103 protein-coding genes and 1 riboswitch (2 of these 104 only partly in view) are annotated in these 112295 nt (G+C 70.5%); of the genes, 38 read left to right on the top strand and 65 right to left on the bottom strand.

Annotation, left to right across the window (positions count from 1 at the left end; all coding sequences use genetic code 11):
- The 4 genes from ACFM35_RS14900 to ACFM35_RS14885 all read left to right on the top strand — a co-directional run.
- Nucleotides 1-1231: the 3' portion of a cytochrome P450 gene (locus ACFM35_RS14900; protein ID WP_378843443.1), read on the top strand. It extends 23 nt beyond the left edge of the window; the window shows 1231 of its 1254 coding nt (coding positions 24-1254); its start codon lies off the left edge, out of view; its stop codon occupies nt 1229-1231.
- 113 nt (nt 1232-1344) lie between these two features.
- A complete protein-coding gene (locus ACFM35_RS14895; protein WP_378843441.1) occupies nt 1345-2217 on the top strand; it encodes a helix-turn-helix transcriptional regulator in 873 nt (290 codons plus the stop codon).
- A gap of 94 nt (nt 2218-2311) precedes the next feature.
- Nucleotides 2312-3340 carry an aldo/keto reductase gene (locus tag ACFM35_RS14890; RefSeq protein ID WP_378843439.1) on the top strand — a complete coding sequence of 343 codons (1029 nt, stop codon included), beginning with the start codon at nt 2312-2314 and terminating at the stop codon, nt 3338-3340.
- Complete coding sequence (locus ACFM35_RS14885; protein ID WP_378843437.1) at nt 3337-4062, top strand: creatininase family protein; 726 nt, start codon at nt 3337-3339, stop codon at nt 4060-4062. Before ACFM35_RS14890 ends, ACFM35_RS14885 begins: the two co-directional genes overlap by 4 nt.
- Nucleotides 4063-4158: 96 nt before the next feature.
- Here ACFM35_RS14885 and rhaS read toward each other — a convergent pair whose 3' ends face one another.
- From rhaS to ACFM35_RS14865, 4 genes are read right to left on the bottom strand one after another with little or no spacing between them, the layout of a single operon-like run.
- Entirely contained in the window at nt 4159-5214 is a 1056-nt protein-coding gene (gene rhaS / locus ACFM35_RS14880) for a rhamnose ABC transporter substrate-binding protein (protein WP_378843435.1), read from the bottom strand.
- A gap of 58 nt (nt 5215-5272) precedes the next feature.
- Complete coding sequence (locus ACFM35_RS14875) at nt 5273-6328, bottom strand: ABC transporter permease (protein WP_378843433.1); 1056 nt, start codon at nt 6326-6328, stop codon at nt 5273-5275.
- Nucleotides 6325-7356, bottom strand: a complete 1032-nt coding sequence (locus tag ACFM35_RS14870; protein ID WP_378843431.1) for an ABC transporter permease — start codon at nt 7354-7356, stop codon at nt 6325-6327. The genes ACFM35_RS14875 and ACFM35_RS14870 overlap by 4 nt, the downstream gene beginning before the upstream one ends.
- Nucleotides 7353-8867, bottom strand: coding sequence for a sugar ABC transporter ATP-binding protein (locus tag ACFM35_RS14865; protein ID WP_378843429.1), 1515 nt, complete (start codon nt 8865-8867; stop codon nt 7353-7355). The genes ACFM35_RS14870 and ACFM35_RS14865 overlap by 4 nt, the downstream gene beginning before the upstream one ends.
- A 134-nt stretch (nt 8868-9001) precedes the next feature.
- Between ACFM35_RS14865 and ACFM35_RS14860 the strand changes: the two genes are divergently transcribed.
- Entirely contained in the window at nt 9002-10012 is a 1011-nt protein-coding gene (locus tag ACFM35_RS14860; RefSeq protein ID WP_378843428.1) for a LacI family DNA-binding transcriptional regulator, read from the top strand.
- A 30-nt stretch (nt 10013-10042) separates the two neighbouring features.
- Here ACFM35_RS14860 and ACFM35_RS14855 read toward each other — a convergent pair whose 3' ends face one another.
- Nucleotides 10043-11038, bottom strand: coding sequence for a LacI family DNA-binding transcriptional regulator (locus ACFM35_RS14855; RefSeq protein WP_378843425.1), 996 nt, complete (start codon nt 11036-11038; stop codon nt 10043-10045).
- A 121-nt stretch (nt 11039-11159) separates the two neighbouring features.
- Here ACFM35_RS14855 and ACFM35_RS14850 point away from each other — a divergent pair, with 121 nt between their 5' ends.
- Genes ACFM35_RS14850 through ACFM35_RS14825 form a run of 6 tightly spaced genes read left to right on the top strand, consistent with a single transcriptional unit; the run spans nt 11160 to nt 18064 of the window.
- The gene (locus tag ACFM35_RS14850) at nt 11160-11519 is read left to right on the top strand and encodes an L-rhamnose mutarotase (protein WP_378843423.1); all 360 of its coding nucleotides are present in this window, start codon (nt 11160-11162) and stop codon (nt 11517-11519) included.
- Nucleotides 11516-12682: an L-rhamnose isomerase gene (rhaI, locus tag ACFM35_RS14845; RefSeq protein WP_378843421.1), complete on the top strand. Its 1167-nt coding sequence runs from the start codon at nt 11516-11518 to the stop codon at nt 12680-12682. The genes ACFM35_RS14850 and rhaI overlap by 4 nt, the downstream gene beginning before the upstream one ends.
- A 6-nt stretch (nt 12683-12688) precedes the next feature.
- Nucleotides 12689-13606, top strand: a complete 918-nt coding sequence (locus ACFM35_RS14840) for an alpha/beta hydrolase fold domain-containing protein (protein WP_378843418.1) — start codon at nt 12689-12691, stop codon at nt 13604-13606.
- The gene (locus ACFM35_RS14835) at nt 13603-15639 is read left to right on the top strand and encodes a bifunctional aldolase/short-chain dehydrogenase (protein ID WP_378843416.1); all 2037 of its coding nucleotides are present in this window, start codon (nt 13603-13605) and stop codon (nt 15637-15639) included. Before ACFM35_RS14840 ends, ACFM35_RS14835 begins: the two co-directional genes overlap by 4 nt.
- A complete protein-coding gene (locus ACFM35_RS14830; RefSeq protein WP_378843414.1) occupies nt 15636-17072 on the top strand; it encodes a rhamnulokinase in 1437 nt (478 codons plus the stop codon). Before ACFM35_RS14835 ends, ACFM35_RS14830 begins: the two co-directional genes overlap by 4 nt.
- On the top strand, nt 17069-18064 hold the full coding sequence (locus tag ACFM35_RS14825; protein ID WP_378843412.1) for a serine hydrolase domain-containing protein: 996 nt from the start codon (nt 17069-17071) through the stop codon (nt 18062-18064). The genes ACFM35_RS14830 and ACFM35_RS14825 overlap by 4 nt, the downstream gene beginning before the upstream one ends.
- A 24-nt stretch (nt 18065-18088) precedes the next feature.
- Here the strand turns inward: ACFM35_RS14825 and ACFM35_RS14820 are convergent, their stop codons facing one another.
- The 3 genes from ACFM35_RS14820 to ACFM35_RS14810 are packed head-to-tail and all read right to left on the bottom strand — an operon-like array spanning nt 18089 to nt 21530.
- The gene (locus tag ACFM35_RS14820) at nt 18089-18934 is read right to left on the bottom strand and encodes a transglutaminase family protein (RefSeq protein ID WP_378843410.1); all 846 of its coding nucleotides are present in this window, start codon (nt 18932-18934) and stop codon (nt 18089-18091) included.
- On the bottom strand, nt 18931-19863 hold the full coding sequence (locus tag ACFM35_RS14815) for an alpha-E domain-containing protein (RefSeq protein ID WP_378843408.1): 933 nt from the start codon (nt 19861-19863) through the stop codon (nt 18931-18933). Before ACFM35_RS14815 ends, ACFM35_RS14820 begins: the two co-directional genes overlap by 4 nt.
- The gene (locus ACFM35_RS14810) at nt 19857-21530 is read right to left on the bottom strand and encodes a circularly permuted type 2 ATP-grasp protein (RefSeq protein WP_378843406.1); all 1674 of its coding nucleotides are present in this window, start codon (nt 21528-21530) and stop codon (nt 19857-19859) included. The genes ACFM35_RS14815 and ACFM35_RS14810 overlap by 7 nt, the downstream gene beginning before the upstream one ends.
- A 165-nt stretch (nt 21531-21695) precedes the next feature.
- On the opposite strand from ACFM35_RS14810, the gene ACFM35_RS14805 reads away from it, so the two are divergent.
- Entirely contained in the window at nt 21696-23246 is a 1551-nt protein-coding gene (locus ACFM35_RS14805; protein WP_378843622.1) for a molybdopterin-dependent oxidoreductase, read from the top strand.
- Nucleotides 23247-23260: 14 nt separating this feature from the next.
- Here ACFM35_RS14805 and ACFM35_RS14800 read toward each other — a convergent pair whose 3' ends face one another.
- A complete protein-coding gene (locus ACFM35_RS14800; RefSeq protein ID WP_378843404.1) occupies nt 23261-24067 on the bottom strand; it encodes a zinc-ribbon domain-containing protein in 807 nt (268 codons plus the stop codon).
- A gap of 45 nt (nt 24068-24112) precedes the next feature.
- Nucleotides 24113-24373 carry a hypothetical protein gene (locus ACFM35_RS14795; RefSeq protein ID WP_378843402.1) on the bottom strand — a complete coding sequence of 87 codons (261 nt, stop codon included), beginning with the start codon at nt 24371-24373 and terminating at the stop codon, nt 24113-24115.
- Nucleotides 24374-24440: 67 nt separating this feature from the next.
- On the opposite strand from ACFM35_RS14795, the gene ACFM35_RS14790 reads away from it, so the two are divergent.
- A complete protein-coding gene (locus tag ACFM35_RS14790) occupies nt 24441-24758 on the top strand; it encodes a hypothetical protein (RefSeq protein ID WP_378843400.1) in 318 nt (105 codons plus the stop codon).
- A gap of 17 nt (nt 24759-24775) precedes the next feature.
- Here ACFM35_RS14790 and rocD read toward each other — a convergent pair whose 3' ends face one another.
- Complete coding sequence (rocD, locus tag ACFM35_RS14785; RefSeq protein WP_378843398.1) at nt 24776-26005, bottom strand: ornithine--oxo-acid transaminase; 1230 nt, start codon at nt 26003-26005, stop codon at nt 24776-24778.
- Complete coding sequence (gene ddaH, locus ACFM35_RS14780; protein WP_378843396.1) at nt 26002-26883, bottom strand: dimethylargininase; 882 nt, start codon at nt 26881-26883, stop codon at nt 26002-26004. The genes rocD and ddaH overlap by 4 nt, the downstream gene beginning before the upstream one ends.
- 286 nt (nt 26884-27169) lie before the next feature.
- Between ddaH and ACFM35_RS14775 the strand changes: the two genes are divergently transcribed.
- A complete protein-coding gene (locus ACFM35_RS14775; protein WP_378843394.1) occupies nt 27170-29239 on the top strand; it encodes an MDR family MFS transporter in 2070 nt (689 codons plus the stop codon).
- Nucleotides 29240-29281: 42 nt separating this feature from the next.
- Here ACFM35_RS14775 and ACFM35_RS14770 read toward each other — a convergent pair whose 3' ends face one another.
- Nucleotides 29282-30145: a GTP-binding protein LepA gene (locus tag ACFM35_RS14770; RefSeq protein ID WP_378843392.1), complete on the bottom strand. Its 864-nt coding sequence runs from the start codon at nt 30143-30145 to the stop codon at nt 29282-29284.
- A 53-nt stretch (nt 30146-30198) separates the two neighbouring features.
- On the opposite strand from ACFM35_RS14770, the gene ACFM35_RS14765 reads away from it, so the two are divergent.
- Nucleotides 30199-30906, top strand: a complete 708-nt coding sequence (locus ACFM35_RS14765; RefSeq protein WP_378843390.1) for a hypothetical protein — start codon at nt 30199-30201, stop codon at nt 30904-30906.
- Here ACFM35_RS14765 and ACFM35_RS14760 read toward each other — a convergent pair.
- Complete coding sequence (locus ACFM35_RS14760; protein WP_378843620.1) at nt 30899-34684, bottom strand: proline dehydrogenase family protein; 3786 nt, start codon at nt 34682-34684, stop codon at nt 30899-30901. The two genes, ACFM35_RS14765 and ACFM35_RS14760, sit on opposite strands and share 8 nt — an antisense overlap.
- A 158-nt stretch (nt 34685-34842) precedes the next feature.
- Here ACFM35_RS14760 and ACFM35_RS14755 point away from each other — a divergent pair, with 158 nt between their 5' ends.
- Nucleotides 34843-35727 carry a LysR family transcriptional regulator gene (locus tag ACFM35_RS14755; RefSeq protein WP_378843618.1) on the top strand — a complete coding sequence of 295 codons (885 nt, stop codon included), beginning with the start codon at nt 34843-34845 and terminating at the stop codon, nt 35725-35727.
- A gap of 24 nt (nt 35728-35751) precedes the next feature.
- Here ACFM35_RS14755 and ACFM35_RS14750 read toward each other — a convergent pair whose 3' ends face one another.
- Nucleotides 35752-36312: an acyl-CoA thioesterase gene (locus ACFM35_RS14750; RefSeq protein WP_378843388.1), complete on the bottom strand. Its 561-nt coding sequence runs from the start codon at nt 36310-36312 to the stop codon at nt 35752-35754.
- Nucleotides 36313-36549: 237 nt separating this feature from the next.
- On the opposite strand from ACFM35_RS14750, the gene ACFM35_RS14745 reads away from it, so the two are divergent.
- Entirely contained in the window at nt 36550-37056 is a 507-nt protein-coding gene (locus tag ACFM35_RS14745) for a GNAT family N-acetyltransferase (protein ID WP_378843386.1), read from the top strand.
- Here ACFM35_RS14745 and ACFM35_RS14740 read toward each other — a convergent pair.
- Nucleotides 37031-38575: a sensor histidine kinase gene (locus ACFM35_RS14740; RefSeq protein ID WP_378843384.1), complete on the bottom strand. Its 1545-nt coding sequence runs from the start codon at nt 38573-38575 to the stop codon at nt 37031-37033. The two genes, ACFM35_RS14745 and ACFM35_RS14740, sit on opposite strands and share 26 nt — an antisense overlap.
- On the bottom strand, nt 38572-39249 hold the full coding sequence (locus ACFM35_RS14735) for a response regulator transcription factor (protein ID WP_378843383.1): 678 nt from the start codon (nt 39247-39249) through the stop codon (nt 38572-38574). Before ACFM35_RS14735 ends, ACFM35_RS14740 begins: the two co-directional genes overlap by 4 nt.
- Before the next feature lie 181 nt (nt 39250-39430).
- Between ACFM35_RS14735 and ACFM35_RS14730 the strand changes: the two genes are divergently transcribed.
- Together ACFM35_RS14730 and cofE are read left to right on the top strand one after the other, a co-directional pair.
- Entirely contained in the window at nt 39431-39970 is a 540-nt protein-coding gene (locus tag ACFM35_RS14730; protein ID WP_378843382.1) for a hypothetical protein, read from the top strand.
- Between the two features lie 58 nt (nt 39971-40028).
- Entirely contained in the window at nt 40029-40805 is a 777-nt protein-coding gene (gene cofE / locus ACFM35_RS14725) for a coenzyme F420-0:L-glutamate ligase (RefSeq protein WP_378843380.1), read from the top strand.
- A 29-nt stretch (nt 40806-40834) separates the two neighbouring features.
- Here cofE and ACFM35_RS14720 read toward each other — a convergent pair whose 3' ends face one another.
- From ACFM35_RS14720 to ACFM35_RS14695, 6 genes are all read right to left on the bottom strand, one after another.
- Nucleotides 40835-41719: a DUF4097 family beta strand repeat-containing protein gene (locus tag ACFM35_RS14720; RefSeq protein ID WP_378843378.1), complete on the bottom strand. Its 885-nt coding sequence runs from the start codon at nt 41717-41719 to the stop codon at nt 40835-40837.
- Complete coding sequence (locus ACFM35_RS14715) at nt 41716-42393, bottom strand: LuxR C-terminal-related transcriptional regulator (RefSeq protein WP_378843376.1); 678 nt, start codon at nt 42391-42393, stop codon at nt 41716-41718. Before ACFM35_RS14715 ends, ACFM35_RS14720 begins: the two co-directional genes overlap by 4 nt.
- The gene (locus ACFM35_RS14710) at nt 42381-43652 is read right to left on the bottom strand and encodes a sensor histidine kinase (protein ID WP_378843374.1); all 1272 of its coding nucleotides are present in this window, start codon (nt 43650-43652) and stop codon (nt 42381-42383) included. The genes ACFM35_RS14715 and ACFM35_RS14710 overlap by 13 nt, the downstream gene beginning before the upstream one ends.
- Before the next feature lie 99 nt (nt 43653-43751).
- Nucleotides 43752-45581 carry a cytochrome b/b6 domain-containing protein gene (locus ACFM35_RS14705; protein WP_378843372.1) on the bottom strand — a complete coding sequence of 610 codons (1830 nt, stop codon included), beginning with the start codon at nt 45579-45581 and terminating at the stop codon, nt 43752-43754.
- 6 nt (nt 45582-45587) lie between these two features.
- On the bottom strand, nt 45588-46556 hold the full coding sequence (locus ACFM35_RS14700; RefSeq protein WP_378843370.1) for an electron transfer flavoprotein subunit alpha/FixB family protein: 969 nt from the start codon (nt 46554-46556) through the stop codon (nt 45588-45590).
- Between the two features lie 9 nt (nt 46557-46565).
- The gene (locus tag ACFM35_RS14695; protein WP_378843368.1) at nt 46566-47342 is read right to left on the bottom strand and encodes an electron transfer flavoprotein subunit beta/FixA family protein; all 777 of its coding nucleotides are present in this window, start codon (nt 47340-47342) and stop codon (nt 46566-46568) included.
- Nucleotides 47343-47432: 90 nt separating this feature from the next.
- Here ACFM35_RS14695 and ACFM35_RS14690 point away from each other — a divergent pair, with 90 nt between their 5' ends.
- Nucleotides 47433-47969, top strand: coding sequence for a MarR family winged helix-turn-helix transcriptional regulator (locus ACFM35_RS14690; RefSeq protein WP_378843366.1), 537 nt, complete (start codon nt 47433-47435; stop codon nt 47967-47969).
- Between the two features lie 21 nt (nt 47970-47990).
- Here ACFM35_RS14690 and ACFM35_RS14685 read toward each other — a convergent pair whose 3' ends face one another.
- The 5 genes from ACFM35_RS14685 to ACFM35_RS14665 form a co-directional block, all read right to left on the bottom strand.
- Entirely contained in the window at nt 47991-48767 is a 777-nt protein-coding gene (locus ACFM35_RS14685) for an enoyl-CoA hydratase-related protein (protein ID WP_378843364.1), read from the bottom strand.
- On the bottom strand, nt 48764-49681 hold the full coding sequence (gene mmsB, locus ACFM35_RS14680) for a 3-hydroxyisobutyrate dehydrogenase (protein WP_378843362.1): 918 nt from the start codon (nt 49679-49681) through the stop codon (nt 48764-48766). Before mmsB ends, ACFM35_RS14685 begins: the two co-directional genes overlap by 4 nt.
- Entirely contained in the window at nt 49678-50835 is a 1158-nt protein-coding gene (locus ACFM35_RS14675; RefSeq protein WP_378843360.1) for an acyl-CoA dehydrogenase family protein, read from the bottom strand. The genes mmsB and ACFM35_RS14675 overlap by 4 nt, the downstream gene beginning before the upstream one ends.
- 105 nt (nt 50836-50940) lie before the next feature.
- Nucleotides 50941-57027: a pullulanase-type alpha-1,6-glucosidase gene (gene pulA / locus ACFM35_RS14670; RefSeq protein WP_378843358.1), complete on the bottom strand. Its 6087-nt coding sequence runs from the start codon at nt 57025-57027 to the stop codon at nt 50941-50943.
- A 126-nt stretch (nt 57028-57153) separates the two neighbouring features.
- Nucleotides 57154-58620 (bottom strand): HNH endonuclease signature motif containing protein, encoded by a 1467-nt coding sequence (locus tag ACFM35_RS14665; RefSeq protein WP_378843356.1) that lies wholly within the window; start codon nt 58618-58620, stop codon nt 57154-57156.
- 260 nt (nt 58621-58880) lie between these two features.
- On the opposite strand from ACFM35_RS14665, the gene ACFM35_RS14660 reads away from it, so the two are divergent.
- Nucleotides 58881-59243: an MmcQ/YjbR family DNA-binding protein gene (locus ACFM35_RS14660; protein ID WP_378843354.1), complete on the top strand. Its 363-nt coding sequence runs from the start codon at nt 58881-58883 to the stop codon at nt 59241-59243.
- A 33-nt stretch (nt 59244-59276) separates the two neighbouring features.
- Here the strand turns inward: ACFM35_RS14660 and ACFM35_RS14655 are convergent, their stop codons facing one another.
- The gene (locus ACFM35_RS14655) at nt 59277-59702 is read right to left on the bottom strand and encodes a GNAT family N-acetyltransferase (RefSeq protein ID WP_378843352.1); all 426 of its coding nucleotides are present in this window, start codon (nt 59700-59702) and stop codon (nt 59277-59279) included.
- A gap of 158 nt (nt 59703-59860) precedes the next feature.
- Here ACFM35_RS14655 and ACFM35_RS14650 point away from each other — a divergent pair, with 158 nt between their 5' ends.
- Nucleotides 59861-60034: a hypothetical protein gene (locus ACFM35_RS14650; RefSeq protein WP_378843350.1), complete on the top strand. Its 174-nt coding sequence runs from the start codon at nt 59861-59863 to the stop codon at nt 60032-60034.
- Between the two features lie 21 nt (nt 60035-60055).
- Here ACFM35_RS14650 and ACFM35_RS14645 read toward each other — a convergent pair whose 3' ends face one another.
- From ACFM35_RS14645 to ACFM35_RS14625, 5 genes are read right to left on the bottom strand one after another with little or no spacing between them, the layout of a single operon-like run.
- Entirely contained in the window at nt 60056-61228 is a 1173-nt protein-coding gene (locus tag ACFM35_RS14645) for a thiolase family protein (protein ID WP_378843348.1), read from the bottom strand.
- Nucleotides 61228-62412 carry a bifunctional 2-methylcitrate synthase/citrate synthase gene (locus ACFM35_RS14640; RefSeq protein WP_378843346.1) on the bottom strand — a complete coding sequence of 395 codons (1185 nt, stop codon included), beginning with the start codon at nt 62410-62412 and terminating at the stop codon, nt 61228-61230. The genes ACFM35_RS14645 and ACFM35_RS14640 overlap by 1 nt, the downstream gene beginning before the upstream one ends.
- Nucleotides 62413-62420: 8 nt before the next feature.
- Nucleotides 62421-63320 (bottom strand): methylisocitrate lyase, encoded by a 900-nt coding sequence (gene prpB, locus ACFM35_RS14635; protein WP_378843344.1) that lies wholly within the window; start codon nt 63318-63320, stop codon nt 62421-62423.
- Entirely contained in the window at nt 63320-64846 is a 1527-nt protein-coding gene (locus tag ACFM35_RS14630) for an MmgE/PrpD family protein (protein ID WP_378843342.1), read from the bottom strand. The genes prpB and ACFM35_RS14630 overlap by 1 nt, the downstream gene beginning before the upstream one ends.
- The gene (locus ACFM35_RS14625) at nt 64843-65508 is read right to left on the bottom strand and encodes a GntR family transcriptional regulator (RefSeq protein ID WP_378843340.1); all 666 of its coding nucleotides are present in this window, start codon (nt 65506-65508) and stop codon (nt 64843-64845) included. Before ACFM35_RS14625 ends, ACFM35_RS14630 begins: the two co-directional genes overlap by 4 nt.
- A 128-nt stretch (nt 65509-65636) precedes the next feature.
- Here ACFM35_RS14625 and ACFM35_RS14620 point away from each other — a divergent pair, with 128 nt between their 5' ends.
- Nucleotides 65637-66380, top strand: coding sequence for a hypothetical protein (locus ACFM35_RS14620; RefSeq protein ID WP_378843338.1), 744 nt, complete (start codon nt 65637-65639; stop codon nt 66378-66380).
- Nucleotides 66381-66429: 49 nt separating this feature from the next.
- Here ACFM35_RS14620 and ACFM35_RS14615 read toward each other — a convergent pair whose 3' ends face one another.
- The 3 genes from ACFM35_RS14615 to rlmN form a co-directional block, all read right to left on the bottom strand.
- On the bottom strand, nt 66430-66939 hold the full coding sequence (locus tag ACFM35_RS14615) for an NUDIX hydrolase (protein ID WP_378843336.1): 510 nt from the start codon (nt 66937-66939) through the stop codon (nt 66430-66432).
- 79 nt (nt 66940-67018) lie between these two features.
- Nucleotides 67019-68032: an aldo/keto reductase family protein gene (locus ACFM35_RS14610; protein WP_378843334.1), complete on the bottom strand. Its 1014-nt coding sequence runs from the start codon at nt 68030-68032 to the stop codon at nt 67019-67021.
- 39 nt (nt 68033-68071) lie between these two features.
- Nucleotides 68072-69313, bottom strand: coding sequence for a dual-specificity RNA methyltransferase RlmN (gene rlmN, locus ACFM35_RS14605; RefSeq protein WP_378843332.1), 1242 nt, complete (start codon nt 69311-69313; stop codon nt 68072-68074).
- Nucleotides 69314-69376: 63 nt separating this feature from the next.
- Here rlmN and ACFM35_RS14600 point away from each other — a divergent pair, with 63 nt between their 5' ends.
- From ACFM35_RS14600 to ACFM35_RS14590, 3 genes are read left to right on the top strand one after another with little or no spacing between them, the layout of a single operon-like run.
- On the top strand, nt 69377-70015 hold the full coding sequence (locus ACFM35_RS14600) for a LysE family translocator (protein WP_378843330.1): 639 nt from the start codon (nt 69377-69379) through the stop codon (nt 70013-70015).
- A gap of 56 nt (nt 70016-70071) precedes the next feature.
- On the top strand, nt 70072-70914 hold the full coding sequence (locus ACFM35_RS14595; RefSeq protein WP_378843328.1) for a Cof-type HAD-IIB family hydrolase: 843 nt from the start codon (nt 70072-70074) through the stop codon (nt 70912-70914).
- Nucleotides 70915-70966: 52 nt separating this feature from the next.
- A complete protein-coding gene (locus tag ACFM35_RS14590; protein WP_378843326.1) occupies nt 70967-71791 on the top strand; it encodes a hypothetical protein in 825 nt (274 codons plus the stop codon).
- A 3-nt stretch (nt 71792-71794) separates the two neighbouring features.
- Here ACFM35_RS14590 and ACFM35_RS14585 read toward each other — a convergent pair whose 3' ends face one another.
- From ACFM35_RS14585 to ACFM35_RS14550, 8 genes are all read right to left on the bottom strand, one after another.
- A complete protein-coding gene (locus ACFM35_RS14585) occupies nt 71795-72634 on the bottom strand; it encodes an SDR family oxidoreductase (RefSeq protein ID WP_378843324.1) in 840 nt (279 codons plus the stop codon).
- Nucleotides 72631-73446, bottom strand: a complete 816-nt coding sequence (locus tag ACFM35_RS14580; RefSeq protein ID WP_378843322.1) for an enoyl-CoA hydratase/isomerase family protein — start codon at nt 73444-73446, stop codon at nt 72631-72633. The genes ACFM35_RS14585 and ACFM35_RS14580 overlap by 4 nt, the downstream gene beginning before the upstream one ends.
- 8 nt (nt 73447-73454) lie before the next feature.
- A complete protein-coding gene (locus ACFM35_RS14575) occupies nt 73455-74270 on the bottom strand; it encodes an SDR family NAD(P)-dependent oxidoreductase (protein ID WP_378843320.1) in 816 nt (271 codons plus the stop codon).
- 57 nt (nt 74271-74327) lie between these two features.
- The gene (locus ACFM35_RS14570; protein ID WP_378843318.1) at nt 74328-75680 is read right to left on the bottom strand and encodes a D-alanyl-D-alanine carboxypeptidase family protein; all 1353 of its coding nucleotides are present in this window, start codon (nt 75678-75680) and stop codon (nt 74328-74330) included.
- Nucleotides 75677-76069: a VOC family protein gene (locus ACFM35_RS14565; RefSeq protein ID WP_378843316.1), complete on the bottom strand. Its 393-nt coding sequence runs from the start codon at nt 76067-76069 to the stop codon at nt 75677-75679. Before ACFM35_RS14565 ends, ACFM35_RS14570 begins: the two co-directional genes overlap by 4 nt.
- A 218-nt stretch (nt 76070-76287) precedes the next feature.
- Complete coding sequence (locus ACFM35_RS14560; RefSeq protein WP_378843314.1) at nt 76288-77073, bottom strand: energy-coupling factor transporter transmembrane component T family protein; 786 nt, start codon at nt 77071-77073, stop codon at nt 76288-76290.
- The gene (locus ACFM35_RS14555; protein WP_378843312.1) at nt 77070-78530 is read right to left on the bottom strand and encodes an ABC transporter ATP-binding protein; all 1461 of its coding nucleotides are present in this window, start codon (nt 78528-78530) and stop codon (nt 77070-77072) included. Before ACFM35_RS14555 ends, ACFM35_RS14560 begins: the two co-directional genes overlap by 4 nt.
- Nucleotides 78531-78538: 8 nt before the next feature.
- Nucleotides 78539-79162, bottom strand: coding sequence for an ECF transporter S component (locus tag ACFM35_RS14550; protein ID WP_378843310.1), 624 nt, complete (start codon nt 79160-79162; stop codon nt 78539-78541).
- Nucleotides 79155-79264, bottom strand: a riboswitch (TPP riboswitch). It overlaps the preceding gene by 8 nt.
- A gap of 39 nt (nt 79265-79303) precedes the next feature.
- On the opposite strand from ACFM35_RS14550, the gene ACFM35_RS14545 reads away from it, so the two are divergent.
- On the top strand, nt 79304-80695 hold the full coding sequence (locus ACFM35_RS14545) for a D-alanyl-D-alanine carboxypeptidase family protein (protein ID WP_378843308.1): 1392 nt from the start codon (nt 79304-79306) through the stop codon (nt 80693-80695).
- A gap of 6 nt (nt 80696-80701) precedes the next feature.
- On the opposite strand, the gene ACFM35_RS14540 is transcribed toward ACFM35_RS14545, so the two are convergent.
- The 4 genes from ACFM35_RS14540 to ACFM35_RS14525 form a co-directional block, all read right to left on the bottom strand.
- Complete coding sequence (locus ACFM35_RS14540) at nt 80702-81631, bottom strand: DnaJ domain-containing protein (protein WP_378843306.1); 930 nt, start codon at nt 81629-81631, stop codon at nt 80702-80704.
- Between the two features lie 73 nt (nt 81632-81704).
- The gene (locus ACFM35_RS14535) at nt 81705-82223 is read right to left on the bottom strand and encodes a hypothetical protein (RefSeq protein WP_378843304.1); all 519 of its coding nucleotides are present in this window, start codon (nt 82221-82223) and stop codon (nt 81705-81707) included.
- Entirely contained in the window at nt 82220-83110 is an 891-nt protein-coding gene (locus tag ACFM35_RS14530; RefSeq protein WP_378843302.1) for an LssY C-terminal domain-containing protein, read from the bottom strand. The genes ACFM35_RS14535 and ACFM35_RS14530 overlap by 4 nt, the downstream gene beginning before the upstream one ends.
- Before the next feature lie 26 nt (nt 83111-83136).
- Complete coding sequence (locus ACFM35_RS14525; protein ID WP_378843300.1) at nt 83137-84207, bottom strand: enoyl-CoA hydratase/isomerase family protein; 1071 nt, start codon at nt 84205-84207, stop codon at nt 83137-83139.
- 117 nt (nt 84208-84324) lie between these two features.
- On the opposite strand from ACFM35_RS14525, the gene ACFM35_RS14520 reads away from it, so the two are divergent.
- Nucleotides 84325-85341: an ATP-binding cassette domain-containing protein gene (locus tag ACFM35_RS14520; RefSeq protein ID WP_378843298.1), complete on the top strand. Its 1017-nt coding sequence runs from the start codon at nt 84325-84327 to the stop codon at nt 85339-85341.
- The gene (locus ACFM35_RS14515; protein ID WP_378843296.1) at nt 85338-86153 is read left to right on the top strand and encodes an ABC-2 transporter permease; all 816 of its coding nucleotides are present in this window, start codon (nt 85338-85340) and stop codon (nt 86151-86153) included. The genes ACFM35_RS14520 and ACFM35_RS14515 overlap by 4 nt, the downstream gene beginning before the upstream one ends.
- Before the next feature lie 37 nt (nt 86154-86190).
- On the opposite strand, the gene ACFM35_RS14510 is transcribed toward ACFM35_RS14515, so the two are convergent.
- A complete protein-coding gene (locus ACFM35_RS14510; RefSeq protein WP_378843294.1) occupies nt 86191-86646 on the bottom strand; it encodes a hypothetical protein in 456 nt (151 codons plus the stop codon).
- A 104-nt stretch (nt 86647-86750) separates the two neighbouring features.
- Between ACFM35_RS14510 and cofG the strand changes: the two genes are divergently transcribed.
- From cofG to ACFM35_RS14475, 7 genes are all read left to right on the top strand, one after another.
- On the top strand, nt 86751-89201 hold the full coding sequence (gene cofG, locus ACFM35_RS14505; RefSeq protein ID WP_378843292.1) for a 7,8-didemethyl-8-hydroxy-5-deazariboflavin synthase CofG: 2451 nt from the start codon (nt 86751-86753) through the stop codon (nt 89199-89201).
- Entirely contained in the window at nt 89198-90709 is a 1512-nt protein-coding gene (locus tag ACFM35_RS14500; protein ID WP_378843290.1) for a flavin-containing monooxygenase, read from the top strand. The genes cofG and ACFM35_RS14500 overlap by 4 nt, the downstream gene beginning before the upstream one ends.
- Nucleotides 90706-91725 carry a glucose-6-phosphate dehydrogenase (coenzyme-F420) gene (fgd, locus tag ACFM35_RS14495; RefSeq protein WP_378843289.1) on the top strand — a complete coding sequence of 340 codons (1020 nt, stop codon included), beginning with the start codon at nt 90706-90708 and terminating at the stop codon, nt 91723-91725. Before ACFM35_RS14500 ends, fgd begins: the two co-directional genes overlap by 4 nt.
- Complete coding sequence (cofC, locus tag ACFM35_RS14490) at nt 91722-92363, top strand: 2-phospho-L-lactate guanylyltransferase (protein ID WP_378843287.1); 642 nt, start codon at nt 91722-91724, stop codon at nt 92361-92363. Before fgd ends, cofC begins: the two co-directional genes overlap by 4 nt.
- Nucleotides 92364-92448: 85 nt before the next feature.
- Nucleotides 92449-93783 carry a hypothetical protein gene (locus tag ACFM35_RS14485; protein WP_378843285.1) on the top strand — a complete coding sequence of 445 codons (1335 nt, stop codon included), beginning with the start codon at nt 92449-92451 and terminating at the stop codon, nt 93781-93783.
- Nucleotides 93783-93986 carry a hypothetical protein gene (locus tag ACFM35_RS14480; RefSeq protein WP_378843283.1) on the top strand — a complete coding sequence of 68 codons (204 nt, stop codon included), beginning with the start codon at nt 93783-93785 and terminating at the stop codon, nt 93984-93986. Before ACFM35_RS14485 ends, ACFM35_RS14480 begins: the two co-directional genes overlap by 1 nt.
- Nucleotides 93983-94363, top strand: a complete 381-nt coding sequence (locus tag ACFM35_RS14475; protein ID WP_378843281.1) for an SseB family protein — start codon at nt 93983-93985, stop codon at nt 94361-94363. Before ACFM35_RS14480 ends, ACFM35_RS14475 begins: the two co-directional genes overlap by 4 nt.
- Before the next feature lie 16 nt (nt 94364-94379).
- Here the strand turns inward: ACFM35_RS14475 and ACFM35_RS14470 are convergent, their stop codons facing one another.
- The 12 genes from ACFM35_RS14470 to hemE all read right to left on the bottom strand — a co-directional run bounded on the left by ACFM35_RS14470 (nt 94380) and on the right by hemE (nt 105022).
- Nucleotides 94380-95132, bottom strand: coding sequence for a sulfite exporter TauE/SafE family protein (locus ACFM35_RS14470; RefSeq protein ID WP_378843279.1), 753 nt, complete (start codon nt 95130-95132; stop codon nt 94380-94382).
- Nucleotide 95133: 1 nt separating this feature from the next.
- Nucleotides 95134-96105: a 2-phospho-L-lactate transferase gene (cofD, locus tag ACFM35_RS14465; RefSeq protein ID WP_378843277.1), complete on the bottom strand. Its 972-nt coding sequence runs from the start codon at nt 96103-96105 to the stop codon at nt 95134-95136.
- A 62-nt stretch (nt 96106-96167) separates the two neighbouring features.
- Nucleotides 96168-97493, bottom strand: coding sequence for a glutamate-1-semialdehyde 2,1-aminomutase (gene hemL / locus ACFM35_RS14460; protein WP_378843275.1), 1326 nt, complete (start codon nt 97491-97493; stop codon nt 96168-96170).
- Between the two features lie 80 nt (nt 97494-97573).
- The gene (gene hemB / locus ACFM35_RS14455) at nt 97574-98551 is read right to left on the bottom strand and encodes a porphobilinogen synthase (RefSeq protein ID WP_378843273.1); all 978 of its coding nucleotides are present in this window, start codon (nt 98549-98551) and stop codon (nt 97574-97576) included.
- Nucleotides 98548-99348, bottom strand: a complete 801-nt coding sequence (locus ACFM35_RS14450; protein ID WP_378843271.1) for a uroporphyrinogen-III synthase — start codon at nt 99346-99348, stop codon at nt 98548-98550. The genes hemB and ACFM35_RS14450 overlap by 4 nt, the downstream gene beginning before the upstream one ends.
- Entirely contained in the window at nt 99345-100346 is a 1002-nt protein-coding gene (gene hemC, locus ACFM35_RS14445; RefSeq protein WP_378843269.1) for a hydroxymethylbilane synthase, read from the bottom strand. The genes ACFM35_RS14450 and hemC overlap by 4 nt, the downstream gene beginning before the upstream one ends.
- Nucleotides 100347-100419: 73 nt before the next feature.
- A complete protein-coding gene (hemQ, locus tag ACFM35_RS14440; RefSeq protein ID WP_378843267.1) occupies nt 100420-101097 on the bottom strand; it encodes a hydrogen peroxide-dependent heme synthase in 678 nt (225 codons plus the stop codon).
- Between the two features lie 79 nt (nt 101098-101176).
- Nucleotides 101177-101458 carry a hypothetical protein gene (locus ACFM35_RS14435; RefSeq protein WP_378843265.1) on the bottom strand — a complete coding sequence of 94 codons (282 nt, stop codon included), beginning with the start codon at nt 101456-101458 and terminating at the stop codon, nt 101177-101179.
- Nucleotides 101445-101849 (bottom strand): phage holin family protein, encoded by a 405-nt coding sequence (locus ACFM35_RS14430; RefSeq protein WP_378843263.1) that lies wholly within the window; start codon nt 101847-101849, stop codon nt 101445-101447. Before ACFM35_RS14430 ends, ACFM35_RS14435 begins: the two co-directional genes overlap by 14 nt.
- Before the next feature lies 1 nt (nt 101850).
- Entirely contained in the window at nt 101851-102243 is a 393-nt protein-coding gene (locus ACFM35_RS14425; RefSeq protein ID WP_378843261.1) for a hypothetical protein, read from the bottom strand.
- A 98-nt stretch (nt 102244-102341) separates the two neighbouring features.
- Nucleotides 102342-103961 (bottom strand): protoporphyrinogen oxidase, encoded by a 1620-nt coding sequence (gene hemG, locus ACFM35_RS14420; protein ID WP_378843259.1) that lies wholly within the window; start codon nt 103959-103961, stop codon nt 102342-102344.
- Nucleotides 103958-105022, bottom strand: a complete 1065-nt coding sequence (hemE, locus tag ACFM35_RS14415; RefSeq protein ID WP_378843257.1) for a uroporphyrinogen decarboxylase — start codon at nt 105020-105022, stop codon at nt 103958-103960. Before hemE ends, hemG begins: the two co-directional genes overlap by 4 nt.
- A gap of 88 nt (nt 105023-105110) precedes the next feature.
- Between hemE and ACFM35_RS14410 the strand changes: the two genes are divergently transcribed.
- Together ACFM35_RS14410 and ACFM35_RS14405 are read left to right on the top strand one after the other, a co-directional pair.
- The gene (locus ACFM35_RS14410) at nt 105111-106430 is read left to right on the top strand and encodes a glutamyl-tRNA reductase (RefSeq protein ID WP_378843255.1); all 1320 of its coding nucleotides are present in this window, start codon (nt 105111-105113) and stop codon (nt 106428-106430) included.
- Between the two features lie 54 nt (nt 106431-106484).
- Nucleotides 106485-107060 (top strand): HhH-GPD-type base excision DNA repair protein, encoded by a 576-nt coding sequence (locus tag ACFM35_RS14405; protein WP_378843253.1) that lies wholly within the window; start codon nt 106485-106487, stop codon nt 107058-107060.
- Nucleotides 107061-107078: 18 nt separating this feature from the next.
- Here the strand turns inward: ACFM35_RS14405 and ACFM35_RS14400 are convergent, their stop codons facing one another.
- The 3 genes in view from ACFM35_RS14400 to eccCa are tightly spaced (at most 14 nt apart) and all read right to left on the bottom strand, a layout consistent with a single transcriptional unit that may run on beyond the window.
- Nucleotides 107079-108164, bottom strand: a complete 1086-nt coding sequence (locus tag ACFM35_RS14400) for a tetratricopeptide repeat protein (protein ID WP_378843251.1) — start codon at nt 108162-108164, stop codon at nt 107079-107081.
- A 1-nt stretch (nt 108165) separates the two neighbouring features.
- On the bottom strand, nt 108166-109503 hold the full coding sequence (locus ACFM35_RS14395) for an ATP-binding protein (protein ID WP_378843249.1): 1338 nt from the start codon (nt 109501-109503) through the stop codon (nt 108166-108168).
- Between the two features lie 14 nt (nt 109504-109517).
- Nucleotides 109518-112295 carry the 3' portion of a type VII secretion protein EccCa gene (gene eccCa, locus ACFM35_RS14390; RefSeq protein WP_378843247.1) on the bottom strand. It continues 1203 nt past the right edge of the window, so 2778 of the gene's 3981 nt are visible here — the last part of the coding sequence; its start codon lies off the right edge, out of view; the stop codon is at nt 109518-109520.

The raw sequence follows: 112295 nt of genomic DNA, 5'->3' as shown, positions 1-112295 counted from the left end.
GTTCCACGCTCGCGCGCTCCCCGGCGACGGCACTCCGCTGTCGCCTTCCCCCCGCCTGGCACAGTGGCGTGCGCAGGCCGCGTTCATGCCTCTGGATTTCCAGGATGGTCACGAAGGTCTGGTGGCCACGCGGTACGAGGCGGCGATCGACGTGCTCCAGGATCCACGGTTCAGCATGCGACCCGCCCGCATGCCGGTAGGGCCCAACGCCGCGGACGACCCCGCCGCGGCAGAGACGTCAGCTGTTCCCCTGGAGGCGCCGGGTGAGCTCGACGACGCGGGGCAGCAGTCGGAGGAGTTCAATCTCCTCACTCTCGACGGCGAGGAGCACGCGAAGCTCCGGCGGGCGGTCACGGCGCGGTTCTCCCTCCGCCAGGCGAGGATGCGACAGCCGTGGATCCACGAGATGGTCGTCGCGCAGATCGAGGCGCTCCGGGCCTCGGGGCCGGTGGTCGACATCTGGCGCGATTATGCCCAACCGATCGCCGCGCGCACGCACTGTCACGTGATCGGGGTTCCCGAGGCCCGATACGAGCGTTTCGTCGAGCTGTTCGTCGGCGTGTCGACCGCCCAGCAGAAGTACGACTTCATCCGGGGACTGATCGAGGAGCGGCGGACCGATCCGGGCGAGGACGTCATCACCGACCTGCTGCACGACACCGACCTCTCGCGCGTCGAGATCGAGGGGCTGCTGAGGCTGCTGCTGGGAGCCGGGCGCGATTCGGTCGCGTACCTGATCGCCACGGCGACCGTGGCGCTGCTGACCAACCCCGACCAGCTCTCGGCGTTGCGCACCGACCCCGAGCGCGTCACGGGCGCTGTCGAGGAGTTCATGCGCACCGGAGCGATGTTCGTCACGCTGTTCGCCCGCACCGCGCGGGAGGATGTCGTGATCGACGGCGTGCCGATCGCGGCGGGCACGTCCGTCGCCGTCTCCCCCGTGTCGGCGAACCGCGACCCGGCGCAGTGGGGCGACCGACCCGACGATGTCGATGTCTCCCGCGATGCCTTCGGCCACCTGGGGTTCGGGCAGGGCATCCATGGATGCATCGGGCAGCAGGTCGCCCGCGTCGAGATCCGCGAGGGGATCGGGGCGCTGATCACCGCCTTCCCCGACCTCGAGCTGATCGAGGCGGAGCAGCTGTCACCCATGCCGTTCGCGCACCCGGTCGCCGTGTACGAGGCGGGCGCGGTCATCGTGCGGCTGGGCGGCGCGACGACCGCAGTCTGAGGACGACGACTCCCGGACCCCGACAGCCCCCGACCCCGACCCGACCGGGGCTGCGCCGCGACCGATCGCGACGAACTACCATCGCGAGCACAGGGTGAGCAGGAAGGCGCACGATGACGGTGCTCGAGGGCGACGATGCGGACGGACCCGTCGTCGTCGGCGCCAATTGGTACCGGTTCGCGTCGGGCGAGCACATCGTCAATCCGCATGTGATGAGCGTCTCGTTCATCTGGGTGGTGAGCGGAGGCGGTGAGATCCGCGCGGACGACCAGCTCTTCCCTGTCGACGCCCAGCACGTGCTCCGCCTGCCCTGGCACCACCGCGTGGAGTACCGCGCGCACCGCCGTGCGCCGTTCCACATCGGCACCCTCCACGTCGTCGAGCGGCATGACCGGTCCTCCCCCGTCGTCCCGCGGGTGGCCCACCGCCCCGGGGATCCCCTCCTGCAGGATCCCGCACGATCCGGCGACGCCACGGCGTTCCGCGCAGGTCTGTCGTCGATGAACAGCGGCGCAGCCCGGCGGATCACCGAATACGGCACGCTCGCGATCGACCGCCTGGGCGACGGCGGGTTCGACGAGTCCTACTTCCGGGCGCTGGGGCGGCTGGTGCTGTCGGAGAACGCCGGGTGGTCCCGATCACAGCCTTCGTCCTCGACGCTGCCGGGTTCGCTCGAGCTGATGATGACGTTCATCCGACACCACGTCGCCGAGCCGCTGACCGTCGCGCGGGTCGCGGAGGCCGCTCGGTGCAGCGAGACCACCGCGCAGCGCCTGTTCCGCGCGCACACCGGCGAGACCATGCAGGAGTGGATCCGACACCTGCGGCTTCGCGAGGCCGGCACTCTCCTGCGCACCACCGGCCTCAGGGTGAGCGAGGTCGCGCTGATGGTCGGATACTCCGACCCGCTGTACTTCTCGCGGGCCTTCCGGCAGGCATACGGCGTCGCACCGAGTCGATTCGCGCACGGCAGCCTGCGGCCGTGAAACACGGCGCCTGCGCATGCCGTCGCGGGCGTCCAGTCCATGTTTCGCCGTTCCGCCGACAGACCGCGTGCGCCTCGAATCCCTAGATTCGAACGTGGACGGCACTTCCGGGTGCGCCGCGAGCGTGAAGGAGCGCATTCCGATGGCCGTGAATCTTCGACCCTTCGGCCGCACCGGCTGGGACATCAGCGAGATCGCCTTCGGCGCGTGGCAGCTGGGCGGGCAGTGGGGACCCGTCGATGACGAGGACTCGGTCCGCGCACTCCTGTTCGCCTACGAGCAGGGGATCAATTTCGTCGACACCGCCGAGATGTACGGGGCGGGGCACAGCGAGACCATCGTCGGACGATCCCTCCGACAGTGGGACGGCGGGCGCATACGCGTGGCCACGAAAGTGCAGCCCACGACCTGGCCGCATCCTTCCGAGGACGATCCCGACATCAGGAAGGCCTACCCGCCGACATACCTGCGCACCCAGGTCGAGCAATCGCTGCGCCGGCTCGCGCTCGAACGCATCGACCTGCTGCAACTGCACTGCTGGATGCCGAGCGGTATGCGCGATCACACCTGGCTGGACGTGCTGGGACAGATGCAGGCGGAGGGCAAGATCGACAGGATCGGCGTCTCCCTCCGCGATTACCGTGCGGATGAGGGAGTCGCGATCGCCTCGGCCGGCGTGGTCGACTCCATCCAGGTGATCTACAACATCTTCGAGCAGCGTCCCGAGTCGGATCTCCTGGCTGCCGCGGCGGCATCGCGGACGGCCGTCATCGCGCGTGTCGTGCTCGATTCGGGTTCGCTCAGCGGGACATGGGATGCCTCGACCCCCGCCGGATGGGCGGACGATTCCGTGCTCGCCTCGATGTTCCGCGGCGAGCGCTTCGCCCAGACGATCGACCGCGTGCGCCGGGTCGAAGCCGTCACCTCGGGCTCCTACGACGGACTCGATGAGGCGGCGGTGCGATTCGTGCTGGACCGCCCGGAGGTCTCCACGGCGATCATCGGCATGACATCCCCCGCGCGCATCGCCCGCAACGTGTCGTTCGCCGACGGGCGAGGACTCGCCGAAGGTCTCCGGGAGCGCCTGCGCGGCTTCGGGTGGGAGAGGAACTACTACATATGAGCATCCCGACCACTTCTTCCGTCGAACGGCTGAGCCCCCAGGAGATCCAGGATCGGCTGGGCGTCTCCCCCGTCGCGTACCTGCCGATGGGCTCGCTCGAGTTCCACGGACCGCACCTGCCCATCGGCCTGGACGCGCTCACGGCGCACGGGGTGTGCGCCGGCGCCGCCGACCTCACGGGTGGGGTCGTCTTGCCTGCCGTCTACCAGGCGGTGGGCGGGGAGCACACGGCCTACCCGTGGACGATCATGAGCTCCTCGCCCGACGCCATCGCGACGCTGCTCGGCGAGACGCTGGCGCGGCTCGCCGACTTCGGAGTGAAGCGGACCGTCATCCTGAGCGGGCACTTCGCCGACGGGCAGCGCGACCTCATCACGCGGGTCGCCGAACGGTGGTCCGAGAGGGCGACGACGATGAGCGTCGTCGCGCGCACGCTCGGCCAGGCGCCGCAGCCTCCGGTGGCACCGGACCATGCCGGCCGATTCGAGTCGCTTCTGCTGCACGCGATCGATCCTGCGCTGGTTCACCCGGAAGCCCTCCCGGATGTGACGCATCATCCTGCGCCGCTCGGCGAGGATCCCTTCGGCGCCGACCGGCACCGGCCGGAGCATCCGCTCCACGGGGTGTTCGGGCCGGACCCGCGCCGTCTCGATCGAGCCGCGGCGGCACCGCTGTGGGAACATCTTGTCGGCTGGGTCGCCGGGCTCGCGACGCGAGACTGACGGCCGCGCAGCCGTGCGCGCCGGCCGTCGGCGGGCGCCTTGCACGCGCAAGCGCCCGGCCGGCCGAAGCCGACCGGGCGCCCCGGGCGCGTCGACTCAGAAGTCGAACTCGCCGATGTTGGCCTTATCGAAGACGAAGGGGTCTCCGAGCAGCACGGTGGCGTCCGCACCCACCGTGTAGGAGCCCAGGTCGCCGGCATCGAACGTGTCGCCTTCCGCGCCCGTGATCTCACCCGTGATGAGCGCCGCCGTCGCGTACGCGGCGAGGTAGCCGAGGTCTTCCGGGTTCCACAGCGCGAACGACGTGACGGTGCCGTCCTCGACGTACTCGCGCATCTGGTTCGGCGTGCCGAGACCGGTCAGCGCGACCTTGCCCTTGTAGTCCGACGTCGACAGGTAGCGTGCGGCCGCCGAGATGCCGATCGTCGTCGGCGAGATGATGCCCTTCAGGTTCGGGTGGGACTGCAGCAGCGCCGCGGTCTTGTCGAACGAGATCTGCTCGTCGTCGTCGCCGTAGACGGTGTCGACCAGCTGGATGTCCGGGTGGTCGGCCGCGAGGAGCTCCTTCATCTTGTCGATCCACGCGTTCTGGTTCGTCGCGTTCGCCGTCGATGAGACGATCGCGATCTCTCCCGCGTCGCCGATCTGCTCGGCGATGAGGTCGACCTGCACCTTGGCGATGCCGTCGGCGGTCGCCTGGTTGACGAACAGGTCACGGCACTCGGGGTTGGTGTCGGAGTCGAAGGTCACGACTTTGACGCCGGCATCCCGAGCCTCGTTCAGCGCGTCGCAGATGGCCTTCGGGTCGTTCGCCGACACCACCAGGCCGCCGACGCCCTGCTGGGTCGCCGTGTTGATGTAACTGACCTGTGCGTCCGGACCCGACTCGGCGGGACCGACCTCGGCGAACGTGCCGCCCAGAGCCTCGACGGCGGCCTTGCCGCCCTTGCTGGAGGTGTCGAAGTACGGATTGCCGAGGTTCTTCGGCAGGAACGTGATGGCCAGGTTGTCGCTGCCGCCGGAGCCGCCGGCATCTGCGGTCGATCCACCGCCGGTGGAGCCTCCGCCGGTGTCGGCGCAGCCGGAGAGGGCGAGCGCCGCCGCGATGGCCACCGCGGCCACCGCGCCGACACGCTTGTGTGCAAACTTCATCGTTTCTTCCTTTCGTGTGGTGGCCGGGACGTGTGCCGTCGGCCGGGACGCAGCCTTGTCAGGATGCTGTGGATGCTGCGAGGTGTGGGGGCCGACCGGGCCGTCGCCGGGCTCGTTGGAGCCAGGCGAGAACGCTGGCGCTGACGACCGAGAGCACGAGGAGCGCGCCCGTGATCACGTTGATGACGTCGGAGGTGATGCCGGCGAGGCGGAGGGCGCTCGAGATCACGCCGATCAGGAGCACGGCGGCGACCACGCCGTACAGCTGCCCGCGACCGCCGAACACCGACACCCCGCCGAGGACGACGGCTGCGATCACCTGGAGCTCGAGGCCCGTCGCGTTGTCTCCGCGGGCGCTGCCGAAGCGGAGCGTGTAGTAGACCCCGGCGAAGGCGGACACCAGCCCGGTGAGGACGAAGAGGATGAACTTGGTCCGCTCGACGTGCACACCTGAGAAGCGGGCGGCGTCCTTCGACAGCCCGATGGCATAGATGCCGCGACCGAACGGGGTGAAGTGGAGCATGACGATGAAGATCGCCAGCAGGATCAAGAACGGCACCATGATGTACGGGATCGTCGTACCCGAGATCTTCGCCTTCGCCAGCGCCGTCCACATCTCCGGGAAATCGGTGACGGCGGTCGTGCCGAGCAGGCCCACCGCCAGCCCTCGGAAGAGCGCGAGCGTGCCGATCGTGACGGCGAGCGACGGCAGTCCGGCGACGGTCACGAGGAAGCCGTTCACCGCGCCGCCGATGGCGCCGGCCAGCAGGGCCATCACCGCGGCGACGCCGAACGGAAGGCCCGCCTGCACGCCGAGTCCCGTCACGACACTGGCGAGCCCGACCATGCTGCCGACCGACAGATCGATTTCGCCCGTGATCATGACGAGCGTCATCGGCAGGGCGATCAGCAGGATCGGCGCCGTGTCCAGCAGCAGGTAGTTGAGAGTGATCGGCTGGCTGAACCCGCGCACGGTCGCCATCGAGACGGCGATCACGAGGATGAGGAGCACCACCGTCGCCGATTCGCGGTTGAGGACGAGCCGCCGCCACAGCGGCTTGTCGAAGTTGCGGACCGCCCGATTCATCGACGTGGGCGTGGTCGTGGTCGTCATGACTGATCCCTCGCTTCGATGAGCCGGCGTCGCTGGCGGACCGCGATCCACCGATCGAGCACGATGGCGCCGATGATGAGCACGCCGACGACGGCGCGCTGCCAGAAGTCGGGGATGCCGAGGATCGGCAGCGCGCGGTTGATCGTCATCAGGAGAACCGCGCCGATCGCCGCGCCCCAGACCGATCCGACGCCGCCGGTGATGGCGACGCCGCCGATGACCGCGGCGCCCACGGCATCGAGCTCCCAGCCTGACCCCGCCTGCGAGCTCACCGAGCCGTACCGGGCGGCGTAGAAGACCCCTGCCAGAGCGGCGAGTGCACCGGAGAGGATGAACGCGGTCAGGATGCGCCGCGTGACCTTGAGTCCGTACAACTCGGCGGCGGCCGGATCGGAGCCGGTGGCGTAGTACTCGCGGCCACCGCGGGTGTTGCGCATATACCACGCGGCCGCGGCGAGCACGATGAGGGCGACGATCGTCAGGATCGGGATGGTCAGGATCTGCCCAGTGCCGAGGCCGAGGAACTCTTTGGGCATGTCCGACGCGTTGACCCGGGTCGATCCCGCCCACATCACGTTGATGCCGCGATAGGCATACAGCGTGCCGAGGGTGATGACCATGGCCGGCACCCGGGCGAAGGCGACGAGCGCGCCGTTGATGAGGCCGAGGACGCCACCGAAGAGGACGGCGATCAGCACCACGACGGGAATCGGCAGGTCGGGGATGTCGATGAAGAGCCGGCCGGTCAGATAGGCCGACAGTCCCATGACGGATCCGACCGACAGATCGACGTTGCGGGTGATGATGACGATCGCCTGGCCGACCGCCACGAGGACGAGGATCGAGGGCGTGAGCAGCAGGTCGCGCCACCCGTCGCTGCTGAAGAGGAAGGCCGGGTTCTTGGCGGTCGCCGCGACGATGACGACTCCGAGCGCGATCAGGATGCCGAACTCGCGCGCCTTGCCGAGCGCGCCGATGTGCTTCGTGATCCCCGAGACGGGGATGCGGGTGGTCGTGGTGGCGGTCACGCGTGCTGCTCCGATGCATGGGTGGCGGCGAACATGACGTTCTCGCTGGTGGCGGTCTCGCGGTCGATCTCGGCGGTGATCCGTCCCTCGCGCATGACGAGCACGCGGTCGGCCATGCCGAGCACCTCCGGAAGCTCGGAGGAGATCATGAGGATGCCCATCCCCTGGCCGGCGAGCTCGGACAGCAGTCGGTGCACTTCGGACTTGGTGCCGACGTCGATACCTCGCGTGGGTTCGTCGATGATGAGCACGTCCGGCTTGGTCGCGAGCCACTTGGCGAGGACGACCTTCTGCTGATTGCCTCCGGAGAGGGTCGCGGCGACCGTGTCCAGCGCATGCGACTTGACCTCGAGGCGGCTCGCCCACTCGCGGGCGGCGCGATTCTCAGCACCGGTGGTGAGGAGGCCGAACCGGGACAGCTGACGGCGGATCGCCATCGTGATGTTGCGGCCGACCCCCGCTTCGATCACGAGACCCTGCTTGCGGCGGTCCTCGGGCACGAGCGCGATGCCCGCGCGCATCGCGTCGGTGGGCTGACCGCGACGGATGCGCCGGCCCTTCATGGTGACCGTGCCCTCGCGATAGCTGTCGACGCCGAACACGGCGCGTGCGACTTCGCTGCGCCCCGCGCCCACGAGGCCCGCGAGACCGACGATCTCACCGGCGCGCACGTCGAAGGTGATGTCGTGGAAGATCCCCGGAGACGTGAGCCCCTCGACCCGCAGCAGCGGCTCGCCGATCACAGCGGTCTGCTTGGGGAAGAGGTCGGTGACGTCGCGTCCGACCATCTGCCGGACGAGCTCCGCCGGAGTGGTGTCGGGGATCGGCACGGTGGAGATGTACGACCCGTCCCGCATGACCGTGACCGTGTCGCACAGCGCGAACACCTCGTCGAAGCGATGCGAGATGAAGATCAGACCGCGACCCTCGTCGCGCAGGCTCCGGGCGATCGTGAAGAGACGGTCGACCTCGATCCCCGACAGGGCGGCCGTGGGTTCGTCCATGATCAGCACCCGGGCGTCGAGCGAGACGGCCTTCGCGATCTCGATGACCTGCTGGTCGGCGATCGACAAGCCCTCGGCCGGCCGGTCGGGGTCGATCGTCACGGCGAGCCGCGTGAAGAGCCGCTCGACCTCGCGGCGCATCGCCTTGCGGTCGATCCGTCCGAGACGACCGGTGGGCTGGCGTCCCATGAAGATGTTCTCGGTGACCGTCAGATCGGGGAAGAGCGTCGGCTCCTGATAGATCACCGCGACCCCCGCGGCCTTGGACTGTGCGGTGGAGGTGAAATCCACGTCTTCGCCGTCGAGGCGGAACTCGCCCCCGTCGCGGCGGTACAGGCCGGCGACGATCTTGACGAGCGTGGACTTGCCCGCGCCGTTCTCGCCGATGAGGGCGTGGATCGAGCCGGCGTGCAGGCGGAGGCTCGCGGAACGCAGCGCCACGACGGCGCCGAACGACTTGACGACCTTCGACAGCTCGAGGACGACGGGTGCGTCGGTGGTCGGCACGAATTCCTCCTCGTTGAGGGCTTGAAATATTCTGAATCGATTCAGGCTCGATTCATGGTTACTGTAGACACCACTCAGTCGCCGGGTCAAGTCTCGAATTGGACACGGCGGAGCGCCCGGGCGAAGGAGCACACATGGCGGCGAGCATCAGAGACGTCGCAGACGCGGCGGGCGTCTCGGTCGGCACCGTGTCGAACGTGCTGAATCGTCCCGAGACCGTCTCGTCCGACTCGGCTGAGCGTGTGCTGGCCGCGATCGACCGCCTCGGGTACGTCCGCAACGACGCGGCGCGGAAACTTCGAAACGGCATCAGCACCACGGTCGGCTTCGTGGTCCTCAACGGCCAGAACCCGTTCTTCAACGACGTCGTCCGCGGCGCCGAGGATGAGGCGTCCCGTCACGGCATCGCCATCCTCTACGGCAACACCGACGAGGACTCCCGCCGCGAGCGGATGTACCTCGATCTGTTCGAGGAGCAGCAGGTGCGCGGCGTCCTGATCAGCCCCTACGGCGACATCCTGCCTCGACTGGAGAAGCTGCGCTCGCGCGGCATCCGTGCCGTTCTCGTCGACCGCTTCGGCGGGACGAGTCGCTTCAGCTCGGTGTCGGTCGACTCCGTCGCCGGCGGACGCATGGCCGTCGAGCACCTCATCGCCACCGGGCGCCGGCGCATCGCCTTCGTCGGAGGGCCGATGGACATGCGGCAGGTCACCGATCGGCTCGCCGGCGCCCGCGTCGCGGCCGAGAACGTCCTCGAGAACGTCGAACTGGAGGTCGTGTCCACCGAGGCCATGACGGTGGAGGAGGGCGTGCGGGCCGGCGCACGTGTGCTCTCACGCCCGCGTCGCGACTGGCCCGACGCGATGTTCGCCGCCAACGACCTGATCGCCATCGGCCTTCTGCAATCCCTCGCGGTGGGAGGACGGATGCTGGTCCCCCGCGACATCGCGCTGATCGGCTTCGACGACATCGCGTTCGCGGCCGGTGCCGCCGTGCCGATCTCGTCGATCAGCCAGCCGCGCGGGATGATCGGGCGGACGGCTCTGCGGACGCTCCTGGAGGAATGCGAGGACCCGGAGCTCATCCCCCGGCAGACCGTGTTCCAGCCCCAGCTCGTCGTCCGCGGCTCCACCTCGCCGCGCTGACCGGCGTCGGCCACCGCCGGACCGCAGCCGTCATCCGCCCGTCGATGCCCGAACGACCAGTTCGGGCCGGAAGCGCACGTGCCGGGGAGGCTCGCCGGGATGCTCCAGCGTCTCGAAGAGAAGGTCGACCGCGGTCGCCCCGATCTCGCGGGCGGGCTGCCGCACGGAAGACAGCGGTACGACGGTGGACTGTGCGAAGTCGATGTCGTCGTACCCGATGATCGCGACATCCTCGGGAACGCGCACCCCGCCGAGGATCGCCGTTCCCTGCAGCACGCCGACGGCGAGAAGATCGTTCGCGCAGAAGACGGCGTCGGGGCGGTCGGCGGGCGATCTGGCCGCGATCGCCTCGCCCGCCCGGCGCCCGTGCAGGACGGTCAGGGCTTCGAGCTCGATGACCTCGAGCGATGCGTCCGCCTCGACCGCGAGCGCGCGGCGCGCGCCCTCCAGACGGTCGGCGACCTGGCGTATCGACAGCGGGCCGCCCACGAACGCAATGCGCCGACGTCCGAGCCCGAGCAGATGCGCGACCGCGAGAAGCCCGCCCTCGACGTCGTCGACCGCGACGGAGGGGAGCTCTCCACCGGGCAGCTCACCGTCCACGAGCACGAGCGGGATCCCGGCATGGGTGAGCATCGTGCCGGCGATGTCGTTCGGGATGAGAAGCACCCCGTTCACCCGCTGCTCGCGGAACAGGTCGAGGTACGCCGTCTCGCGCGCAGAGTCCTGGTCGCTGTTTCCGAGGAGCACCGACACTCCGGCGGCGGCCGCGCGCTCCTCAGCACCGCGCGCGAGATCGGCGAAGAACGGGTTGGCGCTGTCCAGCACGATCAGGCCGATGCTGCGGCTCCGTCCCGCGCGCAGCTGCCGGGCGGCGTCGTTGCGCACGAAGCCGAGCTTGTCGATGGCGGCCTGCACGCGGGCGACGGTCTCGGGCGCGACCTTGTCGGGGCGATTGAGCACGTTGGAGACCGTGCCGACCGAGACGGATGCCTCGGCCGCGACATCCTTGACATTGACTGACACGAGGACCCCACCTTGACGAACTGCTTCCCCGACACTATCGTTTGAAACGATTCACCGACACGTGCCGCGCACGAACGTCGACGCCGTTCCATCCCGCCCGCAGGGCTCACACAGGAGTGACATGACCCGCATCGCGTTCCAGCTGGAGGTGCGCCCCGAGCTGGTCGAGGAGTACATCGCCCGACACAGCCCCGTGTGGCCGGAGATGCTGGCGGAGATCGCCGCCTCCGGGCGCCGGAACTACACGATCTTCCTCGGCGAAGGCGGCCGCCTGTTCGGCTACTACGAGACGGACGACGACGACGCCGCGCGCTCGTACCTCGCCGCATCCGCCGTCGCCGCGCGATGGGAGGCCGAGATGGCCGGCTTCTTCCTCGGGGCGGGGGGACGCGTCGATCAGACCGCCGTGCCGCTCACCGAGGTCTTCAATCTCCATGACCAACTGACCGCATCCGAGTCCCCCGAAAGCAGCGCATCGTGAGCATCCTGTCGCCCGAGATCCAATCCACCCTCCAGAAACAGGCCATCGAGCTGCCCTCCTGGGCGTTCGGCAACTCCGGCACGCGCTTCCGCGTGTGGACCACCGAAGGCACCCCCCGTGACCCGTTCGAGAAGATCGCGGATGCCGCGGAGGTCAACCGCGTGACGGCTCTGGCCCCGTCCGTCGCGCTGCACATCCCGTGGGACCGGGTCGATGACTTCGGCGCTCTCCGTCGTCACGCCGAAGACCTCGGGGTGACGCTGGGTACCGTCAACTCGAACACCTTCCAGGACGAGGACTACAAGTTCGGAGCCCTCACGCACGAGGATGACCGGATCCGGCGCAAGGCCGTCGACCACCACCTCGAGTGCATCGATGTCATGGACGCCACCGGCTCGCGCGACCTGAAGATCTGGCTTGCCGAGGGCTCGAACTACCCCGGCCAGACCGACATGCGCGCCCGCCAGGATCGCCTCAACGACTCGCTGCGCTCGATCTACGAGCGCCTCACGGGCGAGCAGCGACTCGTACTCGAGTACAAGTTCTTCGAGCCGTCGTTCTACCACACCGACGTCCCCGACTGGGGAACCTCGTACGCGCAGGTGGCCACCCTCGGCGAGCGCGCCATGGTGTGCCTCGACACCGGCCATCACGCGCCCGGCACGAACATCGAGTTCATCGTCATGCAGCTGCTGCGACTCGGCAAGCTCGGCTCGTTCGACTTCAACTCGCGCTTCTACGCGGACGACGACCTCATCGTGGGGGCAGCCGATCCGTTCCAGCTGTTCCGCATCCTCGTCGAGGTCATCCGCGGGGGCGGCCTGAACAACCCTGACGTCGCCTTCATGCTCGACCAGTGCCACAACATCGAGGCGAAGATCCCCGGCCAGATCCGCTCGGTGCTCAACGTGCAGGAGATGACCGCTCGCGCGCTGCTCATCGACCACGCCGCACTGGCGGCCGCGCAGTCGGCGAACGACGTGCTCGCAGCCAATGCCGTCTTCATGGACGCCTTCTACACCGACGTGCGCCCGGCGCTGGCCGAGTGGCGCGCGTCGCGCGGTCTCCCGGCGGATCCCATGGCGGCATTCGCCGCATCGGGCTACCAGCAGAGGATCGAAGCCGACCGCGTGGGCGGCACCCAGGCCGGCTGGGGTGCGTGAATCCGCATGACCCCCCTCAGCGACACCGCCACCGTCGACGTGTCCGATCGCGAGATCGACGGACCGCACGGCCCGCTGACGCTGCGCGTCTATCTTCCTGAGGCCTCGGCCGGCCCCGGGCTGGTCTGGGCGCACGGCGGCGGTTTCGCCGGCGGCGACCTCGACATGCCCGAGGCCGACGGGGTCGCCCGAGAGCTGGCTGCGCGCGGAATCGTCGTCGTGTCGGTCGACTACCGGCGCGCGCCGCTGCCCCAGGTGTGGGCCGAAGCGACGGGTGCGAGTGCGACGGGTGGCGTGCACTACCCCGTCCCTTCCGACGAGGTCGCCGCCGCGTTCCACTGGGCCGCCGCAGCCGATCCCGCAGCGCACCTCGCCTCCGGGCCGTGGGCGATCGGCGGCGCCAGCGCCGGCGGCAATCTCGCGGCGGGGGCGACCCTGCGGCTCATCCACGACGGCGGACCTGTACCCGCCCTCGCGGTCCTCGCCTACCCGACGCTGCACGCGGTGCAGGCGGCTCCGGATGCTGAGCTTCGCGCGGCGCTCGACGCGAATCCCGACGCCGACCGGTTCGGCCCCGCCGCCGTGCTCGGAATGTACGAGAACTACCTCGGCGGTGCCGTCCAGAACCCCGAAGTCTTCGCGGTCCCCGGTGGCGCCTCGGCGGAGCAGCTCGCGCTGTTCCCGCCCACCATCATGATCAACGGCGACGTCGACCAGCTGCGCGTGTCCGGCGAGGCCTTCGCCCGCGCCCTCTCCGAGGCGGGCCGCGAGGTCGACGTCTCCACAGAGCCCGGCACGATGCACGGCCACCTGAACCGACCCGACGAGCCCGCGGCATCCCGGTCCCTCGATCGCTTCGCCGCCCGCATCCTCGCCCTCGCCCCTCCTGCTTCCACCCCCGCCACTGAAGGAATGCCCTCATGACGAATCCGACCGTCGCCGACCTCGTCGCGCGCTCCAACCGCCTCGGCTCCGACCCGAAGAACACCAACTACGCCGGCGGCAACACGTCCGCGAAAGGGACCGAGACCGACCCCGTCACCGGCGAGCCGGTCGAGCTGCTGTGGGTCAAGGGATCTGGTGGCGATCTCGGCACGCTCACGGAGGGGGGCCTCGCGGTGCTCCGCCTCGACCGGATGCGCGCGCTCGTCGACGTCTACCCGGGCGTCGACCGCGAAGACGAGATGGTCGCGGCGTTCGACTACTGCCTGCACGGCAAGGGCGGTGCCGCCCCCTCGATCGACACGGCCATGCACGGACTCGTCGACGCCGCACACGTCGACCATCTGCACCCCGACTCGGGGATCGCGATCGCCACGGCGGCGGATGGCCCCGAGCTCACGACGAAGATCTTCGGCGACAAAGTGGTGTGGGTGCCCTGGCGCCGGCCCGGCTTCCAGCTCGGTCTGGACATCGCGGCCATCACGTCCGAGAACCCGCAGGCGATCGGCTGCATCCTCGGCGGACACGGCATCACCGCATGGGGCGACACCTCCGCCGAGGCCGAGACGAACTCGCTCTGGATCATCGACACCGCCGCCGCCTACATCGCCGAGCACGGCGCCGCCGAGCCGTTCGGTCCGGCCCGCGCCGACTACGCGCCTCTGCCCGAAGACGAGCGCCGCGCCAAGGCCGCCGCCCTCGCCGGCACGATCCGCGGCATCGCTTCGCACGACAAGCCCATGGTGGGTCACTTCACCGATGCCCCGGAGGTGCTCGAATTCCTCGCATCGGCCCGCGCTGAAGAGCTCGCGGCACTCGGGACGAGCTGCCCCGACCACTTCCTGCGCACGAAGGTCAAGCCGATGCTGCTCGACCTCCCGGCCGACACATCGATCGAGGCATCCGTCTCCCGCCTGAAGGAACTGCACGAGGCGTACCGCGCCGACTACACCGCCTACTACGACGCGCACGCGACGCCCGAGAGCCCCGCGATGCGCGGGGCGGATCCGCTGATCGTGCTCGTTCCCGGCGTAGGCATGTTCAGCTACGGCGCCAACAAGCAGACCGCGCGCGTCGCCGGGGAGTTCTACCTCAACGCGATCAACGTGATGCGCGGTGCCGAGGCACTCTCGACCTACACGCCCATCTCGGACGCCGAGAAGTTCCGCATCGAGTACTGGGCGCTCGAGGAGGCGAAGCTGCGCCGCATGCCGAAGCCCAAGACCCACCAGGGGCGCATCGCGTTCGTGACGGGCGCGGCGTCGGGCATCGGCAAGGCGATCGCCACCCGGCTCGCGGCAGAGGGCGCGTGCGTCGTCGTCGCCGACCTCGACCTCGAGAAGGCGCAGGCGGCTGCGGCCGAGCTCGGGAACACCGATGTCGCGATCGGCGTGGCCGCGAACGTCGCCGACGCCGCGGGGGTGCAGGCGGCGATCGACGCGACCGTGCTCGCGTTCGGCGGCGTCGACCTCGTCGTCAACAACGCCGGGCTCTCGCTGTCCAAGCCGCTGCTGGAGACCACCGAGAAGGACTGGGACCTGCAGCACGACGTGATGGCCAAGGGTTCGTTCCTGGTGTCGAAGGCCGCAGCGCGCGTGCTGATCGACCAGGGCATGGGCGGCGACGTCATCTACATCTCCTCCAAGAACTCCGTGTTCGCGGGGCCCAACAACATCGCGTATTCGGCCACGAAGGCCGATCAGGCCCACCAGGTGCGCCTGCTCGCGGTCGAGCTGGGCGAGCACGGCATCAAGGTCAACGGCATCAACCCCGACGGCGTCGTCCGCGGCTCGGGCATCTTCGCGGCGGGCTGGGGTGCGAACCGCGCCGCGACCTACGGCGTGAAGGAAGAGGATCTCGGTCAGTACTACGCGAACCGTACGATCCTCAAGCGGGAGGTCGTCCCCGAGAACGTCGCCGATGCGGTCTACGTCCTCACCGGCCCCGAGCTCACCCGCACGACCGGACTCCACATCCCGGTCGACTCGGGTGTCGCCGCGGCCTTCCTGCGATGACCGGAAGACGGACTGCAGGCACCGTCGCGGCGGTCGACCTCGGCGCGACGAGTGGGCGGGTGATCGTGGGCCGCGTCGGGCCGGACACCCTCCAGACGACGCAGCTCGCGCGCTTCGCGAACGAGCCGGTGCAGACCGCGGACGGCCTGCACTGGAACCTCGTCGGCATGTACGGCTCGGTGACGAACGGGCTCCGGGAGGCGTTCCGCTCCGATCCGTCCGTGGCGAGCATCGGCGTGGACTCCTGGGCAGTCGACTACGGCCTGCTGCGCGACGGGCGCCTGCTCGGAGAGCCGTTCCACTACCGCGATGCGCGCACCGCATCGGGCGTGGCGAACACCCACGAGCGGATGTCGCACGCCGAGCTCTTCGAACGGAACGGTCTGCAGTTCCTTCCCTTCAACACGCTCTACCAGTACGCGGCCGAGCCGCCCGAGCTGCTCGACTTCGCCGACACGGCGCTCCTCGTCCCCGACCTGATCGGCTACTGGCTGACCGGCGAGGCGCGGGCGGAGCAGACGAACGCCTCGACCACCGGGCTGCTGCGCGTCCTCGACGGCACGTGGGACGACGCGCTCATCGCAGCGCTGGGCGTGCCGCGCCGCATCCTCCCCCCTCTCATCGCCCCGGGCGAGCGTGTCGGCGCGCTGCGCGGCGACGTCGCCGCGACGCTCGGCGCCTCCCGCGAGGTGCAGGTCACGGCGGTCGGCTCGCACGACACGGCTTCGGCCGTCGTCGCCGTGCCGATGCGGGCGGATGCCGCGGCCTACATCTCGTGCGGCACATGGGGCCTGGTCGGGGTCGAGGTCGACCACCTCGTGCTCACCCCGGCGGCACTGGCGGCGAACTTCACCAACGAGGGCGGGGTGGACCGTCGCGTCCGCCTGCTGCACAACGTGATGGGCCTCTGGATCCTGAGCGAGGCCGTCCGCGGCTGGGAGCGCGCAGGACACCCGATCGACCTCCCGACCCTGCTGGACTCGGCCGCGGAACTGGACGCCCCCGCGGCGGTGTTCGACGTCAACGACCCGCGGTTCCTGCCTCCGGGCGACATGCCGGAGCGCATCGACGCGTGGTGCGCCGAGCACGACGTCGCCCCGCCCCGCACCCGCGCGGAATACGCGCGCTCGATCGTCGAGTCGCTCGCGCAGGCGTTCGCCGACACCGCGGTCCTCGCCGGCACACTCGGCGGCGTGGACGTGCGGACGATCCACATCGTCGGCGGCGGGGCCCTGAACACGCTGCTCTGCCAGCGGACGGCGGATCGCGCCGGTCTGCCGGTGCTCGCCGGTCCCGTCGAGGCAACGGCGCTCGGCAACGTGCTGATCCAGGCCCGGGCGATGGGCTTCGTCTCGGGCTCGCTGGAGGCGCTCCGCGATCTCGTCGCGCGCACGCACGCACCCACCCGCTACGAGCCGCGAGCCTCGCGATGACCGGGTACGCCGCCGCGTTCGATTGGGCGCGCCGCCATGTGCGCGACGGACGGCTGCCCACGGCGGTGCTCGGCATCGCCACCGCGGAGGGCACGGTCGCCCTCGACGCGTTCGGGGCCACCGGCGACCGCGCGGCGAGGATCGACGACCACTACCGACTGTTCTCGATCACCAAGACGCTCGTCGGACTGACCGCCGCGCGCGCGATCGAACGCGGGCTGCTGACGCCGGAGACGCCGCTGTCCTCGGCCATCGACGGCTTCGGGTCGGACCGCGACGACATCGTGCGGCTGCGCCATCTCGCCGCCCACACCTCGGGCGTCCCCGAGCCGCATCTCGACACGGCCGTGCCGCTGCGCGACGTGCTGCGCGCCGGTGGTCGGGACTTCGCGGCGGGCACGATGTCGCGCTACTCGTCGGTCGCGTTCGAGGGCATCGCCGCGCTCCTCGAGCATGCGACGGGTCGCACCTGGGACGAGGGTGTCGCCGAATGGGCGGCCGCGGTCGGCGCGGACGGCCTGACACTGGACGAGTCGGCGCATCCGCACGAGATTCCGGATGCCGCGGCATCCGGAATCGACATCGCCGCCATGGCCCGCCTCCGGCATCCGGGCGCGGGCGCGATCGGGCGAGCCGCGGACCTGCTGGCCCTCGGCACCGATCTGCTGCGGACGCACGAGACGGGAGGCGCGGGCGGCTCGGTCGTCCGGCCGGCCACCCTGGCGATGATGCGGCGGCCGCTCACGGGCGCCATCCCGCGGATGGATCCGTATCCCGCCGAGCGCGGACAGGACTGGGGCTTCACGTGGAATCTGCGCACCCGGGCCCCGGGCCTGATCGATCGCGACGTCTACGGGCACGGCGGGTGGTCGGGCACCGAGTTCTGGGTGCACCCGACTGCGGGCGTCGCCTACGTGCTGCTCACGAACCTCGCAGCGCGTCCGGGAGTCGACGCCGACGAGCTCGACAACGCCGTGGTGGCCGCGCTCTGACCGGAGCCGACGTCCTCGCGCGCCTCACGCCTCACGCGTGATCGTCACCTTCACGTGCAGCTGCGACTTGTGCGGCCCGGCGTACACGCCGCGGAGCGGCGGGACGTCGGCGTAATCGCGACCGCGGCCCACGAGCACGTGGCGATCGCCGATCTCGCTGCTGTTCGTCGGGTCGTAGCCCTGCCACTCCCCCACGAACCACTCGACCCACGCGTGCGACTCGCCCCGGACGGCCTCGCCGACGGCGGCGTTCGCCTTCGGGTGCAGGTAGCCGGACACGTAGCGCGCCGGGATGCCGACCTCGCGGAGGGCGCCCAGGGTGATCTGCGTGATGTCCTGGCAGACGCCTTTCCGCGCCTCCCACGCTTCACGCGCCGTGGATCCGACGCCGGTCACCCCGAACATGTACTCGACCGAGTCGCCGATCGTCGACGCGATCGCCCGCGCCGCCTCGCCGGGCTGGTCGTACTGGGCCGCGATGGAGCGCGCCAGCTCCGCCACCTCGGGATGCGGCTTGGTGCGCGCCGACTGCCCGAGCTGCTCGACCGTCGAGATGCCGCGGGCGGCCGCCATCTTGAGGCGATCCCACGTGATCTCGACGTGATCGATCGGCCGAGGGCGCACCTCGACGAGGCTGCGGGCGGTGATCTGCAGCTGGCTGTGCGCCTGCAGCACGTCGAACGACGCGACGCGGGTGCCGAAGTAGTCCACGTACTGGTTGACCGACGACGTCGGGTCGATCTCGAGGGCGGAGCTCAGCACGAACTGGCTGTCGGTCGAGCTCGGCAGCATCCGTGCCTCGTTGTATGACGCCGTGACGTCGCCCTTGTAGGTGAAGCCCGTCTGGTGCTCGATGCGCAAGCGCTTCATGAGGTCTCTCCGATCCAGCTCGGCTCCGCCAGTGTCGGGAAGAAGCGGTCGCGGATCGCGACCGATGCCTCACGGGTCACCGTCTGCACCCGCTCCATGTGCAGGGGCAGCTCGCTGAGGATCTCTCCGATCGGGCGGTACTCCAGGTCGTTGCGGATCCGCCCGAGCGCCCGCAGCACCGTGTTGGAGTGCCCGACGCGGTCGGCCCGCGGGTCGATCGCGCTCATGCACGCCTCGGCCGTCTGGATCGAGTAGATGATCGAGCGGGGGAAGAGGCGGTCGAGCAGCAGGAACTCGGCGGCGTTCTGCGCGCTCGGCATGCCGCGGTAGGTGCGCAGGTACGCCTCGTACGCGGCGCACGATCGCAGGATCGTCGTCCAGGAAGGACCGGATGCCTCGGTCAGCGACCGTGTGGCCAGCAGGCGGGCGGTCATGTCCGCACGCTCGATGCTGCGGCCGAGCGTGAAGAACTGCCACGCCTCGTCACGGCTCGTCGAGGAGTCCATGATGCCCACAGCGAGTGCCGAGCGCTCCCGCACCCATTTGAAGAAGTCGTGCACCTTGTCGGTCTGCAGTCGGCGCGGCATCCGGGAGTATGTCGTGTTGAGCACTTCCCACAACTCGGTCGAGACGATCTCGCGGGCGCGCCGCGCGTTCTCGCGGGCCGCCTGCAGCGAGTAGGCGATCGCCGCCGCGTTGGCGCGATCGACGGCGAGCAGCTGCAGCACGTCCTCCCGCCGCACCTTGACGAGGCCCTCGGGTGCGGACGTCCCCATCACGCTGAGCAGCGAGCGGCACGCCGTGTCCTCGTCGATCCACGGGTCTTCGAGGAGCAGCTGCAGGTGCGTGTCGAGGATGCGCGCGGTGCCGTCGGCGCGTTCGACGTATCGTCCGATCCAGAAGAGCGACTCGGCGATGCGGCTCAGCATGAGGACTCCTCCCGCCCCTGCTGCTGTTGCTGCTCCTGCTGCTCGTGCGCTCCGCCCGGGTCCTGCGGGGAGTGCGTGACGGGCGGCTGCGCGTCGTAGATGATCGGGATCGCCTGCGTCGGCGTGGCCTGCTCGGCGACGAGTTCGGCGATGTCCTGCGAGCGCTCGTACTCGACGTTGCCCGGCGCGGCACCGCCGACGATCCAGGTGTCCTTCGATCCGCCGCCCTGGCTGGAGTTGACCACGAGCTCTCCTTCGGGCAGAGCGACGCGGGTGAGTCCACCGGGCAGCACCCAGATGTCGTCGCCGTCGTTGACCGCGAACGGGCGCAGGTCGGCGTGGCGCGGGCGCATCCCGTCCTCGACCAGCGTCGGGATCGTCGAGAGCATGACGACGGGCTGGGCGATCCAGCCGCGCGGGTCGGCGCGGAGCTTCTTGCGCAGCTTGTCGAGTTCGGCGGGCGAGGCATCCGGCCCCACGACCAGGCCCTTCCCACCCGACCCGTCGACGGGCTTGACCACGAGCTCGTGCAGGCGGTCGAGGACCTCCTCCAACGCGCCCGGGTCCTCCAGCCGCCATGTGTCGACGTTCTTGATGAGGGGCTCTTCGGCGAGGTAGTAGCGGATGAGATCGGGCACGTAGGTGTAGAGCAGCTTGTCGTCGGCGACGCCGTTGCCCACCGCATTGGCGATCGTGACGTTGCCGAGGCGGGCGGCGAGCATGAGGCCGGGGGCGCCGAGCATGGAGTCGGCGCGGAACTGCAGCGGGTCGAGGAAGTCGTCGTCGAGCCGGCGGTAGATCACGTCGACGCGCTTGAGCCCGCGCGTCGTGCGCATGAAGACCTTGCCGCCCGCGCAGAGCAGATCGCGGCCTTCGACGAGCTCGACGCCCATGAGTCGCGCGAGCAGCGTGTGCTCGAAGTAGGCGGAGTTGAACACCCCCGGGGTGAGCACGACGACGCTCGGATCCTCGATGCCGGCCGGAGCCGCGGCGCGGAGTGCGGCGAGCAGCTTGTTGGGATAGTCGCCGACGGGGCGGACGCGCATCGAGACGAAGAGCTCGGGCAGGGTCTGCGCCATCACACGGCGGTTCGAGATGACGTAGCTCACGCCGCTGGGGACGCGCACGTTGTCTTCGAGGACGCGCATCTCGCCGTTCTCGTCGCGGATCAGGTCGATGCCCGAGACCTGGATGCGCACCCCGTTGGCGCTGTGGATCCCGGCCGCCTGGCGATAGAAGTACTGCGACGATGCGATCAGTCCGGCGGGCAGCACGCCGTCGCGTACGCAGTGCTGGTGACCGTAGGCGTCGTCGAGGAACGCCTCGAGCGCGCGGACGCGCTGCTTGACGCCGGCTTCGACGCGCGCCCACTCGTCATAGGCGATCACGCGCGGCACGGCGTCGAGCGGGAACGGGCGTTCCTCGCCCGCGAAATCGAACGTGACACCCTGGGCGAGATACGAGCTGGCGAGCGATTCGGTGCGTCCGCGCAGCTCTTCCTGCGTCATCTGCGCGAGCGCGCTGTACAGCTCCTTGTAGGCCTCACGGGACTGCGCCGGGGCACCCGGATGCTCGGACCCGCCGAACATCTCATCGAACGCGGGGATGCCGCTGACCGTCTTGCGCGGCGCCAGCGTGGAGCCGTACCCATCGAACAGATCGCCCATGCGACGAGCCTAGTAGGCGGCGTGTTGCCGGAGTGTTTCCGAAGCCGGGCGGGTGTCGGGGCGCTTCTCGAGCGGATGCCGCACCCTGCGCACGGCCCGTTTCACGGCGAATCGAGAGGTCCCGACCGCCGCATCCTGACGCGTCCGGCCTAGCCTGAGAGCGTGATGACCCCGACTGAGGTGCGCTCGAGTCCCGCCGACGTGCGCACGGGACGACGACGACTCGTGACCGGCTCGATCGCCGGCGTCGCCGCGGTCGTCCTGGGCGCGGGTCTCGGTGAGCTGACCGCTGCGATCCTCTCCCCCGGCTCCAGTCCGTTCGCCTCGATCGGCTCCGCGATGATCGACCTCGCTCCGGCCTGGGCGAAAGATACCGCGATCGCCCTCTTCGGCACGAACGACAAGGCGGCTCTGCTCGTGGGCATCGCCATCGTGCTCCTCGTGGTCGCGGCGGGTGCCGGGGTCCTCGAGCGGGTGCGACCCCCCTGGGGTCGCGCGGTCGTCCTCCTGGTCGGTCTCGCGGGGGCGATCGCCGCCATGACGCGAGCCGACTCCGGCCTGCTGTCGTGGGTCCCGTCGGCGGTCGCCGGGGTCGCGGCATCCGTCGTCCTGTGGTTCCTGCTGCGTCCGGATGCCCCGCCCGCGCCCCAGGGTGAGGACCGACGCAACTTCCTCGCGTGGAGCGGAGGCACGATCGCGGTGGGGGTGCTCGCAGCCATCGGCGGCTCGGCACTGCGTGCCGGTACGCGCTCGGTCGAGGCGGTGCGTTCAGCCCTCAGACTTCCGGCGCCCGCGGTCGTGGCGCCCGCCGTGCCCGCCTCGGCGAGCCTGAACGTGGAGGGGCTCTCGCCCGTCATCACGCCGAATGCCGACTTCTACCGGATCGACACGGCGCTGATCGTGCCGCAGCTCGACACGGCCGGCTGGAGTCTGCGCATCTACGGAATGGTCGAGCAGGAGGTGACGATCACGTGGGACGAGCTGCTCGCTCTGCCGCTCGAGGAGAGCTACACGACGCTGACGTGCGTGTCGAACGAGGTCGGCGGTGATCTGATCGGCAATGCGCTGTGGCTCGGATATCCGATCCGCGAACTGCTGAAGCGGGCCGCCCCGACGAGCGATGCCGACATGGTGCTGTCGCGGTCGAGCGACGGGTTCACGGCCTCGACGCCGATCGAGGCGCTGACCGACGACCGAAATGCGATCCTCGCCGTCGGCATGAACGGCGAGCCCCTTCCCGCCGAGCACGGCTTCCCCGTGCGGATGGTCGTGCCCGGACTGTACGGCTACGTGTCGGCGACCAAGTGGGTGACCGAGCTGCAGGTGACGCGGTTCGCGGATGCACGCGGCTACTGGACCGATCGCGGGTGGTCGGATCGCGGTCCGATCAAGCTCGAGTCGCGCATCGACGTGCCGCGGGGAAACGCCCCGGTCGGTGCGAGCGTGATCGCCGGCGTGGCCTGGCACCAGCACGTGGGCGTGTCCGGCGTCGAGGTGCAGGTCGACGACGGCGCCTGGCAGCAGGCCACCCTCGCGACCGCGATCTCGGATGACACCTGGGTGCAATGGAGCCTGCCGTGGGACGCCTCGTCCGGCGCGCACACCATCCGCTGCCGCGCCACGAGTGTCGACGGCGAGGTGCAGACCCCCGACCAGGCTCCCCCCGCGCCCGACGGTGCGACGGGCTGGGACGAGGTCACCGTCCAGGTGATCTGACCCGGCGCCGTGCCTCACCGGAGGTAGGCGTCCACCATCAGCGGCCCACGCACGTCGCGCAGCACGTCGATGAGCATCTCGACCCCGCGCTTTCCGACCGATGCGAGCTGCAGGTCGTGGGGGCCGAGCGGCTCCAGGCGGCCCGTGCGGACCCGCACGACCTCCCAGCCCGAGGCGCGCAGCAGCGTGTCTTTGCGACGGTCGGCGACTTCGCGCTGACCGACGTGCTCCAGTCCGTGCCTGCCGGGGGTGTCGTACTCGATCACGACCCGCAGTTCGGGGAGCAGGATGTCGGGCCATACCTCGCGGTGGCGGAAGAACGGGCGCCCCACCTTCACCGCGTTCATCCCGTGGGTGACCGCGAGGCGGGCGGTGAGCTCGGCCCGCAACCGCGCTTCGGCCGCCGATGCCGGCTTCGGCGCGCACCGCGACACGAACGCCTCCCCGACGGGCAGGGGTGGCGTCTTGTCGCACACGGCCGGCGCGGGCCTCTTCGCGCGGGCCCCCGCCCGGGGCGGCACGGCCAGCGCCGTGCAGTCGGGGCACCAGGCCGACCGCCGGCGGACGCGGCCGGGCCGGTTGCGCTGCTCATCGGGCGTCGCCGCGAATCGGTGGCCGGCTTCGCACTGCCAGCACAGGAGCACGTCGGCGGCCGGCGGGATCTGAGTGAGGGTGATGCCCGCGTTCAGATCGGGGTGGTACTGCCGGATCAGCGCGGGGTAGCCCGCCCACGCCTCGCGGTACGTTCCCACCGGGTACGGCACCTCCGCGCCCCGCGAGAACTGTCTGCGCGCCCACCACAGCTCCACCCGTTCGGCCATGGATCAGGAACGTACCGACGGCCACCGACAGCGGGACCCGGGAGCTCAGTCGTACGCCCGGTGCACGTGCCAGTGGTCTTCGCCGCGATGCACGTCGAACACATAGGTCTCGCCGTCGGGGTCGGTCGCCTGGAAGCGCCACCCGTACAGCCCCTTCCGGTGCTCGAGCGGAACGCTCCACACCGATTCGCGCAGCCGCGTCGGCGTATCGGTCACCCGCCACCTCCGCCCGGCGTAGAACATGCGGGTCGGAACGTCGTTGACCATCCATAGGGTCAACTCATGCTCGATAGTCGTTTCGCTCATAGCGGTTAACAATAGAACAGGTGTTCGAATCGGTCTAGTCTCGATGACGTGCCCGAAAGGAGGCTCGATGGGCACCAGCCGACGCTACGCCGCGCATTACGACCGGCTCATGGACGACCGCATCGTGCAGCGAGTGGCCGAGACATCCGGCCCTCTGCAGTGCCTCCGCAAAGAAGAACTCGAGCTCGATCACGCGGCCTTCACCCGCGACCCGCAACCCAAACCCGTCCGCGCGTGGGTGCGGTTCGGCGAGACGCCGCTGCTCGTCGACGCCGAGGCGTGCAGCTGGACGGCGCATGCCGTCGCCATCCGATTCACGATCGCGGGCCGCGAGTTCAAGACGTGGGTGTGGTCGTCCGCCGTCCGCGAAGCGCCCCCGCGATGAGCACGCGCATCTCATCCTCAGCCCGCGAGCACCACGCGGAGCTGCTCGACGGCCCAGTCCAGCTCGGTCGCGCGCACGATGAGCGGCGGAGCGATGCGGATCGTCTGCCCGTGCGTGTCCTTCACGAGCACCCCGCGCCCGAGCAGCCGCTCGGCGACCTCGCGCCCCGTTCCGACCGCGGGATCGATGTCGACTCCGGCCCAGAGGCCGGCGACGCGCACCGCCGTGACGCCGTGACCGATGAGCCCCTCGAGCTGCGCGGCGAGGTGCTCGCCCAGCGCGGTCGCGCGCTTCTGGAACTCGCCGGTCGCGAGCATCTCGACGACCCGGGTGCCCACCGCGGCCGCCAGCGGATTCCCGCCGAAGGTCGAGCCGTGCTCGCCCGGGCGGATCACACCGAGCACCTCCCGGTCGGCGACGACGGCGGAGAGGGGCAGGATGCCGCCGCCCAGCGCCTTTCCGAGGAGATAGACATCGGGAACCACGTTCTCGCGATCGCACGCGAACGTCGTGCCGACGCGTCCGAGCCCGGATTGGATCTCGTCGGCGATGAACAGCACGTTTGCTCGCGTGCAGATCTCGCGAACGGCCTGCAGGTAGCCCTCGGGCGGGATGACGATACCGGCCTCCCCTTGGATGGGCTCGATCAGCACCGCCGCGGTGGACGGGGTGATCGCCGCCTCCAGCGCCGCGGCATCCCCGAACGGCACGTGCACGAAGCCCGGCCCGTACGGACCGAAGTCGTCGCGGGCCTGCGGGTCGTCGCTGAAACCCACGATCGTCGTCGTGCGGCCGTGGAAGTTGCCGTCCGCGACGACGATGGTCGCGGCATCCGGAGCCACGCCCTTCGTGCGATAGGCCCACGCGCGCGCGACCTTGATGCCGGTCTCGACCGCCTCGGCGCCGGTGTTCATCGGCAGCACCAGATCTTTGCCGCAGAGGTTCGCCAGCGCCCCTGCGAAGGGGCCGAGCTGGTCGTTGTGGTACGCCCGGCTCGTCAGCGTGAGGCGTTCGAGCTGCTCGCGGACGACCGCGAGGATGGCCGGATGCCCGTGCCCGAAGTTGAGCGCGGAGTAGGCCGCCAGCAGGTCGAGGTAGCGCTTGCCCTCGACGTCGGTGACCCACGCACCCTCGCCCTTCGCGATGACGACGGGGAGCGGGTGGTAGTTGTGCGCGAGGTGGTCCTCTTCGGCGCCGATGACGCGGATCGTGCCCGTGCTCAGCGCCGGCGAGTGCGCGGGAGTCATTTTTCCGCCCCGCGCAGCTCGAGGGTGCAGCACTTGATGCCGCCGCCGCCGAGGAGGAGCTCCGACAGGTCGACCTTGATCGGGTTGTAGCCGCGCTCGCGCAGCTGCTGCTCGAAGCCCTTCGCCCGGGGGGAGATGATGACGTTGTAGCCGTCGCTGGAGGAGTTGAGTCCGAAGACCGAGCCGTCCTCGTCCGAGACCCGGATCGCGTCGGGGTAGCGCTCCGCGAGGATCGCCTGGCTGGCCTCATCGAACGCGCCGGGCAGGTACGCGATGTTCGCGTGCTCGACGCCGCCTTCGCCCTGCACGGGGTCGAGCACCGCGATCGCGGTGTCGAGGTGGTAGAACCGCGGATCCGTGAGCGTCAGCGACACGACCTCGCGTCCGAAGATCTCGCCGATCTCCCGATGCGAGTCTCCCGTCGAGCGAAAGCCGGTTCCCGCGAGGATCGCCTCGCCGACCAGGAGGAAGTCGCCTTCGCCCTCGTTGACCTCCGCGGGGGCGCGCACGTCGTAGCCGTTCGCGGCGAACCAGTCCATGAACGCGGGGCCCTCGGGACCGCGCTCGCGGAAGCGGAACTTCGCGCCGTAGGCGACGTTGTCGATCAGGAACCCGCCGTTGGCGGTGTAGACCATGTCAGGCAGGCCGATGATGGGATCGATCAGCTCGACCTCGTGCCCGAGCTGCACGTACATGTCGTACAGGTCCTGCCACTGACGGACGGCCTTGGCCGTATCGGTCGGATTGGCCGGCTCCATCCACGGATTGATCGTGTAGCTGACCGTGAAGTGCTCGGGCCGGCACATGAGATAGCGGCGGCGCTGGGCGATCCGGGGCTGATCGGTCCGGGACGGGTCGGTACGGGTGGGCGTCGTCATGACTTCTCCTTGCGGGAGGGACGGGCGGACGATGTCCAGAGGCCCGGCGGCCCCTCCCTGCGCTGCTCGCGGGAGCGGTGCGAAGAAGGGCGATTCCGGGCACGCCGGGTTCATTCTGGCACGTTCCCCCGGCGATACCGCCGTGAAACCGGTGCCGCGGGAATGCGAGAAGCGCTAATGTTGGTTGACCTGCGACAACGACTTCACTTCCGTGGTCGCCGCGATCGCGCAGAGCGCCGCCCCTTCCCGTTGAACCCTGCTTCCCGCTGAACCCCGATGAGGACCGATGTCAGACGTCGCTGAAACCCGCCACCCGAAAACCGACGGCACGCACACGGTGATGACCCACCGCATGATCATGTTCGTCATCGTCGGCCTGATGGCGGGCATGTTCCTCTCCGCCCTCGATCAGACCGTCGTGGGCACGGCGATCCGCACGATCGGCGACGACCTGAACGGCCTCAGCCTGCAGGCGTGGGTGACGACCGCCTACCTGATCGTCTCGACGATCTCGACGCCGATCTACGGCAAGCTGTCCGACATCTTCGGTCGTCGACCGCTGTTCCTCATCGCGATCGTGATCTTCATCATCGGCTCGATCCTCGCGAGCTTCTCGACCTCGATGATCGAGCTCGCCGCCTTCCGCGCCGTACAGGGCCTCGGGGCCGGCGGCCTCATGTCGATGCCGCTCGCGATCATGGGCGACATGCTCGCGCCACGTGAGCGCGCGAAGTACCAGGGCTACTTCCTCGCCGTCTTCGGCATCTCGAGCGTCATCGGCCCCCTCGTCGGCGGCCTGTTCGCGGGCGCCGACCAGATCCTCTGGATCGCCGGCTGGCGCTGGGTGTTCCTCATCAACGTGCCGATCGGCATCGTCGCCCTCGGAATCGTGTGGCGGTTCCTGCACATCCCCCGGCAGTCGCGGCACTCGGTGCGGATCGACTGGTGGGGCGCGACGTTCGTCATCATGGCGCTCGTGCCGCTGCTGCTCGTCGCCGAGCAGGGCCGCGAGTGGGGCTGGGGCTCGGGCATCGCCATCGCGTGCTACGTGATCGGCGCCATCGGCGTTCTGGCTTTCGTCATCGCCGAGACCCTCATGAAGGACGACGCGCTCATCCCGTTGAAGCTCTTCCGCTCGTCGACGTTCTCGATGGCGACGATCATCGGCGTGCTGGTCGGCTTCGGCATGTTCGGCGCGATGCTCACCCTCCCGCTCTACCTGCAGCTCGTGCTCGGCTCCTCGCCCACCGAGAGCGGCTTCCAGATGCTGCCGATGATCCTCGGCCTCATGATCGCCTCCATCGGCAGCGGTCAGATCATCGCCCGCACCGGGCGGTACCGCATGTTCCCCATCCTCGGCACGGCGCTCATGGCGACCGGCTTCCTCATCCTGACCTTCATGCGGTATGACACCCCGTACTGGTACCTCGCCGCCGCGATGCTCGTCATCGGCCTGGGCCTGGGCCAGCTCATGCAGACGCTCACGATCGCCAGCCAGAACTCGGTGGGGCTCCGCGACATGGGCGTGGCCACGAGCGCGTCGACGTTCTTCCGTCAGATCGGTGGAACCCTCGGTACGGCCATCCTGCTGTCCCTGCTGTTCACGCTCATGCCGACGAACATCACCGGTTCCTTCGCCGACCGCGCGACACTCACCGGCGCCCTCGACGCCGCCCTCGACCCGGCGACGTCGTCGGTGCCCGCCAACACCGCGATCATGGACGAGGTGTATGCGCCGATCGTGACGCAGGCGACGGACGCCACGACGGCGCAGATCCGGGACGGGCTGACGCAGGCGACGGATGCCGCGACCCAGGCGGTCGCCGACAAGGTCGCGGCGGGCGAGATCCCCGCTGCCGCGCAGGCGACGGCGACGGCGACGGCCGTCGCGGAGGCGCAGTCCGCCGCCGCGGCCCAGATCACCGAGCAGATCCCGGTCGCGAGGATCGGCGCCGATGGGTCCGTCTCGCTCGACTTCTCCGACGAGGCGCAGCGCACGGCCTTCGTGGACACCCTCGCCGACACGCTCGAGGACCAGTTCACTTCCGGGCAGTCGGGCGAGTCCGTGGGCTCGTCGACGCTCGATGACACGTCGTTCCTGGTGGGCGCCGACCCGCGTCTCACGAAGCCCTTCCTCGTCGCGTTCAATCAGTCGGCCGTGTCGGTCTACTGGGTGGCGATGAGCGTCGTGCTGCTCGCGTTCATCCTGTCCCTCTTCTTCAAGACGCCTCCGCTGCGCGCGAAGTCGGCACTGCAGGAGGCGGCCGACGAGAAGCGACAGCAGGAGCGCGAAGAGAACGAAGAGCTCATCGGAGCGAACTCGGCGACCACCGCGGGCTCACTGATCGTCCCGTAGTCGGTCGCGGCTCCGCACGGCGCGAAGGCGCTGCGCGAGAGGTCAGCCGAAGCCGCGTTCGCGGTAGAGGTCGATGCTCTCGCGCAGTGCCTTCAGCACGTACGGCGGAAACTCCATGCCCCGGTGGTCGGCCCAGAGCAGCTGGGCCTCGATGCGGCCGACCTCACGGGCGTACTTCTCGAGGTCGTCGGCGAAGCCGAGAGCCGTCGCCACTCCGCCCATCTGCGCGCGATAGCGGTCCTGACCGTTCGTCCCCACGAGGTTGTAGGTCTTCTCACGCAGCACGCGGGCGAGGTAGAGCTGCCACGGCTTGAGATCGCCGCTCTGCACGAGCGCGGTCGCCGACATCCGGTAGAACGCGAAGTGCCCGGGCTCCTGCTGCTTGATCGGGGTGATGATCGTCTGCGAGATCGCCGACTCCCCGAGCCGCCGCATGCCGTCGTTGATGATGTTGTACGCCAGCACCGCCTGACGTTCCGTGCTGGCACCGGTGAGGTAGTAGAGCAGGCGGGCGATGTCCTGGATCTGCGAGAAGTGGGCGAGGGCGCCCATGATCTTCATCTTGAGGGAGACCTCGAGCTCGGGGGCGGCGGCGGGGCGCCCCAGGTCCTGCTGCAGGCGATCGAGGATCAATCCGTGCTGGATCTCCTGCGGCTGCCAGACATCGGCGTAGAACATGCGGTCGACCTCGGTGACGTCGGGGAGCAGCACGAGCAGCTCGAGCACGTTGCGATCGACTTCGAGCTCGACGCGGGCGAGGTAGTCGATGACGTGGCCGTATTGCGCATCGACGGCACGCGCATCGCGGATCTCACGATCGACGGAGGCGAGCGCGATCGGCGGGTACTGGTCACCGAGTCGCTGGACGTGCTCCAGGATGCGCTGCTGCGTGATCGCCTCTGCCACATGTTCATGTTCCCACCCGCCACCGTTGGGGGTGAACCTGACAAGCTGTGGGCATGACCCGTCGCAGCACTGAGGAGACCCGCCGACTCATCCTCGACGCAGGCCTGCAGCTGCTGCTCGAACGCGGGGCCTCGGCGGGGGTGCAGCACATCCGTCTGCAGGAGGTGCTGCGAAACGTCGGTCTCACGACGGGGGCGGCCTACCGGATCTGGGCCGACCAGACCGAGTACCATCGCGATCTTTCGGTCGAGATGGTGGGTCTCCGGTTCGCGCCGCCCACAGCGAGCGCCGAGACCGCGGTGCGGGATGCCCTCGACAGCGATCGCCCGATGAACGACGTCATCCGCGCCGCCGCCGAGGACCATGTCGCGTACGCCTCCCAGTTCCACCGAGCGCCCGAATCGAGGGCGTCGCACGCATTCATCACGGCGCTCTCCCTGCGGACGGCCGCGGGCGCGTGGCCCGAGCTGCGCGAAGCGAGCGCCGCGCGTCACGCCGAGTCGGTCGAGGACTTCATCGCCTTCTATTCATCGATGATGCGGCGGTACGGGATGCGCATGCGCACCCCGTACACGATCCAGGATTTCGCCGAGGCGATGGCGGCTCTCGGCGAAGGGTTCGCGGTGCGCGCCGCCGAAGGCCTCGACCACCCGCTCATCGACATCGCCGCGACCGATGAGGGTCCGGAAGGGCACTGGACCCTCTTCGGCATCGCGGCCCGCGGACTCGTGGACGCCTTCATGGTCGAGCTGCCTAGATGACCGCTTCCGACCAGTCGTCGGGATTGCCGAAGCGGTGCGCCGTGATCGAGATCGCCTGCTCGTGCAGGAACGGCAGCAGCTCCAGGCGGCCGGCGGTGGTCACCTCGTTCGCATAGATCGCGAGGTCGGGATCGCCCGAGACCGTCTCGGCGAGGGCCAGCTCCTCCGCGCGGGTCGAGGGGCGCGGGCCGACCAGCCGCACACGCGACGCCCGGACGCCCACCCCGTGCGCCGGCGCGTCGCCGGGAGCGGATGCCTCGGTCCGCAGCATCCGCTGTCGCCACTGCTCGTCCGTCTCGAGGTACACCACCACGTCCTGCTCCGCGAGCGCGTGCCGCACGGGAGCGGGGAGTCCGACGGGCGTGCTGACGACGAAGGTGGAGCCCGCGCGGATACCGGCGATCACCACGCGCAGCAACGCCTGCCACGAGGCGTCCGCGGTCGCGCGCACCTCCACGTCGAGCGGACGGTACCGGAACAGATTGCGTTCCACGCCGAGCCGGGAGACGTCCCTGACCTGGCCGAACTCGCGACTCCACATGATCGCGTCCGAGAGGGCCGCGCGCCGCAGCCATTCGAAGGCGTCGTAGTCCAGCGACGGCTGGGCCGCCTCGATAACGCTCGTGATGCGGGTGTCGAGACCGCGCAAATGCAGCGTGCTCGATCCCGCGCCGCCGGTCGAGGGGCGCCACGATCCCAGCCCGACGAGGTAGTTCGGCCCGCCGGCCTTGGTGCCGGCACCGACCGACGAGCGCTTCCATCCGCCGAACGGCTGGCGCTGCACGATCGCGCCCGTGATGCCGCGGTTCACGTAGAGGTTGCCCGCCTGCACACCGTCGAGCCAGCGCGCGAGGTCGTCGGGGTTCTGCGTGTAGAGCCCCGCGGTCAGGCCGTAGGCGACGGCGTTCTGCAGTTCGATCGCCTGGGTCAGGGAGCTCGCGTGCATCACACCGAGCACCGGCCCGAAGAACTCCTCGCGGTGGAAGCGCGAGCCGGGGCGCACTCCCGTGCGGATGCCCGGAGTCCAGTACCGACCGGTCGAGTCTCCGGAGAGGGGGCGCGGCTGCACGAGCCAGCGCTCATCATCGTCGAGGGTCGTCAGCGCCCACTGCAGCTTGCCCTGCGGCGGCTCGATGACCGGTCCCACCTCCGACAGCGGGTCGGTCGGAGGTCCGACGCGCAGCGAGGTCGCCGCATCCACGAGCTGTCGTGCGAAGCGCTCCGATCTGCCGACCGGTCCGACGAGGATCGCGAGCGAGGCTGCCGAGCACTTCTGACCGGCATGGCCGAAAGCGCTCTTGATGAGATCGGATGCCGCGAGATCGAGGTCGGCCGACGGCATGACGATCATGGCGTTCTTGCCGCTCGTCTCGGCGAGCATCGGCAGGTCGGGACGCCACGAACGGAACAGGGCGGCGGTCTCCCACGAGCCCGTGAGGATGACGCGGTCGACGTCGGGATGCGAGATGAGGCGCCGGCCGAGGTCGCCCTCGTCGATGTCGACCAGGGCGAGCACGTCGCGAGGCACTCCGGCGGCCCACAGGGCCTCGGCGAGCACGGCGGCGCAGCGGCGGGCCTGGGGCGCGGGCTTGAAGACGACGCCCGAGCCCGCGGCGAGGGCGGCGAGCACCCCGCCGGCGGGGATCGCCAGCGGGAAGTTCCAGGGCGGGGCGACGACGGTCAGCTGCGCCGGGACGAAGACGGCCCCGCCGACGCTGTCGAGTTCCCGCGCGGTGGCGGCGTAGTAGTTCGCGAAGTCCACCGCTTCGCTCACCTCGACGTCGGCCTCCGCGAAGACCTTGCCGGTTTCGGATGCCGCGACCTCGATCAGTTCGCCGCGTCGGTCTTCGAGCGCGCGAGCTGCGGCCACGAGCACCGCGGAGCGGTCGGCGGCGGGCAGCGCGCCCCACCCGGTCGCCGCGTCGCGGACGCGGGCCACGATGCCCTCGAGCACTTCGGGATCATCGACGAGGGCGGCGGCGATGGCCGCGTCGCCGGCGGTGGAGGTGTCGATGCGGGCGAGGATCTCTCGCGACCAGTCGCGGGTGGCCGGCAGTGCGGGGTCGGAGTCGGGGGTGTTGCGGAACCCCGGCGCCCCCGCGGCGGTCCCCTCGGATTCGCGCGGAGAGAAGATGGCGGTCTCGACGTATGCGTCACCGGCGAACAGCAACGACGGCGCCGACGGTTCGAGCGGGGCGGTCTCCCCCAGGTCGATTCGGGAGTCGATGTCGCGGTCGTCGTGGGCCGAGGCGCCGCCGGCGGACCCGCGCGCGATGCCGAGAACCACTCTGGTGGCGTCGACCTCGGGCTCGCCGGGCCGGCGTGCCCGGCCCGACTCGGGCTCGTCCGCCCCCGGGTCGAGCGGGGCGGAGCCGGCCGAGATCACGGGCTCGCTTGCCGCGCGGCGGTCCTGGCTGCGGTTCGGACCAGTCGGGAACGAGGCGTCCGCTGCGCGCTCCAGGGAGGCCAGGAACCGGTCGCGTTCGCGATCGAACAGGGATGGCTGGTCGGCGAGCTCGAAGGCGGCCGAGAGGAAGTTGTCGCTCGACGCGTTCTCCTCCAGCCGCCGGACGAGGTAGCTGATCGCGACATCGAACTCGTCCGGGCGAACCACCGGGACGTAGAGCAGCACGTGGCCGACCTCGCGGGCGACCGCCTCCACCTGTCCCTGCGCCATGCCGAGGAGCATCTCGAACTCGGCGTCTGCACGGACGCCGCGCTCCCCGGCGAGCAGCCACGCGTAGGCGATGTCGAACAGGTTGTGGCCGGCGACGCCGATGCGCACGGCCGCAGTGTTCTCGGGGTGCAGGGCCGCGTCGAGGCACCGCAGGTAGTTGGCGTCGGAATCGACCTTCGCCCCGTAGGTGGCGAGCTCCCAGTCGTGCATGGTGGCGTCGACGCGTTCCATCGCCAGGTTCGCGCCCTTCACCAGGCGCACCTTGATGCGAGCACCGCCGTCGGCGACGCGCTGCTTCGCCCACGCGGTGAGCTGCTGCAGCGCGGGGAGGGCGTCCGGCAGGTAGGCCTGCAACACGATTCCGGCCTCCAGGGCATTCAGGCGCGGGTCCTCCAGCAGGCGGATGAAGACGGCGATCGTCAGGTCGAGGTCGCGGTACTCCTCCATGTCGAGGTTGATGAACGTGTCGTCGCCTGCGGCGCTGAGATACAGGGGCAGCAGTCGTGCGACCACCGTGTCGACGACCTCGTCGAACGCCCACATCGAGATGTGGGACGCGATCGCCGACACCTTCACCGAGACGTAGTCGACGTCGGCGCGACGGATGAGCTCGTGGATGCCGTCGAGGCGGCTCAGGGCCTCCTGCTCGCCCAGAACGGCTTCGCCGAGCAGATTGAGGTTCAGTCGGGCGCCGCTCTCGCGGATCTTGGCGATCGCCGGTCCGAGCTTCTCGGGGCGGGCGTCGACCACGAGGTGCCCGACCATCTCACGCAGGACGCGGCGCGCGATCGGCACGACCGGCGTCGGCAGCACCGGAGCCATCACGCCCCCCAGGCGGACGGCGCCGCGCAGGTACCAGGGAAGGAAGTCCGGAACGAGCGGGGCGACGCGCTGAAGATTGGATGCCGCTGCGGCGAGGCTCTCCGGTCGCATGACCCCATCGACGAATCCGATCGTGAAGGGGAGGCCGTTGGCATCCTGCAGGACGCCGGCGAGCCGGGCGGCGGCGGGATCGGCGTCGACCTCGGCTGCTTCGCGGACCCAGCGCTGAGCAAGGGCGATGGCGTCGTCCACCAGCGGGGTCGTCGGATCGTCGGTCATGCGCTCCCCTGCCTTGGCGCGTGCGCGTTCGCCCGCGTTCGTGGTTCCAGCCTGCACCCCGATGGTTTCCATACGACTCAGGATGCGGCATCCGATCGTTCATGAAAAGCGATGTTCTACGATTAGTACTGTTCGGTTTCATCGATGATTGGATGGGCATGTTCGAACTGCGCCGGCTGCGGATGCTGCACGAGCTCGCGCTGCGGGGAACGCTCGCCGCTGTGGCGGAGGCGCTGTCATACAGTCCGTCGACGATCTCGCAGCAGCTGGCACAGCTGGAGAAGGATGCGGGCGTGCCGTTGCTGATCGCCGACGGGCGGCGGGTGCGACTGACCGATCACGGCGAGGCGCTCGCCGCGCATGCCGCCCAGGCCCTCGACCTGGAAGAACGGATCCGCGGAGAGTTGGAGGCGATCCGGCCGGGGATCGCTCCCGTGCGGGTGGCCGCGATGCAGACGACCGCGCAGGCGATCGTGCCGCGCACGCTGACGCTGCTCCGGGATTGCGCGCCGGATCTACGAGTGGAGCTCGCTGAAGTGCCTCCCGAGGAGGGTCTGTTCGAACTGGCGGCACGCGGGTTCGATCTGGTGATCGCCGAACAGTATCCGGGCCACACCCGCGCGCATCATGCCGGGCTGCTGCGTGAGCCTCTCGGCAACGATCCGATCCGGCTGGCCCTGCCCACGGGAGATCGGGCGCGTCGGCTGGCGGACCTGCGCGATCGGGCGTGGGTCGCCGAGCCGGCGGGCACCGCGTCGCGACAGTGGATGCAGCAGCAGTGCCGCGCCGCCGGTTTCGAGCCGGACGTGCGCTTCGAGTTCGCCGACCTGACGGCGCACGTCCGCCTCGTCGCCGCCGGTCATGCGGTGGGCCTCCTGCCGGACCTGCTCGGGGCCGGGCAGGAGCCGGCAGTGCGACTGTTCGATCTGCCAGGCGCTCCCGTGCGCGAGATCTTCACCGCGGTGCGTCGGTCATCGGGCGCGCGCGCCGGCATCCGCGTGGTGCGCGATGCGCTGCGGGAGGCGTTCGCGTCACCGGCGTGACGACCGCGCACGGGCTCGACCGCGTCAGTCCCAGAGGCTGGGGGCCTCTGCGCGAGTGGACGGCAGAGCGGACGCCGCGGCCCAGTCTGCGACCCACGGGGCGATCTGCGGGAGGGTGTCGGAACGGTGGATCGCGTCGAAGAGCTCCTGGTGCGTCACGACCCCTCCGGTGCGCTTGAGGAACCGCGCGCGCACGATCATCTCGGTGTAGACCTCGCCTTTCACGACCGCGCGGTGGATCAGGTAGACCGAACGACCATCGTGGCCGAGCAGCCGCGACTCGACGGTGAACCGCTGCCACAGCCGAAGCGATTTGCGAAAGGTCACCGTCTCGCTCGCCACGACCGGGTACCAGTCCTTCTCGCCGAAGGTGTCCCAGAAGCCGGTGCGGATCAGCAGATCGAACCGGCCCAGGTCGAACAGCGAGGCGTAGCGCCCGTTGTTCATGTGGCCCAGCAGGTCGAGGTCGGTGGGGAGCGTCGTCAACCGCACGCGCCCGACGCTCATCGGGTCGATCGGACCCCGTCGGCGGAGCATGACCTTCGCGTGCCAGATGGTGAGCATGGTGCGCCACAGTACGTTCACGAAGAGTGACAGTAGCCATCCTCACGTCGGTTCGCGATTCGATTGTGGGATGCCCACAGCCCGCCCCGGGGCACCTACGGGGGGACCTCGCGTCCGCCGTGCGAATCGTTCGCGCATGCGAACCGGAGACGTGGCGACCACTCGCGACCGACCGGAGCCGTCCCACGTGAGCAGGCTGCGCACCCCCGGGATTCCGCTCGATTTCCCCCCCTCGCGGACGGCGCGTAGAGTCGCCGCATGGAAGCGGATCTGCAGACCGACATCGTCGTCCGACCCGTGCGCGACGTGGATGCCGAGGCCCTCGGACGCGTCCACGCCACCTGCTGGCACGAGACCTACGACCACCTCATCAGCAAGGCCGCGCTCGAGGCCGTCTCGCCCCGGCGACTGGCGGAACTGTGGACCCACTGGGCCTCGCAGGGACCCGACTTCCGCATGCAGGCGGCGCTCGTGAACGGTGACATCGTCGGCTTCGTCGGCTCGGGACCGGCCCGCGACAAGGACGCCCCGACGAACCGCGAGCTCTACTTCATCTACCTGCTCGATGCGTTCCACGGCACGGGCATCGGTCAGCGGCTCTTCGACGCCGCCGTCGACGAGGGGGAGCCGATCTACCTCTGGGTCGCCGACGACAACCCCCGCGCCCACCGCTTCTATACGCGCAACGGGTTCTCGCTCGACGGGGCCACGCACACCGAGCCGTTCCTCGGCGAGACCCTCACCGAGGTCCGCTTCGTCCGCTGACGCCGGCTACGGAGCCCACCACGCCCCCGCCCGCGGTCACGCCGGCCGGAAGCGTCACGACGAAGCGCGCCCCCCTGCCTGACGGCGCGCATGTCACGTCGCCGCCGTGCGCCCGTGCGATCCCGCGGGCGATCGGCAGTCCGAGGCCGGCCCCCGACCCGCGCTCGCGGCCGTCGTCGAGCCGCACCAGCCGATCGAAGATGCGCTCGTGATCGGAGGCCGCGACCCCCGGCCCGTCATCGGTCACGGTGAGGCGCACCACCCCGTCGACGCCGCGTCCGGAAGAATCCACGGCGATCACGACCGTCCCGCGGCCGGACGTCGCGCGCGCGGCGTTGTCGACGATGTTCGCGAGCACCTGCCCCAGGCGATCGACGTCGACGTCCGCCGTGACCGAGGGGTCATCCAGCTCCACCGTGAGCGCGAGCGACGGATGCCGGAGACGCGACCGCGCCGCCTCGGCGTCGATCAGGTCGCCGACCACTACCACCCGCAGGTCGAGGTCGATCCCCCGATCCAGTCGCGCCATCATCAGCATGTCGTCGATCAGCCGTGTCGCCCGCCCCGCCTCCCCCGCCACGATGGCCGCGAACTGCTCTCGCTGCTCGTCGGAAAGTTCGGCGCGCACGAGGGTCTCGGCTGCCGCGCGGATACCCGCGACGGGCGTGCGGAGCTCATGCGCGGCATCCGACACGAACGTCCGAAGGCGTGACTCGGCCTGGAGGGCCGATCGCTCCGCACCCTCGATGTCGTCGAGCATCTCATCGAACGCCGTCGCGACGCGGCCGATCTCGGTCCGTGAACTCGAGGGGCGCAATCGCCGCCCGCGGTCGCCGCCGGCGATCGACCGCGCCACCTCGGTGACCCTGTCCAGGGGTCGCAGCGTCGTCCGCACGACGAGCACCACCCCCGCCGTCGCGACGACCAGAAGGCCGACGGATGCTCCGACCATCACCCACCGCAATTGCACGAGGGTCTGCGAGACCGACGCCGCCGACGCGGTCAGGGTGAGAATCGAGTCGTCGCTGAGCGTCGTGGTCAGCGTGACGAGCGCGTCATCACCGGAGAAGGCCGACGCCGTCACGCTCGGCGCCGCGGACACGGCGCCACCTGCATCGGCGTCGCCTTCCGCACCCGCGTCGCCCGCCGCATCGTTCGCATCACGCGAAACGCCGCTGGGCGCCGGTCCTGGTCCGTCCAGTCCCGCGGGCGGTCCCGCCCGCAACTGGTCCGGACTCGGCCCGGCCACGATCTGCTCGCCGGCCGCGTTCTCGATCTTCACGGCGAGACCCTGCGCCGACAGTCGCTCCGCCAGCTCGTTCGGGTCGACCGTGCCGATCAGGGCGACGGCGGCCGATGCCCGATCCTGCAGCCGCTCCTCGATCTGCGCGCGCAGCCGCGCGCCCAGGAGCGCCTCGACGGTGACGGCGAGCGCCCCCAGCAGGACGGCGAGCAGCACGAGCACCGCCACGATCGTGCGCGCGCGCAGAGAGCCCGTGCGGAGGCGCCCGTCGCTCATGCCGCGGCGGGGCTCAGCCGATAGCCGATCCCGCGGATCGTGTGGATCAGTCGCGGTCCGTGCTCCTCGAGCTTGCGGCGGAGCGCACTGAGGTGCACCTCCACCAGGTTGGTGTCGTAGTCGTCGTACCCCCACACCTGAGTGAGGATCTGCGCCTTGGACAGCGTGCGCCCGCGACTCGCGGCGAGGAAGCTCAGCAGCCGGAACTCGGTCGCGGTGAGATCGACCGCGACGCCCGCGCGACGGCACGTGGCGGCGTCCGGATCGACCAGAAGGTCATCGACCTGGATCACCGTCGGCACCCGTCCGCGCCGGCGCATCACGGCGCTGGCGCGAGCGACCAGCTCCGCCATCGAGAACGGCTTGACGAGGTAGTCGTCGACCCCCTCGGTGAATCCGCGCAGGCGGTCATCGACCTCGTCGCGGGCCGTGAGCATCATGATGCCCGCGTCGCTCGCGGCGCGGACGGTCGAGACGAGCTGGATGCCGCTCGGGCCCGGCATCATCCAATCCAGGACGACCAGGTCGGGGACGAATGAGCGCAACCGCTCCGGCAGCGCCGTGCCGTCGGGGTCTCCGAGGGCGACGAATCCCTCGGCTCCGAGCGCGACGACGAGGGAAGTGCGGATGGCGGCGTCGTCCTCCAGGACGAGCACGCGGGCGGCTGTCGACATCCGAGCACCGTACGGACGCGCGCTATGCGCGGCCTATGCATCGGCTGGCGAGAGGCTGAGGTGCCGGCGGCGGCCGGTCTTAAGTCGCGCTTCAGCTTCGGCTCCGAGGCTGGGATCACCGGCCGGAACGGCCGGGACGACGGCCGGCAGATCGCCGGTCACCCCCGACGACGGAGATGACATGACCGACAACGACCACCGCGCACCGCGCCCCGACGACGAGGGCGACGCGACCACCCAGGAGTACCCCACCCTTCAGGCCTTCTCGACCGACCGTCCGCGTCGGTGGCGACGTGCAGGTCTGCTGACCGGAGCCGCCGTGCTCGGTATCGGACTCGTCGCCGGCACCGCGGCGCTCGCGGCGAACGGGGCGACGATGACCCCGGCGTCATCGGTCGCGGCGGCATCCGCGTCACCGGACGCACCGACCCCCGGCGGATCGGTGCAGACGCCTCGGGGCGCGTCGACGGGAGCACCCACCGAAGCTCGCACGCCTGCTCTCACCGACGGGACGGAGGCGCCCTCCCCGCCGACGGACGCCGCGGAGCCCGACGCGGGCAAGACCGATGCCGCGGGCCGGGAGTGCGGACCGGCGACGGGCGGACCGGGCGCGGGCGGACCGGGCGCGGTCGGACCGCGGGGCGAGGCACCCACGCCCCCCGCCGACGGGACGCGCCCCACGCCGCCCACCCCGGAGAGCACCGCGCCGCCGGCATCCTGAACGCCTCGCACCCGCAGCCTGTGACACCGTCCGACGCTGCGGGTGCGAAGCTGGAGTCATGCCTGCTACGACCCTCGCCGTCTTCTCGCTCGAGGGAATCCCCGAGATCCACGCGGGCGACGATCTCGTCGCGATCATCGCGGATGCCGCGGCCGACGACCTGCGCGACGGGGACATCCTCGTGGTGACCTCGAAGATCGTCTCGAAAGCCGAGGACCGCTTCGTGATCGCCGACGACCGCGAGGACGCGATCACGGCCGAGACCGTCCGCCTGGTCGCCTCGCGCACCACTCCCGCCGGCCACACGGTCCGCATCGTCGAGAGCCGGCTCGGCATCATCGCGGCCGCCGCAGGGGTCGACGCATCGAACACCCCCGCGGGCACCGTTCTGCTGCTCCCCGAAGACCCGGATGCCTCGGCTCGTGCACTCGCGGAGGGTCTGCGCACCCGGCTCGGCGTGACGGTGGGCGTGATCGTGTCGGACACCCTCGGCCGCGCCTGGCGCGAGGGCCAGACGGACTCCGCCATCGGGGCGGCCGGGGTGCACGTCTTCGAGGACCTCCGCGGGCAGGTCGACGCGGAGGGCCGCCCCCTCACCGTCACGATGCCCTGCGTCGCCGACGAACTGGCCTCGGCGGCCGACCTCGTGAAGGGCAAGGCCGCACGGCGTCCGGTCGCCGTCGTCCGTGGTCGCGCCGACCTCGTCGGGGACCTCGGCCTGCCCGGCGCGCGGTCCATCGTGCGGCCTGTGGAGCGGGATTTCTTCCACACCGGCTCCGACGAGGCGTGGAGGGAGGGATTCGCTGCGGGCGCAGCATCCCTCCCTCCCGCCTGACGCGACGGCCGCAGCCGCCCGACGTCGGCTCAGCCGGCCGGGAGCAGCTCGACCGATCCGGCCGAGACCCGCACGTCGATCGTGTTGCGGGCGCCCGAGGATGTCTCGAGCTCGTTCGTGAGGTCTCCGGCGGTCGTGTCGGTCGCGCGGACGTCGTATGGCGCGTCGGGCATCGTGAGCTCGAGACCGCCCGCGCTCACGTCGATCGTCACGGTGCGCGGAGGGTCGCCGGCGAGGTTCGCCTCGACCGCTCCGGCGTTGACCGTGAAGTCGGCCGTGGTGACGCCGCTCAGATCGAGGTCTGCGCGACCCGCGCTCAGGTCGATGGTCAGGGTGCGCGCCGACCCCTCGACGCTCAGCGAGCCCGCGCCCACCTCGAGGTCGAGCTCGCCGAAGTCGCCCTCGAGGTCGAGCTCGCCGGCAGCGAGCCGGAAATCGCCGTCGAGCGCGGCGCGGCGGAGAGCCGCGGGCAGCGTGAGCACGGCCTCCCCGTTGCCGCCGATCCCCCACCCGAAGCCGAACGCGGAGTCGGGTGAGGACACCTGCAGCGTGTCCTCGTCGCGCTCGAACGTCCAGGCGCCGGCGCCGGTCGAACCTGTGACCTGCAGCGTCGCCCCGTCCACCTCGCCGTAGCGCACCCGCACGGAACCCGCCGAGATGTCGACGTCGAGGTCGTCGATGCCGTTCACGGCCACGGTGCGCGTCTCGGTGCGGACGCTGCCCGACGCGACGGTCGAGACGATCGCGGAGCCGGCGACGAACAGCGCGACCACGACTCCGAGCGAGATCACCATGATCGCGATGACCCGTGATGCGGGCGCGGAGTGCGCAGGCCGATCGCCCGGTACGGATCCCAGGGGGGGAGGGGTGGGCGAGGTCGGTGGGGTGGGTGGGGTCATGGTGGGAGTGCTCATCGTCCTGTTCCGTTCTGGGGTGTGGGCCCGCCGTGTTCGAGGTGCGCGATCGCAGCGAGCACCCGGCGGTTGCCCGATTCGTCCTGTTCGAGATCGAGCTTCTGGAAGACCGCCGTGATGTGCTTCTCGACGCTGCCCTCCGACACGTGCAGTGCCTTCGCGATCGCCTGATTGGATTTCCCCTCGGCGATGAGGGCGAGCACGGATGCTTCGCGATCGGTCAGCCGCTGCATCCGGGCGTCGCGGGCACGGCGTCCGAGCAGTTGCGCGACGACCTCCGGGTCGAGCACCGTGCCGCCCGCCGCGATCTGGCCGATCGTGTCGAGGAACTCGGTGACGTCGGCCACCCGGTCCTTCAGCAGGTAGCCCAGCGCCCCGCCGTTGCCGGCGATGAGGTCGGCGGCGTACCGCTCCTCGACGTACTGCGAGAGCACCAGCACCGCGAGGTCCGGACGGGCCGCGCGCAGCGAGAGGGCGGCGCGGATGCCCTCGTCCGTGAAGGTCGGGGGAAGCCGCACGTCGAGGATGCAGAGGTCGGGGTCGCCGGAGAGGACGGCTGCGGTGAGGTCCGAGGCATCCGGGATCGCCGCGACCACGAGGTGACCCGCGTCCGCGAGCAGCCGGACGAGGCCTTCGCGCAGGAGCACGGAGTCTTCGCAGATCAGGATGCGCACGGGACGCTCACCTCCACGAATGTCGGTCCGCCGACGGGGCTGTCGAGGCGGAACGTGCCGCCCGCACCCAGCACGCGGTTCGAGATGCCGTCGATGCCGCCGCCGGGGGTCACGGTCGCACCGCCGAGTCCGTTGTCCTCGACCCGCGCCCACAGGATGCCGCCCTCGCGCTCGCGCACCAGCACGCGACATTCGCCGGCCCGCGAATGCTTCGCGGCGTTGGTCAGCGACTCGGCGATCACGAAGTACACCGCCGCTTCGGCCGTCGGACTGCATCGCTGGGTGAGCCGCACATCCAGCACGACGGGGATGTGCGAGCGGCCGGCGAGTGCCGACAGCGCGGCATCCAGTCCCCGATCGTCGAGGACGGAGGCGTGGATGCCGCGAGCGAGCTGACGCAGCTCGGTGATGGCCGCCTTCGTCGAGGTGTGCGCTTCGGCGATGAGCGCCTTGGCCGCTTCCGGGTCGTCGTCCACCTTCTGCTGCGCCATGCCCAGGGTCATGCCGACCGAGACGAGTCGCGGCTGGACGCCGTCGTGGAGGTCGCGCTCGATGCGGGTGCGCTCGACCTCGGCGGAACGGACGGCTCCCGCCCTCTGCTGGTGCGACGTCTGAGCCTCTGCGGCGAGCTGGGCTTCGCGGGAGGGCACCAGGATGGCGCGGGCGAGCACGCCGTGCAGGATCGCGAGGCCGACGACGGCGGCGAGCGAGACCACCGCGATGAGGACGCCGAGGGGCACCGCCCACTCCGTGGGCACATCCAGGCCGCTGCCGGCGATCCGCACGCCGTCGCCGAGGGCGTACAGCGGGGAGAAGACAAGCGCGACGGCGGAGAACAGCACGCCGACGAGGGCAAGCGCGATGCTGCCGAGGATCGTCGCGACGACGAAGTTCGCGATCGCCCGCCACGTCGTCGGGTCGATCAGCTGCATCCACACGGTGCGGACGAATCCGCCGAAGCCGGGACGGCCGCTCCGCCGCAGGCGCCGCGACGGCAGCCCGAAGTCGTAGAGTCCGTCAATGCGAGCGGCCTCCAGCCAGCCCACACCGAAGAGCACGTAGGCGAATCCGACGAGGAAGAGCAGCCCGATCCCGAGGACGGGGAGCAGCCCGAGCGAGAGCCCGAGGATGGTCGCGAGGGCGCCGATCACGAAGGGCCCGACGGCGCCGAGCGCGACGAGCTGTGCGGCGGCACCGGCGATGCGCAGGGGACGCCAGGTGCTGGAGCGCTGTGGAGGAGGTGCGATCTGGGTGGTCATGGCTCCACGGTAGAACGCAGGCCCCGATCACCGCGCCCCTGCCGACCGGACACTGTGCGTGGGGTTATCCCCCACCCCGACCCGCGCCGACGACCTGACTCAGCGACCCTTCACGGTGCCGAAAAGCCCCGCGATGGGCGCGATCACGAGGGGTCGTGCGGCGACCCAGCCGGCGGCCAGCACCAGCATCGACGCGGCGAAGATCCAGAACCCGGTCCAGTTGACCTCATCGCTCGCGGCGTACATGTGGTTCAGGTTGCGAAGGGCCCCCGTCGCGAACACGAGGACGACGTGCACGAAGATGAACAGCACGAAGTACAGCATCACCGGGAAGTGCACCCTGCGGGCCCACTCGACCGGGTACGCCCTGTTCAGCGCCGTGGCGTTCTTCGGCCAGATGCCCGACATGCGCACGCCCGTGACGATGGCGAGCGGAGCCGCCACGAACACCGTCGCGAAGTAGGCCAGCTGCTGCACGCCGTTGTAGTTCACCCACCCGTTGTCGGTCGGCCAGTCCAGCGAGATGTACTGCAGCACGGCAGAAAGAGCGTTGGGGAACACCGCCCAGCTGGTCGGCACGATCCGCAGCCACTGCCCGGTGATGAACAGCAGCACCACGAAGACCACGCCGTTCACGACCCACAGGATGTCGAGCGCCTGATGGAACCAGAGGGCGAGGCTGATCTTGCGCTTCTTGTTGCCCCGCGGCGACCAGAAGGCGGTGGGTCGCTTCTCGTTCCGCACCCGCAGACCCGAGCGGATGATCAGCACGATGAGGAACGTGTTGAAGAAGTGCTGCCATCCGAGCCATGCGGGGAACCCGACCGGCGCGCCCGCGGGCAGTTCGTACTCTCCGGGGTAGGCCACCAGGAATTCCTGCATGAACGTCAGACTCAGGAGCCAGCGGACGGCGAGCACGACCATCGCCGCACCGAACAGCAGCCCGAGCCCGCCCACGACGACCGCGCCCGCCCACTGCGCCTTCGTGAAGGGTCCGATCCGTTCGGGTTCGGCGGCGGCGTCGCGGCGTGCGTCGTCGGACACCCGCGCCGCTGCTCCGGCGAATGCCGTCGGCCGGAAGACGATCGGGGGTCGCGGCGCCCCGGTCGGCACCAGCGCCGCGGTCATCGGAGGCGTGTGCCGCTCGGGCGAGGCTGTCGAGGGCGCGGCGGGCGCGGGCGCAGGATCGCGGGGCACGGCGGGGACGGATGCCGCGACCTCGGCGGCAACCGGCGGCGGCTTCTTCTCGGCCGTGCTCGGGGAAGTCTCCCCGATCACGGAGCTGTTCGCGGCGGCCGGACTTTCCCTGAACACGGAGCTTTCCGCGGCCGGGAGTGCCGATGCGGGCACGGCAGCCGACGCGGGCGGCCACGGTTCGCCGCCCCGCACGCGCGGAAGCCCGCGACGCAGGCGCGGTCCCCCGGCGTCCGCGGTGGCCTCGGACGACACGTCACGGGCCGTCGACGGACTGCCGACGGCCACCGGTGATGTCTCCGCGGTCGGACCCGGACGGGGGGCGACCGCACCCGCGTCAGCCGACGCGGGTGACGCGGACGATTCCTGAGGTTCGGCGATGACGGGCATGCCCGCGGACGCCGGCGGCCACGGTTCGCCGCCGGCGACGCGAGGCAGGCCGCGACGCAGCGCCCTCCCCGCGGCGGTTGCGGGGGCGCTGGAGGTCCGCGCGCCTGCTGCGGGCGCCGTGCCCACCGGCGGAGCGGCCTCCATTGGCGAAGCGGCGTCCGCGCGCGGGGGGGCGTCCACCGGCGGAATGGCGTCCGCAGGCGGAGCCGAGGCGTCGGTCGTGGCCTCAAGCGCACCGACAGCCGCCGCGGCGGCTTCGGGAACGACCGCGTCGGCCGGCGGCCACGGCTCGCCGCCGGCGCGCCGCGGAAGCCCACGACGCAGAGTGCTCGAGAAGGTCGCCACCGGTTGCTAGGCCTTCTTCGCCTGCAGCGCCGAGATCAGCTGCGGCACCACGGTGAAGAGGTCGCCCACGACCCCGTAGTCCGCGATCTCGAAGATCGGGGCGTCCGCATCCTTGTTGATCGCGACGATCGTCTTCGCCGTCTGCATGCCGGCCTTGTGCTGGATCGCGCCTGATATGCCGAGCGCGACATACAACTGCGGCGATACGGACACGCCCGTCTGTCCCACCTGGTAGGACTGCGGGACGTACCCTGCGTCGACCGCCGCTCGCGATGCGCCCACCGCCGCGCCGAGAACGTCGGCGAGGTCGTCGACGAGCGCGAACTTCTCCCCCGACCCGAGCCCGCGGCCGCCCGAGACGACCTTGACGGCACCGCGCAGTTCGGGCCGCGTCGAGGTGACCACGACCTCGTCGACGGCATCGACGGACGCCGCGCGCCGGCCGGAGGCGACCACCGCGAGGTGCTCCACCTGCGGCGACGCGACGGCCTCGGCTCGGGCATCCACGGCACCCTGGCGGACGGTGATCACCGGTGCGCCCCAGGTCACCGCCGCGTCCACGGTGTACGCGCCGCCGTATACGGAGTGCTGGGCGACGACCCCCTCGGGATCGCGCGTGACTCCGACGGCGTCCACGCAGAGGCCCCGGCGCGCTCGTGCCGCGAAACGTCCCGCCACGTCGCGCCCCTCGATCGAATTCGACACGAGGATCGCGTCCGGACGCACGAGATCGGCCGCGGCGGCCAGCGCATCCACGGCGTAGACCGTCAGCCCCTCCCCGGGAGGGGCGAGGACGACGGATACCGCGCCCAGAGCCGCGGCATCGGCCACCAGCCTCTCGTCGCCGACGATGAGCGCGACGGGCGTGCCCACCTGGGCGGCAGCACCCAGCAGGCCGGCAGCGGATGCCGCCAGCGTGCCCGACGGTGTCACATCCAGCACGACGAGGATCGAATCGTCTACATACTCGGTCATGTCCCTGTCCTATGCCAGCCTGTTCTGGATGAGGAAGTCGGCGAGCTTCTCGCCCGCGTCGCCCTCGTCGACGATCTTGGTCCCGGCCGAGCGCGCGGGCTTCTCCGCCAGGGCGATCACGATCGTGCGCGACGCCTCGGGGTCCTCCGCGTTGACGCCGAGGTCGTCCAGCGACACGACCTCGAACGGCTTCTTCTTCGCCGCCATGATGCCCTTGAAGTTCGGGAAGCGGGCGTCGGGCATGGCCTCGGTGATCGAGATGACCGCGGGCAGATCGGCCGAGACCCGCATCGTCGCCGCATCCGACGCCCGTGTGCCCGTCACGCGGTCCTCGCCGATCTCGACCTCTGTCAACGTGGTGAGATGGGGCGCGTCGAGCAGTTCGGCGACCATGGCGGCCATCACGCCTCCCGAGCCGTCGGTGGACTGATTACCGGTGATGACCAGGTCGTAGCCGGTGCGCTTCACGGCGGCGGCCAGCACTTCCGCCGTGAGACCGAGGTCGGCGCCGATCATCGCGTCGTCGACGACCTGCACGGCCGACGTCGCGCCCATCGCGAGCCCCTTGCGGACCGTCGCCGCAGCCGACTCGGGCGCGGCCGACAGGACCACGACCTCAGTGCCGGGATTCTTGTCGGCGTAGCTCAGCGCGACCTCGAGAGACCGTTCGCCGATCTCGTCGAGAACGTTCTCGCTCGCGGCTCGATCGGCCAGACCGGTCTCGAGATCCAGCTTGCGATCCCCGTACGTATCCGGGACCTCTTTGACCAGGACGACGATCTTCATGGGCACACTCTCCTCCGTCTGTTCGATTCTACGGCGGCGGTGCAGCCGCTACCGTGGACAGCGCCGACTGCACCAGAACGGAGGAATGCGATGGTCCGCCAGGGCCCACTTCCGGTCGATCCGATCGCCGAGGCCAAGCGCCAGTGGCTGGCGCACGGCTGGACGGATGCCGCGAGCGGCATGACCGCGGTGACCTCGATCATCCGCGCCCAGCAACTGCTGCTCGCGCGCATCGAATCGTCGCTCAAGCCTTTCGCCCTGTCGTTCGCGCGGTACGAGCTGCTGCGCCTGCTCGCCTTCTCCCGCGAGGGGCGCATGCCGATGTCGAGCGCGATCGCACGTCTGCAGGTGCACCCCACCAGCGTGACGAACACGGTCGATCGACTCGTCCGCGACGACCTGGTCGTGCGCGCCCCGCACCCCGTCGACGGGCGGGCGGCGATGCTCGAGCTCACGGATGCCGGCCGGGATCTCGTGGAGCGGGCGACCATCGCGCTCAACGACGACGTCTTCACCGACCCCGGCCTGTCGGAGTCCGACACCGACGAGCTCGTCGGCATCATCGCGCGCCTGCGCAAGGCCTCGGGAGACTTCGCCGACCCGCGGCCGCAGCCCGAGCCCCTGTGACGCGAGCCGCGTCGGTGCGGGTCAGCGGTTCTGGAAGGCAGGCGTGCGCTTCTCACGGAATGCCGCCATTCCTTCCTTCTGGTCGGCGGTGTCGAACAGGGACGTGAACGCCTCGGTCTCGACCGCCAGGCCCTCGGCGAGCGACGTCTGCATCGCGGCGTCGAGCGCGGCCTTCGCCGCGTAGACGGACGGTAGCGACTTCGAGGCGATCGTCTCGGCCACGGTGGACGCCTCGGCCAGAAGGTCGACGGCGGGAACCACGCGCGAGACGAGCCCCGCGCGCTCGGCCTCGTGGGCGTCCATCAGGCGGCCCGTGAGCACGAGTTCAGCGGCCTTGTAGTAGCCGACCGCCCGCAGCAGCCGCTGGGTGCCCCCCATTCCGGGGATCACGCCGAGGTTGATCTCGGGCTGACCGAACCGAGCACTGTCGGCGGCGAGGATGATGTCGCACATCATCGCCAGCTCGCATCCTCCGCCGAGGGCGTAGCCCGCCACCGCGGCGATGACGGGGGTGCGCACATCGGCGAATCGCGACCACTCGCCGAACGTGTCGCTTGCGCGCATCTGCGCGGTCGACTGCGACTCCATCTCCTTGATGTCGGCCCCGGCCGCGAACGCACGGTCCGAGCCGGTCAGCACGATCGCGCCGATACCCTCGTCGTCGTCGAATGCGGTCGCGGCGGACACCACATCGCGCATGAGCTGCGCGTTGAGGGCGTTCAGGGCCTTCGGCCGGTTCAGGGTGATCCACCCGACCCGACCCCGTGTCTCGACGATGATCGTCTCGTAATCGGTCATTGCTGCTCCTGCTCCTGTGCGCTCGCGGATCGGATCGTGGTGATGACCCCCGAGAAATCCTGCCCCGCTCCGGCTCCTGAGGCGAACTCGTTGTAGATGTCACGCGCGAGCATGCCCATCCGGGCGTCGACACCTGTCCGATCGATCGCCTTCGCCGCCAGTGCGAGGTCCTTGCTCATCAGGGCGCCGGCGAAGCCGGGACGGAAGTCGCGGTTCGCGGGACTCGTCGGCACGGGCCCGGGCACCGGGCAGTTCGTCGTGAGCGCCCAGCACTGGCCGGATGCATGGGCGGCGACATCGAACAGCGCGTCGTGACTGAGACCGAGTCGCTCGCCGAGCACGAATGCCTCGGCGACCGCGATCTGCGACACCGCGAGGATCATGTTGTTGCAGACTTTCGCCGCCTGACCGAGTCCGGGGCCGCCGCAGTGCACGACCCGCGCGCCCATCACGTCGAGGATGGGCAGTGCCGCGGCGAACGCGTCGTCCGCGCCGCCCACCATGAACGCGAGCGTGGCGTTCTCCGCACCTACCACGCCGCCTGACACGGGGGCGTCGAGCGACCGATGACCGGAGGCCGCGGCCGCCTCGTGCGCCGCGCGGGCGTCGTCGACGGCGATGGTCGAGCAGTCGACGAAGAGCGCTCCGGGGGCGGCGACGTCCAGCAGTCCCGGTGCGCCGTCCGTTCCGCGATACGCGCCGAGTACCTGAGGCCCGGCCTGGAACATCGTGAAGACGATCTCGGCGCCGGTCGCGGCATCCGTCCCCGTCGCCGCGACCGCGACGCCCGCCTCCCGTGCGGCGTCGCGCGCGTCTGCCGAGAGGTCGAACCCGACGACGTCGTGACCGGCGACGGCGAGGTTGCGAGCCATCGGCAGGCCCATATGGCCGAGCCCGAGGAAAGAGATCTTCACCGCCGTGTCCCCATGAGTTCGCGACCGATGATGACGCGCATGATCTCGTTCGTGCCCTCGAGGATCTGATGAACCCGCAGGTCGCGCACGACCTTCTCGATCCCGTAGTCGTGCAGATACCCGTATCCGCCGTGCAGCTGGAGCGCCTCGTTCGCGACCCGGAAGCCGGCGTCGGTGGCGTACCTCTTGGCCATCGCGCACTGCATCGCGACGTCGGGGTGGTGCTCGTCGATCGCCTGGGCCGCGTCACGGACGAGCGCGCGGGCGGCCCGCAGCTCGGTGGCCATGTCGGCGAGGGTGAAGATGACGGACTGCTTCTCGGCGAGCGGCTCGCCGAACGTGAAGCGCTCGTGCACATACGCGACCGCACGATCGAGCGCCCACTGCGCTCCGCCCAGTGAGCACGCCGCGATGCTCACGCGTCCGCCGTTCAGCGCCGACATCGCGATCGAGAACCCGCGCCCCTCTCCGCCGAGCACGGCCGAGACGGGCACTCGTACCTCGTCGAGGATCACCTGACGGGTCGGCTGGGCGTTCCAGCCCATCTTCTTCTCGTTCACGCCGAAGCTCAGGCCCTCCGCGTCGCCGGGCACGAGGAAAGCGGTGATGCCGCGTGCGCCCGGCTCACCCGTCCGCGCCATGACGACGTAGACGGACGCCTCGCCCCCACCCGAGATGAATTGCTTCACTCCTGTCAGCACGAAGTGTTCGCCGGAGCGGATCGCAGAGGTGGTGATGGCCGCGGCGTCCGATCCCGCGCCGGGCTCGGTGAGGCAGTAGCTGCCGAAGCCGTCCATCGCGGTGAGGAGGGGAAGCCACTCCTGTCGCTGAGCATCGTCGCCGTAGGTGTCGATCATCCAGGCGACCATGTTGTGGATCGTGATGAAGGCGGCGATCGACGGGTCGGCCTGGGCGAGCTCTTCGACCACCGCGACGGCATCGAGCCGCGACATGGCCGTGCCGCCGACGTCATCGCGCACGTAGAGCCCGCCGAGTCCGAGCTCGCCCGCGCGACGCAGGGTCTCGCGGGGGAAGTGCTTCCGCTCATCCCACTCCAAGGCATGCGGAGCGATTTCGGATGACGCGAAATCACGGACGGCGTCGAGGATGGCCGTGCGCTCTTCTGCGCTGATCGACATCACATTCGAGGACATTTCGCTGACTCCTTCGGCACCTTCGTTGGCACAGTGCCGAGTTTAGCTTGTCCTCCGACCAGATAGCTGGAAGTCCTACTACCTTTCCGCCGTCCCTGAGCCCTGTCAGTAGAGGATGAGCGGAACGGGGAACGGCGACTGCGAATCCAGCCACCCCTCGGAGCCCGTGAACGAGGTACGCAGGAGGTGCAGGCCGCGCCCGAGAGCCGGCAGGGGCACGGAGATACGACCGTCGGCGGCAGCCGTCAGCTCGAACGTCGCGATCACCGTTCCGCGATCGGTGACGGTGACGGTCCCCACCGGCGCGGAGCCGTCCTGCGCGGTGACCTTGCCGATGACCGAGACCGGAGTGCCGACCTTGGCCAGGAACCGGGTCGACACGGCGATGGTCCGCGTCGACACCGGCTCCACCTGCGCGTCGACGAGCACCGCGACCGAGCGCGCCGGCACCGTGACGCTGCCCGTCGCGGCATCCCACGTCGTGGTCTTCACGACGGGATCCGACCCGTCGGCCTGCGCGGAGGCGAGGGCGAAGCCGCGGCCGGCCAAGGCGGGAAGGCTCTGCGTCGTCGCCTGCGGAGAGGCGTTGAACACCACCAGCGCCCCTTCGAGCGCGGGGTCGACGTCCTCCCCCACCAGATCGTCGATCAGCATCACGATGACGCCGGGCGTGGCATCCGGCCCGCTGCCGGGGAAGCTGACCTTCTCGCGGATCAGGTCGGCCGATCCGAGGGTCAGCAGTTGCACGTCCGATCTCAGTCGCAGCAGGTCGAGGGCGGATGCCTCGGCCGATCCGATGTCGGAGGCGGCCGGTTTCAGCGCCGGGTCGGCCAGCAGCGGCGCCATGATCGGCCACTTCTCCTCGTTGTCGGGGGCGGGCGGCAGGCCCGATCCGAAGGTGGATTCCTGCCCGGTCCAGTCGATGCGATTGAACCAGTCGCCCGAGTTGTAGCTGTTGCGGTCGAGGGACTTCGATCGCAGCAGTTCGGTGCCCGCGTGCCAGAAGGACGGCGACTGCGAGAGCGTCACGGTCGCGAGCGACAGGGTGTTCATGCGCACCCTGTCGGCCATCGTCGTGCTCTGCGGCAGCTTGAGCACCGACAGGTCGTAGAGCGTCTCGTTGTCGTGCGCATCGACGTAGTTGATCGTCTCGTCGGGCTGATCGGCGTAGCCCGCAGCCGCGCCGTTGTAGTCCAACTCGTCTCCGCGCTTCACCGAGCCGTCGGTGGTGGTCAGCTCGAATGCCCGCAGGTTGCCGGTGAGTCCGAGCTTGACCAGATCGGTCTGCGTGCCGAGGTCTGCGAGCGCCTGCTCGGTGGACCCGTTGATCGCGTCGCCGTTGGGGTCGGTGCCGAGACCCGTCCCGAACCCCTGACGGAACGTCGTCGAGGAGTCGACGGGACTGCCGCCGTGCACCGCGTCGCGGAGCCGGTCGTTGAACGTGCCGATACCGGTGCCGCCCAGCTGGCCCTGGGTGGCCTGCTCGAAGAGGGCGTTGTCGGCGACCTCGCCGAAGTTCCAGCCCTCGCCGTATAGATAGACCGCCGAGCCGTCGACGCCGTCCTCAGCGACAGTCAGAGCGTCCAGCGCCGCACGCACGTCGAGCATGTTCTGCTTCGAGTGATGGCCCATCAGGTCGAACCGGAACCCGTCGACCTTGTACTGGGTGGCCCAGAGGACGACCGAGTCCACCATCAGCTTCCCCGCCGCCGCATGCTCGGTCGCGACGTTCTGACAGCACGTCGACGTCTCCACGGCGCCCGCGGCGTTGAGCCGCTGGTAGTAGCCGGGCACGACCTGATCGAGCACCGACTTCTGGTCCTGGCCGGACGCCGCCGTGTGGTTGAACACCTCGTCGAGCACGACCTGCAGGCCCATCCCGTGGAGGGCGCCGACCATGCCGCGGAACTCGGCCACGCGGGCGCCGCCGTCGGGATCGACCGCGTACGACCCCTCGGGTGCGGAGAAGTGCAGCGGGTCGTAGCCCCAGTTGTAGCCGTCCGTGTCGGCGACTGCTGCGACACACGCCTGCTGGTCGGCGGCTGCGGGACCGAACGACGTCAGGTCACAGTCGGGGGTCGCCTGAGCGCCACGATCCTCCTCGATCGTGGCGATGTCGAACGAGGGCAGCAGGTGCACGGTGTTGATGCCGGCGTCCGCGAGCTGGCGCAGCTGACGCGTGCCGGCGCTGTCGCGCGTGAAGGCCCGGTAGGTGCCCCGTTCGGCGGCCGGCACCGTGTCGTCGCCGATGGAGAAGTCGCGGATGTGCAATTCGTAGATCGAGCGATCGACCGGCTGCGCGACCACCGGAGCGGCGGTCTTCTCCCACTGCTTCGGGCGCCACTCCTTGTCGCCGAGGTCGACCGCCACCGAGCGCTCGGAGTTCTCGGTGAGGGCGATCGAGGAGGGGTCCGTGACGACGTTCGTCTCGACAGCTCCGGTCGAGGGCGCATAGACCTCGACCTCCCAGAGGTACTCGTCGCCCTTGAGCGCCTTCTTCCCCGCGAACGACCAGACACCGGATGCCGCGTCCCATTCCGCCTCGTGGCGCTGCGGGTCACCATCGGCGCCGGCATCCCAGGTCAGCAGGGTGGCGGAGCGCGCGGTCGGCGCCCACAGGGCGAAGGTCGGCTTCTTGCCCTGGAAGGTCACGCCGAGTGCGGCGCCCTCCAGCGCGTCGGCGTACAGGTCGTCGAGCACGCCCGGAAGCTGCACGCCGGTGAAGGCGGTCAGCGCACCGTCGCCGTCGTACTGCGCCACGCGCAGCTGGTCCTTGACGACGGCGGCCACCGCGTCGACGTCGAGTCCTGCAGGGTGCAGCGCGATGTAGCCCGCGAGGGCGGGGAACGCCGCCTTCTGCGCATCCGTCAATCCTGCCGGGTCGCGTTCGAGGACGATCGGCGCGTCGGACCCGCTGCCGGCCGGCAGGCCGTCGACGACGTTCAGAGACGCGTCGGCGGAGTGGAGCAGCTGCCACGAGGCATCCGTCGCGGCCGATCCCAGATCAGCCGGCCAGGCGAGCGTGTCCGCGTCGATCCAGTGCGCGCGGGATTCACCGACACCGGCGAGGGGTGGGTCGGTCACGTCGATCTCGAGCACGTGCGTGGCCAGGGTGTACCGGAACACCGTGAGCTTGCCGGCCGACGCGCTGAAGGAGTAGTTCGCCCCACCGGGGACACCGCCCTGTCCGTAGCTCTCATCCCACGACAGCGCGTGGGCGGGTTTCACCTCGTAGGCGCCGTCGGGGATCGCCGACGTCGAGAATTCATAGACCCCGTCGCCGTCACCGTCGGCCATGAGGCTCACGAGGCAGTCGGGCGCCCAGTCGCCGGGGCAGCCGAGCTCGCTCTGGTAGTTGCCCGGAAGCGTGACGATCGGGCCTTGGGCGGTGGATTGCGCGATGTTCGTCCGCGGATCGAAGTAGAACGTGACCGTCGTCGGCTCGGTCAGCGTGTAGGCGATGTTGCCGCCGTCGAAGACGCCGTTCGCCCCGTAGTTGAGGGTCCACGAGCCGTTCAGCGCCACTTTGTATTCGTAGGCGCCTGCCGGAAGCTCGAACGACCCGGCCCAGATCCCGTCGGGACGCAGCGTGAGCTTCGCCGCGTCGCAGGCGGGATCCCAGTCGGCCGCGCAGCCCATCTCGGAATTGTGGCTGCCGGGCACCGTGACCATGGCGATGGGCTGTTCGGGCACCTCCGGAACCTCGACGGTCACGGCGTTACCGACCGACGCGTACGTCGACGCGGCGGAGTGCTGCCCGGCCGCGTCGGTCGTGACGACCCGGTACTCCACGAGCGTCCCCGTGGCCAGGCCGGCGGGGTCGTGGAAGACGCGGGGATCGGAGTCCTCAGCGGTGCCGAGCGCCGTCCATTCGTCGTCACCGGCGATGCGCCAGGCGAAGCTCGACTCCTGCCAGACGGCGTCGTCGACATCCGCCGAGACCGGGCTGACTCCCGACAGTCCCGCGCCCGCGGCGGGGGCCGTGAGCGTCACGGCGCCCGCCGCCTCGGGAGCGGTCACCGCGCGATCGGCCTTCCACACCACGGCTCCGAGAGCAGGAACGGTGATGGATGCCGCGGCCGAGGCATCCGTCGTCACCGTCGTCCCATCGCCGTGGAGCACCGCGTACGACGCACTCGGGGTGAGCGTGGTCAGGTCGACGCTCGCCGCCGTCGTGGAATTGTTGACCGCGACGAGGTACTCGGTCTTCTCCTGGCGGTCGACACGCGAGAACGCGTAGACCCCGGGGCCGTTGGCGGCGTAGCGCTCGATCTGCGCGCCGGTCGAGAGCGCGGGGTGCGCGGCGCGCAGGGCGGCGAGCTCGGCGATGTGCGTGTAGAGCGGCGCATCGGTGGCGTACCGGTCGACCGATCCGGCCGTCTCGCCGGTGATCAGCGGCTGGTTCTGATAGTCGGCCACCTGGCTGGCGAAGAGGCTCTGTCGAGCGTCCTTGTCACCCCCCGTTCCCGCGAAGCCCTGCTCGTCGCCGTAGTAGACGACCGGCTGGCCGCGCGTGAGGAACATCAGGTCGTGCGCCAGCTCGTCACGCTGCAGCGGCGCATCGGTCGAACGCAGGAACGAGCCCACCCGGCCCATGTCGTGGTTTCCGAGGAAGGTGGGCAGAGCGGATGCCGAGCTGTCGGCCGTCGTGTAATAGTCGTCGCCGGCGAACAGGCTCTGCAGACCCTTCGCGGAGTTTCCCGAGGCGTACCCGACCGCGGAGGACTGGAACGTGAAGTCGAGCACCGAGTTCATGTCGCTGTTGCGGACGTAGGGCGACAGCTTCACAGGATCGGCGTCGTACACCTCTCCGAACATGAAGAAGTCCGGCTTGCCGTTGGCATGGGCGTAGTCGAGCACTTCCGTGGTCCACTGCTCCCAGAACTCGAAGTTCACGTGCTTCGCGGTGTCGATGCGGAACCCGTCGATGCCGAGGTCGATCCAGTCCTGGTAGACGTCGACGAAGCCGTCGACCACGGCGGGGTTCTCGGTCATGAGATCGTCGAGTCCACTGAAGTCGCCGAACGTGGTCGACTCCCCGCTATACGTCGAGTCTCCGCGGTTGTGGTACAGCGTCGGGTCGTTCAGCCAGGCGGGCACCTTGATGTCGGCGTCGGCGGGCGCGATCACGGGTGTGTACGGAAAGCTTGTCGCCGGGTCCGTGGCCGGGAAGGTGTCGGTGCCCGCGTACGTGGCCGGGTCGAAGACGTTTCCGTCGGCGTCTCTGTACGGCTCAGTGGCCTGGTCGATGTAGCCGTACTCGCCCTCCTGGTAGGAGATGACGTCGGCGGTGTGATTCGTGATGATATCGAAGTAGATGTCGATGCCCATCGCGTGGGCCTCGTCGATCAAGGCCTCGAGGTCAGCGTTGGTGCCCAGGTGCGGATCGATCTGCGTGAAGTCGGTGATCCAGTAGCCGTGGTACCCCGCGCTGACGTTCGCCCCCACGCCTTGGACGGGACGGTTCTTGAAGCTCGGCGTCAGCCAGATCGCCGTCGTGCCGAGGCCCTTGATGTAATCCAGCTGAGACCGGAGCCCGGCGATGTCACCGCCGTTGAAGAAGCCCTTGTCGGTGGGGTCGTAGCCGTTCGCAAGCCGGTCGCCGGCGATCCCGCCGGTGTCGTTGGTGGTGTCGCCGTTGGCGAAGCGGTCGGTCATCGTGAAGTAGAACTGCTTGCCGGCACCCGCCTGCCGCACCGGCGCGGCCACCAGCCCGTCGTCGTCCGCCGTGTAGGCCGATCGCGTGCTGACCAGCTCGAGCCCGACGCGCTTGGCGGTGTCGTCGAAGACGAAGCGCAGGATGCTGGCGCCCGCCGTCGTCAGTGGGATGTTGTCGCCGCCGCCGTTCAGCCCGTAGGCCTCGTCCCATCCGTCGTCGACGGCGACCTTGTACTCCCACGTTCCGGCGGGGACCTCGAACTCTGCCGCGTAGACGCCCTCCTCGCCCGTCGCGATCAGCTCGGTCTCGGCGCAGTCGGGCGCCCAGTCCGCGGCGCATCCGAGCTCGCTTTGCAGATCGCCCACCACAGCGAAGGTGCGATCGGCTGCGGCGTCTTCTGCTGCGGCTGTTGCGGCGAACGCGGCGGCGGACGCGGCGGGCGGTGGCGAGGCCCACGCCCCCGACGCCACGAGGGCGACGGCGAGGAGAGGGGCGAGGACGCGACGAGTGCGCGCTCCGGTCGATGCCGACACGTCAGGCTCCCTGGTACACCGACCGGTACTCCGCTGTGACCGGTCTGAGGTGGGTGCGACGGTACCGGCTCGCATAGCAAACGGCAAGGGCTTGCACAGCTCATCGCGAGCGGGGCGCGATCCCGCTCAGCCGGGGCTTCGGGCGCGTAGTGCCCGGCTGAGGCGTGTGGGTGATGTGGTGACGGGTCTCCACTGCTTCTCGGGGTCCCATGCGGATGGGCCGCGTATTTCGGGGATGCCGTTGTTCGTCCGGATTTTCCATCCGTTCGAATCGAGGGTGCGGTGGTGCCACCAGCAGAGCAGGACACCGTTGTCGGTATGGGTGGGTCCGCCCCGGGAGTGCTCCGTGACGTGGTGGATTTCGCACCATGCGGGAGGGACGTGGCAGCCGGGGATGAGGCATCCCCCGTCGCGGAGGGTGATCGCCCGGCGCTGGTAGGCGGCGAACACCCGGTCGACGATGCCGATCCCCACGATCCGGCCGCCCGCATCGGAAGTCACCCGTTGCACCCCACCCGTGCACGCGACCTGCCGGGCCACGGCGAGGGAGACCGGTTCGTCACACCCGTCGAGGTGAGCGTGACCCCGACCCGACACAAGATCCTCAGCAGTCACGGACACGACGAGTGTCGGGGCCGCGCCCCCGATCGACGGCACCGCGCCCGATTTCGCCGCGACCGTGAGGACCATCGCGAGCGCGTCATGCTGCCGCATCACCCGCGTACGCGGATCAGTCGCGTCTCCGAGGGCCGGGTCTTCCAGAGCCGCGTCCTTGAAAATCGTGTCCGCACCCGGGTCTCCACGGTCGGTGAACCTCGGCCCAGCGGGGGCATCGGGTCCGACGGTCTTGGGGTTGAGGATGCTGTCGAACAAGCGTTGTAGTTGCGACGCGACTTCGGGCAGCAGAACCCCACGGCACGGCACCATCCCGTCCCGGCACACGCCGATGGTGAACGCCCTCTTCCGCAGCGCACGGGTCTCGCGCGGCTCGGCACCGTCCTGATCCAGATACGCCGCCCACACCTGCGCCTGCAACCGCAGATCATCAACGCCCGGACACGGGCCACCGTCCACCCCCACCCCGCGAGCCGATGCCGCGAGCTCCGCATCCGCGACCAAACGCGCACCCCGGTCGCACTGCGCCGCAGTCAGCGTTCCGACGACCGCGACCAGGGCCTCCAGCCCCACGACCCCATCCGCCGCCGCCTCACGCAGCGCCGGATACGTGGCGGGGAGAACCTCACCCGTCGACACCCCCACCGGCTGCTGCAGGGCTCGCGCTGCCTTCACGATGTCACCTGCCGTCCGACCGGAGGCGAGCGTGGTGCGCTGGACCAGCTCCTTCAACGACCGGCAGCCGAACCGGGTGGTGGGCCGCTCCGGATACGGCGCGACCTCCCCCCGCTCCTCCAACTCGGCAACCGCGCCCACCAGGAGCGCCTCGGCCTGCCGGGCGATCACCGATGCCCCCCGCACCAGCGTCAGCAATACCTCGTCATCCATGCCCCGCAGCTCGCCCGACCGATACGCCCGACCCACCACCGCACCGAGCGTCAACTCGACCTGTCGGAGCGTGTCAGCGAGTGCTTCCATACCCCCCATTCTGCCGAGGACCACCGACATCAACCCGACGAAAACAACCAGATCAAACCATGATTCGAAGTCCTGTGGATAACCGAGGAAATGCCCTCGTAACGGCGTCATGCGGACGACTCGATGGCGTCGGTGTAGCGCGCGCGGATAGACGATGATCCGAAGACCCGCTACTCGAAGGACGCGCTTTCGGTCGACGCGTGGCAGCGGACGCTCGACGACCTTGACGTCCCGCGCTGACCGATGGGCATACTGGACGTGTGACTCCCGAGGACGTGCACGCGTACTGCTCCGCAAAATGGGGTGCGTGGGAAGATCAGCCTTGGGACGGCGATGTGGTCTTCAAGATAGGTCCGGCTGAGCGAGGCAAGATCTTCGCCTTCCTCGGGGACGGGACGTCCGTCGGAGTCAAGTCCGGCACCACCCGTCAAGAGGCTGACGAGTGGCTGATCCGATATCCGAAGGACGCCGACGTCTCGGCGTACATCGGACGTTGGGGGTGGAATCGGCTGAGCACCCGCGGCGGTATCCCGGACGATGAGCTTCGTGAGGCGATCGACCGGTCCTACGAACTCGTCATGGCAGGACTGCCGAAGAAGTTTCGCGGACCGAGCGATGAGTAGCGTGCGTGCGGGTGATCCTCGGGCTACCCGACCTCACATCGTGATCCCCCGCCGCACCATCCACGACTCCGGATCGGTCAGCTGCGTGAAGCCGAACTTCTCGTACAGGGTGTGCGCATCTGCGGTGAACAGGGCCGTTCGCTTGAGCCCGAGCGGTTCCAGGTCGCCGATGATGCCCTGCATGATGCGCTTCCCGACACCTCTGCCGCGCGCCGTGGGGTCGACGAACACGTCTGCGATCCATGCGAACGTCGCGCCGTCGGTGATGGCCCGCGCGTAACCGAGCTGTTCACCGGTCTCCGCATCGAACACGCCGTAATTGCGGGAGCCGGCCATCGCCGCCTCGTGAGTGGTGCGAGTGCGACCCTTCGCCCAGTACGACTCCTCGGAGAGCCAGCGGAGCACGCGATCGACGTCCATCGCCATCGCGTCGGAGGAGAAGACCAGACCATTCGACATACGTCGATGAAAGCATCCGGTGCGCCTTCGCCGGGGTGGCCAACTGCTCGCAAGTGGACTGGGCACCATCGCGGGACGGCCCGCACACCGATGCACGTGCACCCCCGCCGGTGCGCGATGGAACGGGTCCGATCGGGCCCCGTGGTTAGGCTCGGGACATGAGCTTCCTCCCGACGTCGCGCGACGGTCGCACGGCGCTCTTGATCGCCGTCGGGTCTTTCGTCGGCGCGATCGCGGTGTGGCTCGGCGTCTTCGCCTTCACGAGCTCCCTGATCGACTCCGGCGATCGCGACGTGAGCCGCAGCACCACCGGCCCTCCCACCGCGCGATAGGCCGACCGCCCGATCAGTCGCTCAGAGCCGCTCGATGATGGTCGCGTTCGCCATCCCGCCGCCCTCGCACATCGTCTGCAGCCCGTATCGACCGCCGGTCGCCTCGAGGTGCGCCAACAGCGTGCCGAGCAGACGTGTCCCCGACGAGCCGAGGGCGTGGCCGAGGGCGATCGCGCCACCCCAGGGGTTGAGCCTGGCGGGATCGGCGCCGAGCTCGATCGCCCACGCCAGGGGCACCGAGGCGAAGGCCTCGTTCACCTCGTAGGCGTCGAGGTCATCGATTCCGAGCCCCGCGCGCTCGAGGACGCGCTTCGTCGCGGGGATCGGCCCGGTCAGCATGAACAGCGGATCATCGCCCACGACGGCGAAGGAGCGGAAGCGTGCGCGGGGCCGGAGCCCCAGCTCGTCAGCCCTCGCCTCGGTCATGATGAGCGCGGCCGACGCGCCGTCCGTGAGAGGCGAAGAGCTTCCCGCCGTGATGTTCCATTCCAGCTCGGGGAAGCGGGCGGCGAGCGCGTCGGTGCGGAAGGCGGGGCGGAGGTCGGCGAGGGTCCCGGTCGTCGTGCTCGCACGCACCGTCTCATCGGCGATCACGTCACCCACGGGCACGAGCTGGGAATCGAAGAGCCCGCGGGCCGCGGCATCCGCTGCTCGTCTGTGCGATTCCGCGGCATACGCGTCCAGCTGCGACCTCGACAGCCCCCACCGGTGGGCTATCAGCTCGGCCGACACGCCCTGGTTCACAAACCCTTCGGGGTAGCGGGCGCGCAGCTTCGGCGACATCGGCGACCCGGCCACGGAGGCCGACGTGCCGAGCGGCACACGGCTCATCGATTCCACTCCCCCGGCGATCACGACGTCGTACGCTCCGGCCATCACGCCCTGCGCGGCGAAGTGCACCGCCTGCTGGCTCGATCCGCACTGACGGTCGATACTCGTCGCCGGAACGGACTCGTCGAAGCCCGCCGCGAGCACAGCCTGTCGCGCGATGTTCGAGCTCTGCTCCCCGACCTGGCTGACGCAGCCCAGCAGCACGTCGTCGATCATGGCTGAATCGAGCCCGTTGCGTTCGAGGAGGGCGGAGAGGACGCCGGCCGCCAGATCGACGGGGTGCACGTCACTCAACGCGCCGCCGGGCTTCCCCCGCCCCGACGGGGTGCGCACCACATCGACGACGACGGCCGTGGCGGACATCAGTCGGCCGCCTCCGCGGGCCGGTCCGAGGTCTTGTTCGCCGCATCATCGGCGTAGCCGTCGACGTGCCGCTCGTCGGGACCGTTGTAGGCCGAGAGCGGACGGATCAGCGCGTTGGACGCGGTCTGCTCCATGATGTGCGCGGTCCACCCGACCACGCGCGCGGCCACGAAGAGCGGCGTGAACGTGAGGGTGTCGAACCCCATCAGGTGGTACGCCGGGCCCGACGGATAGTCGAGGTTCGGATAAATGCCCTTCCGCCCGACGAACTCCGACTCGAGCGTGTCATAGAGCTCGGCGAGGTCCCGCGCCTCGGGACGCTCGGGCGTGTAGTGCTCCACGAGGGTGTCGAGCGCCGCCTTCATCGTCGGCACACGCGAGTCCCCGCGCTTGTACACACGGTGGCCGAAGCCCATGATCTTGCGCTTCTCCGCCAGGGCGGTGTCGAGCCACGGCCCCACATTCGCCGCCGTTCCGATGTCGTCGAAGATATGCATGACGGCCTCGTTCGCCCCGCCGTGCAGGGCGCCCTTGAGCGCGCCGATCGCTCCGACGACCGCCGAGTAGAGGTCTGCGGTGGTCGACGTGATCACGCGGGCGGTGAACGTCGACGCATTGAAGGAGTGCTCGGCGTACAGGATCATCGACACCGTGAACGCGTCGCGGACGACATCGTCGGGTTCTTCTCCGAACGTCATCCAGAGGAAGTTGGCCGAATAGTCCAGATCGTCCCTCGGATCGACGAGGGCCTGCCCCCGACGCCGACGCTGGTCGTAGGCGACGATCGCGGGGATCTTGGCCAGCAGCAGCTCGCTCTTGCCGAGATCGGATGCCGCGGAGTTGTCGCCCGCCGCAGAATCAGAGGCGCCGATCACCGAGACGGCGCTGCGCACGACGTCCATCGGATGGGAGTCCATCGGCAGGAGGTCGATCACCTGCTTGACGTTCTCGTCGAGGGTGCGGTGGGCGTGCTCGAAGCGCTCGAGCTCGGCCAACTGCGCGGCATTCGGCAGTTCGCCGTGCCAGAGGAGGTAGGCGACCGCCTCGAACGACTGCGTCGCGGCGAGCTCCTGCACGGGGTAGCCGCGGTAGAGCAGCGAGTTGGTGTCGGGGTTCACCTTCGAGACGGCCGTGTAGTCCACGGTTACTCCGGCGAGGCCCTTCTTGATGTCGGGTTCGGTCATCGTGCTGCCTATCTCTGGATGTCGAAAGTGAAGATGCTGCTGTCGAAGCGGTTGTAGCCCTCGTAGTCGATCAGGTCGTAGAGGTCGGCGCGATGCTGCATCTCGCCGAGCGTCGAGGTGAGGTGCCCCTCGTCGTCAAGAGTGTCGAGCGCGCGACCGGCGGCCCCCATCGCGATGCGCAGCAGCGACACCGGCCAGATGACGATGTTCACGCCCGCACTCCGCAGCTGGTCGGTCGTGAACAGCTCGCTCTTGCCGAACTCGGTCATGTTGGCCAGGATCGGCACGTCCAGCGCCGCACGCATCGCCTCGAACTCGCCGAGGGTGCGCATCGCCTCGGGGAAGATCGCGTCGGCACCCGCATCGACCAGCGCCTTCGCCCGGTCGATGGCCGCGTCCAGGCCCTCGACCGCGGCGATGTCGGTGCGCGCCATGATCAGGAAGTTCGGATCACGTCGGGCATCCACCGCGGCGCGGATCCGCTTGATCGCCGTGCCCTCGTCCACGACGGCCTTCCCGTCGAGGTGACCGCAGCGCTTCGGATTGATCTGATCCTCGATGTGGGTACCCGCGAGACCCGCGTCCTCCAGGGTCTGGATGGTGCGGGCGACGTTCATCGGCTCGCCGAACCCGGTGTCGGCGTCGATGATGGCCGGCAGATCGGTCATGCGCGCGATCTGCTGGCCGCGACCGGCGACCTCGGTCAGAGTGGTCAGGCCGATGTCGGGCAGCCCCAAGTCGGCGCTGAGCACTGCGCCCGAGATGTAGACGCCGTCGAACCCCTTCTGCGCGATGAGCCGGGCGCTCAGCGGGTTGAACGCTCCTGGAAACCGCAGCAGCTCACCGCTCGCGAGACGCTCGCGGAGCATCCGCCTCTTCTCGGCCGCCGGCGTGGAGGAGTACAACATCAGAACAGGCCCTTCGGGGCCGGCGCCATCGCCAGCACGCCCGCCTTCGCCACGATCGAAAGCTGCAGCACCTCGTCGGCCGTCAGGTCGGGAAGACGCTGCACGAGCTCGAGGAACCGCTCGATCTCTCCCTGCTCCAGCACGGGCTCGGCGAGCAGGCGGAACTTGCGGATGTAGTCCTCCCGCGCGAACGGTCGAGCGCCGAGCGGGTGGGCGTCGGCGACCGCGATCTCCTCGACGAGCTCGCCGCCGTCGGCGAAGCGGACGACGACCCTGCCCCCGAACGCCTTCTCGGCGGGATCCTCCGAGTGGTAGCGGCGCGTCCACTCGGCGTCCTCGGCGGTCGTGACCTTCTGCCACAGGGCCACGGTGTCGTCGCGTCCCGCGCGCTCGGGAGCGTAGGAGTCGACGTGATGCCAGGCTCCGTCCTGGAGGGCGACCGTGAAGATGTACGGGATGGAGTGGTCGAGCGTTTCCCGCGACGCGGCCGGGTCGTACTTCTGCGGGTCGCCCGCACCGGATCCGATCACGTAGTGCGTGTGATGACTCGTGTGCAGCTCGATCGAGGCGACGTTGTCGGGCGTGAACGCGCCGGGGTGCTCGTCGTGGAGCTTCCGTGCGAGGTCGATCCAGGCCTGTGCCTGATACTCGGCGGAGTGCTCCTTCGTATAGGTGTCGAGGATGCCGCGCTTGGATTCGCCCGGAGCGGGAAGCGGCACATCGTACGCGGCGTCGGCGCCGTCGAGCAGCCACGCGATGACTCCGTCCTCGCCCTCGTAGATCGGCGACGGGCTCGTCTCGCCGCGCATTGCTCGATCGACGGCTTCGACCGCCATCTTGCCGGCGAAGGCCGGAGCGTGCGCCTTCCACGTCGAGATCTCGCCCTTGCGCGACTGCCGCGTCGCGGTCGTCGTGTGCAGCGCCTGCCCGACGGCTTGATAGATCGTCTCGGCCGGCAGCCCGAGCAGCGTGCCGATGCCGGCGGCGGCCGAGGGCCCGAGGTGCGCGACGTGGTCGATCTTGTGCCTGTGCAGCGAGATGGCGCGGACCAGGTCGACCTGCACTTCATAGCCCGTCGCGATGCCGCGGATGAGCGCCTCCCCGTCGGCGCCGGTGTGCTGCGCCACGGCGAGGATCGGCGGGATGTTGTCGCCGGGGTGCGAATACTCCGCGGCGAGGAATGTGTCGTGGTAGTCGAGCTCGCGCACGGCCACACCGTTCGCCCACGCCGCCCACTCGGGGCTCGAGCGGCGGGTGAGGGCGCATCCGAAGATCGTTCCGCCCTTGCCGCTGATCGACACGGCATGGTCGAGCGCCTGCTGCCGGGCGGCGCTGACCGGTGCGCGTGTCAGTGACGCCGCGGCCACGGCGGCGTTGTCGATGAGCCGGTTCACGATCATGTCGATGACGTCGTCGTCGACGCCTACGGGGTCGGCCGCGACCTCGGCGATCTTCCAGGCCAGTTGGTCTTCGCGCGCGAGCGGTTCTTCGCTCCGGTAGACGCGCACGTGATGAAGGACGGTCATGCTGCTCCTCGGTGGGTGGTCGCTGCCGCATCGAGGGACTCGAGGATGCTGATCAGCGCGTTGTGCAGGTGGATGTGGGTGGCGTGTGCGGCGAGCTCGCCGTCGCGGGCGGCGATCGCGGCGGCGATCAGGCGGTGTTCGGCGACGGATGCCGCGAGCCGGTCGGGATTGTCGCGCGCGAGCCGGCGCACGCGCACGAGGTGCGTGCGGATCGTGCGCAGCGCCGACGTCAGGTAGTCGTTGCCGACGGCGGCGTCGAGCTGGGCATCGAAACGGGCGATCAGTGCGTAGTAGTCGTCCCTGCCCGCGTCGCCGTCGAGGCGCGCCTCGCCGAACGCCGCAGCCAGCTCGGCGAACGTGCGGATCGCTGCGGCATCGGCCATCTCGGCCGCTCTCCGCGTCGCCATCTCTTCGAGCGCGCGCCGCACGTCGAAGAGTTCGCGGATGTCGTCGGCATCCACGCCGGTGACGACGGTGACCCGCGCGGACTGCTGCGCGACCAGTCCGTCGGCGGCCAGTCGCCCCAGCGCTTCACGCAGCGGGGTGCGGCTCACGCCCAGGCGGGTGGCCTGCTCGACCTCGCCGAGGACGGTGCCGGGCGCCAGCGTTCCGTTCTGGATCTCATCGAGCAGGGTGCGGTACGCACGATCACTGGCTCGCATGGTCCCGATTGTATACATCAGCCCGCCACAGACGCAATGATCGCCATTTTCCCCCGCCTTCGGTATACACAAAGGCGGATCCGGTTCGATCGGGGCCACGGCACCCCTCGGCGTTCTAGCCTTCTACCGTGGGAGATCCGGCGTACGCCTCCGATGAGCGCGGCGAGCTCGCGGCGCTCCGCGAGCGCGCCTACGGTCCGGCCTCCGACATCGTGCAGGATCCCCAAGCCCTCGCCCGGCTCGATGAACTCGAAGACCGCGCGCGCCTTGCCCGTGAGCAGGCGATCGCCGGGGCCTCTGCCGCGGCCGCCGTCAGGGACACCGGGGTCGGAGCGGAAAGCCCCATCGGGGGGCTGCGCCGCTGGCACACGGCGTCGGTCGCGCTCACCGCCGGCGCCGCGCTGGTCCTCGGGTTCGCGGCGTTCGGGCGGGGCGCCGCGTCGAGCGATATCCCGGTCGTGGAGGACCAGGACTGGGCGATGGCCGTCCCGATGTCGCCGTCGGCAGGCTACGCGGAGTACCTCGACCATCTGCGGGGCGAACTCCTCGCCGAGCCCGGCATGTCGGCGATCGCGGTGCGCCTCATCCGCGACGAACTCCGCCCGTACGGCAGCCTCTACGGGCGCAGCGTCTGGAGGGGATCGACCACCGATCGCCAGTACTGCATGATCATCGACGACACGCCCCGGCCCGCGATCGGCTGCATCTGGAGCAACCCGGCGCGCACCGAGTCCGTGTCGATCACGCTGCCGGCAGGATTCACGACGTCGGCGTTCGATGTGGCCGCCGTGCCCGGAACGCCGATCGTCTACACCCTGATGCCGGGCGGACACGTGACGGTCGCCCCCGTGACCGACGCCTCCGCGCCCTGACGCCGCTCGTACGGAGCCGACCGCGCGCAGCCGATGCGTCAGCGCGCAGTCAGAGCTGCGCGGCCTCCGCGAGATGCTTCTCCAGCGCGTCCAGTGCGGGGCGCTGGCCCTTCACGAGCCTCGACCGCGCGGCATCCATCGACGTCCATTCGGCCCGGTCCACCTCCGGGTAGCGGGCACGGCGGCCGGATCGCGGCGGCCACTCCAGCTCGAATTCGCCGAACGCGAAGCCGGATGCCTCGAACCCCGCGCCGTCCGCGATGAAGACGACGACCTTCTTGCCCGACGAGTACACGAAGGTGCCGAGTTCGGCGTACGGGCCGTCGGGCGGCTGTACTCCGAGTTCCTCCACGAACTCACGGTGGGCGGCTTCGAGCGCCCTCTCACCCTCGGGGTCGAACTCGCCCTTGGGGATCGACCAGGCGGCGTCGTCCTTGGACGCCCAGAACGGACCGCCCATGTGCGCGATCAGCACCTCGGTGCGGGACGCGGTGTCGTTCGCGGCGTCGTTCGCCACGGGGAGGCGATACAGCAGCAGGCCGGCGCTCCAGATGGGCATCCGCCCATGATCCCACCCCGGCACGCAGAAGGCGCCGGAGTCGACGAACGACTCCGGCGCCATGCCCTGCGGTACGCGATCAGGTCAAGCGGGCCTTGGGCGAGGACGTGTAGGTCTGCTCGCCGTCGGTCACCGCGACGCCCGACAGCGTCTCGTCGATCGCCGACATCGTCTCGGCGTCGAGCGTGACCCCCGAGGCCTTGACGGTGTCTTCGAGCTGCTCGGGACGGGATGCCCCGACCAGGGCTGCCGCGATGTTGGGGTTCTGCAGCACCCACGCGATGGCGAGCTGCGGCATCGAGAGACCCGCCGCCTCGGCGATCGGTTTGAGCTTCTGCACCGCGGTCAGCACATCGTCCTCGAGCAGGCGCTTGATGAACTGCGCCCCGCTCTTCTCGTCGGTCGCGCGCGAGCCGTCCGGGACCGGCTGCCCCGGGAGGTACTTTCCGCTCAGCACGCCCTGCGCCATCGGCGACCAGACGACCTGCGAAATGCCGAGCTCTTCCGAGGTGGGGACGATCTTGTCCTCGATGACCCGCCAGAGTGCCGAGTACTGCGGCTGGTTCGAGATGAGCTGGATGCCGAGCTCCTTCGCGAGGGCGTGCCCGTCGCGCAGCTGCTCGGCCGTCCACTCCGAGACGCCGATGTAGAGGACCTTGCCCTGCCGCACGGTGTCGGCGAACGCCTGGAACGTCTCCTCGAGCGGCGTCTCGTAGTCGAACCGGTGCGCCTGATAGAGGTCGATGTAGTCGGTGCCGAGGCGGGTGAGCGACCCGTTGACCGAGTCCATGATGTGCTTGCGGCTCAGTCCGGTGTCGTTCGGGCCGCCGGGACCGGTCGGGAAGTAGACCTTGGTGAAGATCTCCAGCGACTCACGGCGCTGACCCTGGAGAGCCTTGCCGAGCACCGTCTCTGCGGCGGTGTTGGCGTAGACGTCGGCGGTGTCGAAGGTCGTGATACCGAGGTCGAGTGCCTTGTGGACCGTGGCGACCGCCGCGTCGTCGCCGACCTGCGAGCCGTGGGTGATCCAGTTTCCGAGCGTGATCTCCGAGACTTTGAAACCACTGTTGCCGAGATATCGATAATTGACCATTGGTCAACGCTAACAACTCGTTCGTGCCGGCGGGCAGTCTCAGGCGACGGGAGTGGCCGCCGCGACGCGCTCGTCGTCCTCGGTCGCGACCAGCTGTCCGCACGCGCCGTCGATCTCCTTGCCGCGGGTGTCGCGCAGCGTGGTGGGGATGCCCGCGTCGTTGAGCCTGCGCACGAACTCGTTCTGCACACTCACGTCGGACGCCGTCCAGATCGAGCCGGGGGTCGGGTTCAGCGGGATCGGATTGACGTGCACCCATCCGCGGCCGCGCTCGTTGAGCTTGACCGCCAGCAGGTCTGCGCGCCACGCGTGGTCGTTCATGTCCTTGATGAGGGCGTACTCGATGGAGACGCGACGCCCGGTGGCGTCGAAGTAGGCACGCGCGGCATCCAGGGCCTCGTCGACCTTCCATTTCGAGTTGACGGGGATCAGCTCGTCGCGCAGGTGATCGTCGGGCGCATGCAGCGACAGCGCGAACGTGACCGGCACGTCCTCGGCGGCGAGCTTGCGGATCGCGGGCACGAGTCCCACCGTCGAGACGGTGATGCCGCGCGCGCTCATGCCGAGCCCGTGCTTCTTGTCGACCATCACGCGGACGGCGTGCATCACGCGCGCGTAGTTGGCGAGGGGCTCGCCCATCCCCATGAAGACGATGTTGCTGACCCGCTCGGCGGAGTGGTCGTCCTTCTTCTTGCCGCCGAGACCGCCATCGGCGATGAGGCGATTCGCGCGCACGATCTGCTCGATGATCTCGGCCGCCGACATGTTGCGCGTGAGGCCTGCCTGTCCGGTCGCGCAGAACGGGCAGTTCATGCCGCATCCCGCCTGGGAGGAGACGCACAGCGTGATCCGGCCGGGGTATCGCATCAGCACCGACTCGACCAGCGCGCCATCGTGCAGCTTCCAGAGGAACTTGATCGTGTCGCCCTTGTCCGTCTCGAGTCGTCGCACCTCGGTCAGCAGCGGCGGCAGCATCCCGTGCACGAGTTCTTCGCGGCCATCGGCCGGCAGGTCGGTCATGCGCTCGGGGTCGCTGGTGAAATGCGTGAAGTAGTGCTTCTCGAGCTGCGTCGCGCGGAAGCCCGGGAAGCCGAGCTCCTTCAGTTTCGCCACGCGCTCGTCGGCGGTCAGGTCGGCCAGATGAACGGGCGGCTTGCCCCGCTTCGGGCTCGCGAACTGCAGGAGCGGGCGGCCGGTCTCGTCGGTCTTCTGCTTCCAGCCCTCGGTGGCCGGGCGCACCTGGCGGGGCTTCGTGGCGCGCACGGGAGAGGGCTCGGTCATGCTCTCAGGGTACCGGCCGCACCTGCGCGTCGGCCGGGCGCGCCCGCGAACTACGCTGAGCGGGTGGTGCCCCTCGACAACCTCCTCGCATTCGCACTCGCGGCACTCGTGCTGATCCTCGTGCCCGGCCCCGCGGTCCTGTTCTCGGTGGGGCGGACGCTGGCGCTCGGCCGCATCGGCGGTCTGCTCAGCGTTCTCGGGGTGACGCTCGCGCTCATCCCGATCGTGGCCCTGGTTGCCCTCGGCGTCGGCGCCGTCGTCGCCCGCTCCGACGTCCTGTTCACCGTGCTCAAGGTCGCCGGTGCGCTGTACCTGATGTTCCTCGGCGTGCAGGCGATCCGCCACCGCAAGGACGCCGCCGCCGCGGTGGACGCGGCATCGCTCCCCCGCTCGCACGGACGCCAGTTGTGGCAGGGGTTCGTCGTGGGCATCACGAACCCGAAGACGATCGCGTTCTTCGTCGCCGTGCTGCCGCAGTTCGTCGATGTGGGCGCCGGAGCCGTGCCGCTGCAGATGATGGAGCTCGGCCTGGTCTTCTCGGTGATCGCCGTCGTCTCCGACAGCGCATGGGTGCTCGCGGCCGCCGCCGCCCGCCAGTGGTTCGCACGTTCCCCGCGCCGCATCGAGACGCTGTCGGCCACCGGCGGCGGGCTGATGATCGGGCTCGGCGGCATCCTGCTCCTGACCGGGAGCAGACACTGACAGCCGGCCGGTCCGATCCTGCATCCCCTCCCCACGAATGGTGCGAGTCTGGTTCCATGAGTTCTCGCCGCATCGCCTTCCTCGACGTCGACGGCACCCTGATCGACCATGATCAACGCCTCGCCCCCTCGGCCGTCGCGGCGGTCCGGGGGGCGAGGGCCGCCGGGCATCTGGTCTACATCTGCACGGGCAGGTCGCGCGCCGAGATCTCCCCGGAGGTGCTCGACATCGGCTTCGACGGCGTCATCTCGGCCGGCGGGGGCTTCATCGAGCGCGACGGCGAGCTGCTCGCCGCCCACACCATGCCCGAAGACGCCGTCCGGGAACTCATCGCATTCTTCGCCCAGAACGACGTCGAGTACACGCTGCAGGGCTATGAGGGGGTCTACCCGAGCGAGGGCGTGCTGTCACGCCTGGCTCCGATGTTCACGGCGCGGGGCTGGGACATCGCGGATGCCTCGAGCGACATGATCCGGCTCGCGGACAAGTTCGCCTATCGCGGTGCCGTCCCCCTCGAGGGCATCGCGAAGGCCACGTTCTTCGGCGATTCCGATCGGACGTTCGCGACGGTCCGTGACGGGCTCGGCGACCGGTTCCACGTGGTCACCGGGACGATTCCGTACCTCGGACACGCGGGGGGCGAAGTGAGCCTGAGGGGTATGAACAAGGGCGCGGCCCTCGTCGAGCTCGTGGGCGTGGTCGGGCTCACCGCCGCGGACGCGATCGCGATCGGCGACGGGTCGAACGACCTCGAGATGCTGCAGGTCGCGGGCGTCGGGATCGCCATGGGCAACGCCGACGATGTCGTCAAGGCGCACGCCGACGAGACCACCACGAGCGTCCATGACGACGGAGTGTGGACCGCGTTCGTCCGCCACGGCCTGGTCCAGAGCGCGTAGCGTTCTGATCACAGGTCGCATCACGCCCTGATTCAGCGATGAGAGGGCTGCTGTGCCCGCGGACGACGGCATCGAAGACGAGCTCGCGCTCCTCCGGCGCCGTGCCTACGCGCCCGACGCCGACATCACCGTGGACGATGCGGCGCTGGCGCGGCTCGCACAGCTGGAGGAGGCGGTGCGCGTCGACCGCCGCGCGCGGATCGCCGCCGAGACCGCCGCAGAGGCGGTCGCTGCGGACGCCATCCCACCGCGCGCGGCCGAGGTCCCACCCGCGGAGCCCGACGCGGCCGAGCCGAGGACCGACGCGATCGCGCCCGAGACGATGCGCGCAGCACCGCGACGTCGCGCGTGGCACACCGCCGCGGTGATCACCGTGGCGGTGGTGGCGTGCGCGCTGGCGGCGACGGTCGGGGTCGCACGCGATCGCCCCGTGGCCGCCCCGACCCCCTCGCTCGTGGCGGTCGGGCCTCTCGACAGCGATCCGTCTGCGCGCACCCTGCTCGAGCTGCCGGTCGACGGCGCGCCCGTCGCCTACTTCGATCAGGGCGGACGCGGAGACCCTCCGGGCTTCCCCATCCCCGAGGGGCTCGCGTGGACGATGTGGTTCGGCGAGTACTACGGACGGGAGCTGTGGCTCGCCCGCGCCCAGGGCGGCGCCCCGTGCGTCGCAGCGGTCCACGAAGACGATGTGGTCTCGCGGTGCGCGGTGGTGGAGCCATTCGGGCCCGACGGCGTGAATGTCCTCGTCGCGTATGCGGACATCGCCCCCGACGACCGACCCGAGGGGATGCAGCCGGGGCAGAGCATCGCCTACTGGTGGCCCTCCGGTGGCCCCTTGCGCATCGAGATGGGCACGCCCGGGCCGGATCCGGGCTAGCGATCAGTCGAGGAAGATGTCGGGATAGAGCGCCTCGTCGGGAGTGCCGGGCACGGCCGCGTACCCCGAGAAGTCGGTGACACCGGCATCTGCCAGAACGTCCTCGACGACCAGCGTCTGCCCGGTGTAGGAGCGCGCGGGCTTGAGCATGACCTCGTACGCCGCGTCGGCGTAGACGGCCGGCGTGCGGCTCGCCTTCATGAGCCGGTCGCCGCCGAGCACGTTCTGCACGGCGGCGGTCGCGATGGTGGTCCGCGGCCACAACGTGTTCGCTGCGATGCCGTCGTCGGCGAATTCCGCCGCGAGACCGAGCGTCGCCATCGTCATCCCGTACTTCGCCAACGTGTAGCCCGTGTGGGCGCCGAGCCATTTCGGACTCAGGTTGAGCGGGGGCGACAGCGACAGGATGTGCGGGTTGCCGCTGTCGCGCAGCATCGGAACCGCGGCGCGACTGAGCATGAAGGTGCCGCGCACATTGACGCCCTGCATGAGGTCGTACTTCTTGGCCGACAGCTCGAGCGAGCCCGACAGATCGATGACCGAAGCGTTGTTGACGACGACGTCGATGCCGCCGAATTCGCCCTGGGTCTTCAGGACGGCCTCGGTGATGTCGTCGTCGTTGCGGACATCGCCGACGATCGCAAGCGCCTGACCGCCGGCATCCCGAATCTGCTGCGCCGCGGTGTGGATCGTGCCTTCCAGGCGCGGGTGGGGGGTGTCGGTCTTCGCCAGCAGGGCGATGTTCGCGCCGTCGGCCGCGGCGCGCAGGGCGATGGCGAGCCCGATGCCGCGGCTGCCTCCCGACATGAGGATGGTCTTTCCGGCGAGGGTCGAGGCGGTCATGCGGTCTCCTGAGGGGCGGGCTTTCGAACGGATGCCGCGGCGAAGGCCGCGATGCGGGCATGCGCGTCGTCGGTGTCGAGGGCGGCGCCGATCGCGTGCGCCTCGGCATCGAGCTGGTCGGCGAACGGGGTGAGCGCCGCCGAGCGCACGAGGTGCTTGGCCTGACCGTACGCGGCGGTGGCGTTCTCGAGCCAGAAGCGCGCGATCCTCTCGGCACGGGTGGTGACATCGTCGGGGGCGACGACCTCGGCCACGAGGCCCCATTCGCGGGCTTCGGCGGCGGTCAGCAGACGGTCCTGCAGCACGAGCTGCAGCGCACGACGCTCCCCGACCGCGCGGGCCAGCTGCGCCGACACCGACAGGTCGGGGGTGAGTCCGATGTTCGCGTACAGGCTGCCGATGCGGGAGTTCTCGCCGACCACGGCGTAGTCGCTGCACATCAGGATGCCGAGCCCGCCGCCGGCGGTCGTGCCCTGCGCGGCGGCCACCACGGGCTTGGACGACTCGGTGAGGGCTCGGATGCCGCGGTTGATGACTTTCGCGAGGTCGGTGATCTCGCTGCCGTCGTGCATCTCGGTGGCCATCGCGATGACGTCGCCGCCGGCGCAGAAGTGGGGTCCGGCGGCCCCGATCAGGATCGCGCCCACGTCGTCGCGTGACACGGCGTCGGTCGTGGCATCCGCCCACGCGTGCGCCAGCTCGGCGTTGAACGCGTTGAGACGGGCGGGACGGTTGAGGATGAGCCGTGCCAGGCCGTCCTCGACGGTGTAACGGAGGGCTTCCGCGTGCGCGGCGGGGGGAATCTCGGTCATGCCGATCCTTACTTCGGGGCCATGCGGATGGCACCGTCCAGGCGAATGGTCTCGCCGTTGAGGTAGCCGTTCTCGACGATACTCATCGCCAGCTGTGCGTACTCGTCAGGGCGACCGAGACGAGCGGGGTAGGGCACCTGCTGACCGAGCGAGTCCTGCGCGGCCTGTGGGAGCCCCGCGAGCATCGGCGTCTCCATGATCCCGGGCGCGATCGTGCAGACGCGGATGCCGTAGCGGGCGAGCTCGCGCGCGATCGGGAGCGTCATCGCGTGCACGCCCCCCTTGCTGGCCGCGTACGCCGGCTGACCGATCTGTCCATCGAAGGCCGCGACGCTGGCGGTGTTCACGATCACTCCGCGGTCGCCCGAGTCGGCATCGGGTTCGGTGCGGGCCATGACGGCGGATGCCTGGCCGATGACGTTGAACGTGCCGACGAGGTTGATCGCGATGATGCGTGCGAAGTCGTCGAGCGACGACGGATTGCCCTCGCGGTCGAGCACCTTCGCGGGGGGCGCGATGCCGGCGCAGTTGATCACCACGCGCAGGGGGCCCGCCGTGGATGCGGCGTCGACGGCGACCGCGACCTCTTCGACGCTCGTGACGTCCGCCGGCGCGAAGATGCCCCCGAGTTCGGCGGCGACGTCGGCGCCGGCCGAGCCCGGCAGGTCGACGATCGTGACGACGGCGCCGGCCGCCGCGAGGCGACGCGCGGTCGCGAGACCCAGGCCGCTGGCACCGCCGGTGACGAGAGCGGCGGACCCGTCGAGCGAGCCCGCTCGTCGGGAGGCTCGGGGTGACGCGCCGGCGGCCGGAGGGGGGAGCATGCGTTCTCCTTCGAACGGGGCTGAGGAATTCCGTCTCAGCCTAACCGGAACTCAGTTTCATCCGAAGTCCGCCGCCGCCTCCCCGGCGCCGAGGTCCTCCGGGTGGGTCAGGCGCCACCACTCGGTCGGCGGGTCGATTCCGCCCTCGAGCTCGATGGTCGCCGTGGCCGTGTGGGGTCCTGCCGTCCAGGTGATCAGTCCGACGACCTCGCCGTCCCGGTACTCCACGGGCGTCGTCGTCTGCATCGACACGGTGATGGGCGTATCGGACCACGTGAAGATCGATGCATCCTCCCCCACGACGATGCGCGCCGTGGAACCCCACGGCGTCGAGTACGAGCCCAGGTCCTGGCCCGCCGTGGCGAGCGGCACGTCGTGGAAGCCCGCCCGGATGCTGTCGATCAGGGCCACCACGTCCCGGTCGACGGACGCGCGCGACGATCCGCCGAGCACGACGCCCGTGAGGCTGAGCGGGCCGGCGGGTCCGGCGTCGATCGACGCCGTGTACAGCAGGCTGTAGCTCCCCTCGCCCAGATTGCCCGTCTTGAGCCCCGTGACGCCGTTCGTGCCGAGGAGGTCGTTCGTGCTGGACATCGTCCCGGGACCGGGGAGAGTGAGCGACGGCGTCGCGGCGATCTCGGCGATCACCGGGTCGGCGGCGGCCAGCGTGCCGAGGGCGATGAGGTCGGTCGGAGTGCTGGTGTTGCGCGGGCTGTTCCCCGTCGGCTCGACGATCGTCGTGCCGGTCAGCCCGTTCTTCTCCAGCCACGCGGCCGTCGCGTCGAGGTACGCACCCTGAGAGCCGAACGCCCACGTCGACACGGCCTCCGCGTAGTTGCTCGCCGAGGGGATCAGGATGGTGGCCAGGGCGTCGTGCAGCGACATCGTGCTGCCTGTCGGCATCGCCGCGATCGTCGCTCCCCGCAGGTAGTACTCGTCGTACAGGTCGTGGTCGGCTTTCGAGAACGTGATCTGCGGTCCCGGATCGCCCACCCCGAGCGGGTACGCGTCGAGGATGACCATCGCCGTGATCAGCTTGCTGATACTCGCGATCGGACGCGCCTCCTCCGTGCCGCTCGCGAACCGGATTCCCGCATCGCCGAGATATTCCTGCCCGCCGGACACGTGGAGCGCCGACGCACCTTCGGCCGGGAGTGCGATGACGGCCGGCGCGGTGACGGGGACCGCGGGCGTCTGCGACACGACCGTGGGCGCCGCGGTCGGCACCGTCAGGGCCCACGCGACGTAGCCGCCCCCGGCGGCGAGGAGCAGCGCCAGCACGAGGACCACGACGATCCAGCCACGGCGTCGACGCGCCCTCCGCGCGGCCCGCTTCGCCTCGTGGTCCGGGTCGAAGAGCTCGCCCTCGGCGCTCATCAGCTCGGTGAGGCCGGCGAGTCCCTCCGTCACTCGTAGCCGATCAGCCAGGTGACGCCGAAGCGATCGACGACCTGGCCGTCGTGGGCCCCCCACGGGCGGGCCTGCAGCGGATCCTTCACCGACCCGCCGTCGGCGAGCGCATCGAACCAGACCGCGAGCATGTCGGGGTCTGCCGCTCCGAGGAGCGAGAAGAGCACGCCCTGCAGCACGAGCGGGTCGTCGTCCGGACCCGCGTCGGCGCCGAACAGGTCGACGGGCCCGCTGAGGATGCCGTGGGCGATCGCCTCGGGCGGGCCGTCCGTGCGACCGAAGTCGGCGAGCGTGTGCAGTGTCAGGTCACCGCCGAAGATCCCGTGGTACGCCGTCAGCGCCTCCCGCGCGGAGCCGGAGAAGTGCAGGTAGGGGACGAGTCCGCTCATGCCTCGGACGATAGCGCACGCATCCGACGGGCGACACGGGCGCGGCATCCGTCCCCGTCTTGCACCCGTGGCGCCAGGCCCTCGCCGCCGGCCGGGCATCCGCGTCATCCGCTTCACGAACTCCACACCACTCGCGCGAACTTCGCAGACGTCCGGCCAGATTCTGCGCCCTGCGCGCCGATCTGCGGAGTTCGCGTGCCGGACGCCACCCACCCGCCTCACATCCCGAGAACGAACGTCCAGGTCCCCGCGAGCACGGCGGCGATGACGGATGCCGTGGCGATCGCCACCGAGATCGCCACGACGACTCCGTCCCGGGCGTGCAGGCGAGAGGGTCGCGCCCAGGTGCGCGGCACGTCGGCGCCGAACCCGCGTGCCTCCATGGCGGTGGCGAGTTTGGTGCCGCGCCGGATGGCGAGCACGAACAGAGCGAACGCCTGCCCGGCGAACCGGCGCAGCCGCCCGGTGTCCGCGATCCCTCGTGCACGGCGGGCGAGCGACAGTTCGCGCCAGTCCTCCACGAGCAGACCGACCAGCCGCAACCCGGCGAGCGCGCCCAGTACGAAGCGCGGCGGCAGCCGCAGTATCTGCCCGAGCCCGTCGGCGAGGTCGGTCGGGTCGGTCGTGGAGAACAGCACGATCCCGGGCACCGCGATTGCGAGGACCCTCAGGAAGATCGCGAGCGCGAGGTCGATCGACCCGTCGCTGACGCGCAGCAGCCCCCACTCCAGGTACACCTCGCCGGCGGGTCGGCCGTAGAGCACGGTCGCACCCGCGGCGATCGCCGCACCGACGACGATCGGCCAGCTCCGGAGCCACAGTGGCCGCACGGCCACTCCCGTGAACGGCAGCAGCGCGAGGGTGAGGACGAGCGTCACGGCCGCGGACACCGGGTCGATCGAGAGGAGCAGGGTGAGGGTGAGCACGGCCGCGGCCACGAGCTTGGCGATCGGGTTGACGGCCCCGAGCCGGCTGTCCCTCAGCTCGTCCGACAGCAGGCTCACGCGCCACCCTCCCCGGCCGGTCCGAGGACGAGCTCGTCGTCGGCGAGCGCCTCCACGAGCGCGCGGTCGTGCGTCACGATCGCGATGGCCGTCCCGTCGGCGCGGACGTCGTCGATGAGGTCGGCGAGCTCGCGCCACGTGCGCGCGTCCTGGCCGTACGTCGGCTCGTCGAGCACGAGCACGAGCGGCCTCGTGGCCAGCGCCGTCGCGACCGTCAGCCGGCGCTTCTCACCTCCCGACAGGGTGAACGGATTGACGTCCGCGAGGTGCGACAGCCTCAGCCGCTCGAGCAGCGGGTCCACGCGTGCGCGGGTCGCGGCATCCGACAGCCCCAGGGCCCGCGGCCCCACCGCGAGCTCGTCGCGTACCCGCCGGGTGAGCAGCTGATGCTCGGGTTCCTGGAACACCGTGCCGATGCGGGTGAGCAGATCACGGGCCCGCCAACGCTCGGGGTCGGGTCCACGGTCGCCGCGCAGCGCGGGCGCCGCGACCAGCCCGCCCGCGACGCGCGGGAGCAGACCGGCGACCGTCATCGCCAGCGTGGATTTGCCCGCGCCGTTGGGTCCGGTGATCGCGAGCGTGCGACCGCCGGCGAGGGAGAGATCGATTCCGGATGCCGCGACCCCGGACGTCTTCGAACCGAACGGTCGTCGACCCACCGCGAGTCCCGTCGCGGTGAGCAGCGTGGGCGCGTCGTCGGTACGGGGCCGGCGGCGGTGCCCGGGCGGGACCCCCGGCACCCACACGCCGGCGTCCGTCAGCACCGTGGCCGAGGACGCGAAGACCGCGGCAGGAGGGCCGTCCGCGAGCAGCCCCTCGGGGCCGAGGACGACGACCCGGTCGACGTGGGCGGCCCAGAGGTCCACACGATGCTCGACCACGACCAGGGTCGCCCCCGAAGCGGCCGACACCGCGAGCACGGCGTCGCGCACGTCCTCGGCGCCGGCGGGGTCGAGGTTGGCGGTCGGCTCGTCCAGCAGCAGCAGACCCGGGCGCATCGCGACGATGCCCGCGAGTGCGAGCCGCTGCTTCTGCCCGCCCGACAGACGTGACGTGGGGTGGTCCCGCCCGACGTGCAGGCCGACGGCCTGCAGTGCCGCGTCGACGCGGGCCCAGATCTCGTCGCGGGGGACGCCGAGGTTCTCGCACGCGAAGGCGACGTCGTCGCCGACGCGCGCGAGGACCACCTGGGCATCCGGATCCTGCAGCACGAGCCCCGCTCTGCCGCGGGCACTCGCCGCCGGGACGCCGCCGATCGTCAGGTCGCCGGTGCTGTCGCCGTCCTCCTCGTCGCCGAGCACTCCGGCGAGGCCCTGCAGAATGGTGCTCTTCCCCGACCCGCTCGCGCCCAGGAGCAGCACGCGCTCCCCCGGATCGATCCGCAGATCGAGCCCCGAGACCGCCCACCGGCGCCGACCGCCGTGGCGCCACCCCCATCCGCGGGCGACGACGGGCAACCCGCCCGTCACGCCGCGTCGGGGGCAGCCACCTCGCGCGCCCGCACCTCGCGGCCGACCGCGAATCGGTCCAGCGCCCCGGTCGCAGCGAGCGCGCGGACGATCACCCACGACAGCGCACCGGCGATCAGGATGCCCGAGACCACCGCCGAGACGAAGTACACCGCGCGTGCCTCGGCCGACAGCGCGGCGACCGACGAGAAAGACGTGTCCATGATGGCGACGGACACACCGGCGAGGAAGCCGGAGGTGAGGGCCCCGAGCAGCCGCCAGTTCGTGTAGAGCAGCAGCGCGAAGCCCAGCTCTGCACCGAGACCCTCGACCACCGCCCACACGAAGGTGAGGAACGCCCACTGCGTGCCGAGGGCCATCGAGACCACTCCCGCCACGATCTCGGTGTACAGCGCCGCGCCCGGCTTGCGGATCACGAGACCGCCGAGCACGCCGGCGAACAGCCACCCGCCCGCGAGCAGACCCGACAGCCCGGGCGTGAACGCGAGCGCCGTGTCGAGCCCCGGCCACGCGAGACCCCACAGCCAGAAGATCACCCCCGCGGCGACACCGATGACGCTGGCCACGACGATGTCGACGACGCGCCAGCGCCAGACGATACGGGACGTGTGAACACCCATGTGAACTCCTCCCTGCGCCGGCATGATCCGGATCAGGTTCGACGGTCGAAGCGTGGATCGCTTCCTCTCAGCCCGGCTCACCGGACTCCCGTGGTTGTGGCGTTGAGTATACCGCGGCGATCGACAAGGTATTTTGGGCTCGTGACCATCGAAGACGCTCCCGCGCCGGCACTCGAGGTCGCCCCCCTCCGTCGCGATCGACGTCGGGGGGACGCGGGGACCGGCCCGGTGGCGCTCGGCTGGGTCGATGACGCATCCGTCGCCCCGACCACCAGCCCCGGCATGCCCGCCGTCCAGCCCGACCTCCTCGCGAACGCGCCTCGCCGGAAGCCCTTCCGTCCCGGCACCGTCATCCCGACCGCGATCATCCTCGCGCTACTCGCGCTGTACGCCGCGACGACCCTGCTCTGGCCGCTCCACGCGGTGGCGCCGACGGTCGCCGCGATCGAAGTGCAGCCCGTCGCCGCGCCCGCTGCGGCGCTGCCCTGGCCGGCCGAGGGCAGCGCCGCCGTTGAGATCTCGGGCATCGGAACGCTCGCCTCGGCGGAGGACGCCGTGCCGATGGCGAGCATCACCAAGGTCGTCACCGCCCTTCTCGTGCTCGAGGAGATGCCGCTCGCGCAGGGGGAACAGGGACCGGATTTCGCCTTCACCTCCGCCGACCGCGCCGCCTACTGGAGCTACCTCTCCAACAACGAATCGGCATTGAACGTGCCGGTCGGCGGGACGCTGAGCGAATACCAGATGCTGCAGGGGATGCTGATGGGCTCGGCGGGGAACTACGCCGACCGGCTCGCCGGCAACCTGTGGCCGAGCGACGTCGTGTTCGCCAAGGCGGCGAACACCTGGCTCAGCGCGCACGGCGTGCCGGGCATCACCGTCGTGGAGCCGACCGGCATCGAGTACGACAACCTCGCTTCACCGTCCGCCCTGCTGAAGCTGGGTGAGAAGGCCCTGGCCAATCCCGTCATCGCCGAGATCGTCGCGACCCGTTCCGTCGACCTTCCCGGCGCCGGCATCGTCGAGAACACCAACGGGCTGCTGGCCGACCCCGGGATGCTGGGCATCAAGACCGGATCCCTCGACGGATTCAACGTCCTGTCCGCGAAGCAGATCACGATCGGAGCCACCCCGGTGCGCCTGTACGTGTCGATGCTGGATCAGCCCGATGACGAGACGCGGGTCGCGGCATCCCGGGCTCTCTACACCGCCCTCGAGCAGGAGCTGCAGCTGCGCCCTTCGGTGACCGCCGGCACGGTCGTGGGGACGGTCACCACGCGATGGGGCGAGAAGGCCGACATCGTCGTGTCGAGCGACGCCGACGTCGTCCTCTGGAACGGCGGCGTCGCCACGGCGCAGACGACGTACGCGCTGGGCGATCACCGCGACGACGGCGACACGGTGGGGTCGCTGGAAGTGGCCGGCCCCGTGGACACCGCTCAGGTCGACATCCAGCTCGCGGGCGACATCGAGCCCCCGTCGGCGTGGTGGCGTCTCACGCACCCGCTCGACCTCTTCGGCCTCAACGGCTGAACAGGGTCAGACGAACCGGACCGTCTGCTGGAGACGGGTGCGCACGTCGAACACCTCGTTGCCGCCGATCGCGCGCGCGCCGGTGATGCCGCGCCGCAGGACGGTCGACAGCGCCCCGCGACCGGCGACGACGACCGGGATGCCGCGCACCTTGCCGACCTCCTCGATGGCCATCACGACGTCATCGTCGGGGAGCACGACGATCGCGCCGCTGAAGCGCACCCCCGCCGCTCGGGCGATGACGCGCATCCGCGCGATGAGCTCGGCGATGGGGGCATCGGCGACGCCGTCGCCGATGAGCTCGCCGCGTCGCAGTCGCACGGGCGATCCGAAGTCCTCCGAGAGCACGCCGTAGAGACCGCTCGGTCCGAGCACCACATGGTCGAGCTTGTCGTCCGACGTGCCGCGCCGGCCGCTGGCGTCGACATCGTGCCAGACCGTGTAGCCCATCCCGAGGTCGGCGACGATGCGCGCCGTCTCCTCCTCGGCAAGGGCATCGGCCAGGAGTCGTCGCACCGCGTGGGGCGCGGAGCGCACCAGGGCGGGGTCGTACGGGTCGTCGATCTCCACGCCGCGCCCCACCCATTCGCGGATGAGCCCGAGGTAGCGCTCACGCCGCCACCCCCCGGGCTGCCCATGCGTGCGGGCGCGCGGGCGCGTGTCGGCGGGCGCGGGCTGGGCATGCCATCCGGACCACTGGGGCTCCGCCGCCTGCGTCCCGAATCCGTGGCCGCGGTCGTAGGCCGCGCGGGCATCGGTCGAGCCCACGAGGTCCCACGCGCGCTGCACCTGCACGAACAGCGCCGCGTCCCCGCCCGTGTCGGGGTGCGACTGACGCAGCCGCAGGCGGTAGGCCTTGCGGAGCGCGTCGTCGTCGACGTCGGGCGCGACACCGAGGATCTCGTACGCCGAAGCGGACAGTGGGCTGTCGAACACGCGCCCTCCCCTCGAATCGGCGGGTTACAGGGTATCTCCCGTTCCGGTGTGCGGCTCTCAGGTTGTGGGGCGCTCAGGGTGCACGGTGCTCGTTCCGGCGGGCGTAGGTCGCCGCGCTGCGGCTCGACAGCGCGAGCAGGATGAGGATGTCGAGCGCCAGGGAGATCAGGGTGCCGGCAAGCGTGATCTCCTGGCCCTCCGACCACCATCCGACGAAGGCCGCCGAGATCGAGACGACGGAGACGCACATGACGAGTACGCGCGCCAGGTTCTGCCCGCGCAGGATCAGCACGCTCAGCGTGAGCTGGACGAGCAGCACCACCGCCGTGACCACCACATAGATCTGCACGCCGGCGCTGAGATCGTCGGCGCTCACCCGCTCCCCTCCGGACAGCACCGACAGCCACGAGGCCCACGGGGTGCCGTCGAGCATCACGGCACCGAGGACGGCCGCGCCCGACAGCACCCTCAGCAGCACGATCACCGCGCCGGCGACGATGCTCGCGGGTCGCTTCATCGCCGGCGCGACGGGCAGGGGCTTCGCCAGGTCGGCTGCGGGCTCGTAGGCGGCGCGCTTGGACGGCTCGCTCACGACGTCACCTCCCACGCGCGCGCAGCCGGTTCCGACGCCGTCCGCACGGTGACGGCTCGCACGTCGATGATCGGCAGATCACCGTCGGTGCGGATGCTGTCGCCGCCGCCGTTGCGCGCGTGGTAGCCGGTGGAGAAGTCCGCGAGCACCTCCACCGTCACCCCCGGATCGGCCGCCGTCACGGTCTGCACGATGTGGTTGCGCTCGATGTCGGTGTCGGCGTCGATCTTGTGCGTCACCTGAAGCGTGAACAGCGAGAGCCCGACGTTCGTGTCGAACGTCCCGGCGGCGAGCCACTCGACCCGGTGTCCACCCGGCAGGAGCCATCCCTCCGGGCTCTGCCAGAACCGCACGTGGTGACGCTGAGCGGGATTGCCGTCGACCTCCTGCTGATAGGCGAAGTCCTGCTGCCGCCCGAAGAGGAACAGCGGACTGACCGGCGCCTCGTGATAGCTCCGGCGGGTGATCGTCGACGCGATGATCCGCCAGGACGAGCGGAGCGTGACCGGGTCGGCCTTCGTCCAGCCGGCGTCCACGAGCGATTGCTCGATCTGATCGGCCGACCCCATCAGTGCCAGATTGACCGGGTCGCCCAGCAGACCGTCGCTCGTGCGGGTTCGTCCGATGAAGTAGTCCGGCACGTAGATCGTCGTGAGGATGCGGTGCAGTCGCGGCAGCACGAGATACGCCAGCAGCACCCAGAACACGATCGCCGCGATGATCCCCCACCACCCCAGCACGAACGTCTCGCTGAAGCTCAGATAGGCGAGCCAGATCGCGCTGAGCCCGGCGAAGACGAAGAAGAACCAGTCCAGCGCGACGCCACGGGAGTACCGCCGCGCGGCGCGCCGATCGGAGCGGGTCGAAGCGTCCGGTCTGGGGGACATGGCGACAGCCTAGAGGCGCGTCCGCATCAGCCCCAGAGGGGGATCTTCGGCTCGTACGCGAAGGCGTCGGCCGCGGCATCCGGGGCGAGTTCCGCGATCGTCGACGGCTGCCAACGCGGGGAGCGGTCCTTGTCGACGAGCTGCGCGCGGATGCCCTCGACGAGGTCGGGGTGCGTCGTGGCGAACCACAGTACGAGACCGTACTCCTGGGCGAGATCGGCGCGGAGGTCGGGCAGGGCGCGCGCCCTGCGCACGGCCTCCAGCGTCACGGCGAGCGCGGTGGGCGCGAGCTCGCCGAGCAGGTCGGCCGTCGCGGATGCCTCGGGCTCGGCGCGCGCGCGAAGCCGCTGCACGATCTCGCCGACGGTGTCCGCCGCGAACGCGTCGTCGATCCACGCTCGCGCGCCCTCGAGACGCGAGGGAGCCGGGGTCTCGTCGAACAGCAGGACCAGCTCGGTCGGCGTCGCGGGGTCTGCGCGCGAGCTGAGCGCTTCGCGCAGGTCGGTCAGGTTCGCCGACGGCACGAGGTGGTCTGCCACCCCGGCGTAGATCGCGTCCGAGGCATCCATCGTCGATCCCGTGAGCGCGAGGTACTCGCCCACGCGACCCGGCGCGTGGGCGAGCAGCCAGGTGCCGCCGACGTCCGGGGTGAATCCGATGCGGGTCTCGGGCATGGCGAGACGGGAGCGTTCGGTGACGACGCGCACCGAGGCGTGGCCGGCGAGCCCGATCCCGCCGCCCATGGTGATGCCATCGGCGATCGCGACGATGGGCTTGGGATACTCCGCGATGCGGGCGTTCAGGGCGTACTCGGCGCGGAAGAACACCGACGTCTCCTCGGTGCGGCCCCCGGTGATCTGCTCGTAGAGGCCGCGGACGTCGCCCCCCGCGCACAGGCCGCGATCGCCGGCCCCGTCGAGCACCACGATGTCGATGTCGGGGTCGTGCTCCCACGCATCGAGGGCGGCGGCCATCAGCTCGATCATCCCGAAGTCGAGGGCGTTGATCGCGCGCGGTCGGTTGAGGGTCAGCCGGCCGACGCCCGCGTCTGTGCGGCGCAGGACGCGCGGTTCGGTCGGGTCGAGGGGGTCGCTCACCCTCGACACGTTACCGTCGCACCCTCGAGCAGCCCGGGTCGCGCCGCCGCTCGATTCCGGCTGATCGCCACTTTCCGGGACAATGGGACAAACGCCCCGCAACGAGGAGAGGTCTCAATGCCCGACGGACAGGTGCTCGAATTCTCGAACCTGACGAAACGGTTCGGGTCCGTCGCGGCCGTCGCCGGCTTCTCGGCACGGGTGGAACCCGGAATGGTGACGGGATTCCTCGGCCCCAACGGCGCGGGCAAGACCACGACCCTGCGGACGCTGCTGGGCCTGATCCGCGCTGACGAGGGCACCGCCACGATCGGCGGAAGCGCCTACCGTTCGCTGGCGCACCCCCTGCAGACGGTCGGCGCGGTGCTCGAGGCCTCCAGCTTCCACCCCGGGCGATCGGCGGCGAATCATCTCAAGGTCTACGCGCAGGCGGCCGATCTGCCGACGTCCCGCGTGGACGAGGCGCTCGGCGCGGTCGGCCTCGCCGACGCCGCGGGCCGCAAGGTCGGCGGGTTCTCGCTCGGGATGCGCCAGCGACTGGGGCTGGCCTACGCGCTGCTCGGCGACCCCGGTGTGCTGGTGCTCGACGAGCCGACCAACGGCCTGGACCCCGAGGGCATCAAATGGATCCGTGGCTTCCTCCGCGATCTCGCCCGGCAGGGGCGCACCGTGCTGATCTCGTCTCATCTGCTGTCGGAGGTGCAGCAGACCGTGGATGCCCTGCTGGTCATCGCCCGCGGGCGACTCGTCTTCCAGGGCTCGCTCGATGACCTCATCGATCCGTCGGAGTACTCCACCGTCGTCGACGCCCCCGACCGAGACGCCTTGATCGGCGCCCTCGAACGCGCGGGCCTCGCCTTCGAAGTGCTGCGCTCGGGGCTCACCGTGCGGCACGCCGACACCGTGCGTGTGGGTGAGGTCGCCGCCGGCGCCGGGATCGCGCTGTCGTCGCTGCACCGCCGCGGGCCGGCTCTCGAAGAGGTCTTCCTCGAGCTGGTCGACGGGACGCGGGTGCACGGGAGTGCCGGAACCGGGGCGAGCGCCCAGGCCGGTGCCGGAACAAGTGCCCCGCAGCCGGCTGTCGCGGCACACCAGGACGAAGCGCCGACCGACGACGAGGGGACGGGCCGATGAGCCTCGCCGGCGCGACCCGCGCAGAATCCACGAAGCAGTTCTCGACGTCGATGTGGTGGATCCTCGCCATCGTCCTGTTCGTCTACGTCGCCTTCACCGCATCCGCCCTGGGGTTCGTCCTCTCGGCCTCGGCCACCGGCGCGCTCGGCGGCGAAGGCCCCCAGGCGCCCATCGAGGGGATCTCGGCGACGCTGTACAGCACCGCCGCATCGGTCGGCTACGTGTTCCCGCTCCTGATCGGAACGCTCATGGTCACGGCCGAGTTCCGGCACAAGACCCTCACGCCGACGTTCCTCGCGACACCGCAGCGCACCACGGTCCTGTGGGCGAAGATCCTCATCGGCGTGGTGCTCGGCGTCCTGTACGCCGTCATCGGCATCGTGGCCTCGGTGGCACCCGCCGCCGGCTTCCTCGCCGGATACGGGCTCGACACCGACCTCTCCTCGAGTGACACCTGGGCGCTGCTCGGACGGATGGTCCTCGCCTTCGTCCTGTGGGTGCTCGTGGGCATCGGGGTCGGCGCCCTCGTGCGCAACCAGGTCGGCGCGATCGTCGGCGTGCTGGTGTTCACGCAGTTCATCGAGCCGATCGGCCGGGTCGCCGCATCGTTCGTCGACGGTCTGGCCGACATCACGCGGCTGCTGCCGGGCGCCGCGAGCGACGCCCTCGTGGGGGCCAGTATCTTCGGCGGAACCACCGTGTCGGGCGACGACGGCCTCTCGTGGTGGGGCGGCGGGCTCGTCCTGCTCGCCTACGCCGTCGTGCTGCTGGTGCTGGGCGCCCTGATCAGCTGGCGCCGCGACGTGGCCTGATCCGCCGCCGAGCGCAGCTCGCGTGCGACAGTCGGGATCAGACGGCGGGTGCCGGCCGTGGGGCGCGCCGTCGGCGTTTCGACACCGGCGTCGGGGCGGGCGCATCGGCGGCGATGTCCGCGACGTCGGCGGCCTCGGCGCCGGCGTCCCGTCGGAGCGCCTGCACGAGCGCGAGTCCGTGACGGGTAGACAGCACGATGCGCTGGAACTCGTCGTGACCCCGCAGGTCGATCACGACACCGGGGTTGTGGCGGCGGATGAGGGCGAAGTCCGTGCTGCCCGAGGCCTTCCAGCTGCCCATCGCGATCGTGCCGCGCACGTGCGTGCCGGGGCTGGGCACCCCGCGCAGCCACGTCCACGCGTCGTCGGTGAGCTGCACCTTCTCGATCTGCGCGCGGTCGACCATGACATTCCCCTTGCGGAATGCGAGTGTCCGCTCGATCCGCGACAGCACGACTTCGAGGTGCGCGGAGTCGAGCAGGAGGGTCACCATGCCCCCAGTCTGCCAGCGGCGCCTGCTCTCCACCTGGAGGTTTGCTTACGGACCGGCAACGATCGTGTGCGCCGTCGGCTCGACGACGGTGCAAGACTGGATCGATGACTCTCACCGATCCCGACCGCAGGGCGCCCGTGGCTGACCTGCGTCCGGTCTGGGATCGCCTCGACGCCGGTGTCCCGATCGACGGGGTCGACGCCGAGGCGCTGCTGTCCGCGACCGGCGCGGACTTCGACCGCCTGCTGCGGCGTGCCGGAGCTCTGCGCGATGCGGGGCTCGAGGCATCCGGGCGTTCCGCGGTCATCACCTACTCGCGCAAGGCGTTCCTCCCGCTCACCACCCTGTGCCGCGATCGCTGCCACTACTGCGTGTTCGTGGACACCCCCGGCCAGCTGCTCAAGCTGCACAAGCCGGCGTTCATGTCGCCCGAGCAAGTGCTGATGGTCGCGCGCCAGGCGGCCGCGATGGACTGCAAGGAGGCGCTGCTGACGCTCGGCGATCGCCCCGAGGACCGCTGGCCGGAAGCGCGCGCGTGGCTCGACGAGCACGGCTACGCCTCGACACTCGAGTACGTGGCGGCGATGGCGCGCCTCATCACCGCGGAGACCGGGATGCTGGCGCACGCGAATCCCGGCGTGATGACCTTCGACGAGCTCACGGCGATGCGGCACGTCGCTCCGTCGATGGGGATGATGCTCGAGACGACGTCGCGGCGGCTCTTCGAGGAGCCCGGCGAGGTGCACTACGGCTCACCCGACAAGGACCCCGCCCTGCGGCTGGCTGTCATCGACGACGCCGGGCGCGCCCGCGTGCCGTTCACGACGGGCATCCTCGTGGGGATCGGCGAGACGCAGCGCGACCGTGCCGAGTCGCTCGTCGCGATCCGCGACGCGCACGTGCGACACGCTGTCGTGCATGCGGGTCGCACGCAGGGCCACGTGCAGGAGGTGATCGTGCAGAACTTCCGCGCGAAGCCCCGCACGGCGATGCAGTCCGCGCCGGATGCCTCGGTCCTCGAGTACGTGGCAGCCGTCGCCGTCGCCCGGCTCGTGATGGGCCCCCTCATGCGGATCCAGGTGCCGCCCAACCTCTCGGATCCGGCCGAATTCGACCTGCTGGTGCAGGCGGGCGCCGACGACTGGGGCGGGGTGTCGCCGCTGACCGCGGACCATGTGAATCCCGAGCGCCCCTGGCCGCATCTGTCGGAGCTCGCCGAGCGCACCGCGGCGATGGGCTTCACGCTGCACGAGCGACTGACCGCGCAGCCCGAGTACGTGCAGGATGCCGCGACCTGGATCGATCCGGGTCTGCATGACGCCGTGGCCGCTCTGGCCGACCCCTCGACGGGACTCGCGCGCGACGTGCACCCGACCGGTCGCGACACCGCCGCGCGGAACTCCTCGGAAACCGTCGGCGCCCCGACGGATGCGACCGATTCGCGGGGGACGGCGGCGAATGTGAGGAGTTCTGCACGCGACTCCGGAGTCGCCGGTCTCGCGGAGGCCGCTGCCGCCGACCCGGCGGCGCTGGACGACGGCGATTGGGCCGCGCTGCTGCGCGCGACGGGAGACGATCTCGCCGCACTCACCGCGGCCGGGGACGACGTGCGCCGCTACACCGTCGGCGAGGCGGTCAGTCTGGTCGTCAACCGCAATCTCACCTCGTCGGGGTTCCGCACGGTGGGGGCGGGTCTGTCCGAGGGGACGTTCGACCTCGACGATGTGCGTGCGATCGCCGCCGACGCCGCCGAGCTGGGAGCGACCGAGATCTGCGTGCAGGGGCGGGTGGCGGCGTCCGAAGACCCCTCGGCCTACATCGACATCATCCGCGCGATCTCCGAGGCCGCGCCGCGTCTGCACGTGCACGCGTACCGGCCGCAGGACGTGCGCGATCTCGCCGATCGCACCGGCGCCGATCTGGTGGAGACGCTGCACGCGCTCCGGGATGCGGGCGTCGACACGATGCCCGGCACCGGGGTCAAGGTCCTCAGCGAGCGGGTGCGCCGACGGATCGCACCCGACGATCTGGAGATCGACCGCTGGATCGAGGGGATCATCGCCGCGCACCGCGCCGGTCTGCGATCGACGTCGGTGCTCTTCTACGGACACGTGGAGACCGCCGCGGAGCGCATCGCCCATCTGCGCCTGCTGCGGTCGATCCAGGACGAGACGCGAGGCTTCACCGAGTTCGTGCCGATCCCGCTCCCCGGGCCTGCGGGCGGCGTGCCGCTCGTTCCCGGACGCGCCCCGCTCGACGAGCACCGCGCGATGGTCGCGGTCTCGCGCCTCCTGCTGTCCGGGAGCATCCCGCACATTCAGATCCCCTGGACCCGCGTCGGCCGTAGCCAGGCCGCCGAGCTGCTGCGCGCCGGAGGCGACGACCTCGGTGGTGCGCTCCTCGACGGACGCGTGCGACCCGATGCGGGCGTCGAGCACGGACAGGAGCTGCCTGCGTCGGATGCCGCGCGCCTCGCCGCGGGCCTGTTCCGGCCGTTCCGCCTGCGGACGACCGACTACCGGGAGCCGACCCCCGACGCGGAGCACCGCCGATGACCGAACGGGTCGAGGTCGCCGTCATCGGCGCCGGGTTCGCCGGACTCGGGATGGCGATGGCCCTGCGGCGTGCCGGCCGTGACTCCTTCGTGGTGCTCGAGCGCGCGGCATCCGTCGGCGGCACCTGGCGCGACAACACGTATCCCGGTGTCGCGTGCGATGTACCCAGCCACCTGTACGGCTTCGCCGCGCACCCCAACCCCGACTGGTCGGGCGTGTATGCGCGGGGAGACGAGATCCACCGATACCTCGAGGACGTCGCCGACCGCGAGCATCTCGGCGAGCGGCTGCGCCTGCAGACCTCGCTGCGCTCGGCGCGCTGGGAGGACGGCGTCTGGCGGCTCGAGACCGGCGGCGCCGAGCCGGGAGAACTCCACGCGGACGTGCTCGTGCTCGCGTGCGGACGGCTGACCGAACCGGTGGTCCCCGAGATCGACGGGCTCGCAGGCTTCGACGGCCCGCTGTTCCACTCCTCGCGCTGGGACCACTCCGTCGACCTCGAGGGCGCCCGCGTGGCGGTCGTCGGCACCGGCGCGAGCGCGATCCAGCTGGTTCCCGAGCTCGCCCGGACCGCCGCCCACGTCACCCTCTTCCAGCGGACACCCGCCTGGATCGTCCCCCGCGGCGCACGCCCCTACTCGGAGGCGGAGCGCGCGGCATTCACCGCGTACCCGGAGGAGCTCGATCGACTGCGGGCTGAGCTGTACACCGAGGGCGAGGCCCGGTTCGCGTCGCGATCAGGCGATGCCGCGGCATCCGTCATCGCCCGGCGAACGGCCGAACAGCACCTGGCCGGTCAGATCGGCGACCCCGCACTGCGCGCCGCGCTGACTCCGGACTACGCCTTCGGGTGCAAGCGCGTGCTGCTCTCCGACGAGTTCTACCCGGCGGTCGCCTCCGATGCGGTGACACTCGAGCCCTCGGCTCTCGCGGCCGTGGAAGGATCGGCGCTCGTCGCGTCGAGCGGCGCGCGGTACGACGCCGACGTCCTCGTGCTCGCGACCGGGTTCGCCTCGACGCAGCAGCCCTACGCCGCCCTCGTGCACGGCGAGGACGGGCGGACGCTCGACCAGCACTGGGCCGAGGGGATGACGTCGTTCGGGTCGACCGTGGTGACCGGCTTCCCGAATCTGTTCGTCCTGAACGGACCCAATGCGTCGCTCGGACACAATTCGTCCGTGCTCATGGTCGAGGAGCAGGCGGCGTACACGGTGCGGGCGCTGGCTCTCCGCGGCGAGGACCGCGCCGTGCTGCGCGTGCGCCCCGAGGCCGAGGCCGCCTACTCCGCAGAGATCGCGCGTGCCGCGCGCGAGACCCCGTGGATGACCGGCGGATGCCGCAACTGGTACGTCGACGAGCGATCCGGTCGACTCACCCTGCTGTGGCCGGGCACGGTCGATGCCTTCCGTGCGCGGCTGGCGCGCGCGGACGGGTCCGAATTCGCGGCCGCCACCGTCAGCGGCACCCTGCACGACGGAACATCCACACGAACGGGAGAACAGACATGACCGTACCGCTGCGATTCGGCTACAAGGCCTCGGCCGAGCAGTTCGGACCCACCGAGCTGCTGGAGTTCGGCGTACTCGCCGAGGAGATGGGCTTCGACTCGGTGTTCGTCTCCGACCACCTGCAGCCGTGGATGCACGACGGCGGCCACGCCCCGGCGGCCGTGCCGTGGCTCGGCGCGCTCGGTGCCCGCACGTCGAAGATCATCATGGGCACATCGGTGCTGACACCGACCTTCCGCTACCATCCGGGCGTCGTCGCCCAGATGTTCGCGACGCTGGGCGTCCTCTACCCGAACCGCGTCATCCTCGGCGTCGGAACCGGTGAGGCGCTCAACGAGGTGACGCTCGGTCTCGAATGGCCGGACCCGCCCGAGCGCTTCCAGCGTCTCAAAGAGGCGATCACCCTCATCGAGAAGCTGTGGGACGACGAACGCGTCACGTTCGACGGCACGTACTACTCGGTCAAGGATGCGACGATCTACGACCGGCCGCCCGCCGACTCGAAGGTGCCGATCTACATCGGCGCCGCGGGCCCGGCGGCGACCCGTCTGGCCGGTCGCATCGCCGACGGCTTCATCACCACGAGCGGGAAGGACCCTGCGCTCTACACCGACACGCTGCTCCCCGCGCTGGCCGAAGGCCTGTCGAAGGCCGGACGCGCCGAGGGGTCGATCGACACCCTCATGGAAGTGAAGGTCTCGTACCACCCCGACCAGGAGGTCGCCCTCGAGAAGACCCGGTTCTGGGCACCGCTCGCACTGTCAGCCGACGAGAAGATGGGCGTGCACGACCCGATCGAGATGCAGCGACTGGCCGACGAACTGCCGATCGAGCGCGTCGCCAAGCGCTTCATCGTCTCGACCGATCCCGACGAGCACGTGGAGCGCATCGCCCAGTACGTCGACCTCGGTTTCCGCCATCTGGTGTTCCACGACCCCGGCCACGACCAGGAGGAGTTCCTCCGGATGTACGGCGCCGAGATCCTGCCGCGCCTGCGCGCGCGCTTCGGGGAGTGACCGGCGTCGGCTGGGCCGTCGTCATCCCCGTGAAGCCGGCCGACCGCGGCAAGTCGCGGCTGCGCGTGGACGGTCTCGACGAGATCGGCCGCATCACCCTCGCCCGCGCGATCGCCCTCGACACGATCGCGGCGGCGGCCGCATGCGCCGAGGTGGCGCAGGTGCTCGTCGTCACAGAGGACGCCTCGTTGCCCCTGCTCGCCGCCGACATCCCCGGGCTGCGGTTCGTCGCCGAGGGCGATGCTCGCGGGATCGACGAAGCGGTGGCTGCGGGTGCCGCGGCGGCGGGCGAACGGATGCCTCGCGCGGCGCTCCTCGGAGACCTCCCGGCGCTCCGGTCCGAGGACCTCGGCGCCGCGCTTGTCGCGGCCTCCGCGGTCGATCATGGTGTCGTCGCCGACGCGGAGGGCACGGGGTCGACCCTGGTGACCGCCCGTCCGGGTGCGCCGTGGACGTCCGCGTTCGGCCAGGACTCCTTCGCGCGGCACGTCGCGCTCGGGTGCGTCCCGCTGCAGGTGCCGGATGCCTCGACCCTTCGTCGCGACGTCGACACCGCCGATCAGCTCGACGAGGCGGCGCTCACCGGCCTCGGCGAGCGGACGGCCCGCGCACTCGGCGGCGCGCGGAGGGCCGTGTAGGCGATGCGGACCGTACCGTCGACTGCTTCGACCACGCCCGCATTAGGCTGAACGCGATGTTCCTTCTCCAGCACGGTGCGCGCGCATGACCGACAATCCCCTCGTCGCGGCACCGATCGACACGGCCACCCCGTTCTCGGGTGCCGGCCTGCTCGATTCGGGCACGCAGCTCGCCGCCGCCATCGACTCGGGCAGCTGGGTGGAGGGCGGTGTCGCCGCTCTCGGCGTCGCGCTCGACACGGCGGCGACCGTGATGGATCCCCTCGGCTCGCTCATCGGAGCCGGGCTCGGCTGGCTGATCGACCACTTCGAACCCTTGAAAGGCTGGTTCAACGATCTGACGGGCGACGCCGGCGAAGTGGCCGCCTTCGCGCAGACGTGGGCGAACATCCAGGCGCAGCTGCAGGCGTCCGGCGATGAGCTGACGCGGGTGCTCGCCGATGTCGATGACCTCCACGGCGAGGCGATGGACGCCTACCGCCGATTCCAGCAGGATGCGGCGGGGCACATCACCGGCGCCGCGAGCTGGGCGGGCGCGATGTCGACCGGCCTGAGCATCGCCTCGACGATCGTGCAGGTCGTGCACGATCTCGTCCGCGACGTGATCTCGCAGCTGGTCGGATCAGCGATCTCGTGGGCTGCCGAAGCCGTCTTCTCCCTCGGTCTGGCGACGCCCTGGATCGTGTCGCAGGTCACGACGCGCGTGTCGTCCCTGGCGGCGACCGTCGGTTCGAAGGTCACGACACTCATCCGATCGGTGAAGTCGCTGTCGAAGCTGCTCGACGAGCTGAAGGTGCTGCTTTCTCAGGCCGACGAGCTGTTCGCGAGCGTGCTGCGCGGTGGACCGCCGTCGGCTCCGCGGACGCCCGGGACGGACGTGGCCGTACCGCACGACGCACCGGGGCTGCCGGCATCGATCGGTCATCCGCTCTCGGACGACGAACTGCAGCTCATGATCGACAACGGGTACCACAGCTCGGTCTTCGGCGATCAGATCGCCCCGCTCTACGACCGATCGGGTGCCACATTGGGTGGGCCGAACTCCGACGTCTGGGCGATGCCCACAGAGGATGCCGCGCAGATCGGCTCGGTCGCGCAGGCGGCGCGGGAGACGGGCATGGCGCCCACCGTGCAGAACGCCCACCTCAACGGCGGCGACGTCTATGCCGTGCATTTCCCCGTGGACCCCGCCGTGCTCCGACGGCCGACCCTCGCCGATTCCGGCGGGTGGCCGCACTTCTACGAAGACCCGACCAACCTCGGCTCGACGTATGGTCACACCGCCGTCAACACCGGCAACGGGTCGTACCTTCTCAATCAGACGCGGGAGACGCTGGTGCCGGGTGGCAACGCGGTCCCGGGCGGCGCGGTGCTGACACACCTCGAGGACGGGTCGTGGGTCGTGGTGAGGCGCTACTGATGACCTTCGAACTCGGATGCCCGGTCTGCCACGAGGGCTTCTCCTCCGGCGGGGAGCCGACCTTCGTCATCGCGACGACTCCCACCGATCTGCTCTACCGCTGCCGGGTCTGCGAGACCTGGTGGGTCGGCGACAGCCACTCACTGCATCCCGTCACCGCTGCACAGGCCCACGAACGCTTCCCGGAACAGGTGTCCGCATGACCACGACCGACGTGCCCCTCCTCGACCGAGCGATCGCGAAGGCGCGCGACCGCGCGCTGACCATGCAGTCCGTGCTCTGGACGCTGGCCGCCTCGACGATCTACGTACCCAGCGGAGCCGACCCGGGGCCGGATCGCGCGGGGATGCGCCCGGTGTACTACCAGAACGGCGAGACGCGGATGCTGGCCGCCTTCACGTCGCCGGATGCGGCCTCGACGCTCGGTGAACTCGCACCGTTCGTGGTCGCCTTCTCGGGTGAGGACCTCCTGCGGACGATCCCCGCGAGCGAGGGTCTGGTCGTCAATCCCGGCGCCGCGCTCGGATTCGACATCGCGCCCGAGGGTCTCGCCGCGTTCCGGCAGGAGATCGCGTCCTGAGCGGGCCGCGCACGGATCAGACCAGCAGGTAGACCGCGCCGACGATCGTCAGGATGATCACCAGCCGCTCGAAGAGCTTCTGGTCGATACGACCGGCGAGCCACCGGCCGAGCAGCGCGCCCGCCACCACCGCGGGCACGAGTGCGAGGTCCATGAGCACCTCGGGGACGGTGATCAGGCCGAGGCCGACCGAGAACGGCACCTTCGTGAGGTTGACGAGGGCGAAGAACCACGCGGCGGTGCCGAGGAACTCCTTCACTTCGAATCGCGCCGCGAGGAAGTACATCGACATCACGGGGCCACCGGCGTTGGCGACCATCGTGGTGAAGCCGCCGAGCGTGCCGTACGTGGCCGCGGCGACCCGCTGCCGGCCGCCGATCTGCGCCTGCTCCTGCACGCGCGCCTGCACGCGGCGCCGGAACAGCGTGATCGCGATGAGCACGAGGAGGATCACGCCGATGATGCGCTTCACCCACTGATCGGGCGTGAACGCGAGGAACACGACGCCCAGCACCACACCGACCAGCACCGCGGGGGCGAGTCGCAGCAGCACCGGCCAGTTCGCGTGGCGACGATAGGTGAGGACGGCGAACACGTCGGCCACGATCAGCAGCAGCAGCAGTGCACCGGTGGACTGCCGCGCCGGCAGAAGGGCCGCGAAGATCGCCACCGACAGGATCGTCGCGCCCGGCAGTGCGGTCTTGGACACCCCGACGGTGAAGGCTGCGATCGCCAGCAGCAGCCACGCGACCGCGGTCAGCTCGGGCACGTCAGACGCCGACCGCGTCGAGCGCAGCGTCGACGATGTCGGCGGAGGCCGCGGCATCCGTCATCCACAGCGGAGTGACGATCGGCCGGATGCCCCGCCCGGCGACCTCGGGGGCCAGTGCGCCGTCCTCCTCGGCCAGGAGCCACGCGTCCAGCAGGCCGCCGTCGGCGCGCGCGCCGTAGTGCGCCGCCACGGCCGACGCGGAGGTCTCGACGCCGATCGCCGCGAGGCAGACGTCGGCCATGCCGCGGACGACCCGGCCGCCGATGATCGGTGCCACACCGACGACGGGCGCGGAGGTGGAGGCGAGCGCCGCACGCATACCCGGGACCGCGAGGATCGGACCGAGAGAGACGACGGGGTTGGAGGGACCGAGCAGCACGACGTCGGCGCCGGCGATCGCCTCGGCGACACCCGGGGCGGGTGCGGCGTCGCCGATGCCGGGGTTCTCGAACGCGGCGGGCTGGAGCGCGGCCCGGTGGCGCGTCCACCACTCCTGGAAGTGCATCCGTCTGCCGTCGCACAGTACGACGATCGTGTCGGCCTCGGTATCGGTCATGGGGAGGAGATGCACTCCGAGCGGCCATCGCCGCGACATCCGGCCGATGACCTGCGTCGGGGTCAGGCCGTCGCGCAGCCAGCCGGTGCGCGCCAGGTGCGTCCCGAGGTCGAGATCGCCCAGTGTGAACCACGGCCAGCCCGCGCCCCAGGCCTGGAGCTCATGGTTGACGCGTTCGGTGTCGCCCGCCCGTCCCCAGCCGCGCTGTGTGTCGTTCTGCCCGGCGAGGGCGTAGACGATCGAATCGACGTCGGGCTGCAGCCTCACCCCGCTCAGCCAGAGGTCGTCACCGGTGTTGACGACCACCGTGGCCTCGGGGGCGCCGCGCCGGGCGAGGGCCGCGCGCACACCGAGCGTGAACTTGGCCCCGCCGACCCCGCCGGCGAGGACGACGACGCGCGGCGAAGAACTCATCCCTCCAGCCTAGGCCGGGCCGACGGGCGCTGCGGTCCGTCGGGAGGGCACTCCCGGGACGGTCAGGGAGCGACGGCAGCCGCTGCGGCGCGAGCCGCGGCGGGAAGCGCGTCCAGCACCCGAGACAGGGCCCGCTCGTCGTGCGCGGCCGTCAGGAACCACGCCTCGAACACGCTCGGCGGCAACGAGACCCCCGCGTCGAGCATCGCGTGGAAGAACGGCGGATACCGCCACGACTCCTGCGTCAGGGCCTCAGCGTACGTGCGCGGCGATGACGGCAGGAACGCCAGCCCGAACAGCGAGCCGGCACGGGGGACCGAATGCACGACGCCCGCCGCCGACAGCGCGTCCGACAGTGCGGAGGCGACGACGGATGCCGCGGCATCCACTTTCGCGTACACCTCGGGCGTCGCGAGCCGGAGAGTGGCCAGACCGGCCGCGACCGAGAGCGGATTGCCCGACAGCGTGCCGGCCTGATAGACCGGCCCCACCGGGGCGAGGAAGTCCATGACGTCGCCGCGACCACCGAGGGCTGCCAGCGGCATTCCGCCGCCGACGACCTTGCCGAACGTGAACAGGTCGGGGGTGTAGCGCTCCCCCGCCTCGTGCTGGAGGCCCCAGTAGCCGGCCGGGTGCACGCGGAACCCCGTGAGCACCTCATCACTGATCAGGAGGGCACCGTGCTCGTGCGCGATGTCGGCGAGCGCGGCGTTGAAGCCGGGGAGCGGCGCCACGACACCCATGTTCGCGGCGGCGGCCTCGGTGATGACCGCGGCGATGCGGTCGCCGTGCACCGCGAAGACCTCACGGACGGCGTCGAGGTCGTTGTACCCGATGACCAGCGTCTGAGCGGCGACCGGTGCGGGCACACCCGCGGAGTCGGGCAGCGCGAGCGTCGCGACGCCCGAGCCGGCGGCCGCCAGCAGGCCGTCGGAGTGTCCGTGGTAGTGCCCGGCGAATTTGACCAGCAGGTCGCGGCCGGTGAAGCCGCGTGCGAGGCGGATCGCGGTCATCGTCGCCTCCGTGCCGGTCGACACCAGCCGGACGCGTTCGATCGGCCGCGCTTCGCCCACGGCCACCCGGCCGGCGATGAGCTCGGCCAGCTGCACTTCACCCTCGGTCGGGGCGCCGAAGGACAGGCCGCGGGATGCCGCGTCCTGCACGGCCGCGACGATCTCGGGGCGCGCGTGCCCGAGCAGCGCAGGGCCCCATGAGGCGACGAGGTCGACGTACTCCCGGCCCGCGACATCGGTCACGTACGGTCCGCGCGCGGAGGCGAGGAACCGCGGCGACCCGCCCACCGACCCGTAGGCGCGCACGGGCGAGTTGACGCCGCCGGGGATCACCCCGCGCGCTTCGGCGAACAGTTCGTCGTTGCGATCGGTCACGTGGCTCGGCTCCTTCGATGTTCGGGATTCAGTCTGCGCCTCTGCCCACCGCGGCAGAAGATCGGCATCGTCCGCGTCTGCTACTCGCGCAGCCAGCCGGCGGCCTCGACCGCCCAGTAGCTCAGCACGGCGTCGGCACCGGCACGGCGGATCGCCAGAAGCGACTCGAGGATCGCGCCGCGGCGATCGATCCATCCGTTCGCCGCAGCCGCTTCCACCATCGCGAACTCTCCCGACACCTGGTAGGCCCAGACCGGGACGTCGACGGCGGCGCGCACATCGGCCAGCACATCGAGGTACGGCAGCGCCGGCTTGACCATGACGACGTCGGCGCCCTCCTCGACATCGAGGAGCGCCTCGCGGAGACCTTCGCGCGCGTTGCCGGGGTCGAGCTGATACGTGCGGCGATCGCCCTGGAGCTGGGAGTCGACGGCTTCGCGGAAGGGGCCGTAGAACGCCCCCGCGTATTTCGCCGAGTAGGCCAGGATCATCGTGTCGCTGAAGCCTTCGGCATCGAGCGCCGCCCGCACGTGCCCGGTCTGGCCGTCCATCATGCCGGAGAGCCCGAGCATCGCCGAGCCCGCCCTGGCCTGCGCGAGCGCCATCGCCGCATAGCGCTCGAGGGTCGCGTCGTTGTCGACCGCGCCGCCGGCCGTGAGCACGCCGCAGTGACCGTGATCGGTGAACTCGTCGAGGCAGAGGTCGGTCTGCACCACGAGCGCGTCGCCGATCTCGTCGGCCACGGCCCGCGTCGCGATGTTCAGGATGCCGCGGGGATCGTCCGCCCCCGATCCACGGGCGTCGCGCACGGTGGGCACGCCGAACAGCATGACCCCGCCGATTCCGGCGGCCGCGGCATCCGTCACCGCAGCCTTGAGCGAGTCGACCGTGTGCTGCACGACGCCGGGCATCGACGAGATCGGCGCCGGATCGGGTATCCCCTCGCGGACGAACAGGGGCAGGACGAGCTGGGCGGGGGCGATGCGCGTCTCACGCATGAGCGCGCGCAGCGCGGGGGTCTGCCGCAGCCGACGCGGCCGGTGGACGGGGAAGCTCACCGGGAGAACTCGTCGGACGCGTGGGGCAGCGCGAAGTGCGACACGGCTTCGATGAGCGAGTCGACGGTCTGGCGGTCGGCCACCACATCGACCGGCAGACCCGCGCGCTTGGCGTCTTTCGCGGTGCGCGGGCCGATGGCCGCGATCACGGTCGACTCGGGGATCTCGGGGAACTGCTCCTGCACCTGCTCCGCGACCGATCCGCTCGTCACGAGGATCGCGTTGATGCGGCCGCTGCGCACGTCCTCGGCGATCTTGTCGGTGACCGGCACCCCGACGGTCCGGTACGCCACGACGCTGCGCACGCGGTGCCCCGCCTCGATCAGCATGCGCGTGAGCACCGGCTTGGCGATCTCGCTGCGGAGCGTCAGGATGTCGCGCGGCTCGGGCTCGATGGCGATGAGCTGTTCCGCCATGCCCGCCGCGGAGTTGTCCTGCTCGGGGATCAGATCGACCCGGTAGCCCATCGACTGCAGGGCGGCGGCCGTGGTCTCGCCGACCGCCGCGAGCCGCGTGTGCGGGGGGACGGTCGCCCGGTAGGCGTACAGGACGTCTGCGGTCGTGGCGCTCGTGACGGTGAGCCACTGGAACGCCCCGGCCGCGAGATCGGCCAGCGCCTCGTCGAGGGCGGCCTGGTCGTTCGTGGGGGCGAAGTTGATGAGAGGGGCGACCACCGGGGTGGCGCCCCGGGATCGGAGGGTGGCGGCGACGCTGTCGCCCCATGGACCGCCGCGCGGCACAAGCACCCGCCAGCCGGCGAGCGGCTTGGGTGTCGTGGCGATAGGGGAAGTGTTCATTGGGTCGACTCTCGTGTTACCACGTCGGCCGCCCCGCGTTCGAGCAGCCGACGAGCGACTTCAGACCCGGCGCGCGCAGCACGAGCGATCGGGTTCGCGTCGTCGGCAGCATCCGCACCATTGCCGCTGCCCTTGTCTCGAGCATACCCCGGCGTCAATCGGATCGTTCGGTCCAGCGCGATGCGGTGCGAACCGTCGAGTTCGTAGACGACGGCACGGATGCGCAGGTCGCCGTCGGCGATGTCGGCGTAGACCCCGACCGGCGCGTGGCATCCGGCCTCGAGCGTCGCGAGGACCGCCCGTTCGGCGGTGACCGCGATGCGCGTGGCGTCGTCCTCCAGCAGCGCGATCGCGGCGCGGAGGTCGGCCTCCGCGTCCTCGCGCGTCTCGATCGCGAGCGCGCCCTGGCCAGGGGCCGTCGGCCACTCCGTCAGGCCCAGCGCCTCGCGCTGCAGTCCGCCGTCATCGGGGTCGAGACGGGCCAGGCCCGCCGCCGCCAGCACCACCGCGTCGAGCTCACCGTCGCGCACGCGCCCCAGGCGGGAATCCACGTTGCCGCGCAGGTCGCGCACGTCCACGCGCGGGTTCCGTCGCCGCACCTGCGCCACACGGCGCGGAGAGCCGGTTCCCACCGTCGCGCCCGACGAGAGCGACTGCAGCGGCGTGCCGTTCTTCGTCACGACGACGTCGCGAGCGTCGGCGCGCACCGGGGTCGCGGCGATCACCAGACCCTCGGGCTGTGCGGTCGGCAGGTCTTTGAGCGAGTGCACGAGCAGATCGCACTCCCCCGCCAGCAGTGCTTCGCGGAGTCGAGTGGCGAACACCCCGGTGCCACCCAGCGACGCGAGCGAGGCACGGGTGACGTCACCCTCCGAGACGATCGGGACCAGGTGCACCGGACGACCGGATGCCGCGGCCAGCGCGTCGGCCACCTGCTGCGACTGCGCCAGGGCGAGGGCGCTGCGCCGGGTGCCGAGCCGGAGCGCGACGCCGGTCATGAGCGCACCGCGCGGGGCGCGTCCGTCCCTGGACGGGGTGCCGCGGCGAGGGATGCGGTGACCCCCGCGTCGATCACTGCAGCACCTCGGCGACCTCGCGGAGCTCCAGGCGGCGGCCGGTGTAGAACGGGACCTCTTCGCGCACATGACGACGCGCGTCGGTGTAGCGCAGGTCGCGCATCATGTCGACGAGGTCGGTGAGGTCCTCGGACTCGAGCGGAAGGATCCATTCGTAGTCGCCGAGCGCGAAACTCGCGACGGTGTTGGCCGTCACCCCGGTGAAGGCCGCACCCTGACGCCCGTGCTCGGCGAGCATGCGGCGACGCTCCTCCTCGGGAAGGAGGTACCACTCGTAGCTGCGCACGAACGGGTACACGCACAGCCACGTCTTGGGTGCGATGCCGCGCAGGAAACCCGGCACGTGGGAGCGGTTGAACTCCGCGTCGCGGTGGACGCCCATCGCGTTCCAGACCGGCAGGAGATGCCGCAGGAGCTCGGTGCGGCGCAGACGCCGGAGGTCGCGCTGCAGATCGTCGGCGTTCGCGCCGTACAGCCAGACCATGAGGTCGGCGTCGGCGCGAAGGCCGCTGACGTCGTAGAACCCGCGTACCGTGACGCCGCTGTCCTCGATCAGCCGGACGATGTCGGCGAGTTCGGTCTCGTCGGATTCGGCGACTGCCCGGGCGGGGTCTCTGCGGAACACCGCCCACAGCGTGTAAGCGGTCGAGGTCATCTCTGCGTCGGAAGCCATGACTACAGTCTCCCCCGCCACGTCGGGCGCGGCTCGCACGCCGTCCTCGGACGACGTGGATTCGTGGATGGACTCGGATTCAGCGCGTGTACGCGCGCACGAGGGCCCAGACGATCGTGCCGACCGCTGCGGCACCGGCGACGACGATCGCGGCCGTGGCCGTGGGGTTCTTGCGGGAGAAGTCGCGGGCCTGGCCGATGCGCAGGTCGGCGACGTCGGCGACGCGCTGCGGGACGTTCGCCTTGACCTCGATCGCGGCCAGCGCCGCCTTCAGCTCGGCACGCGCCTGCTCGACGGGATCTGCGATCCCCAGCGCGACGGCCGTGCGCGGCACGGGCACCGGGGCGTTAGACGAGCTCATTGCGCACCTCTCTGATGTCTTCGCTGATGGATTCGACCGGGTTCTTGTCCTTGCCCACCTTGCGGAACCGCAGAAGGCCGAGCAGGGCGAGCACCGCCACGACGAGGATCATGACACCGAAGACCACGACCGCCGACAGCCACACCGGCCACCACGATGAGAGCCCGGCGATGATGAACGCCAGCAGCACCGGGATCGACCAGAACAGCACGAACAAGGCGCCGACGAACCACCCGGCACCGATCCCGGCGTCCTTCGCGGTGCGCTTGAGCCACCCTTTCGCCCCGTCGATCTCGGCGACGATCAGGTTGCGGACCAGCTCGGGGATCTCCCCGACCAGGGTCAGCAGGCTGTCGTCGGCGCGATCGCGGAATCCACGAGGCGTCGTCATGTCACTTCCCGTTTCGCCCGGCGGCGTCGGCGATGTCGTCGATGGCGTGGTCCGCGGCATCCTTCACCGCTCCTGCCGACGTGTCGGCGGCCTTCGAGACGCGGTTGACCGAGCTCTTGCCCGTGCGGATCGCCGCATCGAGCTTCTCACCGGCTGTGTCCTTGCCCTTGACGGCGTTGGTCACCTTGACGGCGCTGTCCCAGATCGTGCTCGGGAGGGCCATGACGCTCGACTTCGCGAAGTCCGTCGCCTTGCCGACCTGCTTCTGGACGGGCTCGAGGTTCCAGACCTTCTCCGCCTGGGTCTTGATCTGCTCGTACCGCTCACGACCGGCCCGGGTGCCGAGCACGTAGCCCACACCGATACCGACGACGAGTCCTAGTTTGCCCCTCATGGGGTCTCCTCACGCTGGATGACACTGCTGGTCTGCTCCCCAGGGTAGCCCTGTATGCCGAATCGGGCATCCGCGCTTGACAACCGGGGTGGCAGCGGTCAGTCCTCCGCCGGGACGGCGCCGAACAGCGCTCCGCGGCGCACGCGCTCCGCCTCGCGGACGGCGTCGGGCACGACCTGCGCCAGTCCCGTCCCGGCGAGCCACGCCCCGGTGGCGGCAAGCCCCGGCACCCCGTGGATCGCGGACCGGGCGGCGGCGCTGCGTGCGGCACGTCCGATCACCGACGCCGGCTGCGACTGCGTGTACCGCTCGCGGTGCGCACCGCGCAGCTGCGCCCTGGTGAGGGGGACACCCAGCAGAGCGGATGCCTCGGCCAGCGCGAGAGCCGCGGCATCCGCGTCGTCCATCCCCGAGGTCGCGGGCCGCTCCCCCTGCGTGCCGAAGGAGACGCGCACGATGTGCGCGCCGTGCGCCGCCTCGGCCACCCATGCCCACTTCGCCGTGGAGTGCGTCAGCGCCTTCGCCCGGAACGAGCCGGGCACCGTGAGCACGCCGGTGCCGCGGGGCCGTGCGTCCAGCGCCGGGGCGTCGAGCACGAGCGTGATCAGCTCGATCACCGGGGCGTCGGTGGGTTCGTCGGCTCCGGTCCCGCCGGGCTCGAGCCCGGGCACGAGCGGAGCCAGGAGGTCGCGCGCCACGCGCTCCGGTGCGGCGACCACGACCGCCGTCGCGGTGAGGACGCGGTCGCCCGGCCCTGCGGCTCCGGACTCATCGGCCGGGCCGGACGCGTCGGCCACGTCGGCGGCGGCCGTCCTGACCGTGATCGCCCACCCGCCGTCCGCGCGCGTGATCGCCGAGACCGGGCTGCGGGTCTCGACACGTCCGCCGAGTTCTTCGATGCGCGCGCGGATCGCGGCGGGAAGCCTCGCCATCCCCCCCGCGATGCCCTCGACGGCGCCACCCGGCGCCTTCGCGGCATCCGGGCCGGTGATCACCGCGGGCTGCGCGGCATCGGTCGCCGGCGACACACGGGCTGCCGTGAGCTGGGCGACCGCGCCAGAGAGCGAGCCGGTGCGGGTGAGGGCCGCGCTCAGACCCGGGGCCGCGAGGTCGACGTCGATCTCGTCGGGACGCGACGAGTACACCCCGGCGGTGACGGGGGCCACGAGACGATCGACGACCCGGACGCCCATGCGGGAGCGCACCAGCGCACCCAGACTCTGCTCGCGACCGATCGTCAGGGGCGGTCGCAGACGGTCGACGTAGGCGCGCCACGCGCCGCTCCACCCGATCACGCGACGGACGTCCGGCGCGAACGGATTCTCGGGGATGCCGAGCACACCCCCGGCCGGCAGCGGCGCGGCGCCCACTCCCGGCACACCCGCGACCCAGGCCCGCCCGGCGTTCGGAGCGACGACGGCGTCGGCCATGCCGAGCTCCCCGACCAATGCGCGGACCGTTCCGCCACGGGTGGCGTAGCTCTCGGCGCCGGCGTCGACCAGGATGCCGGCGACCTCAGCCGTGCGCAGCACCCCCCCGACGCGATCAGATGCTTCGAGTACGGTCACCGGAATTCCGACCTTCGCGCACTCCATCGCGACGACGAGACCCGCCATTCCGCCCCCGACCACGACGACGTGGCTGTCGCGCGCCTGGGCGGCGAGGTCGCTGATCGGCCGGGGCTGAGGCGAAGCCCCCGCCGCGCTTTCGGACGTCACGCCACGTCCTCCCCGTGCGCGAGCGCCACGATGCGCGTCAGCACCTCGGGGTCGGTCTCAGGGGGGACCCCGTGGCCGAGGTTGAGGATGTGCGCCCGCGCCGCCCGCCCGCGCTCGATGACGTCGGTCACGTGCGCGGCGAGGACCGGCCACGGCGCCTGCAGCAGAGCAGGATCGATGTTGCCCTGCACGGTCGTGTCGGGGCCGAGGACGGCCGCCGCCTCATCGAGCGGCAGTCGCCAGTCGACGCCGACCGCGTCGGCCAGGCCGTCCAGGCGCATGTCGTCGAGGATCGGACCCGTGCCGATGCCGAAATGGATGCGCGGCACCGTGAGTTCGCTCGACCCGTCGCCGGTGCGTGCGCCGAGCGCCTGCCGGGAGTGCGGCGCGACGTATTCGCGGTAGTCGGCGGGCGAGAGCGACCCGGCCCAGGAGTCGAAGAGCTGCACCGCGGATGCTCCGCCCGTCACCTGCGCGTCGAGGAAGACCTCGGCGACCTCGGCCAGCCACGTCGCGAGCAGATGCCAGGACGCCGGATCGGCGTGCATCATCGCCCGGGCGCGGAGGTGCTCCTTGGACGGTCCACCCTCGATGAGGTAGGCCGCGAGGGTGAACGGCGCACCCGCGAAGCCGATGATCGGGGTGTCGCCGAGTTCGGCGGCGACGATGCCGACGGCCTCGCGGATCGGCCCGGACGCGTCGGTGATCACCGCCGGAGGCGTGCGGGTGAGTCGCTTCACGTCGGAGGCCGTGCGGATCGGATCGGCGAACACGGGTCCGCGTCCGGGCTCGATCTCGACCGCGACGCCCGCCAGCTTCAGCGGCACGACGATGTCGCTGAAGAACACCGCGGCGTCGACGTGGTGCCGGCGCACGGGCTGGAGCGTGATCTCGGCCGCGAGCGCGGGGTCCAGGCACGCATCCAGCATGCGCGTGCCGACGCGCAGCTCGCGGTACTCCGGCAGCGACCGTCCGGCCTGCCTCATGAACCAGACGGGAGGTCGGTCCTGACGCTCGCCGCGCAGCGCGCGGATCAACGGGGAATCGGCGGGACCAGGCATCCGTCCATTCTCCCACCCGCCGCGGCGAACAATCACGACGTGAAGCGACCTCGGGCGGGGCCGCGCCGCAGCGGGATATCCTTGCACAGTGCTGATCTGCGTCACGGCGAGTCACAAGACCGCCTCCTTCGAGCTTCTCGAACGGCTCAGCACCCGCACCGCTTCGATCGCCCCGCTCATCTCCGCGCACGACGACTGCGTGCAGGGTGCCGTCGTCGTGGCGACGTGCAACCGGTTCGAGGCCTACGTCGAGATGGACGAGCCGGTCACCGCTGCGGGCGCGGTCGGCGTCGAGGCGACCCTGCTCGCGATCACGTCGGCCACGGGAGTGAGCGCCACCGACCTCGACGGGTCGTACGAGGTGATCGAGGGTGGCGCGGTGGCCGAGCACCTGTTCGCCGTGGCATCCGGTCTCGAGTCCGTCGTCGTGGGCGAGGGCGAGATCGCCGGTCAGGTTCGCCGGGCGCTACTCGAGGCCCGCGCCCAGGGCACGACGTCGCGCGAGCTCGAGCGACTGTTCCAGCGCGCCTCCGAGACGCAGCGCGGCGTGAAGAACTCCACGGCGCTCACCCGGGCGGGGCGGTCGCTCGTGCGGCTCGCGCTCGACCTGGCCGACAGCCGCATCACCGACTGGTCGACGCTGAGGGTGCTTCTCGTCGGCACCGGTTCCTACGCCGCCGCCACCGTGGCGGCGCTCCGCGACCACGGCGCCGCCGACATCTCGGTGGCCTCCCCCTCCGGCCGCGAGGCGGCCTTCGCCGCCCGCCACGGACTGCGCCCGGTGGCCGCTGCCGACTACGCCGACGCTGCTTCGCTCGCCGACCTCGTGATCACGTGCACCAGTGTCGAACGGCCCGTGCTCTCGGCCGCGGTCCTCCAGGCCGGCGGCGCACCCGAGCGCCCGCTCGCGATCGCCGGAGCCACGCGCGCCGGCCGCCGTCTGGTGATCGACCTCGGACTGCCCCGCAACGTCGACCCCGACGTCGCCGGCCTCCCCGACACAGACCTGCTCGACCTCGAGACGATCCGACTCCACGCGCCCGTCGAGGAGCTGCAGGCGACGGATGACGCGCGTCGCGTCGTGGCCGACGCCGCCGCGCGCTTCGCCGTGACCGGCGAGCGGCGCAGCGTCGCCCCCGCGGTGGTGGCCCTGCGCGCTCACGTGTCCACGGTGCTCGAAGCCGAGATCGCCCGCGCCCGCGGGCGGGGCGACGACGGCAGTGTGGAGCAGGCGCTCCGCCATCTCGCGGGCGTGCTCATGCACACCCCGACGGTCCGTGCGCATCAGCTGGCCGAAGAGGGACGCGGCGATGACGTGTTCGCCGCGATCTCGGCACTGTTCGGGCTCGATGTCGACGCTGACGCCGCGCGTGCGGCGGCGGCTGTCGCGGACCAGCGCGCCGTCTGACCCGGGGCCGGCCGTCGGCCTGCCGTGTCGACGCCGAAGTGCGACGATGGAGCTATGAGCCTGCACATCACCGGCGACGAAGCGGCCGACGAACTGCTCACCGAGGATCCTCTGGCGCTTCTGATCGGCATGCTGCTGGATCAGCAGGTGGCGATGGAGACGGCATTCGCCGGACCTCTGAAGATCCGCGAGCGGGTGGGCGCGATCGACGCCGCCACCCTCGCCGGCTACGATCCCGACGCGCTCTCGACGGTGTTCTCCGAGACGCCGGCGGTGCACCGGTATCCCTCGTCGATGGCCGGGCGCGTCCAGGCGCTGAGCGCCGCGATCGAGAAGGACTGGGGGTCGGATGCCGCGGCCCTGTGGACCTCGGGCGACCCCACCGGCCCGGAGGTGCGCAAGCGGCTCACGGCACTCCCCGGGTTCGGGGAGCAGAAGGCGAAGATCTTCCTCGCGCTTCTCGGCAAGCAGTGCGGATTCACCGGCGAGGGGTGGCGTGAGGCATCCGCCCCCTACGGCGAGGAAGGATCCTTCCGATCCGTCGCCGACATCGTCTCGCCGGATTCGCTGCGCAAGGTGCGCGAGCACAAGCAGGCGATGAAGGCGGCCGCCAAGGCCTCGAAGGCCTAGCTCGGGACCGCGACGCCGTCAGCTCCGCCTGAGCACGCTCTCGAGGTCGGGCACGCTCAGCCCGAACGCGGCGAAGAGGTGCGCGATCCAGGCGATCAGCATGAGGGCGAACGGGAACGCGACCCCCGCGAACGAGCCGAGAATCAGCGCCAGCACGCCGTAGCAGAGCAGCGCGGACACCACGAGCACCAGCGCGATCCATACGCTCGCGCGTCTCTTGCCGAAGCGCCAGACCGGCCGCCGGATGCTCGGATCGGTGAGGGGACCGAGCGTCGTCAGCAGCACGGTCACGTACGCGGCGAGACCGGCACCGCCGCCGAGCCGGGCGGCGGCGGACTGGCCGAGCGCCTCGCCGAAGAAGCCGAGGAACACGATCGCGACCCCGATCGACGTGAGCAGCAGGAACCCCACCGCACGACGGATCAGCAGATAGAGCGAGAACTGCGCGATGACCGGCGGGAGCACGGCGGTCGGGCTCTGGCGCAGGATCGCGAGCGCCGAGGCGAGGGCGTCCGCGCGTTTGCCCGAACCGAACTCGGTCTCGGTGAGCAGCTGCTGGATGCGCGGATTCGTGGGATCCAGCGCCGCTGCTTCGGTCGCCACGGCGTACGCGCGCGGCTGGCCGCCCGGCGTGGCCGCGAACACACGGGCGAGCCCGACGAGCGCCCCGGCGCGCTCCCCCGGGTCGGCCCCGGCCAGCTGCACGGCCGCTTCGGCCTGCACCCGCGCGTTCTCGTAGTCGCGGGTGTCGGCGAGCGCGCTGGCCAGCGCCGCCCGCATCTGCCAGATCTGCGGCTCGAGGTTCACCGCCTCGGTGGCGGCCGCGAGCGCCTCGGGTGCCCGCTCGGGGCCGCGAACACCGACCACGCGGGCGAAGGCGACGAGGCCGTACGCGCGGTGCTCGGGGATCGCGCAGGCCAGGCGCGCCATCTCCTCCGCCCCCGCGAGGTCGCCCGAGAACGTCGCGACCTGCGACAGCATGATCAGCGCATCGCCGTCGTTCGGATCCTGCCGGAGCGCGGCGTTCAGCTCGTCGCGCGCACGATCGAGCTGTCGGGCGGCGATGTACGCCTCCGCCCGCTCGTGCGCCGCGCTGTCGACCACGTCAGATCCGGTGCTTCTTCAGATACGTGCGCAGCTGCGAGAAGGTGCCGTCGTCGACCCCGTACTCCAGCACGGGCTTGATCTGCTCGAACCACGATCGCGTCGAGGGGACGATCCGGGATGCCGCGGCCTCGAGGTCGTACGTGCGGATCATGCGCGGCACCCCCGACTGCAGGGATTCCATGAACGCCTGCTCGATGGCCGTCTCGACGACGTACGACAGATCGGCGCCGGAGAACTCCTCGGTCCGCTGCGCGATGCTCGCGGCGTCGATGGCTGCCGCGGGCTTGTCGCGCAGGCCCGTCTGCACGATCGCTTCGCGCGCGGGCGCGTCCGGCGGAAGGATGAGCACGGTGCGATCGAGCCGCCCCGGGCGGCGGAGCGCCGTGTCGATGTCCCAGGGGCGATTCGTGGCCGCCAGCACGTAGACGCCGTCGTTCGAGGCATCCACACCGTCGAACTCCTCGAGGAGCTGGCTCGTGATCATCCGCAGACCCTGCGCGAAGGAATTGCCCGACGTCCGCCGACCGCCGATCGCGTCGAACTCGTCGAAGAAGATGACGCACGGCCGCGCGGCCCGAGCCGTCGCGAAGAGCTGCTGGATCGCCTTCTCGGCCTGCCCGCGATACTCGCCCATGATGTCGGCGAGAGTCGCGTGCACGAAGCTCGCGCCGAGCTCACCGGCGATCGCGCGGGCGATGAACGTCTTACCGCAGCCGGGAGGGCCGTACATGAGCAGGCTGCCGCGAGGCTGCTTGCCGAACATGCGCGCGAGCTCGGGATTGCGCATCGGGGCGAGGAACGACGCATCGAGATGCTGCTTCACTTCGGCCATTCCGGCGACGTCCGCGAGCCGGATCGTCGGCCGTTCGACGTCCCAGACCGGCTGCTCCTCCGCGCCGGGAACCGCACCGCCGATGCGGGCGCGCGGATCCTCGGCGGCCGACGGACCGCCGAGCGCGGGCGGGCCCTCGGCCGCGGGCGCGCCGGACGGGGCTTCGGGCGTGGACGACGGCGGCGGAGCCGTGGGGTGCGCGGGGGCGGCGGGCGGGGCATCCGGCGTCTGGACCGCCCCTCCCCCCGCGTCCGCCCCGGGTGAGGCGTTCCGGCGCCGCAGCAGAGCCGCCGCGGCTCGCGCCCGCAGCACCATGACCGTCTGCTGATTGGCGCCGTAATGACTGAGCGTCTCGATCTCGACGGCCGCGACCTCGGGCTGAGACTCGAGGAGCAGCTCGACCAGATCGACGCGCAGCCCGAGGTTCTGCGGATCGGCGGTGACGGCCTCGCGGATGATCGAGACGAAATCGGGGCCGTCGTCCTCGGGGAGCTGGTCGGACATTCGTACCTCCGGGGTCAGTGCGGGATCGGCGCGGCGTAGGCGAGCTGAGCGGCGACGAGGCCGCGCTCACGACTGACGACCTGAGCCCGACCCGGCACCGACGGCACGGGCTTGACCCGCCCGATCAGCGCGCCCTCCTCGGGGTTGCCCCCCAGCAGGATGCCGGTCACGCCCAGGTCGGTGAACCGCTGGATGATCGGGTCGTAGGCGGCACGGCTCGCGCCGCCGGTGCGGCGGGTGAGGATGACGTGCAGCCCCAGGTCGGCGGCCTGCGCCAGCAGCGGCTGGATCACCGCGAGCGGATTGCCCTGGCTGGTGGCGACGAGGTCGTAGTCGTCGACGATGATGAACCCCTCGGCGCCCTTCCACCAACTGCGCTGCCGCAGCTGCTCGGGCGTGACGTCGGGACCGGGGATGCGTCCGGAGAAGAAGGCCGCCAGCTCGGCCAGCCCGTTCGTGGCGGGTTCGTGCGACGTGAGATAGGCCCCCAGGTAGTCGCTCGGGATCTCTCCGAGCAACGACCGGCGGTAGTCGACCACGAAGATCTTCGCCTCGGTCGGGGTGTAGAGCCGTGTGATCTCCTGCACGATCCCGCGCAGGAACGACGACTTGCCCATGCCCGCATCGCCGTACAGGAACAGGTGCGGCTCCTGTCGCGGATGGATGCCGAACGGCGCCAGCTGAGCCTCGTCCACTCCGAGGAGAAGGCGGCCGGATGCCGCGTCCCCGGCCGCTGCCCGCAGGTCTTCGAGCGGCAGCAGCTCGGGCAGCAGGCGCAGCTTGGGTCCTGCGGGCCCCTGCCACGCCTCGCTCACGCGGGCGATCATGGAGTCGACACCGTCGACGAGACCCGCGGCGTCGCCCGTCCCGTCGATGCGCGGAAGCGCGGAGAGCATCTGCAGACGCTTCGGGCTGAGGCCGCGGCCCGGCGCGTTCGCGGCGACGTTGACGGCCTGCTTGCGGTCGATCTCGGAGTCGCTCGGATCGCCGAGCCGCAGCTCGAGGCGGGTCTGCACGAGGTCCTTCAGGCTCGCCCGGATCTCGAGCCAGCGGTTCGCGGTGATCACGACGTGCACGCCGAAGCTCAGGCCGCGCGCGGCGATCGTCTGCACCCGCGTCTCCAGCGCCTCGTACTCGGCCCGGAGCGTCGCCCAGCCGTCCACGACCAGGAACACGTCGCCGTAGCCGTCGTCGACGAGGCCCTGCGCGCGACGAGCGCGGTACGTGTCGATCGAGTCCACGCCGTTCTGGCGGAAGTACTGCTCGCGGGCGTCCAGGACGGACTCGACCTCGGCGACGGTGCGTCGCACGGACTCGGCTTCGGTGCGCATCGCGATGCCGGACAGGTGCGGGTGCTTCTGCATGCCGATGAAGCTGCCGCCGCCGAAGTCGAGCACGAAGAACTGCAGCTCGCGCGGCGTGCCCGTCAGCGCCAGGGCCGACACCAGCGTGCGCGCCATCGTCGACTTGCCGCTCAGCGGTCCGCCCACGATCGCGACGTGTCCTGCCGCACCGCCGAGCGACACGGTGAGCCGCTCGCGGCGCTGCTCGAGTGGGACGTCGACGATGCCGAGCGGCACGGTGAGGGCGCCCGCCGCCCGCCACCCGGGCGAGACCAGCCCCAGCTGTGGGTCGACGACCAGGTCGGGCATGAGCTGATCGAGGGTCGCGGGGTCGGACAGCGGCGGCAGCCACACCTGGTGCGCGGCGGGCCCGCGGCCCATCATCCGCTCGACGGCGATCTCGAAGGTCGAGCGCTCCTCGGCGGCTTCGGAGGGAGCGGCGGTCTCGGGCTCCGCGGCCTCTTCGCGCTCGACGAGCTGCTGACGGGCGGCCGTGAACAGCTCGACGTCCGCGGCCTGGCCGCGCGCAGCATCCGTCGTCCTGCCGACCGCGCGGCGACGGGTCTTGGGCGGACCCGAGACGTACGCGGCCCGGAATTGCGTCAGGTTTTCGGTGTCGGCCTTGAGGAACCCGACACCCGGCTGCTGCGGCAAGGTGTAGGCGTCCGGGACGCCGAGGACGGTGCGCGACTCGGCGGCCGAGAAGGTCCGCAAGCCGACGCGGTACGACAGGTAGGTGTCGAGCCCACGGAGCTTGCCCTCTTCGAGTCGCTGCGAGGCGAGCAGGAGGTGCACCTGCAGCGACCGGCCGACACGGCCGATGTTGACGAAGCTCTCGACGAACTCGGGCTTGGCGGCCAGGAGCTCGGAGAACTCGTCGGCGACGATCAAGAGCGCCGGGAGCGGTTCGAGATCGTCGCGGCCGTTCTTGCGGGCCTTCTCGTAGTCCGACACGTTCGCGAAGTTGCCGGCGGAGCGCAGCAGTTCCTGTCGGCGCACGACTTCGCCCTGCAGGGCGTCCTGGAAGCGGTCGACGAGCGCGATCTCGCTGCCGAGGTTCGTGATGATGGCCGAGACGTGCGGCATTCCCGCCATGCCGGCGAACGTGGCGCCGCCCTTGAAGTCGACAAGGACGAAGTTGAGCTGTTCGGGCGAGTGGGTGAGGGCGAGGGCCAGCACCAGGGTCCGCAGCACCTCGGACTTACCCGACCCGGTCGCGCCGATCATGACGCCGTGCGGGCCCATGCCCTGCTGCGCGGCCTCCTTCAGGTCGAGCACGATCGGCGCACCGGTCGTGTCCTGGCCGATCGGAACGCGCAGGCGGTCTCGTTCGAGACGCCCTGCCCACGACTGGTCGAAGTCGATCTCGCGCACGTCGGGCAGGCCGAGCAGGTCGACCAGCTCCATCTGGGTCTGCGACGCTGAGCCGCTCGTGGTGCCCGCGACCGT

It is taken from the genome of Microbacterium songi (genome assembly GCF_042747925.1).
In the GTDB taxonomy this organism is placed as follows: domain Bacteria; phylum Actinomycetota; class Actinomycetes; order Actinomycetales; family Microbacteriaceae; genus Microbacterium.
The sequence above is the reverse complement of the archived record's forward strand: the minus strand, read 5'-3'. Positions and strand labels throughout refer to the sequence as shown.

What these genes read in the sequence shown, in the direction of transcription:
- ACFM35_RS14895 (WP_378843441.1), top strand. Translation starts at nt 1,345, where the DNA reads ATGACGGTGCTCGAGGGCGACGATGCGGACGGACCCGTCGTCGTCGGC.
- ACFM35_RS14885 (WP_378843437.1), top strand. Translation starts at nt 3,337, where the DNA reads ATGAGCATCCCGACCACTTCTTCCGTCGAACGGCTGAGCCCCCAGGAG.
- rhaS (WP_378843435.1), bottom strand. Translation starts at nt 5,214, where the DNA reads ATGAAGTTTGCACACAAGCGTGTCGGCGCGGTGGCCGCGGTGGCCATC.
- ACFM35_RS14875 (WP_378843433.1), bottom strand. Translation starts at nt 6,328, where the DNA reads ATGACGACCACGACCACGCCCACGTCGATGAATCGGGCGGTCCGCAAC.
- ACFM35_RS14860 (WP_378843428.1), top strand. Translation starts at nt 9,002, where the DNA reads ATGGCGGCGAGCATCAGAGACGTCGCAGACGCGGCGGGCGTCTCGGTC.
- ACFM35_RS14850 (WP_378843423.1), top strand. Translation starts at nt 11,160, where the DNA reads ATGACCCGCATCGCGTTCCAGCTGGAGGTGCGCCCCGAGCTGGTCGAG.
- ACFM35_RS14840 (WP_378843418.1), top strand. Translation starts at nt 12,689, where the DNA reads ATGACCCCCCTCAGCGACACCGCCACCGTCGACGTGTCCGATCGCGAG.
- ACFM35_RS14835 (WP_378843416.1), top strand. Translation starts at nt 13,603, where the DNA reads ATGACGAATCCGACCGTCGCCGACCTCGTCGCGCGCTCCAACCGCCTC.
- ACFM35_RS14830 (WP_378843414.1), top strand. Translation starts at nt 15,636, where the DNA reads ATGACCGGAAGACGGACTGCAGGCACCGTCGCGGCGGTCGACCTCGGC.
- ACFM35_RS14825 (WP_378843412.1), top strand. Translation starts at nt 17,069, where the DNA reads ATGACCGGGTACGCCGCCGCGTTCGATTGGGCGCGCCGCCATGTGCGC.
- ACFM35_RS14820 (WP_378843410.1), bottom strand. Translation starts at nt 18,934, where the DNA reads ATGAAGCGCTTGCGCATCGAGCACCAGACGGGCTTCACCTACAAGGGC.
- ACFM35_RS14815 (WP_378843408.1), bottom strand. Translation starts at nt 19,863, where the DNA reads ATGCTGAGCCGCATCGCCGAGTCGCTCTTCTGGATCGGACGATACGTC.
- ACFM35_RS14810 (WP_378843406.1), bottom strand. Translation starts at nt 21,530, where the DNA reads ATGGGCGATCTGTTCGATGGGTACGGCTCCACGCTGGCGCCGCGCAAG.
- ACFM35_RS14805 (WP_378843622.1), top strand. Translation starts at nt 21,696, where the DNA reads ATGACCCCGACTGAGGTGCGCTCGAGTCCCGCCGACGTGCGCACGGGA.
- ACFM35_RS14800 (WP_378843404.1), bottom strand. Translation starts at nt 24,067, where the DNA reads ATGGCCGAACGGGTGGAGCTGTGGTGGGCGCGCAGACAGTTCTCGCGG.
- ACFM35_RS14795 (WP_378843402.1), bottom strand. Translation starts at nt 24,373, where the DNA reads ATGAGCGAAACGACTATCGAGCATGAGTTGACCCTATGGATGGTCAAC.
- ACFM35_RS14790 (WP_378843400.1), top strand. Translation starts at nt 24,441, where the DNA reads ATGGGCACCAGCCGACGCTACGCCGCGCATTACGACCGGCTCATGGAC.
- rocD (WP_378843398.1), bottom strand. Translation starts at nt 26,005, where the DNA reads ATGACTCCCGCGCACTCGCCGGCGCTGAGCACGGGCACGATCCGCGTC.
- ddaH (WP_378843396.1), bottom strand. Translation starts at nt 26,883, where the DNA reads ATGACGACGCCCACCCGTACCGACCCGTCCCGGACCGATCAGCCCCGG.
- ACFM35_RS14775 (WP_378843394.1), top strand. Translation starts at nt 27,170, where the DNA reads ATGTCAGACGTCGCTGAAACCCGCCACCCGAAAACCGACGGCACGCAC.
- ACFM35_RS14765 (WP_378843390.1), top strand. Translation starts at nt 30,199, where the DNA reads ATGACCCGTCGCAGCACTGAGGAGACCCGCCGACTCATCCTCGACGCA.
- ACFM35_RS14760 (WP_378843620.1), bottom strand. Translation starts at nt 34,684, where the DNA reads ATGACCGACGATCCGACGACCCCGCTGGTGGACGACGCCATCGCCCTT.
- ACFM35_RS14755 (WP_378843618.1), top strand. Translation starts at nt 34,843, where the DNA reads ATGTTCGAACTGCGCCGGCTGCGGATGCTGCACGAGCTCGCGCTGCGG.
- ACFM35_RS14745 (WP_378843386.1), top strand. Translation starts at nt 36,550, where the DNA reads ATGGAAGCGGATCTGCAGACCGACATCGTCGTCCGACCCGTGCGCGAC.
- ACFM35_RS14740 (WP_378843384.1), bottom strand. Translation starts at nt 38,575, where the DNA reads ATGAGCGACGGGCGCCTCCGCACGGGCTCTCTGCGCGCGCGCACGATC.
- ACFM35_RS14735 (WP_378843383.1), bottom strand. Translation starts at nt 39,249, where the DNA reads ATGTCGACAGCCGCCCGCGTGCTCGTCCTGGAGGACGACGCCGCCATC.
- ACFM35_RS14730 (WP_378843382.1), top strand. Translation starts at nt 39,431, where the DNA reads ATGACCGACAACGACCACCGCGCACCGCGCCCCGACGACGAGGGCGAC.
- cofE (WP_378843380.1), top strand. Translation starts at nt 40,029, where the DNA reads ATGCCTGCTACGACCCTCGCCGTCTTCTCGCTCGAGGGAATCCCCGAG.
- ACFM35_RS14720 (WP_378843378.1), bottom strand. Translation starts at nt 41,719, where the DNA reads ATGAGCACTCCCACCATGACCCCACCCACCCCACCGACCTCGCCCACC.
- ACFM35_RS14710 (WP_378843374.1), bottom strand. Translation starts at nt 43,652, where the DNA reads ATGACCACCCAGATCGCACCTCCTCCACAGCGCTCCAGCACCTGGCGT.
- ACFM35_RS14700 (WP_378843370.1), bottom strand. Translation starts at nt 46,556, where the DNA reads ATGACCGAGTATGTAGACGATTCGATCCTCGTCGTGCTGGATGTGACA.
- ACFM35_RS14695 (WP_378843368.1), bottom strand. Translation starts at nt 47,342, where the DNA reads ATGAAGATCGTCGTCCTGGTCAAAGAGGTCCCGGATACGTACGGGGAT.
- ACFM35_RS14690 (WP_378843366.1), top strand. Translation starts at nt 47,433, where the DNA reads ATGGTCCGCCAGGGCCCACTTCCGGTCGATCCGATCGCCGAGGCCAAG.
- ACFM35_RS14685 (WP_378843364.1), bottom strand. Translation starts at nt 48,767, where the DNA reads ATGACCGATTACGAGACGATCATCGTCGAGACACGGGGTCGGGTCGGG.
- ACFM35_RS14675 (WP_378843360.1), bottom strand. Translation starts at nt 50,835, where the DNA reads ATGTCCTCGAATGTGATGTCGATCAGCGCAGAAGAGCGCACGGCCATC.
- ACFM35_RS14665 (WP_378843356.1), bottom strand. Translation starts at nt 58,620, where the DNA reads ATGGAAGCACTCGCTGACACGCTCCGACAGGTCGAGTTGACGCTCGGT.
- ACFM35_RS14655 (WP_378843352.1), bottom strand. Translation starts at nt 59,702, where the DNA reads ATGTCGAATGGTCTGGTCTTCTCCTCCGACGCGATGGCGATGGACGTC.
- ACFM35_RS14650 (WP_378843350.1), top strand. Translation starts at nt 59,861, where the DNA reads ATGAGCTTCCTCCCGACGTCGCGCGACGGTCGCACGGCGCTCTTGATC.
- ACFM35_RS14645 (WP_378843348.1), bottom strand. Translation starts at nt 61,228, where the DNA reads ATGTCCGCCACGGCCGTCGTCGTCGATGTGGTGCGCACCCCGTCGGGG.
- ACFM35_RS14640 (WP_378843346.1), bottom strand. Translation starts at nt 62,412, where the DNA reads ATGACCGAACCCGACATCAAGAAGGGCCTCGCCGGAGTAACCGTGGAC.
- prpB (WP_378843344.1), bottom strand. Translation starts at nt 63,320, where the DNA reads ATGTTGTACTCCTCCACGCCGGCGGCCGAGAAGAGGCGGATGCTCCGC.
- ACFM35_RS14630 (WP_378843342.1), bottom strand. Translation starts at nt 64,846, where the DNA reads ATGACCGTCCTTCATCACGTGCGCGTCTACCGGAGCGAAGAACCGCTC.
- ACFM35_RS14625 (WP_378843340.1), bottom strand. Translation starts at nt 65,508, where the DNA reads ATGCGAGCCAGTGATCGTGCGTACCGCACCCTGCTCGATGAGATCCAG.
- ACFM35_RS14615 (WP_378843336.1), bottom strand. Translation starts at nt 66,939, where the DNA reads ATGCCCATCTGGAGCGCCGGCCTGCTGCTGTATCGCCTCCCCGTGGCG.
- ACFM35_RS14610 (WP_378843334.1), bottom strand. Translation starts at nt 68,032, where the DNA reads ATGGTCAATTATCGATATCTCGGCAACAGTGGTTTCAAAGTCTCGGAG.
- rlmN (WP_378843332.1), bottom strand. Translation starts at nt 69,313, where the DNA reads ATGACCGAGCCCTCTCCCGTGCGCGCCACGAAGCCCCGCCAGGTGCGC.
- ACFM35_RS14595 (WP_378843328.1), top strand. Translation starts at nt 70,072, where the DNA reads ATGAGTTCTCGCCGCATCGCCTTCCTCGACGTCGACGGCACCCTGATC.
- ACFM35_RS14585 (WP_378843324.1), bottom strand. Translation starts at nt 72,634, where the DNA reads ATGACCGCCTCGACCCTCGCCGGAAAGACCATCCTCATGTCGGGAGGC.
- ACFM35_RS14580 (WP_378843322.1), bottom strand. Translation starts at nt 73,446, where the DNA reads ATGACCGAGATTCCCCCCGCCGCGCACGCGGAAGCCCTCCGTTACACC.
- ACFM35_RS14575 (WP_378843320.1), bottom strand. Translation starts at nt 74,270, where the DNA reads ATGCTCCCCCCTCCGGCCGCCGGCGCGTCACCCCGAGCCTCCCGACGA.
- ACFM35_RS14565 (WP_378843316.1), bottom strand. Translation starts at nt 76,069, where the DNA reads ATGAGCGGACTCGTCCCCTACCTGCACTTCTCCGGCTCCGCGCGGGAG.
- ACFM35_RS14550 (WP_378843310.1), bottom strand. Translation starts at nt 79,162, where the DNA reads ATGGGTGTTCACACGTCCCGTATCGTCTGGCGCTGGCGCGTCGTCGAC.
- ACFM35_RS14530 (WP_378843302.1), bottom strand. Translation starts at nt 83,110, where the DNA reads ATGTCCCCCAGACCGGACGCTTCGACCCGCTCCGATCGGCGCGCCGCG.
- ACFM35_RS14520 (WP_378843298.1), top strand. Translation starts at nt 84,325, where the DNA reads ATGCCCGACGGACAGGTGCTCGAATTCTCGAACCTGACGAAACGGTTC.
- ACFM35_RS14515 (WP_378843296.1), top strand. Translation starts at nt 85,338, where the DNA reads ATGAGCCTCGCCGGCGCGACCCGCGCAGAATCCACGAAGCAGTTCTCG.
- ACFM35_RS14510 (WP_378843294.1), bottom strand. Translation starts at nt 86,646, where the DNA reads ATGGTGACCCTCCTGCTCGACTCCGCGCACCTCGAAGTCGTGCTGTCG.
- cofG (WP_378843292.1), top strand. Translation starts at nt 86,751, where the DNA reads ATGACTCTCACCGATCCCGACCGCAGGGCGCCCGTGGCTGACCTGCGT.
- ACFM35_RS14500 (WP_378843290.1), top strand. Translation starts at nt 89,198, where the DNA reads ATGACCGAACGGGTCGAGGTCGCCGTCATCGGCGCCGGGTTCGCCGGA.
- fgd (WP_378843289.1), top strand. Translation starts at nt 90,706, where the DNA reads ATGACCGTACCGCTGCGATTCGGCTACAAGGCCTCGGCCGAGCAGTTC.
- ACFM35_RS14485 (WP_378843285.1), top strand. Translation starts at nt 92,449, where the DNA reads ATGACCGACAATCCCCTCGTCGCGGCACCGATCGACACGGCCACCCCG.
- ACFM35_RS14480 (WP_378843283.1), top strand. Translation starts at nt 93,783, where the DNA reads ATGACCTTCGAACTCGGATGCCCGGTCTGCCACGAGGGCTTCTCCTCC.
- ACFM35_RS14475 (WP_378843281.1), top strand. Translation starts at nt 93,983, where the DNA reads ATGACCACGACCGACGTGCCCCTCCTCGACCGAGCGATCGCGAAGGCG.
- cofD (WP_378843277.1), bottom strand. Translation starts at nt 96,105, where the DNA reads ATGAGTTCTTCGCCGCGCGTCGTCGTCCTCGCCGGCGGGGTCGGCGGG.
- ACFM35_RS14450 (WP_378843271.1), bottom strand. Translation starts at nt 99,348, where the DNA reads ATGAACACTTCCCCTATCGCCACGACACCCAAGCCGCTCGCCGGCTGG.
- hemC (WP_378843269.1), bottom strand. Translation starts at nt 100,346, where the DNA reads ATGACCGGCGTCGCGCTCCGGCTCGGCACCCGGCGCAGCGCCCTCGCC.
- hemQ (WP_378843267.1), bottom strand. Translation starts at nt 101,097, where the DNA reads ATGGCTTCCGACGCAGAGATGACCTCGACCGCTTACACGCTGTGGGCG.
- ACFM35_RS14435 (WP_378843265.1), bottom strand. Translation starts at nt 101,458, where the DNA reads ATGAGCTCGTCTAACGCCCCGGTGCCCGTGCCGCGCACGGCCGTCGCG.
- ACFM35_RS14430 (WP_378843263.1), bottom strand. Translation starts at nt 101,849, where the DNA reads ATGACGACGCCTCGTGGATTCCGCGATCGCGCCGACGACAGCCTGCTG.
- ACFM35_RS14425 (WP_378843261.1), bottom strand. Translation starts at nt 102,243, where the DNA reads ATGAGGGGCAAACTAGGACTCGTCGTCGGTATCGGTGTGGGCTACGTG.
- hemE (WP_378843257.1), bottom strand. Translation starts at nt 105,022, where the DNA reads ATGCCTGGTCCCGCCGATTCCCCGTTGATCCGCGCGCTGCGCGGCGAG.
- ACFM35_RS14405 (WP_378843253.1), top strand. Translation starts at nt 106,485, where the DNA reads ATGAGCCTGCACATCACCGGCGACGAAGCGGCCGACGAACTGCTCACC.
- ACFM35_RS14395 (WP_378843249.1), bottom strand. Translation starts at nt 109,503, where the DNA reads ATGTCCGACCAGCTCCCCGAGGACGACGGCCCCGATTTCGTCTCGATC.